Source organism: Streptomyces sp. NPDC048290 (assembly GCF_040652095.1).
Classification (GTDB): Bacteria; Actinomycetota; Actinomycetes; order Streptomycetales; family Streptomycetaceae; genus Streptomyces.
In genome coordinates this window covers 1-115,343 of the sequence record NZ_JBEZLM010000010.1, presented here as the reverse complement: position 1 = coordinate 115,343, position 115,343 = coordinate 1, and the positions used below count along the sequence as shown (strand labels likewise).

Genomic DNA, 115,343 nt, shown 5'->3' with positions numbered 1-115,343 from the left:
GGCCACCGGGCAGAACGGCTATCCGACCCGGGAAGAGCCGTCCTACCAGGAAGACTGGCAGCAGCCGAACGGCTATCGGAACGGCTACCCGGACCAGTACGCTCCGGAAGCGGAATCTCCGGGGGCCGCTGACGCGGGCGAGCGGGAACGCGTAGGCTTCGACCGTCCGGGACCGACCCCTTCGGCCGGCCACGCGCTGACCGACGCCGGGCTTCCGCGGCGCGGCTCCCAGGCGGGCGGCGCAGCGGCGGGCGCGGGTCAGCCCGTGAACCGGGAAGCGGCGGCGGCTCCCGTGGCGAACGGCACGGCCCAGGACGACTGGCGCTCGGCGAACGACGAGCGCTGGCAGCAGGCCGCGCAGCTCCGTAAACCCAAGGCGGGTGGGGTCACCTCCTCCGGCCTGCCACGGCGGGTGCCCAAGGCCAATCTGGTCGAGGGCGCCGCGGAGACGACCCCGCAGGGCGGCCCACAGGTCTCCCGCGCCCCCGAGGACGTCCGGGGCAGGCTGAGCAACCTGCGCCGGGGCGTCCAGCGGGGACGCAGCGCAGGAAGTGACAAGAACGGCCAGGCCACCAGCGACCGACCCGGTGGTTCTGACAGCACCTACAACCAGGAGCGTTAGTGTGAGCCCGATGAGCCAGGCGGCACAGAACCTGAACTGGTTGATCACCAACTTCGTGGACAACACCCCCGGGGTGTCGCACACGGTGGTGGTCTCCGCCGACGGACTCCTTCTGGCGATGTCCGAAGGCTTTCCCCGCGACCGCGCCGACCAGCTCGCGGCCGTCGCCTCCGGTCTGACCTCGCTGACCGCCGGTGCCTCGCGCATCTTCGAGGGCGGCAGCGTGAATCAGACGGTCGTGGAGATGGAGCGGGGCTTCCTCTTCATCATGTCCATTTCCGACGGGTCCTCGCTCGCGGTGCTGGCCCACCCGGATGCGGACATCGGTCTCATCGGGTACGAGATGGCCCTCCTGGTCGACCGCGCGGGCACGGTACTGACCCCGGATCTCCGCGCGGAGCTCCAGGGGAGCCTGCTCAACTAACAGACAGACGGTGCGTTTTCGGGTCCCGTGGCCGTAAGGTTTCGGGACGCGGCTCCACAGCGATGGGTGCCCGACACAGGCACAGTCGGAGGAGGAGAAAGTGGCAACACCCCCAGGCGGTTCTGGCGGAAACTGGTCGTACGGCCCCGGTCAGGGGCACGGCGACGGGTCCGCGAACCCGTACAACTTCCCCTCCACGCCGAGCCACCGTCAGCCCTACGCCCCGCAGGGCCCGGGTCCCTCGCCGTACGACCGTCCCGGCGCGCCGCGGGTCCAGCAGCCCCATCGGCGCGCCCCGGAACCGGCGCCCGCCGGGACGACCAACAACCCCCTGGTGCGCCCGTACGCGATGACGGGCGGACGTACCAGGCCGCGGTACCAGCTCGCCATCGAGGCGCTGGTGCACACCACCGCGGCTCCGCATCAGCTGCACGGGCAGTTGCCCGAGCATCAGCGGATCTGCAACCTGTGCCGGGAGATCAAGTCGGTGGCCGAGGTGTCGGCGCTGCTCTCGATCCCCCTCGGCGTGGCCAGGATCCTCGTCGCCGACTTGGCGGAAGCGGGACTGGTCGCCATCCATCAGCCCGGCGGCGACGAGAACGCCGGCGGCCAGCCAGACGTGACACTGCTCGAAAGGGTGCTCAGTGGACTTCGCAAGCTCTAGCGGCGGTCCTTCCCGCTCCACCACATCGGCGAAGATCGTGGTGGCGGGTGGCTTCGGCGTGGGCAAGACCACGTTCGTCGGCGCCGTCTCGGAGATCAACCCGCTGCGCACCGAGGCCGTCATGACGTCCGCGAGCGCCGGAATCGACGACCTCACGCACACCGGGGACAAGACGACCACCACGGTCGCCATGGACTTCGGCCGGATCACCCTCGACCAGGATCTGATCCTGTACCTGTTCGGTACGCCCGGTCAGGACCGGTTCTGGTTCATGTGGGACGACCTGGTGCGGGGCGCGATCGGCGCGGTGGTGCTGGTCGACACGCGTCGGCTCGCGGACTGCTTCCCGGCCGTCGACTACTTCGAGAACAGCGGGCTGCCGTTTGTGATCGCGTTGAACGGGTTCGACGGGAATCAGCCGTATTCGCCGGACGAGGTGCGGGAGGCTCTGCAGATCGGGCCGGATACGCCGATCATCACGACGGATGCGCGGCATCGGGCGGATGCGAAGTCGACGCTCATCACGTTGGTCGAGCATGCGTTGATGGCTCGGTTGCGGTAGGTGTGATGCGGCTAATGGGCTGCCCGCTCTCGGTTGTGTGCCGGGTGCGGGCAGTTTGTGGTTAGTCGCGCAGTTCCTCCCCCAGAGGGGGTACCCCCAGCGCCCCTGAGTGCGTGCGGTCCCCCGGCTCCTGAGATGCGCCGTTTCTTGCGCTCGCGAAGAGAATGCGCAGTTCCCCGCGCCCCTAAAAAAGGCAGTGGGCCCCTCTCCTTGGTGGAGAGGGGCCCACTTTTGGGTTTCTAGCGCCAGCTGTGAGGGGCCCGGAAGCCTGGTTCGCGTTCCAGGCGGCGCCATCGGGCTCGGCGGGTGGCTGTGGGGGTGGGGGCTGCCGTGTGGGCGGAGGCGCGGGCCAGCAGGATCGCCGTGAGGGCGGCGACCTCCTCGGGCTCGGCATGGCCCTTCTCGACGCGGATGTCAGGGGAGTTCATGGGTTTCAGTCTCCGTGGAAGAGAGGACCGCGGGGTTGCCGCGGCGGGTCCGCCGGGTTACTGCGGGGGATTGCCGTGCTTGCGGGACGGCAGATCGGCGTGCTTGGTGTGCAGCATCGCCAGGGACCTGGCCAACACCTCACGGGTCTCGGCGGGGTCGATGACGTCGTCGACCAGACCGCGCTCGGCCGCGTAGTAGGGGTGCATGAGTTCGGACTTGTACTCCTTGACCATGCGGGCCCGCATGGCCTCGGGGTCCTCCGCACCGGCGATCTGCCGGCGGAAGATGACGTTGGCGGCACCGTCGGCGCCCATCACGGCGATCTCGTTGGTCGGCCAGGCGTAAGTGAGGTCGGCGCCGATGGACTGGCTGTCCATCACGATGTACGCCCCGCCGTACGCCTTACGGAGGATCAGGGAGAGCCTCGGCACGGTGGCGTTGCAGTACGCGTAGAGCAGCTTCGCTCCGTGGCGGATGATGCCGCCGTGCTCCTGGTCGACGCCCGGAAGGAATCCGGGGACATCCAGGAAGGTGACGATCGGGACATTGAAAGCGTCACACATCTGCACAAAGCGCGCAGCTTTTTCCGATGCCTCGATGTCCAGGACACCCGCGAGGACCTGGGGTTGGTTGGCGACGATGCCGACCACCTGGCCGTCGATCCGGGCCAGCGCGCAGATGATGTTCCGCGCCCAGCGCTCATGGACCTCCAGGTAGTCGCCGTCGTCGACGATCTCCTCGATCACCTTCGCCATGTCGTACGGCCGGTTGCCGTCCGCCGGGACGAGGTCCAGGAGGGTGTCGCTACGGCGGTCGACCGGGTCGGTGGCGTCGACGCGGGGCGGGTTCTCGCGGTTGTTCTGCGGGAGCAGCGAGAGGAGGTAGCGCACCTCGGCGATGCAGGTCTCCTCGTCGTCGTACGCGAAGTGGCAGACGCCGGAGGTCTCGGCGTGCACATCGGCGCCGCCCAGGCCGTTCTGGGTGATCTCCTCGCCGGTGACCGCCTTGACGACGTCCGGGCCGGTGATGAACATCTGCGAGGTCTCGCGGACCATGAACACGAAGTCGGTCAGCGCCGGGCTGTAGGCCGCGCCGCCCGCGCACGGGCCGAGCATCACCGAGATCTGCGGGATGACTCCGGACGCCTTGGTGTTGCGCTGGAAGATGCCGCCGTACCCGGCGAGCGCGGAGACGCCCTCCTGGATACGGGCGCCCGCTCCGTCGTTCAGGGAGACGAGCGGGGCTCCGGCCGCGATGGCCATGTCCATGATCTTGTGGATCTTGGTGGCGTGGGCCTCGCCCAGCGCGCCGCCGAAGATCCGGAAGTCGTGCGCGTACACGAAGACCGTGCGGCCCTCGACCGTGCCCCAGCCGGTGATGACACCGTCGGTGAACGGCTTCTTCGACTCCAGGCCGAAGCCCTGCGCGCGGTGCCGGCGCAGCTGCTCGACCTCCTGGAAGGACCCTGGGTCCAGGAGCAGCTCGATCCGCTCCCGCGCCGTCAGCTTGCCCTTGGCGTGCTGTGCGGCCGTCGCCTTCTCGCTCGGTCCGGCGACCGCCTGCGCCCGGATCTGGTGCAGCTCGGCGACGCGCCCGCGCGCGTCCGTCGGCTCACCGGTGGGCTCACCCGTCGTCTCTTCCAAAACGGTCATGTAGCGACCTTACGAAGTCCGCCAAGGAAAGCGAGACGTCGACTCCGTACAGTCTCCGGCCCGTTTTCCTGGTAGCACTGAACAGAACCTCACCGCCATGCAGGCGTTCCGACTGGTCAGACGGCGTGGCCGTTGTGGAGGTCACACAAAGACGTCACCCGGGCGCCATCGCGCATTCTCGTCCGCGGCATGCCGTCGGCGGAGTGATGTGCCGCCCTCGCGGGGCGTTCGTACGGCACGCTTCCGGTGGACAAGAAGCGACAAGAAGACACGCACAGGCAAGCAGAAGACAAGGATGCGCAAGGAATCCCGCTCGCCCCCCGCTCGATGTTGAAACTTGAACCGAATAGGTCTAAGGTCAGCACCGCAGCGATTCTTGAAGTTTCAACCGAACGTCTATCGACCGAACGGCTGTACGGCCGTCCTTGCCTCAGGGAGCACGCCATGACCGACCTCTCCGCACTCACCGGCGAGTACACCCTCGACCCCGCCCACACCACCATCGGCTTCACCGCCCGGCACGCCATGGTCACCAACGTCAAGGGCAAGTTCCTCGACTTCTCCGGCACGCTCCACCTGGACGGCTCGGACCCGGCGAAGTCCACCGCGTCCATCGACGTGACGATGGAGAGCGTGGACACCGGCAACAAGGACCGCGACGGCCACCTCAAGAGCGCCGACTTCTTCAAGATCGACGAGTTCCCGACCATGACCTTCCGGTCCACCAAGGCCGAGGCCCTCGGTGACGAGGACTACCGCATCACCGGCGATCTGTCGGTGCTCGGGGTCACCAAGTCGATCACCATCGACCTGGAGTTCAACGGCGCCGCCAAGGACCCGTTCGGCAACGAGCGGGTGGGTTTCGAGGGCAAGACCGAGATCAAGCGCTCCGAGTGGGGCCTGACCTGGAACGCGGCCCTGGAGACCGGCGGCTTCCTGGTCTCCGACAAGATCAAGCTGAACTTCGACATCTCGGCGATCAAGAGCGCCTGACCGTCGTCGCGGGCCGCCCTCCGGGGCGGCCTTCGCGTGTCCGGGGCCGGGGCGGATACCGATCCCGGACGGTGGCCCGCGGGGAGAGGCTCACGGACGGCAGCCCCTGACCCTACGACCTCGCCCCCCGCGCGGCCTCCAGACGGGCCACCTCCGACGCCAGCCGGGACGCCCGGCCCTTCTCGGTGCGGGTGCGCAGCAGGCCCACGACGATCAGATAGCGGTCGGTCCGGTTCAGCGCGTCGAAGGCCGCACGGGCGCACGGACTGCCGTCGAGCGCCGCCGTGAGGTCGTCCGGCACGACCGCGTGGCGCTGCGACTCGTACGCCGCCGCCCAGCGGCCGTCCGCCTGGGCCGCCGTCACCTCGGCCCGCCCGGCGGGGCGCATCCGGCCGTCCGCCTCCAGTTCGGCCACCCGGCGGACATTGACCATCGACCACTGGCTGCCGCGTCGGCGCGGGGTGATGCGCTGGAGGAAGTGGGTGGCGTCCAGGGCGCGCCGCTGGCCGGTGATCCAGCCGTGGCACAGGGCCACGTCGTTGACGTCCTCCCAGGTGACCGAGGGCAGGCCCGAGCCCTTCTTGGCGACCATCACCCACAGACCGGGGTGCGGTGCCGGGTGCTCGGCGAGCCAGGCGTCCAGCGCGTCCACGGTGGCGAAGGGCAGGGCGGTCGAGCCGTCCGGAGTCGTTGTCGTCATGGTCGTACCGTAGGGGGGATGTAGGACAGGTTCTGGCCGCTTAGTGGTGGCTGCTGAGGGGCTCTTCGTTCAGAAGCCGCCGCCGAAGTCGCCGCCGCCCCCGAAGTCCCCTCCGCCTCCGAAGCCGCCGTCGAAGTCGCCGGGGTCGAAGTCGGCGCCCGAGGTGTCGCCGCCCTGGTGGCCGCCGGTTCCGAAGTCGCCGTAGCCGGAGCCGTAGTCGGCGGCGTAGGACGGGGCGGCCATGGCGCTGCCGAGGAGGGTGCCGACCAGGAGGCCGGGCAGGAGGGCGCCGCCGAAGTAGCCGCCGGCCCAGGGGCCGTAGGCGGGTCCGGCGTCCCAGTACGGGCGGCGGCCGTCCGCCGTGTCGACCTCGCGGACCAGCGGGGCCTCGCCGTCCGCCAGCCGGGCGCGGTCGGCCGCGCAGACCGGCACCTCACGGGTGGCGCCGCCGGGCGGGGTCCAGGTGACGTCGGCGACGGAAGGGCCGTGGCGCGGGTCGAAGAAGCAGGGCGGGCGGCGCTCGGGCAGCGGGCGGCCCTCGCGGCGGGCGGCCAGCGAGGCGAGCGCGAAACGGCCGTCCTCCAGCACCTGGGTGACCCCGCGCACCTCCTCCGGGCGGGTCGTGGCGGCCATCCGGGACTTGGCCTCCTCGTAGGCGTCCAGGGCGCGGCCGTAGTCGGCGCGCATGGCGTCGTCGGCGCCGGGCTCGCCGGGGTGGAAGTCGAGCCGGTCCAGTTCCTCGCCGAACGCCGTGATGTCCTCCTCGACGACCACGGCCAGCTTCGCCAGCGCGGCCCGGCGCTCCTGCTCGTGCCGGGTGCGGTTACGGCGCACCAGGGCGTACGCGGCCACTCCGCCCGCCGCGAGGACCCCTCCGGCGGTGATCAGCCCGGCGGTGGAGACCCCGTCGCCGGAGGCGGTGCCGCCCCAGCTCTCGGGGGCCGTGCCGCCGACATCGCGCAGGGCGTCGTCCACGAAGTCGTTCAGCTGGGCCTTGGCGTCGCCCGCGCCCTGGGCGGCGGTGACCAGGTTGGTCACGCCCTGGCGGCTCAGCACGGCGCTGTCCGCGCGGGCGTCGAAGCGGTCGCCGAGGCGGACGGCGTACAGGCCGGTGACGCCGGTGTCGGTGCGCAGGTTCTGGAAGAGGTCCTGGGTGGGGTACCCGGCGGGGAGGACGGCCACGAAGACCGGTTTGTCGGCGTCCTTGATCTTGTCGGCGAGCGCCTGGGCGTCGGACGCGGCGAGGATGCCGGTCGCGGCGGGGTCGACGTACACCGGGCTCTCGCGCAGGGCCGCGGCGACCTGCGCGAGGTCGGTGGCGGCGCGTGCGCCGGGCGCGATCACGAGCACCGCCAGCACGGCCGCGAGCGGTACGGCCAGCAGGCGCAGGACAGGTCCGACCAGAGTCGCCTTCATGCTTTCGAACGTACCTGAAGGGCTGGAAACAGGACATGTGCTACGGGGCCGGTGGCCGCGCCGGTCCCTGGTCCTGCTCCGATCTGCCGGGGTCCCGCTCCCGCCCCCCTTCAGTCCCACAGCCCCACTCCGCCTTCCAGGACAGCGGGCAGCTCGACGGGGGCTGGCCGAAGGCGGAGTACTACGGGGCATACGCGGCGTACTTCGTGAAGTACCTCCACGGCGCTGATCGCCTACAACGACAGCACGGCGGACCGGACCGTCACCGTCACCGTCACCGTCAACTGGGGCTCCCAGCACGCCACGTACTCGCTGCCCGGCGAGACCTCGGCCGCCTTCACCTGGTCCGGCACCCTTGGGCGACGGTTCAGAGGCCGGGGGTGATGGCCAGTTCGTCGCCGCGTTGGAGGGACTGGAGGCGGCGCTGGCGCATTCCCTGGACCATCTGGTTGCGGGAGTAGTTGCGGGCGGGGCCGGTCGGGAACTCCTTGCGGTGCACGGCGATGTCGCACAGCAGGTTCTCCAGCGCGCCCAGCTCGTCCTTGCCCAGGTCGGGCTGGAGGTAGCTGGTGAAGGCGAACAGCCGGAGGATCTCGCCGATCACCTCCCGCTCGCCGTGCCGTTTGACCACGATCGCGGCGTGCTTGACCCAGTCCCGGTCGCCCATGTGCCGCATCAGCAGCACCGCCATCAGGGCCTGTCCGGGCTGTTCGACGAAGTCGCCCTCGCCGAGCGCCTCGCCGGTCAGCCGGGACAGCTTGCCGCTGGCCAGCACCTGGGAGAGCGCCCAGTAGGAGGACAGGACCGGCGAGTACAGCTCGACCCGGCCCATGAAGGTCTCGAACTCCTCCTCGCTGATCTCCTGCCGGTCCAGCACCTCGGCGAGGGAGTCCCGGAAGACGGCCCGGCCGTCGCGGTCGCTCCACTCGGCGGCCATCAGCGCGGCCCGCACCCCGTAGCCGTTCAGGCACAGCCGCAGGGTCTCGCGCTTCAGCTCCAGGTCACGGACCAGTTCGCTGCTGCGCAGCACATCGGCGAGCAGATCGAGGGCCTCGACGTACGCCTCGAACTCGGTGGGGTCGAGTCCGGCGCCCTGGCGCTGGTCCTGGGCGTGTGTCTGGAGGGCGTCGGCCTGGTCCTGGAGGTCGTCCATCATCACCCGGAACTCGCCGGGGACCTCGGTGGGCGGGGTGGCGGAGTCGTAGGCCAGGTCGGCCGGGAAGAAGTCGTCCAGGGCCGCCTTGGCGTCCTCCAGCCAGCCTTCCTTGGTGGCCAGCACGGAGAACGGGTCGTCGCCGCCGTCGCCGAGGCGTTCGCGCAGCGCCCGGAAGCCCGTGGCGGTGGTGTCCAGCAGGGTGGCGTCGTCGCGGCGCAGGGCGGCGGTGTGCCGGATGACCTGGGCGTGCCGCAACGGCCGGGCCAGCACCAGGTCCTTGAGGTCGGCGGACCGGTCCATCCGGTACGCGGCGAGCAGCGGCCGGATCATCGGCTGGCAGAAGTGGATGGCGCCGTCCCGCTCGGTCAGCAGCCGCTTGGCTATCAGGGCGTCCAGCACGGCGCCGGGCGGCTCGGACCAGCCGAGTCCCTTGAAGTAGTCCAGCAGGAACTGCTCGGCGTCCATCCGGGGCAGGGCGTCCTGGCCGATGAGCATCAGATGCTCGTTGACGCAGGCGACGATGTCCCGCAGGGCGAGGAAGTCGAGTTCGAAGCGGCGGTCGACCCGGGGGTCGTCGCGGCCCAGCAGCAGTCCGAGGTAGGACTCCAGGATGGCGGTGCTGTTGGCGCCGGTGGTCCAGTCCCGCTGACCGGCCGTGGACAGCAGCGCGGCCAGCATCACCGGGGTACGGGGCAGTCCACCGCGGGTGAGGAGGTCGAGCATGGCGTTCACATCGGCCTCGGACTCCTCCGGGCGCAGCAGCCGGACCAGCGCGCGCAGCTCCCGGCGGCCGAACGGTCCGAGGTGGCGGACCCGGGCGGGGCAGCCCTCGGCGGTCATGGCCTCGGCGACCCGGTGATGGGCGGTGCCGCGGCAGCCGAGGAAGCCCAGGTTCTCCGGGTGCTGGGCGAGGAACTTCAGCAGATGCCGCAGCCGTTTCTCGGAGCGGGGGTCGATGTTGTCCACGGCGAGCGCGAGCCGGGGCAGTCCGTCGCGTCGGCCCAGGGCGATCCCGGCGCCCGCGAGCTGGCGGCGGATCTCCTTGTCGACACCGCTGGGCCCGTTCTCGACGGCCCCGAAGTCGATGACGACGGGCACATACCGGGCGTCGCGCCGGTAGGCGCAGTGGGCGAGCCACTGGAGGGTGCTGGTGAGTCCGGTGTACTCGTCGCCGACGATCAGGAAGTGCGGGTGCTCGGCGAAGCTGTCGATCATCTCCTCGGCGCCGACCCGGCCCTCCTCCAGGTCCTGGAGCGCCATCCACTGGTCGACGCTGACCCGCAGCAGCACGGGCGGGACGAGCAGCCCCTCCATCGGCAGCCGCTCCCGCTCGGGCCCGAGGATCAGACTGCGCTCGCGTACGGCGTCCACGAGCGTCTCGGCGGCGAGATCGGCGGGGGCGGGCGGGGCGGTCGGCTCGTCGGCGTCGGTACGGGGGTGGGGGACGGTGGGGGTGGCGGGGGTGCCTGAGGCGTCCGGGGCGCCCGTGGTCTCTGAGCCACCCGGGCCTTCTGAGCCTCCCGGGGCTCCTGGGGCGGCGAAGTCGATGTCGAGCCGGCCCTCGGCGACCACGTTGCGGCCCTCGTCGAAGGCGTCCCGCCCGTCGTAGTAGCTGCGCACGTACACGGTGTAGGAGCGCGGCGGACGGGGGGAGCGTACGTCGATGACGCTGTAGGCGTTGAGGTAGTCGCGCGACTGGAAGAGGGAGCCCGCGGCGCTGTGCATCAGGCTGCCGGTACGGCCCGCGATCCCGGCCGGGTCGACCACATGGACATGGCCGGTGCAGAGCATGTCGAAGTGGCCCAGCTCGCGGCGGACGTCGTTGCGGTCGAACTCGGCGAGCCAGTCGACGGGGTGGTGCATCACGGCGAGCTTGAGTCCGGCGTCGCCGAGCGCGTCGACGGCCTGGGTCAACTGCCGGTCGCCGACGACGAGATGGGCCCGGTCGGCGTCGTCACCGGCGCCGGTCGCCCGCCAGCAGGAGGTGAGCGTGGCGGCGGCGACCTCGGTCCCGGCGGCGGTGAAGCGGTGCAGGGTGAGCAGCGGGGAGAGGCGTGCGACGGAGGTCCCGGCGTAGTAGGCGTCGGTGAACTCGACCCAGGCGGCCAGCCGGGACAGGTGGGACAGCAGGTCCGGGCGGTCGAGGAAGCCGTTGACCTTGTCCCGGTCGGTGAGTCCGGCGCGCAGTCCGGCCTCCTGGTACTCGTCGATCCGGGAGATGTCGACATCGTGGTTGCCGGGGGCGAGGATCATCCGCTCGCGGTCCAGGCCGAGCCGGTCCTGGAGCGGGTCGAGGAGCTGTTCACGGGCCAGGGCGAACTGGTCGGGCTTGCCGCCGAAGGCGAGGTCGCCGCTGAAGACGACGGCGTCGACGGGTGTCTGCCGGTGCCGTTCCGTCACATCGGTGAGGAAGGCCCGCAGCACCTTCTTCTGATCGGTCTCCCAGTTGTCTCTGGCGTGCAGATCACTGACGTGGACGATGCGCACGGAACACCCCCGGCTTGCCTGGTGAGGCGGAACAGCTTATGCGGCCCCTTGCCCCCAGACGGCCCGGTCAAGCACCTTGACTCTGCTCAACTGCCCATGCCGGACGCACTTCTTGACGGCACGTGAGACATCGGAGCAGACGGCGCATACCATGCCCCCAGCAGCGGAACGGCCGGGAGGACAGGGGCGGGCATGGCGAGGAGACGCAAGGTGGCGGACATGACGGTGTCCGAACTCACCGCACTGGATCGCACGCGTTCCCGCTCGGAGGTGCTGTGGGAGCTGTTCAAGCAGGCGGAGGCGGAGGTCACCGCGGCGATCGGCTGGTATCTCGGGCGGCGCCGGGCCCCGTCCCGGTGGTCGCGTTCGCTGCGCGCGCTGGCCGGGCTGCTCGGGATCGTCGGGACGCTCACCCCGCTGGTGCACGCGGCCGACCCGACGCTGCTCCAGCCGGAGTGGGGGTTCGTGTTCCTCGCGGCGGGGGCGGGGTGTGTGCTGTTCGACCGGATCTTCGGGTTCTCGGCGTCGTGGACGCGGTACATCCGGACCGAGATCGCGCTTCAGCAGGTGCTGAAGAAGGCGCAGTCGGAGTTCGCTCAGGTGTATCTGCGGAGTGGGGAGACGCCGAGTGAGAAGGAACAGGCGGCGTTGTTGCTGGTGATCGAGCGGTTGCGGGGGGATGCGCAGCGGATCATGGAGGAGGAGAGCGCGACCTGGATCGGGTACCTCGCCGACAGCATGGAGGAGCTGACACGGTCCACGTCCTCGAACTCCGCGCAACGGGGGGCTGGTGCGGGGCTGTTCCGGCTGGACCGGGTGGCGGGGCGTGAGCGGGGGGCGGAGGTCCCTCGTTCCCGCGACTCAGCGATGTGACTCCGTCGGCGGACCAGGATGTCAGTCGCGGCTGGGCGAGGGCCTACGGGGTCGTCGTTCGGCCGCGGCCCGGCGGTCGCCTTTCGCGCAGTTCCCCGCGCCCCTGGAAAGCCGATCGTTCGACTGCGGCGCCATCGTGGTTACTCGCGCAGTTCCCCGCGCCCCCTAAAAGGCCGATCGTTCGACTGCGGCATCGTCGTGGTTGCTCGCGCAGTTCCCCGCGCCCCTAAAAGCACCGGGCGGACCGTCTCCTTCAGGGGCGCTGGGGGTACCCCCTCTGGGGGAGGAACTGCGCGACCAGCCCCCACCCACCCGCACCCGAACGATGGCCCTTTGGGGACGCGGGGAACTGCGCGAAAAGCAACCACCAGGCCGCAGCCGAACGATGGCCTTTCAGGGGCGCGGGGAACTGCGCGAGAAGCGACCACCAGGCCGCACCCGAACGATGGCCTTTCAGGGGCGCGGGGAACTGCGCGAAGAGCGATCGCCGGGCCGCAGGCGAGTGCGCAACCCGGGTCTACCGCGCAGGTGTCACCCCCGCCCGCAGCAGACCGTACGTGTACGCATCCTCCAGCGCCTGCCAAGACGCCGCGATGACATTCTCGGCGACCCCCACCGTCGACCACTCCCCCGCCCCGTCCGTCGTGGAGATCAGCACCCGGGTCGTGGACTGCGTACCGTGCACGCCCTCAAGAATCCGCACCTTGTAGTCCACCAGCTCCAGCTTGGCGAGCTGGGGATAGATCTTCTCCAGCCCCACCCGCAGCGCCCGGTCCAGCGCGTTCACCGGCCCGTTCCCCTCCGCCGTGGCGACGATCCGCTCCCCCTTGGCCCACAGCTTCACCGTGGCCTCGTTGGCGTGCGTCCCGTCGGGCCGGTCCTCGACGATCGCCCGCCAGGACTCGACCTGGAAGTAGGACAGCCGCCCGCCCTCCGCCTCCGCGCGCAGCAGCAGTTCGAAGGACGCGTCGGCCGCCTCGTACGTATAGCCCCGCAGCTCGCGTTCCTTGACGCGCTCGACGACCCGGCCGACCAGTTCGCGGTCGCCGCCGAGGTCGATGCCGAGTTCCTTGCCCTTCAGCTCGACGGAGGCCCGGCCGGCCATGTCGGAGACCAGCATCCGCATGGTGTTGCCGACCTGCTCGGGGTCGATGTGCTGGTACAGGTCCGGGTCGACCTTGATCGCGGAGGCGTGCAGCCCGGCCTTGTGGGCGAAGGCGGAGACCCCGACGTAAGGCTGGTGGGTGGACGGGGTGAGGTTGACGACCTCGGCGATGGCGTGCGAGACCCGGGTCATGTCCCGCAGCCGCCCCTCGGGCAGCACCCGCTTGCCGTACTTCAGCTCCAGCGCCGCCACCACCGGGAACAGATTGGCGTTGCCGACCCGCTCGCCGTACCCGTTGGCGGTGCACTGGACGTGGGTGGCGCCCGCGTCGACCGCGGCGAGGGTGTTGGCGACCGCGCAGCCGGTGTCGTCCTGGGCGTGGATGCCGAGCCGGGCGCCGGTGTCGGCGAGCACGGTGGCGACGACGGCCTGGATCTGGGCGGGGAGCATCCCGCCGTTGGTGTCGCACAGGACGACCACGGAGGCGCCCGCCTCGGACGCGGTCCGCACGACCGCCTTGGCGTACTCCGGGTCGGCCCGGTAGCCGTCGAAGAAGTGCTCGCAGTCGATGAACACCCGGCGGCCCTGGGCGACCAGGTGGGAGACGGTGTCGCGGACCATCTCCAGGTTCTCCTCCAGCGTGGTGCGCAGGGCCAGCTCGACATGGCGGTCGTGGGCCTTGGCGACCAGGGTGATCACCGGGGCGCCGGACTCCAGCAGGGCGCGGACCTGGGGGTCCTCGGACGCCTTGGCCCCGGCTCTGCGGGTGGCACCGAAGGCGACCAGCTTTGCGTGGCGGAAGGTGATCTCCTGCCGGGCGCGGGCGAAGAACTCGGTGTCTCGGGGGTTGGCGCCGGGCCAGCCGCCCTCGATGAAGCCGACGCCGAAGTCGTCCAGGTGCCGTGCGATGGCCAGCTTGTCGGCGACGGTGAGGTTGATGCCCTCCCGCTGTGCGCCGTCGCGCAGAGTGGTGTCGAAGACGTGGAACGAGTCGTCGCGGAACGAGTCGTCGCGCTCGCTGGTTTCCGTCATGGTTCAAGGCTCCTGAGATGATGATCGCGGTCTGTACCGGAATGCCCGGCTCCACCGTCCCCCTATGATCCCTCGCGCTCCGCCACCGGCTGTGGGTGGGCCAGAAATGCGAAAAACCTCTCGCGGGTGCGAGAGGTCTGCGCGCGGGTCGAGGACGACGATGGCCGCCCGTACGTGGTCGTACGTGGCGGTCACTGCGGACCGGCGCGCCTGCTGCCAATAATCGTGGCGAACGAGAGCACGGAGGCAGTCTGGCACAGACCGTCCCCGTGCTCACCGTGTGTCTCAGGATGCGGTCAGCGCGTGGCCGTCACCGCCGGACCAGGAATCCGTCGCCCTCCCCGTTGGTGTCCCCCGCCACCAGCCGGGACGAGGTGGAGAAGAGGCCGAGCAGGCGGTCCCCGGCGGCGAAGGCGGAGGGCACCGTGTAGCCCTCGGTCAGCGGACCGCCGCCGATGTCCCCGGTGACCCGTGCGGTCCGCCCGCCGCCGCCCAGGTCACGGACGTACACATTGCCGGACGTCGCCCCCTCCGGGCCCTCGGTCTCCCGGGTGTAGGCGAGCCTGCGGCCGTCCGCGCTGAGCACGCCCGCGCTCAGCCCGCCCGTGCCCTCGTGGGTGATCCGGCGGGTGGTGCCGGTGCGGCCGTCGTACACGTACAGCTCCCAGGTGGATGTGGGTGTCCCCGGCACCACGCCCTCGCCGAAGGAGGAGTACGCCACCCGGCCGCCGTCCACCGACAGCGACAGGCCCGCCGGGGCGCCGCCGGTCTGCCCGCCCTCCGGGGTGACATTGAGCTGCCGCTGCTCCCCGGTGCGCAGATCGGCCAGCCAGAGCTGCCCGGGGCCGCCGCGCGGATGGCGCTGGAGGTAGGCGGCGTGGGTGCCGTCGGCGCTCAGGGCCAGGTGCTGGACGTACCAGTCGGCGGGGAGCCGGTCGCTGAGAGTGCGGGTCGTGCCGGTCTCCCGGTCGGTGACATAGGCGCGGGTCTGGCTCGGGACGCCGCCGCCCTCGACCCGCGCGGCCGATGCGGTGAAGGCGACGAACCGGCCGTCGCCGGACAGGTCCAGGCTGTCGGCCACCCCCGCCGACCCCCCGTCGGCGCCCACACTGACCCGCTCGGTGGTCCCGGTCCGCCGGTCGTGGACATACACGTCGTCGCTGTACGGGGTCGGCGGCACCGGCCAGCCGACCAGGTTCGACGCCCCGGAGGCGAAGGCCACATAGCGGCCGTCGGCGCTGATCCGGGCGGAGCGGGCGGCGGCGTCGGCGGGCGTGCCGTCCGAGGCCACGCTGACCTGCTCCACGGTCCCGCGCCGCAGATCGCGGACGTAGACGTCCGGGGCGCCGTTGGTGTCCCCGGGCACCACGTCCGCCGCGTAGGAGGTGAAGGCGGCGTGGCGGCCGTCGGCGCTGAGGTCCGGGCCGTCCGAGGCGCCGGCGAGCTGGGCGCCGCCCGCCGAGAGCGTGATCCGCTCGACGGGCGGTGCCGGTGCGGCCGTGGCGGTGGCCGCCGTCAGCGCCACCAGCGTCGCCGCGACCAGCGTGAGCGGCATCGCGCGCATGTGTGTGAGCACAGTTCCCCCTGTGTTCCCCGTTGATCCCCGTTGCCGGCGGGAGCCGCGTGGTCTTCGCGGCCCCCGTCCATGGTCGACAACGAGGCAATCGCATCGCGCACCGAACGGTCAATCCGCCGGAACGCGTACAACCTGGACAGGAGTTCAGGCGTCGGGGACGGTTTCGGCGTCCGGTGCCGCGATCGGTGCCGAGGTCTGGGTCAGTGCCGGTGCCGGGGTCAGCGTCTCGTCCAGGAACTCCCGCACATGGCCGAGAACCGCCCCCCGGTCGGCGCCGCGCAGTCCGATCGCCACCTGGATCGAGAAGCCGTCCAGCAGCGCCCGCAGCCGGGCCGCGAACCGGTCCGGGTCGAGCGCCCGGAACTCACCGCGCGAGACGCCCTCCGCCACCAGCGCCACCAGATCCCGGTGCCAGGCCCCCTCGATCGCGGTCTGCCGGTCGCGGGCGTCGACGGTGGCGTCGCGGGAGCGGTTCCAGACCTCCAGCCACAGCGTCCAGTGCGGGTCGTGGTGGCCGTCCGGGACATACAGGTCGACATAGGCGTCGAGGCGGGCGCGGGCGGGTCCCTCGCGGGTGAGCAGCCGGGAGCGTTCGGCGCCGAGCCGGCCCTCGCTCCACTCCAGGGTGCGTAGCAGCAGCTCGTCCTTGGAGCCGAAGTAGTAGAGCAGATGTCCGCTGCTCATACGGACCTCGGCGCCGAGCGCCGCCATGGTGAGGCCGTCCAGACCGCGCGCCGCGATCATCTCCATGGCGGCGGCGAGGACGTCCTCGCGGGGAGGGGCCGCTCTGCGTCCACCGGCCATGTCCGCGACTCCGCTCTCTACGGCTCTCTACGGCTTTCTACACCCGGGGCTGCTGCTGGGTGATGCAGTGGATGCCGCCACCGCCCGCGAAGATCGTACGGGCGTCGACCAGCGTCACCGCGCGCTCCGGGAAGAGCCGGCCGAAGATCCGGGCCGCCTCCTCGTCGCGCGGGTCGTCGAAGGCGCACAGCACGACCCCGCCGTTGCAGAGGTAGTGGTTGATGTAGGAGTAGTCGGCCCAGTGACCGTCCGCCTCCAGGACGGTCGGCGCGGGTATCCCGATCACCTCCAGGGTCCGCCCCTCGGCGTCGCGCGCCGCGCTCAGGATGCCCATGACCTCGCGGCTCACCTCGAAGTCCGGGTGGGCGGGGTCGGTCTGCTGGTGGGCGACGACCAGCCCGGGGCGGGCGAACGCGGCGACGATGTCGACATGGCCGAGCGTGCCGTACCCGTACGGGGGATAGTCGGCGGTGAGGCCGCGGGGGAGCCAGATCGCCGTGCGGGTGCCGAGCAGGGCGTGGATCTCCGTCTCGACCTCCTCGCGGGTCCAGCCCGGATTGCGCTCGGGGCCGAGTTGGACGGTCTCGGTCAGCAGGACCGTGCCCTGTCCGTCGACATGGATCGCCCCGCCCTCGTTGACCAGCCGGGAGGCGTACGTCCTGGCCCCGGCGAGGTCGGCGACGTGCGCGCCGATCTTGGCGTCGTGCTCCCAGCGCGCCCAGTGCTGGGCGCCCCAGCCGTTGAACGTCCAGTCGACAGCGGCGAGTTCCCCGCGCCCATTGGTCAGGAAGGTCGGCCCGATGTCCCGCATCCAGGCGTCGTCCAGCTCGCGTTCCACGGTCTCGACGTCCGGCCCGAGCAACGCCCGCGCCCCGGCCGACTGCCCCGGACCGCACACCACGGTCACCGGCTCGTACCGGCGTACGGCACGGGCGACGGCGGCCCAGGCGATCCGGGAGGCGGCGAGGTCGTCGGGGTCGTCGAAGGTGGGGTTGGGACCGGGCCAGGCCATCCAGGTGCGCTCGTGCGGCATCCACTCGGCGGGCATCGAAAAGCCGTCGGCGGCAGCAGACATGGGGGTGTTCCTCACAGGAAGTACAGACGGTTCAGGGCGACGGAGTCGGCGGGCGCCGAGCTGAGCGGCTCCCCGTCCAGCGTGACCAGACCGGTCCGCTGATCGACGTCGACGGCTCCGGTACGGGAGTTCAGCCGCAGGTCGGCCGGGCCGATGCCGCGGGTGTGGCGGACCGCGACCCGGCGGCGCCGGGTGGGCAGCCCGTCGCCGCCCTGGTCGACGGCGGCGCGCGCGACGAACGCGACCGACAGCTCGGCCGGGGTCGCCCCGTACGCGCCGAACTGGGGGCCGAGGACCAGGGGTTCGCAGGTGTCGGTGGCCGCGTTGGGGTCGCCGGTCACCCCGTACGCCGGGAACCCGGCCTTCAGCACCAGCTGGGGCTTGGCGCCGAAGTACTCGGGGCGCCACAGCACGATGTCGGCGAGCTTGCCGGTCTCGATGGAGCCGACCTCGTGGGCCAGACCGTGGGCGATGGCCGGGTTGATGGTCAGCTTGGCGATGTACCGCAGGACCCGCTCGTTGTCGTGTCCGCCGTCCGGGGCGCCGAACTCGGCCTTCATCTTCCCGGCCATGGCGAACGTCCGCCGGACCGTCTCCCCGGCCCGGCCCATGCCCTGGGCGTCGGAGGAGGTGATGCCGATCGCGCCCAGGTCGTGCAGCACGTCCTCGGCGCCCATGGTCCCGGCGCGGATGCGGTCGCGGGCCATGGCGGCGTCGCCGGGCAGGTCCGTCTTCAGATCGTGGACGGAGACGATCATCCCGTAGTGCTCGGCGACCGCGTCCCGGCCGAACGGCAGGGTGGGGTTGGTGGAGGAGCCGATGACATTCGGGACCCCGGCCATCTTCAGCACGTTCGGGACGTGTCCGCCGCCGCAGCCCTCGATATGGAAGGCGTGGATGGTCCGCCCCTCCAGCACCCGCAGGGTGTCCTCGACGGAGAGGCACTCATTGAGTCCGTCGCTGTGCAGCGCGACCTGGACGTCATGCTCCTCGGCGACCCGCAGCGCGGTGTCCAGCGCCCGCGTGTGCGCCCCCATGTCCTCGTGCACCTTGAACCCGGACGCCCCGCCCTCCGCGAGCGCCTCCACCAGCGGGGCGGGGTCGGAGGACGAACCCCGGCCCAGGAAGCCGATGTTGACCGGCCAGGCGTCGAAGGCGCCGAAGGCGTGCTTCAGCGCCCAGGGCGAGTTGACGCCGACGCCCCAGACCGGTCCGAACTCCTGCCCGATGATGGTGGTGACGCCGGACGCGAGGGACGCCTCCATGATCCGCGGCGACAGCAGATGCACATGGGTGTCGACGGCCCCGGCGGTGGCGATCAGCCCCTCGCCGGACACGATGGTCGTGCCGGTGCCGACGACCACGTCCACACCGTCGAGGGTGTCCGGGTTCCCGGCCCGTCCGATCCCGGAGATCCGCCCCTCACGGATCCCGATGGAGACCTTCCGGATTCCGGCGACGGCGTCGATCACCACCACATTGCTGATGACCACGTCACAGGTCTCCCGCACGGCCGCGGCCTTCAGATGCAGCCCGTCCCGCGCGGTCTTCCCGAACCCGGCGAGGAACTCGTCCCCGTACCGCTGGGAGTCCTCCTCGACCCGGATCACCAGCCCGGAGTCCCCGAGCCTGACCCGGTCCCCGGCCCGCGGCCCATGGGTGGCGGCGTACTCGTACGGGTTCATCGGCCCTCAGCTCCCAGATATCCGCAGGCCACGGCCCGGCGCAGGGCCTCTTCCCGGGCGCCGGGGGCGTCCAGCGGCCCGTCCACCAGCCCGGCGAACCCGATGGCGATCCGCTCACCGCCGATCGGCACGAGCCCGACCTCGGCGCTCTCCCCCGGCCCGAACCGCACCGACGACCCGGCGGGCACCGCGAGCCGCATCCCGTAGGCCGCGTCCCGTACGAAGTCCAGCCGCGGGTTGGCCTCGAAGAAATGGAAGTGGGAGGTGACCGAGACGGGCACGTCGGCGGTGTTGGTGACGGTGAGCCGGACGGCCGGCTCGGGCTCCTGGTGCTCGGGCCCCGGCAGCAGCGCGCCGGGGGCGTCCCCGCCCGCGCCGCCGCCGATCGGGGCGGAGACCACGGCCAGCCGTGACCCGTCCTCGAACACGGCCTCGACATGCACCTCGGTCACCACGTCGGCGACCCCGGGCAGCACGTCGTCCGGCCCGAGCACGGCCCGCGCCCGCTCGATCGCCTCGGCCAGCCTGACCCCGTCCCGGGCGGCCTCGCACACGGTGTCAGCGATCAGGGCGGTGGCCTCCGGCACGTTCAGCCGCAGCCCGCGGGCCCGTCGGGCACGGGCCAGCTCGGCGGCGCCGAAGAGCAGCAGCCGGTCGCGTTCGGTGGGGGTCAGTCTCATGGCGGGGAACCTCCTCGGCCCTCAGGTTAGAGCATCGCTCTAAGAATGGGGAGGGGTGGATGTGGAGGCCCATTGCTTGCATGTCAGACCGCTTCGAGTAACGCTCTAATTCGATCCCCGCTTCCGATCCGTCACGCTGCTGCGCGGCGCACCCGCGCAGTCCCCGGAAACGCCGGAGACCCGCCCGGTCGACGGGGCGGGTCTCGGTGAGGCGGGTCTCGGTGAGGCGGGTCTCAATGGGGCCGGTCTCGATGAGGCGAGGGCGGGGGTGATCAGCCCAGCGGGTGCATCCAGCCATGCGTGTCCGCCGCCGTACCGCGCTGGATGTCCAGCAGCGCGGAGCGCAGCCGCACGGTGACCTCGCCGGGCTCGCCGGAGCCGTGCCGCCACTCGGTGCTGGCGCGCTTGACCGTGCCGACCGGGGTGATGACGGCGGCCGTACCGCAGGCGAAGACCTCGGTCAGCGCGCCGCTCTCGGTGTCCCGCTGCCACTGGTCCAGGGAGATCCGGCCCTCCTCGGCGGTGTAGCCGAGGTCACGGGCGACGGTGAGCAGGGAGTCACGGGTGACGCCCTCCAGGATGGAGCCGGTGAGGGTGGGCGTCACGATGCGGTCGCCGTAGACGAAGTAGAGGTTCATGCCGCCGAGTTCCTCGACCCAGGTGTGCTCGACCGCGTCGAGGTAGCAGACCTGGTCGCAGCCCTGGGCGGCGGCCTCGGCCTGGGCCAGCAGGGAGGCGGCGTAGTTGCCGCCGGTCTTGGCGTCGCCCATGCCGCCGGGGACCGCGCGGACCCGGTCCTCGGAGACCCAGATGGAGACCGGCTTGACGCCGCCGGGGAAGTAGGCGCCCGCCGGGGAGGCGATGACCAGGAAGAGATACTCGCTCGCCGGGCGCACCCCGAGCCCGACCTCGGTGGCGATCATGAACGGGCGGAGATAGAGGGACTCCTCGCCGCCATGCGCGGGGACCCAGTCCTTGTCCTGGGCGACCAGCGCGTCACAGGCGGCGACGAAGGTCTCGACGGGCAGTTCCGGCATGGCGAGGCGGCGGGCCGAGCGCTGGAAGCGCAGCGCGTTCTGGTCGGGCCGGAAGGTGGCGACCGAGCCGTCGGGGCGGCGGTACGCCTTGAGCCCCTCGAAGATCTCCTGCGCGTAGTGCAGCACCGCGGTGGCCGGGTCCAGGGGGATCGGCGCGTACGGGACGAGCTGTCCGTCGTGCCAGCCGCGGCCCTCGGTCCACTTGATGGTGACCATGTGGTCGGTGAAGTGGCGGCCGAAGCCGGGGCTGGCCAGGATCGTCTCGCGCTCGGCCGCGGACAGCGGGGCGGCGGAGGGCTTGAGCTCGATCGTGGGCGTCGTCATGAGTCGGGTCCTTTGCTTCCTGGCAGGGGCGGGGCAGCTCCGGTCGGCCGAGGTCGGGGCGGGTCCGGACACCGATAGTTGGACGTCCGAGCATTACCCCGCTCCACGGTCGCCTGTCCGATTATCGCCCGGGGATGGGGGCGGATGAAACGGGGTGAAGCGGCCCAGGGGCGATGGTGGCACCCCGCGAGGGCAGACGAAAGCCGCCGGGCGCTGGACGCGACCCGGCGGCTCGGTCGGGAGACCGGGAAGACCGTCGGGTCAGCCCGCTACCCGTACGGCGAGCGCGTCGCCGATCTCGGCGGTGGAGCGGGCGGGCTTGCCGACCCGGTCGGCGAGGTCGGCGGCGACCGCCTCCTCGATCCGGGCGGCCTCGGCGTCATGGCCGAGGTGGCGCAGCAGCAGGGCGACCGAGAGCACCGTGGCGCTGGGGTCGGCCTTGCCCTGGCCGGCGATGTCCGGGGCCGAGCCGTGCACCGGCTCGAACATGGACGGGAACTCACCGCTCGGGTTGATGTTCCCGCTGGCGGCGACGCCGATTCCGCCGGAGACGGCGGCGGCGAGGTCGGTGATGATGTCACCGAAGAGGTTGTCGGTGACGATGACGTCGAAGCGCTCGGGCTGGGTCACCAGATAGATGGTGGCGGCGTCGACGTGCATGTACTCGGTGGTGACCTCGGGGAACTCCTCGGCCACCTTGTTGAAGACGTTCGTCCACAGATGGCCCGCGAAGGTCAGCACATTGTTCTTGTGGATCAGCGCGAGCTTCTTGCGGGGGCGGGCCTGGGCGCGGGCGAAGGCGTCGCGGACGACCCGCTCGACACCGAAGGCCGTGTTCACGGAGACCTCGGTGGCGACCTCGTGCTCGGTGCCCTTGCGGATGGTGCCGCCGTTGCCGGTGTAGGGGCCCTCGGTGCCCTCGCGGACGACCACGAAGTCGATGCTGGGCTCACCGGCGAGCGGGGTGGCGACACCCGGGAGCAGCCTGGACGGACGCAGATTGACATGGTGGTCGAAGGCGAAGCGGAGCTTCAGCAGGAAGCCGCGCTCCAGGACGCCGGACGGCACGGACGGGTCGCCGATCGCGCCGAGCAGGATGGCGTCGTGCTGCTTGAGCGAGTCGAGGTCGGCTTCGGTGAGGGTCTCACCGGTGGCGTGGTAGCGCCGGGCGCCGAAGTCGTACTCCTTGGTCTCCAGCTTCACATCCTGCGGGAGGACGGCGGAGAGGACCTTCAGGCCCTCGGCCACGACTTCCTGGCCGATGCCGTCACCGGGGATCACTGCGAGATGGAGGCTGCGAGACATGCGGGCACCCTACCCCTCGTCCCATGGGATGACACGGGGCGTCCGCGATACGGACGTCGGAGGGGAGGGGAGCGACCCGGGGTGCGCAGGTGGCGGCGGGGCCGCTCAGTGGCCGGTCGAGCCGCCGTTGTCGCGGCGGTCGAGGGCGCGCTGGAGGGCCGCGGCGGCGTTCTTGCGGTCCGACTCGGTCGTACGGGAGCGGTGACGGACGCGGCGGGCGGTCGTCTCGGCCATGGGGATCGACTCCTTGAAGAGCGCGGGCGCGCGGATGGCGCGGGCTGGGGGGGTGCGAGACGCCGGAGGGGCGGGGAGCGTCGGCCACAGGGGTTGCCTGTACGGGGCCGGCTCACGACCGCCATTCGCTGGATGGAGCGAGTGGTTCGGCTCTTACAAAGCTAAGGGAGCGGACCCTGTCTGTCTCCACAGTTACTCGGACTTCCTACTATCTGAGACGGAACGATCGATCATCCCGCGCCGACCTGCGGTTCTCGCTCCGCCGTGAGCTACAGCACGTCTCCGTCGCGCCAGTCGAAGACCAGGTCACCGGCGTAGCCGTCGACCGGCCCCCACACGAAGACCGCGCCCTCCTCCTCCGGGAACCGCACCACGCCGTCCGGCCCGGCCGCGCTGATCCGTCCGGCCCAGACCCGCCAGCCCCGGCCCGCGTAGAGCAGCGCCCCGGCGTCGCTCGCGCCGAGCGCCCCGAAGTCGTAGGCCCGGTCGATGATGTCCTCCAGGGCCGCCATGACCCGTCCGCCGAGGCCGGTGCGGCGGGCGTCGGACCGCACCGCGACGCCCTCGACATAGCCGACCCGCCGCCAGCGCCCGCCCTCGCGCACCCGGCGCATCACGACCGCCCCGTGCGCGACCGGCCCCCGCTCGTCCACGATCAGCGCGTGCAGCCCGCCCAGCGTGTGGTCCCAGTCGGCGTCGGTGAAGTCCCCGCCGAAGGCGTCGGCCAGCAGGGCGCGCACGGCGGCGCGTTCGACGGGGGTGAGGTCGGCGGTGTGGACGAGGCGGACGGGTGCGGTCATGGCCGGGGTCACGGGTGAGGTCATCTCCCCAGTATTCGGACCTCAGCCGGGCCGCTGCCACCGCTTTGCCCCGGTCACCGCCCGCAGGAATCCCTCCGGCTCCTCGATCCACGGCAGATGCCCCGCCGCCGGGAACACCACCCGGCGCGCCCGCGGCAGCGCGTCCGCCAGCGAGTCGACGGCGGAGCGCGGCCGGATGTCCCGGGCCCCGTCCACGATCAGCACGGGGACGTCCAGCGCGGCACAGGCGGCCCGCAGTTCCGGAGTGCCCCAGGTGCGCCGGGTCTCCGCGTTGAGCGCCCGGTTGCAGTCCTCGTTGACACCGAACCAGGGGTCGGTGAGGTCCCGCGCGTACGCCATGGCCCGGTCCTGGTCGGCGAAGTCCAGGGACCAGCGCAGCGCCGCGTACTCCCGCTCCTCGTCGGTGCTCAGGTCGGTGCGGTCCCCGAGGTCCCGGAGGCGGTCGCGGCGCGCGGGGCGGGCGGCGAGTCCGGCCGCGAGGGCCCTCTTGTACCCGGGGTGCCAGTCCGCCTCCGGCCCGATCCCGGTCCCGGCGACATACACCAGCCCGCTGACCCGCTCCGGATGGGCGAGCGTGTAGGCGAGGGCGAGCTGGGCGCCCCAGGAGTGCCCGAGCAGCGCGGTCCGCTCCAGTCCGAAGTGTGCGCGTACGGCGTCCAGGTCGGCGACGGACCGGGCGAGGGTCCAGGGCCCGGCGCAGGGCTCGGAGCGCCCGCAGCCGCGCTGGTCCCAGCGGACGACGGTGGCGTGGTCGCCGAGACGCGCGGCGAGCGGGGCGAACATGTCCCACAGACCGGGGCCGCCGTGGCAGAGGATCAGCGGTTCGGGACCGGTGCCGGAGCGCTCCGCCCAGAGCCGTACGCCGTCGTCGGTCCGTACATCCATCCGCACGCCGGTCGGCGGGGGGTCGGGTTCGTGGGCGGCCATGGGACGAGTCTCCCCCGTCCGCGGGGCGGCCGGAAAGGGGCCGCGACCGGAAAGGGGCCGGGCCGCCGTTCCCCGGGGGGTGGGGAGCGGCGGCCCGGTGGAGGACGGGCCGAGGGGAAGTCGGCCCGTGCGGTTCCGGCGGGGCTCAGCCCATGTGCGGGTAGGTGTAGTCGGTCGGCGGGACCAGGGTCTCCTTGATGGCGCGGGTCAGCGTCCAGCGCATCAGGTTCTGCGGGGCGCCCGCCTTGTCGTCGGTGCCGGACGCCCGGCCGCCGCCGAAGGGCTGCTGGCCGACGACCGCGCCGGTCGACTTGTCGTTGATGTAGAAGTTCCCGGCCGCATAGCGCAGCTTGTCCATGGTGTACGCGGTGGCCGCGCGGTCCGCGGAGATCACCGAGCCGGTCAGGGCGTAGTCGGAGACCGACTCCATCTGCTCCAGCATCGCGTCGTACGTCTCGTCCTCGTAGACGTGCACGGCGAGGATCGGGCCGAAGTACTCGGTGCGGAAGATCTCGTTCTCCGGGTCGGAGCACTCGATGACGGTCGGGCGGACGAAGTAGCCGACCGAGTCGTCGTAGGAGCCGCCGGCCACGATGGTGCAGGTGGGGTCCTGCTTGGCGCGGTCGATGGCGGCCTTGTTCTTGGCGAACGCGCGGTCGTCGATGAGGGCGCCGACGAAGTTGGACAGGTCGGTGACATCACCCATGGTGAGGTAGTCGACCTCGGCCGCGAACTCCTCCTTGAACCCGGAGTTCCAGAGGGAGGCCGGGATGTAGGCGCGGGAGGTGGCGCTGCACTTCTGGCCCTGGTACTCGAAGGCGCCACGGGTCAGCGCGGTCTTCAGGACGGCCCGGTCGGCGCTCGGGTGGGCGACGACGAAGTCCTTGCCGCCGGTCTCGCCGACGATCCGCGGGTAGGAGCGGTACTTCTCGATGTTGGCGCCGACCGTCTTCCACAGGTACTGGAAGGTCTTGGTGGACCCGGTGAAGTGGATGCCCGCGAGGTCCCGGTGCTCCAGGGCGACCTCGGAGACCGCGATGCCGTCGCCGGTGACCAGGTTGATGACGCCCTTGGGCAGTCCGGCCTCCTCCAGCAGCCGCATCAGCAGCACGGCGGCGTGGGTCTGGGTCGGGGACGGCTTCCAGACCACGACATTGCCCATCAGCGCCGGGGCGGTGGGCAGGTTGCCCGCGATGGCCGTGAAGTTGAACGGCGTGATCGCGTAGACGAAGCCCTCCAGCGGGCGGTGGTCCATACGGTTCCAGACACCGGGCGAGTTGGCCGGGGGCTGCTCGGCCAGGATCTGGCGGGCGTAGGAGACATTGAACCGCCAGAAGTCGACCAGCTCGCAGGGGGTGTCGATCTCGGCCTGCTGGACGGTCTTGGACTGGCCGAGCATGGTGGACGCGGCCAGCGTCTCGCGCCAGGGACCGGCGAGCAGATCGGCGGCGCGCAGGATGATCGCGGCGCGGTCGTCGAAGGACATCGCGCGCCAGCCCGGCGCGGCGGCGAGGGCCGCGTCGATGGCGTCCCGCGCGTCCTGGTGGGTGGCGTTGCGGTAGGTGCCGAGCACGGCCTTGTGGTGGTGGGGCTGGACGACCTGGAAGGCGTCGCCGCCGCCCATCCGCCGCTCGCCGCCGATGGTCATCGGCAGGTCGACCGGGTTCTCGGCCAGCTCCTTGAGCTTGACCTCCAGACGGGCGCGCTCGGGAGAGCCGGGGGCGTAGCCGTGCACCGGCTCGTTGACGGGGGTGGGGACCTGGGTCACAGCGTCCATGAGATCCGTAACTCCTTGTACGTGAGCGGGTGTGTTGGCTAGCCCTTGGTGATCATGCTGCGCGCGAAGAACCGCAGGTTGGCCGGCTTCTCGGCGAGCCGCCGCATGAAATAGCCGTACCAGTCGGTGCCGTACGCCGTGTAGACGCGCATCCGGTGGCCCTCGGCGGCCAGCCGCAGGTGCTCCTCGCCGCGGATGCCGTACAGCATCTGGAACTCGTACTCGTCGAGCTTGCGGCCGGCCGTGCGAGCCAGTTCCTGGGCGATGGAGATCAGGCGCGGGTCGTGGGACCCGATCATCGGGTACCCCTCGCCGTCCATGAGCGTGCGCAGAATCCGGACGTACGCCTTGTCGATCTCGTGCTTCTGCTGGTAGGCGACCTCGGCGGGCTCCTTGTAGGCGCCCTTGACCAGCCGGACGCGGCTGCCGTTCGCGGCGAGCCTGCGGGCGTCGGTCTCGGTGCGGAAGAGGTACGCCTGGATGACACAGCCGGTCTGCGGGAAGTCCCTGCGCAGCTCGTCGTGGATGGCGAACATCGAGTCGAGGGTGGTGTGGTCCTCGGCGTCCAGCGTGACGGTCGTCCCGATGGCGGCGGCCCGCTCCACGACCGGGCGGACGTTGGCGAGCGCCAGCTCGTGCCCGCCGGGCAGCGCCTGTCCGAACATCGACAGCTTGACGGACATCTCCACCCGGTCGCCGAGGCCGAGCGGGGTGAGCCGGTCGATCAGCTCCAGATAGGCGTCACGGGCGGCGGTGGCCTGCTGGGGGGTGGTGATGTCCTCGCCGACCACGTCCATGGTCAGCTCCAGGCCCTGCCCGGTCAGCCGCTCCACGATCGGGGCGATGTCGTCGACGGTCTCACCGGGGATGAAGCGGTCCACGACCTGCTTGGTGACCGGCGCCGCCGAGATCAGACGGCGCATCCGGTCGCTGCGCGACGCGGCGAGAATCACGGGACCCAGCACGGGGCACCTCCACACAACACACTCAACAGACGGCCGTGGGACCCGGTGGTGATCACTGGTGATCACTGGTGATGATCGGTGATCCATCGGGTACGGCACGGAGAACCACCGTGAAACCTAGGGAACCCTTCGATCGTCGGCCATCGACAGCTGTCACGCATCCGTGCCGCAGATCTCAGACAGATGTATGAAGGCCGCGCGGAAATGCGGCAGAATGCCCAGGGTGACACCGGAGTACGCGGACCACCGCGACCACCGCGATTCCCGCGGGCGCGAACACCGTGAGCACCGCGAGCGCGATCCGCACGACCACCGCGGCGACTACCAGGAACTGGTGGACGAGCTGTCGGAACTGCTCGGCGCCCCCGCCACGCTGGAGAACCGCGACTTCGAGCTGATCGCGTTCGGCGCCTACGACAGCGAGGACGACCTCGACGCCTCCGCGCTGGACCCGGTCCGCACCCGCTCGATCGTCACCCGCCGCTCCACGGCCGCCGTCCGCACCTGGTTCGAGGGGTTCGGCATCACCCGCGCCACCGGCCCGGTCCGTATCCCGCCGACCCCCGAGGCGGGGGTGTACCGGGGACGGATCTGTCTGCCCGTACGCCATCGCGGTGTCGTCCTCGGCTATGTCTGGCTGCTCGACACCGACCCCGGTCCGTCCGACGCCCGGCTGACGGCGGCGATGGAGGTGGCGGGCCGGATCGGCGCGCTGCTCGCCGACGAGGCCCAGCACGGCGCCGACCTCACCCGGGAACTGCGGGCGGTGCTGACCGCGGAGCGCGACTGGCAGCACGACATGGCGGTGGCGGAACTCCGTACGGCGCTCGGCGTCCGGGGCACCGGCCCGCACACCCTGCTCTGTGTGGCCCCCTGGCCGTCCGCCGACCCCGACGACGCGCCCTCGGTACGCACCCTCCCGGGCGCGACCGCCCGCTGCACCATCCCCTGGGGGCTGTCCGCCCAGTGCCTCGCGGTCCTGGTCCGGCTGCGCACCGCGGAGAACCTGGCCCCGGCGGTGTCCGCAGCGACCCGTCTCCTGGACCGCCCCGCGGAGGGACCGGTGGCCGCCGGGATCGCCGCGGGCCACACCGGACTGGCCGCCCTCGGCACCGCCTGGGACCAGGCGACGGCCGCCGCCCGCGCCGCGCTGGCCGAACCCCGGCTGGGCCCGGTCACCGACTGGACGTCGATCGGCCCGTACCGGCTGCTGACCGCGCTGCCCCCGGGCGCCGCCCACGATCCCGCCGTGACGGCCCTGCTGAGCCCGGCCCACCAGGATCTCGCCCGTACCGCCGAGACCTATCTCGACTGCGCGGGCCAGGCCACCCGCACCGCGGCGGCCCTGGGCATCCACCGCCAGACCCTCTACTACCGGCTGACCCGGGTGGAGCAGCTGACCGGCCTCGACCTGGACGACGGCGAGGACCGGCTGCTGCTGCACATGGCCCTCAAGGGCCGCCGCCTCGCCCGGCCCTGAGCGCCGTCAGGGCGTCCGCCCGGCCGCCTCGATCATCAGCCGGACCCCTTCCGTCAGCTCCTCCCCCGTGGGCGCGGTCTTCGGGTCGAACGCCCACTGCGCGATGACGCCGGTCATCAGCGTCAGGTAGAGCTTGCCCAGGGTGTCGAGCTGGGCGTCGGAGACGTCCTCCTCGGCCACGTCCAGCACCATGGCGACCAGCGCGCGCCCGGCCTCGCTCTGCGCCTTCGCCAGATGGTCGCGGACCTCGGGCAGCCGGTCCCCCAGCGTCAGCACCTCCATGCTGAGCCGCCACACCGAACCGGGCCCCATGGTGGCGATGATCGCGGACCACACCTCCTCGAACCGTTCGAGCGAGCCGGGCGGGCTGGTGAACCCCCCGCCGACCGGCTCGAACTCATCACCGGTCCGGGCCACCAGCGACAGATACGCCTGGACGAGCAGCGCGTCCTTCGAGCCGTAGTGGTAGCCGATGGAGGCCAGGTTGGCCCCGGACTCCTTGACGATGTCGCGCGCGGTGGTGCGCACGAACCCCTTCGCCAGCAGACAGCGCCTGGCGCCTTCGAGCAGATCCTCACGGTGACCCATGCGGCCATGGTAGCGCGGACCCTATACGCTCGTATTAAACGACCGTACTAAACAATCGTCCTAAACGACTGTCCTAGACAAGTGTTTAATACACTCGTACAGTTCCCTGCCATGACGACTCACGGGAAACCTCCCGCCCCTGTGGCCCCCGCCCGCGCCGGCCGCCGTGAATGGACCGCGCTGGGCGTGCTGATGCTGCCGCTGCTGCTGGTGTCGATGGATGTCTCGGTGCTCTACTTCGCGGTCCCCGCGATCAGCGCCGATCTGGCCCCGACCGGCACCCAGCAACTGTGGATCTTCGACATCTACGCGTTCGCCGTGGCCGGTCTGCTGATGACCATGGGCTCGCTCGGCGACCGCGTCGGCCGCCGCAAGCTCCTGCTGATCGGCGCCGCCGCCTTCGGCCTGGCCTCCCTCGCCGCCGCCTACGCGCACACCGCGGAGATGCTGATCGCCGCCCGCGCGCTGCTCGGCATCGGCGGCGCGACGCTGATGCCCTCCACCATGGCCCTGCTGCGGACCCTGTTCACCGACCCCGGCCAGCGAGCGCGGGCCATCGCGCTGTGGTCGACGGTGATGACGGCGGGCGTGGCGCTGGGCTCGGTGATGAGCGGTGTGCTGGTCGAGCACTTCTGGTGGGGCTCGGTGTTCCTGGTCAACCTCCCGGCGATGGCGCTGCTGCTGGTGGCGGGCCCGCTGCTGCTGCCGGAGGCCCGCGACCCGCGCCCCGGCCCCTTCGACTGGCCGAGCGTCCCGCTCTCGATCGCCGCCGTCCTCCCCGTGATCTACGGCCTCAAGGAACTGGCCGCCCACGGCTGGAACGTCCGGTATGTCGTCGCGATCACCGTCGGACTGCTCTTCGCCGCCCTGTTCGTGCACCGCCAGCGCACCACACCGTCCCCGATGATCTCCCCCGCGCTGTTCCGGGGCCGTGGCTTCTCCGCCGCGCTCTCCCTCAACCTGATCGCGCTGTTCGGGATGATGGGCTCGGCGTACTTCACCACCCAGTACCTCCAGTCGGTGCTGGGCAAGGGCGCCCTGGAGGCGGCCCTGTGGGCGCTGCTCCCCTCGGTCCCGATCGGCATCGCCGCCCCGGCCGCCGCGCACCTGGTGCACCAGGGCGTCCACCGCGCCCAGGTCGTCACGGCGGGCTTCCTGGTCGCCGCCGCCGGATACGCCCTGCTGGCCCTCGCGGGCACCGACTCGCTGTGGCTGGTGCTGGCCGCGTGCGGGGTGCTCGCCTCCGGGATCACCGTGGCCCTGTCCCAGATGGTCGACCTCGCCCTCGGCACGGTCCCGGTGGAACGCGCGGGCTCCGCGTCCTCACTGCTGGAGACCTCGGCGGAGTTCGGCGGCGCCCTCGGCATGGCCGTCCTCGGCTCCATCGGCGCGGCGGTCTACCGCGCCGGCATCCCGGCGACGGCTCCCCCGGAGGCCGCGGAAACCCTGGGCGGCGCCCTCGCGGTGGCGGCCCGTCTCCCCGCCGAGACGTCCGACGCCCTGACGACGGCGGCCCGGGAGGCGTTCACGGACGGGATGCGGGCGGCGTCGGTGGCGGCGGCGATCCTGCTCGTGGGAGGGGCGGCGCTGGCGTTCACGATCCTGCGAAAAGTACGCGCCCACGCAAAAACGCCGGACGAGCAACCAAGCCCGTCCGGCGTTTGAGGACGAGGCCCCTTCAGGGCCGAAGCGGGGGCCTGGGGGCGGCAGCCCCCAGACCGACGCTCACCTCAGGTCAGGTTCACCGACCGCGCGGACGTCGCCCCGATCTCCGCCGACACCTCCGCCAGCACGCCGGAGGCCACCGTGTCATCCACGGTCAGCACAGCCAGGGCCTCCCCGCCCACCGCCGCGCGAGCGACCTGCATCCCGGCGATGTTGATCCCCGCCTCGCCGAGGATGCGCCCAACCGTGCCGACCACACCGGGACGGTCCTCGTAGCGCAGCACGACCATGTGGTCGGCGAGGGCGAGATCGACGTCGTACTCCCCCACCGCGACGATCTTCTGGAGGTGCTTGGGTCCGGCCAGCGTGCCGGAGACCGAGATCTCCTCGCCGCTCGCGAGCGTGCCGCGCACGGTGACCACATTGCGGTGGTCGGGCGACTCGGAGGACGTGGTCAGCCGCACCTCGACCCCGCGCTCCTGGGCGAACAGCGGAGCGTTGACGTACGACACCGTCTCGGCGACGACATCCTCGAACACGCCCTTGAGCGCGGAGAGTTCGAGCACCTTCACATCGTGCTGGGTGATCTCGCCGTAGACCTCGACATCGAGGCGGACGGCGACCTCGCCGGCCAGCGCGGTGAAGATCCGGCCGAGCCGCTCGGCGAGCGGCAGCCCCGGCTTGACGTCCTCGGCGATGACCCCGCCCTGCACGTTCACCGCGTCGGGGACCAGCTCACCGGCGAGCGCGAGCCGCACCGAGCGGGCGACGGCGATACCGGCCTTCTCCTGCGCCTCGTCGGTGGAGGCACCGAGGTGCGGGGTGGCGACGACCTGGTCGAACTCGAACAGCGGGGAGTCCGTGCAGGGCTCCTTGGCGTAGACGTCGAGCCCGGCACCGGCGACCCGGCCCTCCTTGAGGGCGGAGTACAGCGCCTCCTCGTCGACGATCCCGCCGCGCGCGGCGTTCACGATCCGCACGGTCGGCTTGACCTTGCGCAGCGCCTCGTCGCCGATCAGCCCGAGGGTCTCGGGCGTCTTGGGCAGGTGCACGGTGATGAAGTCGGAGACTTCGAGCAGTTCGTCCAGGGAGAGGACCTTGACGCCCATCTGCGCGGCCCGCGCGGGCTGGACGTAGGGGTCGTAGGCGACGACCTTCATGCCGAAGGCGCTCATCCGCTGGGCGACCAGGGCGCCGATCCGGCCGAGGCCGACGACCCCGAGGGTCTTCTCGGCCAGCTCCACACCGGTGTACTTGCTGCGCTTCCACTCGCCCTGCTTCAGCGCGGCGTTGGCCTGCGGGATGTTGCGGGCGGTGGCCAGGATCAGACCGCAGGCCAGTTCGGCGGCGGTCACGATGTTGGAGGTGGGGGCGTTGACGACCATCACACCGGCCTTGGTGGCGGCGGAGACGTCCACGTTGTCCAGGCCGACCCCGGCGCGGGCCACGACCTTCAGCTTCCCGGCGGCGGCGACCGCCTCGGCGTCGATCTTGGTGGCGGAGCGGATCAGGATCGCGTCGACGTCGGCGATGGCGGGAAGCAGTTCGGCGCGGTCCGCGCCGTTGCAGTGCCGGATCTCGAAGTCGGGGCCGAGAGCGTCGACGGTGGCGGGCGACAGCTCTTCGGCGATGAGTACGACGGGGTTCGAGCTCACGTGAGTCCTCACATGTCCGATGCGGACGGCCGTCCCGACGGCCGCAGGCGGTGGAGGGGGAGCGGCTCCGGAGGGATGCGCGTTCCGGTGTCGCTTGGCCGCGTGGAAGACGCACGACGCTGTGGGCCTGACGCGTAGGTAATACGGCAGTGTATCGGCGTGGCGTAGGGCGTCTTGCGCCTCCGCGGAAGGATCACCCGGACGGGGAACTCCAGTACGTATGAGTTCCCGGGGGTCCGGGTGACCGTCCGTGGCGGCGCCCCGTCGTCGGGGCGCCGCCACGGAGGGGGAGGGCTCAGGCGTCCTCGTTGACCCAGGACATCAGCTTGCGCAGGTCCTTGCCGGTGGTCTCCAGCAGGTGCTCGGCGTCCTGCTGCTTGTACTCGGTGTACTTCTTCAGACCGCCGTGGTACTCGTCCATCCAGTTCTGGGCGAAGGTGCCGTCCTGGATCTCGGTGAGGACCTTCTTCATCTCGGCCTTGGTGGCGTCGGTGATGATCCGCGGGCCGGTGACGTAGTCGCCCCACTCGGCGGTCTCGGAGACCGACCAGCGCATCTTCTCCAGGCCGCCCTCGTACATCAGGTCGACGATCAGCTTCAGCTCGTGGAGGCACTCGAAGTAGGCGATCTCCGGCTGGTAGCCGGCCTCGACCAGGGTCTCGAAACCGGCCTTGACCAGGGCGGACGTACCGCCGCAGAGCACCGCCTGCTCACCGAACAGGTCGGTCTCGGTCTCCTCGGTGAAGGTGGTCTTGATGACCCCGGCACGGGTCCCACCGATGCCCTTGGCGTACGACAGGGCGAGCGCGAAGGCGTTGCCGGTGGCGTCCTGCTCGACGGCCGCGATACAGGGGACGCCGCGGCCCTCCTCGTACTGGCGGCGGACCAGGTGGCCCGGACCCTTGGGGGCGACCATGCAGACGTCGACACCGGCGGGGGCCTTGATGAAGCCGAAGCGGATGTTGAAGCCATGGCCGAAGAACAGCGCGTCGCCGTCCTTCAGGTGCGGGGCGATGGACTCCTCGTAGACCTGGCCCTGGATGGGGTCCGGGACGAGGATCATGATGACGTCGGCCTCGGCGGCGGCCTCGGCGGGGGTCACCACGCGCAGGCCCTGCTCCTCGGCCTTGGCCTTGGACTTGGAGCCCTCGTGCAGACCGACACGGACGTCGACACCCGAGTCGCGCAGCGACAGCGCGTGGGCGTGGCCCTGGCTGCCGTATCCGATGACCGCGACCTTGCGGCCCTGGATGATGGACAGGTCGGCGTCGGCGTCGTAGAACAGCTCGGCCACTTTGGGTTCTCTCCTTGGGGTGCAGATGGTGCGTCCCACCGTATGACGGCGGGGGGAGGGGAAGTCTTCGGGTCTCGGCATACGGGCGGCCCCGGGGGGGGGCCGCCCGGTGGGTCAGGCCGAGCGGTCCAGGGCGCGCAGCGAGCGGTCGGTGATGGAGCGGGCGCCGCGGCCGATGGCGATGGTGCCGGACTGGACCAGTTCCTTGATGCCGAAGGGCTCCAGCATCTTCAGCATGGCCTCCAGCTTGTCGCTGGAGCCGGTGGCCTCGATGGTCACGGCCTCCGGGGAGACGTCCACGGTCTTGGCGCGGAACAGCTGGACGATCTCGACGATCTGGGAGCGCGTCTCGTTGTCGGCGCGGACCTTCACCAGAACGAGTTCGCGCTGCACCGCGGAGCCGGGTTCCAGCTCGACGATCTTCAGCACGTTGACCAGCTTGTTGAGCTGCTTGGTGACCTGCTCCAGGGGCAGGTCCTCGACGCCCACCACGATGGTGATGCGGGAGATGTCGGGGTGCTCGGTGACCCCGACGGCGAGCGAGTCGATGTTGAAGCCGCGGCGGGAGAACAGCGCGGCGATCCGGGCGAGGATGCCGGGGGTGTTCTCCACCAGGACGGAGAGGGTGTGCTTGGACATGGTCGTTACGTCTCTCTCTGCGTCTCTCTGTGTCTCTCGCGCTCAGTCGTCTTCGCTGTCGCCGAAGTCGGGGCGGACGTCCCGGGCGGCCATGATCTCGTCGTTGGAGGTGCCGGCGGCGACCATCGGCCAGACCATCGCGTCCTCGTGCACGACGAAGTCGATGACGACCGGGCGGTCGTTGATCGCGTTGGCCTCCTCGATGACCTTGTCGAGGTCGTCGGGGGACTCGCAGCGCAGGCCGACACAGCCCATGGCCTCGGACAGCTTCACGAAGTCCGGCACGCGGGTGCCCCGGGCCTGCGGGTTGACGTCGTCGGGGCCGGAGTGCAGCACGGTGTTGGAGTAGCGCTGGTTGTAGAACAGGGTCTGCCACTGGCGGACCATCCCGAGGGCGCCGTTGTTGATGATGGCGACCTTGATCGGGATGTTGTTCAGGGCGCAGGTGGTGAGTTCCTGGTTGGTCATCTGGAAGCAGCCGTCGCCGTCGATGGCCCAGACGGTCTGGCCGGGGGCCCCGGCCTTGGCGCCCATGGCGGCGGGGACGGCGTACCCCATGGTCCCGGCGCCACCGGAGTTCAGCCAGGTCGCGGGCTTCTCGTACTGGATGAAGTGGGCGGCCCACATCTGGTGCTGGCCGACGCCCGCGGCGAAGATCGTGCCCTCCGGGGCGAGCTGTCCGATCCGCTCGATGACCTGCTGCGGGGAGAGCGAGCCGTCGGTGGGCTGGTCGTAGCCCAGCGGGTAGGTGTCGCGCCACCGGGACAGGTCCTTCCACCAGGCGGTGTAGTCGCCCTGGTGGCCGTCGGCGTGCTCCTTCTGGACGGCCTGGATCAGATCGGCGATGACCTCGCGGGCGTCCCCGACGATCGGCACGTCCGCGGCCCGGTTCTTGCCGATCTCGGCCGGGTCGATGTCGGCGTGCACGATCTTGGCGTGCGGGGCGAAGCTGTCCAGCTTGCCGGTGACGCGGTCGTCGAAGCGGGCTCCGAGGGCGACGATCAGGTCGGCCTTCTGCAGCGCGGTGACGGCGGTGACCGATCCGTGCATGCCCGGCATTCCCACGTGCAGCGGGTGGCCGTCGGGGAATGCGCCGAGCGCCATCAGGGTGGTGGTGACGGGCGCTCCGGTGAGTTCGGCGAGGACCTTCAGCTCGGCGGTGGCGCGGGCCTTGATGACCCCGCCGCCGACATAGAGCACGGGCCGCTTGGCGCCGGTGATCAGCTTGGCGGCCTCGCGGATCTGCTTGGCGTGCGGCTTGGTCACCGGCCGGTAGCCGGGCAGGTCCATGACCGGCGGCCAGGAGAAGGTGGTACGGGCCTGGAGGGCGTCCTTGGCGATGTCGACCAGGACCGGGCCGGGGCGGCCGGTGGCGGCGATGTGGAACGCCTGGGCGATGATCCGCGGGATGTCCTCGGCCTTGGTGACCAGGAAGTTGTGCTTGGTGATCGGCATGGTGATGCCGACGATGTCCGCCTCCTGGAAGGCGTCCGTGCCGATCGCCTTGGAGGCGACCTGCCCGGTGATCGCGACCATGGGCACGGAGTCCATGTGGGCGTCGGCGATCGGGGTGACCAGATTGGTGGCGCCAGGGCCGCTGGTCGCCATGCAGACGCCGACCCGGCCGGTGGCCTGCGCGTAGCCGGTGGCGGCGTGTCCGGCGCCCTGCTCATGGCGGACCAGGACGTGACGCACCTTGGTGGAGTCCATCAGCGGGTCGTACGCGGGCAGGATCGCACCACCGGGAATGCCGAATACGGTGTCGGCCCCGACCTCCTCAAGCGAGCGGATGAGGGACTGCGCACCCGTGACGTGCTCGGGGGCGGACTGCTGTCCTCCGGATCGGGGCCGCGGCTGCGGATGATGGGCCCCGGTGGCCTGCTCGGTCATCGGCATTCTCTTCTCGATGCTGAGGGTTTTTGCGAGGTTTGTACGGTGTACGACTGCTGTACGACAGGTGCGAGTGCAACAAAAAACCCCTCGTGCCGAAAGGCAAGCGAGGGGAGCGCGCCGGGTGTGGTCGCTGGGTTTCCGGATTGTCCTCCGGTCATTCCCAGCTCAGCCGACGCGCTGTCCAAGTACGAGAATTCGGGTGCGCATGGCACAGACCCTCTCCCTCCCCCCCATGCACTGTCAAGTGGGTGGGACGGGAGTCTCATTATGTGAGCGGAGGGCCGGACCGCCGCCGAACACCGCGGTGACCCCGGGACCGCCGTACATCCCGGCCCCGCTGCTCTCCATGGTCCGCTCGCCCCGGGCCCCCGCGTACACCGGTTCGGCCGGAGTGTGGGGCAGCGCACAGTGGCCGGAGGTCAGCGCGCGGCGCAGCCGGTACTCGTCCAGCGGCCCCGAGAACGCCATCCCCTGGGCGTGCGTACAGCCCATCGCGCGCAGGGCCACCACCTGCTCCGGCAGATCCACCCCGTCGGCCACGGACTGGAGCCCGAGGTCGTTCGCGATCCGCAGCAGCCCGCTGGTGATCTTGTGCAGCCGGGCGGACTCCACGACGCCGCCGACCAGGGAGCGGTCCAGCTTCACGAGGTCCAGCGGAAGCCTGCCGAGCGCGGTGGCGCAGCCGGTCCCGTAGCCGTCGAGGGCGATCCGGACGCCGAGCCTCCGGAGGGCGGCCAGCCGGCGTTCCAGCTCGTCCAGGGCGACGCCCGCCTCGGTGTCGCACAGCTCGATCAGCAGCGCCCCGGGGGCCAGTCCGTGCCGGGTGAGCAGTGCCTCGACCGAGCCGAGGCGCAGCGACCGGTCCAGCAGCCGCCGGGCGCTCAGCCGGACCGCCACCGGCACCGCGAGCCCGCCCGCGGTGCGCTCGGCGGCCTGCTCCACGGCCTCCTGGAGCATCCACCGGCCCAGCTCGGCGGTCCGGTCGCCGTCCTCGGCCACCCGCAGGAACTCCGCGGGGGTGAACAGCACCCCTTGTGAGGAGCGCCAGCGCGCCTGGGCGGCGACCGCGGTGATCCGCCCGTCGTCCAGCCGCACCACCGGCTGGTGCAGCAGGGTGAACTCCCCGTCGTGCAGCGCGGCCCGCAGCCGGGTGGCCAGTTCCGCCTTGCGGACGACGTCCTGCTGCATCTGCGGTTTGTACAGCTCGACCCGGCCCTTGCCGGCCGATTTCGCCCGGTACATCGCGAGGTCGGCGTTGCGCAGCAACTCGCCCGCTCCGAGGCCGGGTTCGGCGAAGGAGACCCCGATGGAGGCGGCCACCCGGACGTCGTTGCCGTCGATGTCGTAGGGCTGGGAGAGGGTCAGCCGGAGGCGGTCGGCCAGTTCCAGGATGTGGCGTTCGCGGGCCGTGCGGTCCCGGGTGGTGTCGCCGATGATCAGGGCCGCGAACTCGTCGCCGCCGAGCCGGGAGGCGGTGTCGCCCTGGCGGACCGCGTCCTGGAGTCTGCGGGCGGCCTGGACGAGCAGTTCGTCGCCCGCCTGGTGGCCGATGGTGTCATTGACGGCCTTGAAGCCGTCCAGGTCGATGAAGAGGACCGCCGTGTTGCGCAGCGACAGGCCCCGGTCGGAGCTGCGGCGGCCGGACAGGGCCTGCTGGACGCGCCGGGTGAACAGGGCGCGGTTGGGCAGGTCGGTGAGCGGGTCGTGCTCCGCGTTGTGCTGCAACTGGGCCTGGAGGCGGACGCGTTCGGTCACGTCACGGCTGTTGAAGATCAGGCCGCCGTGGTGCCGGTTGACGGTGGACTCGACGTTCAGCCAGTCACCGGCGCCGGAGCGGAAGCGGCACTCGATCCGGGTCACGGGTTCTTCGAGCGGGTTGGCGGTGAGGAAGCGGCGCACCTCGTGCACCACACAGCCCAGGTCCTCCGGGTGGATCAGGGCCGCCAGTTCGCTGCCGACCAGGTCCTCCGCGGGCCGCCCGTAGACGCCCGCGGCGGCCGGGGAGACATAGCGGAGCATTCCGGTGGGGGTGGCGATCATGATGACGTCGCTGGAGCTCTGCACCAGGGAGCGGAAGTGGTTCTCCTTGTGCGCCAGTTCCTGGGTGAGGGAGATGTTGTCCAGCAGCATGATCCCCTGGCGGACCACCAGGGCGAGCACCACGGTGCCCCCGGTGAAGAGCACCACGCGGTCCACGCTGCGGCCGTTGAGGACGTTGTAGAGGATGCCCAGGGTGCAGACGGCCGCCGCGAGATACGGCGTGAGGGCGGCCAGCGAGCCGGTGATCGGGCGGGTGGCCGGATAGCGGCCGTGCTCGCCGGGCGGCAGCGGTGGACGCGGTCCCGGGAGCGGGGCGCGCACCGCGCGGGCGTGGGCCTCGGCGGCGCGCTGGGCGCAGCGGACCGTGGCCCAGGGGGCGTAGGCCAGCAGTACGGAGCCGGCGAACCAGCCCGCGTCGAGCAGCTGGCCCGAGCGGTAGTTGCTGTGGAGCAGCGGTGAGGTGAACAGGGCGTCGCACATCACCGTCAGGGCGAGGGCGCCGATCGCGGTGTTGATGGCGGAGCGGTTGGCTCCGGAGCGCCGGAAGTGCAGCGCGAGCACCATGCTGACCAGCACGATGTCCAGCAGCGGATAGGCGAGGGAGAGCGCGGTCTGGGCGACGCCCGCGCCGCCCGCGGTGGCGGTCTGGGCGAGGGCGAGGCTCCACGAGAGGGTGAGCAGGGAGCCGCCGATCAGCCAGGCGTCGAGGCCGAGGCAGACCCACCCGGCGCGGGTCACCGGCCGTTTGGCCAGGACGAGCAGTCCGACGATGGCGGGCGGCGCGAAGCACAGGAAGAACACGTCCGCCGAGCTGGGGGTGGGTACCGGGCGGTCGAGCACCACCTCGTACCAGCCCCAGACCAGGTTGCCCATGGCCGCCATCGCCGAGGAGAGGGCGAACAGCAGCCAGGCGGCTCGAAAGCGGACCCGGCGGGTGCGGGCGTACAGGAAGCAGGAGACGGCCGCGGCGCCCGCCGCCGCGCTGAGTCCGAAGTCGCCCATGACCAGGGCGACTTTGGGGGAGCCCCAGCCGAGGGCGGAGCCGACGCCGTAGCCCGCGCAGACCACGGCGAGGGCGAGTTGATGGAGGGTGCTCCAGCCGCCGCCGAGGGTCGGCGGGGCGGGGCGGGGCCTGGGTGCAGGCTGGAGGCGCGGTCCGGCGTCGAGGGCGGCCGTGGCCGTCGACGGGGAGTTCACCGGACCCACCCGGACGTGCGTGCCGTGGCGGGGTCCCGGGGGTCCCGCTGCGCGCCTTTCCTGCGGTCGCCATGCCTGCGGTGATGACAGTGATGGCCGCCGTGCCCACTGTGGTGGCCGCGTCTGCGCGCGGCCGTGCGCCAGGGCCGTCGCCGGCGGCCTCGCCGCGTCGGATCGTTCGTCCATAGGCCGTGCATCGCCCGTCGCCCCCCTCGCAGTCTGAAAGTCCATCCCCGGCGCCCAACGGCGCGCGGCGCTGCCCCTGTCCGGGACGATACACCAGTCTCGTCACTCAGGGACATAGCTTCTCTACGCTCCGTGACGACCAGCGGTGATGCGGGCACGGACCGCTTCCGGGGGACTGCGGAGGGTGCGCGAGGCGGCGCACAGGACCGCGCCGGAGGCGCGCGGACCCGTACGGACGGGCCCGTACAACGCCCGTCCGTACGACGCCTGATGGCCGGATCGGTCAGTGTTCCCCGGGGGGTTCCGTCATAAGGATCACGTTTGTGAGCGGCTCCCGGTTCACGTACCGGGTCAATTGCTCCACCAGCAGCCGTCGGGCGCGCGGCATGAACGCGGAGGTCGGACCGCCGACATGGGGGCTGATGAGGACGCCGGGGGCGCGCCACAGCGGGTGCTCGCGCGGCAGCGGCTCCGGGTCCGTCACATCGAGCGCGGCGGTGATCCGTCCGCTCTCCAGCTCGGCCAGCAGCGCCTTGGTGTCCACCACACCGCCCCGGGCGATGTTGACCAGCAGCGCCCCGTCCTTCATCCGCGCCAGGAACGAGTCGTCGGCGAGATGGCGGGTGCTGTCGTTCAAGGGGGTGGAAAGGATCACGACATCCGCGTGCGGGAGCAGAGCGGGCAGTTCGGCGAGTGGATGCACGGGACCCCTCTCTGTTGTGCGCCCGGAGCGCGCGACGCGCACGACGCGCGCGAGTTCAAAGGGCGCGAGCCGGTCCTCGATGGCGGCTCCGATCGACCCGTACCCCACGATCAGCACCGTCTTGTCGGCCAGCGCGGGGCGGAAGCCGCCCAGCCACTCGCCCCGGTCCTGCGCCCGCACGAAGTCCGGGACGCCGCGCAGCGAGGCCAGGATCAGGGCGAGGGTCAGCTCGGCGGTGCTCGCCTCGTGGACACCGCGCGCGTTGCACAGCCGCACCCCGGGACGCAGATGCCTCAGACCGGGCTCCACATGGTCGATGCCCGCGGACAGGGTCTGCACCACCTCCACGGACCGCATCTGCGGCAGCGGGCGCAGCCCCACGCCCGGCGGCTGCATGTAGGGCACGACGTAGAACACGCAGTCGGCCGGGTCCGCCGGGAAGTCCGCGCCGCCGTTCCAGTAGCGGTAGTCGGGCCCCTCGGGGAGCCCTTCTATGTCGTCCGGGGGGATGGGGAGCCATATGTGTGCGGTCATGGTCAGGAGGCTAGGGCCTGTCGTTTGGATCATCCTGGCCGTCAGCCGCGGTGCCTTGTCGACCGACCCGAGCGGGGTCTGGTGCGTGCAGCTGCAAGGCGGAGGAGGGAGTCGACGCGGTGGGGGTACCCCCGGCCGAAGGCTGGGGGACGTCGGCGAGTGACGACAACGCGGCTGGGGGTCCCCCTCTGGGGGAGTGCGTGCCAGACCCCGCGAAGCGCCGGGATGATCCAAACGACAGGCCCTGGGCCGTCCCCGGGGATTCGGCCGCGCGGGTTCCGTCGGGCCAGGTCCGGGGCGGTGCGGGGCGATCGGTACGGGGCGATCGGCGCGGTGCGGGGTCCGTGTCCGGCGCCCGCGCGGGCAAAGGTTAGGTTGGGTGCCGCGGACAGGGAGGGTTACGGGCGGTGGAGCGCAGGACGATCGGCGCGGGGGCGCTCGCGGTGGGGGCCGTCGGACTCGGGTGCATGCCGATGAGCTGGGCGTACAGCGCGTCCCGGCAGCGGGGGGACACCTCGCTGAGGACCGTGCACCGGGCTCTCGACCTGGGCGCGAACCTGCTGGACACGGCGGACATGTACGGCCCCTTCACCAATGAGCTGCTGTTGGGGCGGGTGCTCAGGGAGCGCCGCGCGGAGGCGTTCGTCTCCACCAAGGTGGGGCTCCTGGTGGGCGAGCAGCACATCGTGGCCAACGGACGGCCCGGGTATGTGCGGCGGGCGTGCGACGCCTCCCTGCGGCGGCTCCAGACCGATGTCATCGACCTCTACCAGCTGCACCGCCCCGACCCGGAGGTCCCCGTCGAGGAGACCTGGGGCGCGATGGCGGACCTGGTGCGGGCCGGGAAGGTGCGGGCGCTGGGGCTGTGCGCGGTGGGCGCGCGGGGTGGCCGGAGCGGACGGGGCGGGCGCGGCGGACGGGGTGGACCGGGCGGGCTCCCGTCCGGGGCGGGGCTGTACGACACCACGATCCGCCGGTTGCAGCGGGTGCAGCAGGTGTTCCCGGTGAGCGCGGTCGAGGCGGAGCTGTCGGTGTGGTCGCCGGAGGCGCTGGAGGCGCTGCTGCCGTGGTGCGCCTCCCGGGGCGTCGGCTTTCTCGCGGCGATGCCTCTGGGGAACGGTTTCCTCACGGGGACGCTGACACCGGGCGAGGGTTTCGAGCCGGACGACATGCGCGCCCGGCACCCGCGCTTCACCGCCGAGATGATGGCCGCCAACCAGCCGATCGTCGCCGGGCTGCGGCGGATCGCCGCCCGCCGGGGGCCGACGGTGACCCCGGCGCAGGTGGCCCTGGCGTGGACGCTGGCGCAGGGCCCGCAGGTGGTGCCGGTGCCGGGGGCGAAGCGGGAGCGGTGGGTGACGGAGAACGCCGGGGCGGCGGAGCTGCGGCTGACCGCGCGTGACTTGGCTGAGCTGGAGGTGCTGCCGGGGGCGCGGGGGTCTTGGGAGTAGGGAGAGGGAGTAAAGGGAGTAGGGGGAGGGGGCGGGGCGGGCGTAGGTAGAAGAGGAGGGGAGGGGACGGGGAGCGGAGGGGGGAGGAGGGGGAGGAGGGGAGCAGCCGGGAGCAGCGGGTGGCGGGGAGTGGAGGGGCGGCGGGGCGGGCTGGATCGACGGGCAGCGGACGGGGCGGCCGGGGCGGGCTCGATCAACGGGCAGCGGACGGGGCGGACACGGCAGCCGGGGCGGGGTCGATCAACGGGGAGTACGCGGGTCGGCGCAGGCGGGCTGGATCGGTGGGATCGGGATCGCTTGATCGGGAACCCGTGGGGCGCGAGCGGTGTATGACAAGTAGGAACCGCGAGGGAAGTTCGAGGGAAGACCCCGCGTCGAAGGGACCGTGATCGTGCAACGTCATGCTGTGACGGCCGTGCTGGCCGCGACCGCGCTGCTGCTGACGGCCGGCTGCTCGTCCGGCGACGGGGGCGGGGGCTCGCCACCCGGTGCGTCGGGGAGCGCGCCGCCCGGCCGGAGTCCGTCGGGGGGCGCGGAGTCGCCCTCCGGGCGGGCCACCGACGCCCCGCCGCCCGCCAAGGGCTCGGTGGACGTGGTGCGTACGGTCGCGGAGGGGCTCGACAGCCCCTGGGGCCTCGCGCCGATACCGGGCGGCGGCGGGCTGCTGGTCTCCTCGCGCGACGAGGCGACGATCACCCTGGTCGACACCGAGAGCGGCAGGCTCACGGAGCTGGGCGAGGTGCCCGGTGTCTCCCCGGCGGGCGAGGGCGGGCTGATGGGTCTGGCCCTCTCCCCCGACTTCGCCTCGGACAGCATGGTCTACGCGTACTTCACCTCCGCCGGGGACAACCGGATCGTGCGGATGCTCTACGACCCCGACAAGCCCGCCGGGCAGCAGCTCGGCGCTCCGGACACGGTCTTCCGGGGCATCCCCAAGGGCTTCATCCACAACGGCGGCCGGATCGCCTTCGGCCCGGACAAGATGCTGTACGTGGGCACGGGTGAGAGCGGGGACACGGGTCTGTCCCAGCAGCGGGACTCGCTGGGCGGGAAGATCCTGCGGATGACACCGGAGGGCGAGCCCGCGCCGGGCAATCCGTTCCCCGACTCCACGGTCTACTCGCTGGGGCACCGCAATGTGCAGGGTCTCGCCTGGGACAGGGAACAGCGCCTGTTCGCCGCGGAGTTCGGCCAGGACACCTGGGACGAGCTGAACGCGATCGAGCCGGGCGCCAACTACGGCTGGCCGGAGGTCGAGGGCGAGGCGGACGAGGGCACCTTCCAGAACCCGCTGGCCCAGTGGAGCACCGATGACGCCTCGCCCAGCGGGATCGCCTTCGCCCAGGGTTCGATCTGGATGGCGGGGCTGGGCGGCGAGCGTCTGTGGCGCATCCCGCTGGACGGCACGGAGGCGTCGGCGGACCCCCAGTCCTTCCTGGAAGGGGAGTACGGCCGGCTGCGTACGGTCGTGGCGGCGGACGACGGCAGACTCTGGCTGGTGACCAGCGAGACGGACGGGCGTGGGTCCCCGGAGGATGGGGACGACCGGATTCTGGAGCTGGAGGTCAGCTAGGACGGGGGCTGTCGTCCTCCGTGGTGCCGTCCTCGGGGGTGCCGTCCTCCGGGATGTCGTTCTCCGCGGTGCCGTCACCCGGGGTGTCGTCCTCCGAGGTGGGGCGGACCACGACCTTTCCCGACTCCAGGTCTATCGGGCCACGGCCCGGGTCGGCGTCGCCCACGTCCTCGCGGGTCAGTTCCAGACGGTTCTGCTCATCGCGGGTGTGTTTGCGGCCGGGGGCGAAGAGTTCCTCGAACGGGCTGAACATCGGGCTCCCTGGAGGCTCGGCGCGGCGGCTGGTCGAGGCGGGCTCGGCACAGCGACTTCACCGGGTCAACGTCCGGGGGTTCCCGGGTCATCCCGCGGCGAGGGGCTCGTCACCGGCCGGGGCGGGGAACAGACCCAGCCGGTGGGCGACCGCCGCGGCCTCGCCCCGTCCGGAGACACCGAGCTTGCCGAGGATGTTGGAGACATGGACGCTCGCGGTCTTCGGGGAGATGAAGAGTTCCTGGGCGATCTGGCGGTTGGTGCGACCGGCGGAGACCAGGCGCAGGACATCGCGTTCACGGCTGGTGAGACCGAGGGCCTCGGCGGGGTCGGCCGGGGTGAGTTCGCGGTGGCGGTCGTGGCGCAGGGCGAGCCGGGCCCGCTGGGCGAGGCGGCCGGTGGCATCGGCGAGCGGACGGGCGCCGAGGTGGTCGGCGACGGTGTGGGCGAGGCGGAGCAGTTCCGTGGCGCGGGCGCGGTGGTCGTCGGGGGCGGCGGCGGGCTGGTCGGTGGGGGCCGGGTCGGTGGGGGCGTCGGCGGTGAGGAGGGACTCGGCGAGGCGGTGGCGGACGCGGGCGAGGTCGTAGGGGCGTTCCAGATGCTCGAAGGCGGTGACGACCTCGGACCAGAGGTCGGGGGTGGCGGTGCCGTCGGCGTGCCGGAGTTCGGCGCGGACCCATTTCTCGTGGGCGTACCAGACGGGGGCGCCGGTGGTGAGGCGTTTGGCGGTGTCCAGGATGCGGGCGGTGGCGGCCTCGCGGCCGGGACGGGCGGCGGGGAGGGCGCGGTGGTCGGCCTCGGCGGTGGCGGCGGCGACGAGGAGCTTCCAGCTGTACACCTGGGTGCCGGGCGGGAGGCCCGCTTGCAGGGCGTGGTCCAGGGCGGCGCGGGCGTCGGTGATCCGGCCCTCGGCGGCGGCGACGCCGATGCCCATGGTGGCCAGGGGTATCCACTGCTGGGGCATCGAGTCGTGCACCCCGAAGTGGGCGTCGGCGGCGGCGAGTTGGCGGGCCGCCTCGGCGATGTCGCCGCGGACCAGGGCGATCTGGGCGAGGCACAGGGCGCCCGTGCCCTGGGGCTTGTCGCCAAGGCCGCGTCGGCGGGCCGTCGCGGCGGCGTCCGCGGCCTCCGTCCAGCGGCCGAGGGAGAACAGGGACTCGGAGAGGTTGCCCCAGATCCAGGTCTCGGAGCCGAGCAGGCCGTACCGGCGGGCGAAACCGACGCCCTCCTGGAGCAGATCGACGGCTTCCTGGGAGCGGCTGACGGTCTCCAGGCCGTGGGAGAGATTGACGTAGGCGCGGCCCGCGGCGTGGGCGAGGTTCTCGGTGAGGGCGAGTTCCTTGACCTCGTACAGCTCGTCGAGCCCGGCGTCGGTGCCGCCCGAGTCGATGAGGAGCATGCCGCGGGTGACCCGGGCGTCGAGTTCGATCTCGCGGGAGTCGACCATCCGGGCGTAGTCCACCGCGCGTTCGGCGGCGGCGAGGGCGTCGGGTCCCGGGGTGTGCAGCATGGACCAGGTGGCCACATTGGTGAGGACGTCGGCGTGCACCTCGGACGGGGGCAGGCCGCGGACCAGGTCCTGGGCGGTGGCCAGTTCCGTCCAGCCGTCGCCGCGCCCGTTGCCCTGGACCAGCCGGGAGCGCTGGACCCAGAACCAGGCGGCGAACAGCGGGTCGTCCTCGTCCTCCAGCAGCCGCAGCGCCCGTTTGGTGATCTTCAGGGCGCGGTCGCGTTCATGGCAGAAGCGGCCCGCGTCGGTGGCGGCGGCCATCAGGTCGAGATAGCGCAGCGGGGTGGGGGTGGAGTCGCCGGTGTCGGGGGTGCGGTAGATGGCGGCGTAGTCGGCGGGGCGCAGCGCGGCGCGGACGGCCTCGGGGGCGCTGTCCCACAGCTCCATCGCGCGTTCCACGAGCCGCAGTTGCTCGGCGTAGGCATGGCGTCGGCGGGCGGCGACGGAGGCGTCCAGGACGGCGGGGAGCGCCTTCGCGCTGTCGTGCGCGTGGTACCAGTAGTTCGCCAGACGCATCAGCCGCTCGCCCTCCGGGACGAGGGTGGGGTCGGCCTCCAGGGCCTCGGCGTAGCGGCGGTTGAGGCGGGAGCGTTCACCGGGGAGCAGATCGTCGCTGACGGCCTCGCGGACCAGGGAGTGCCGGAAGCGGTAGCCGTCGGCCTCGGGGGTGGCGAGCAGGATGTTGGCGCCGACGGCGGCGCGCAGGGCCTCGATGAGATCGTCCTCGCCGAGCCCGGCGACGGCGGCGAGCAGCCGGTACTCTACGGTGGAGCCGCCCTCGGCGACGATCCGGGCGGTCCGCTGGGCGCTCTCGGGCAGCGCCTCGACCCGGACCAGCAGCAGATCGCGCAGCGAGTCGGTCAGTCCGGCCTGGCAGCCCTCGGTGGCGGCGACGGCGAGTTCCTCGACGAAGAAGGCGTTGCCGTCGGAGCGCTCGAAGATGGCGTCGACCTGGGCGGGGTCGGGTTCGGCGGCGCGGATGCCGGCGATCTGGCAGCCGACCTCCTGGCGGTTGAAGCGGCCCAGGTCGATCCGGCGGACGGTGCGCAGGCGGTCGAGTTCGGCGAGCAGCGGGCGCAGCGGGTGGCGGCGGTGGATGTCGTCGGAGCGGTAGGTGGCGAGGACGACGAGGCGGCCGGTGCGCAGGGTGCGGCAGAGATAGGCGAGGAGGTGGCGGGTGGAGGCGTCGGCCCAGTGCAGATCCTCCAGGACGACGACGACCGTGCGGTCGGTGGCGACGCGCTCCAGGAGGCGGGCGGTGAGTTCGAAGAGGCGGGCCATGCCCTCCTCGTCGTGGCGGCCGGTGCCGGTGTCGCCGAGTTCGGGCAGGAGTCGGGCCAGTTCTTCTTCCTGGCCGGCGGCGGCGTCGGCGAAGGCGGTCGGCAGGGCGTGGCGGAGGGCGCGCAGGGCGGCGGAGAAGGGGGCGAAGGGGAGGCCGTCGGCGCCGATCTCCACGCAGCCGCCCAGGGCGACGGTTGCTCCGCGGTGGGCCGCGCGGGTGGCGAACTCTTCTGCCAGGCGGGTCTTGCCTACGCCTGCCTCTCCGGCCAGGAGCAGGATCTGGGGTTCGCCCCCGGCGGGGTCGGCTCCGGCGGGGATGGCTCCGGCGGGGGTGGTGGCTCGGGTAAGCGCGTCTTCCAGTGTGTGCAGTTCTTCGGTGCGGCCTACGAATACTGGGCTGACGGACCTGTTCTCCACGAGGGCGAGCATCGCACGGGGGTCTGACATCGGGGGAACGGTTTTCTGGGGGACGGGGGGTGGGTGGGGGGCGCGGTTGTCGTGTGGGGTGCTCGCCGTCGTGGCTGGGCGCGCGGTTCCCCGCGCCCCTTCAGGGCCGTGGCGGTCCCCCTGGGAGGGAGGGACGGCGGCGTTTCGGGGTTCCGGGTGATCCGCCGTCGTGGCTGGGCGCGCAGTTCGCCGCGCCCCTTCTCGGCGGTGGTTGTCGCCTTGGACAAGTCGGCCCTCCTCCTGGGCATGAGAAGGGCCGGCGCCTCGGTTGTCCGGGGCGCCGGCCCTCTCCCCCGTTGTCACGCGGTTCTGGGGAAGCGGAGGCGGCGGTGGCGGGGGGTATGGTCCTCGCCGGTCGCGCCGCTTCCTTCCGACTGGCTCTCCGCCTCGCGGCGGGCGTCGCGGCCCTGGCGGACGGTCTCGCGGGCCAGACGCACCTGGTCGGCCCGGCGGATCAGTTCGTCGGAGCGGTACCGGTGGATCTCGTACTCGTACATCTCTGCTCCCTGGAAGGTGGTGTCGCGGGGTGTGTTCCGCGATGTCTCTACCTTCGTCTCCCAGGGGGTGCCGCCGCATCGGGAGAGTTCCGCATCTTCGGGGGCGGGTGGGGCCTTAGAAACACCTAAGGGGCCTCAGGCCGTACGCATAGGGCTTACGTACGGTCTGAGGCCCCCGGGGTGGTTCAGCCGGTCGAGGGGAGGCCCACCAGGATCTCGGTGTACTTGAGGACCGCCAGGAGCAGACCGATCGCCCCGAGGGCGAGACCGGCCCAGGCGACGGACTTGATCCACGCGGGCTGCGCCGGGCCGGGGGCGCCGAACGCGGGGCGGACCAGGGTCACGGCCGCGACGAGCAGGGCGAACAGGGCGAAGGCGCCCGCGTAGACGGCGGTGGTGTTCCAGCTGTCGCCGTAGTTCTCCTTGACCAGCGTGGCCACATCCGTGGAGGTCGTGCTCTGCAACTGGCCGATGACCGACTCACGCGCGGCGGCCACCGTGCCGATCCAGCCGCCGGTCAGCGAGACCAGGCCGAGGACGGCGGCGACGATCGCGGCGGCGCCCTGGCCGACGAAGGAGCTGCCCTCCGTCACATCCTCCGTCAGGTCGTCCAGCAGATCTTCGTCCGTGTCCTCGGCGGCCTCGGGGGACTCCGTGGCGGCCGTGTCCTCCTTCAGGAGAGACGTGTCCGTGCCGTCCGCCTGGTCGATGTCGGTGGCGGGCGTCCCGGCCGTCTCTTCAGTCGTCTTCGTTCCCATGCGGGGCACCGTACGGACCGAGTCTGAGAAGCCCCTTAATGATCGCTGTGGACGCGGGCCGCCTGCCAGTCCCGGGCGAGGACCGCCCAGATCTCCACGTCCTGGCGGACGCCGCGCCACAGGGAGGACTCGCGCTGCACGCCCTCGCGGGTGAAGCCGAGGCGCTCGGCGGCCTTGAGACTGGCGGTGTTGCGGCTGGCCGCGTGCCACTCCACGCGATGCATCCCGCGGTCGTCCACGGCCCAGTCGATCAGGACCCGGCAGGCGCGGGTGACCAGTCCCCGTCCGGTGGCGGCGGGCTCCAGCCAGCAGCCGATCTCGCAGACGCCGTTCGCGGTGTCGAAGATCCGGAAGAGCACTCCCCCGACGAGCGTGCCGTCCAGCCACAGCCCGTGCAGGGAGCCGCTGTCGGCGCCGCGCAGATCGGCGTACCGCTTGAGGATCTCGCGGGCGGAGTCCACCTCGGTGGCGTTCGCACCGAACGGGATGTACCGGGTGATGAAGTCCCGGCCGCGGTCGAGGTGGGCGAGGAACTCCTCGGCGTGCCAGGTCTCCAGGGGGCGCAGCTCCGCGCCGTCGTCACCCAGTGATTTCGCGTACATCAGGCTTCTGCTCCCCGTGTTGTTGCTGCTACTGCCGCTGTTCGAACTGTTCTGCGACTGCTGAGAGCTTCTCATGGACCGCGGCCGAGGGGTCGCCCCGTCCCGCGCGGCACTCGGGCGGCTCGATGCTGATCCGGGGCAGCCGCCGGTCCAGGGCCTTGGGAAGCCACCAGTTGGCACCGCCGAGCAGATGCATCAGCGCCGGGACCAGCAGCGTACGCAGCACGAACGCGTCCAGCGCGACGGCGGCGGCGAGCGCGATGCCGAACATGGCGATCACCCGGTCGCCGCTGAGCACGAAGGCGAGGAAGACGGAGATCATGATGACCGCCGCCGAGTTGATCACCCGGCCGGTCTCGGCGAGCCCGACCCGGACCGCGCGCCGGTTGTCACCGGTTTCCAGCCACTCCTCGTACATCCGCCCCACCAGGAAGACCTGGTAGTCCATGGAGAGGCCGAAGAGGACCGAGACCATGATCACGGGGAGGAAGGGCTCGATGGGTCCGGCGCTGCCGAGGCCGAGCAGTTCGCTGCCCCAGCCCCACTGGAAGACCATGACGACCACACCGAAGGCGGCGGCGACGGCGGCCACGTTCATCGCGGCGGCCTTGAGCGGGATGCCGATCGAGCGGAAGGCGAGAAGCAGCAGCAGACAGCCGAGTCCGACGACCACACCGACGAACAGTGGCAGCTTGTCGACGATCACCTCCGCGAAGTCGTCATAGCCGGCGGTGACCCCGCCGACCTGGAGGTCGAGGGTGGTGCCGGTCTCGGCGCGGGGCAGGACGTCGGTGCGCAGCCGGTCGACCAGGTCGCTGGTGGCGCCGGACTGCGGGGCGGAGTCGGGGACGACGGTGAGGTACGCGGTGTCGCCGCCGGAGTTGAAGACGACCGGGGTGGCGGAGGCGACGCCGTCGGTGTCGCGCAGGGTGCGGTCGAGGTTGTCCAGGGCGAGCTTGTCGGCGGCGCCATGGACCTCGGTGACCACGGTGAGGGGTCCGTTGACGCCGGGGCCGAAGCCGTCGGCGAGCAGGTCGTAGGCCTGTCGGGTGGTGCTGGACGCGGGGTCGTTGCCCTGGTCGGAGGTGCCGAGGCGGAGGCCCAGGGTGGGCAGCGCGAGGACGGTGATCACCAGCAGGGCGACCGCGCCGAGCTTCTTGGGGTGCCGTTCCACGAACGCCGACCAGCGTGCGGCGAACCCGGTCGGCACCTCAGGCTCGGGCCCGTGCTCGGCGAGCCTGCGCCGCTCGCGGCGGCTGAGCGCCCGCATACCGATCAGGGACAGCAGCGCGGGCAGCAGGGTGATCCCGGCGGCGACGGTCAGCAGCACGGTCAGGGAGGCGGCGACGGCGACCCCGTTGAGGAAGCTCAGCCGCAGGATCAACATGCCGAGCAGCGCGATGCAGACCGTCGCACCCGCGAACACCACGGCCCGTCCGGTGGTCGCGACGGCGTGCTCCGCGGCCTCGTCGACGCTCATCCCGCGTTTCAGTCCGCGCCGGTGGCGGGTGACGATGAACAGGGCGTAGTCGATGCCGACGCCGAGCCCGATCAGCATGGCCAGCATGGGCGCGAAGTCGGCGACCGTCATGACATGGCCGAGCAGCACGATCCCGGCGTATCCGGTGCCGACGCTGACCAGGGCGGTGGCGATGGGCAGCAGGGAGGCGGCGAGCGAGCCGAACGCGAGGAACAGCACGACGGCGGCCACCGCGACCCCGACGATCTCGGCGAGATGTCCGCCGGGGGCGGCGGTCCCGCCGGTCGCGGTGCCGCCCACCTCGACCTGGAGCCCCTCGGTCCCGGCCGCCCGCGCGGTGTCCGTCACCGCCCGCACCGCCGTCTCGTCCACCTGGTCGGCGGGGCGGTCGAAGGTGACCCCGGCGTAGGCCGTGCGCCCGTCGGCGCTGATCCGGGCGGCGCCCTGGTCGTCGTAGGGGCCGCTGACGGCGGTCACGGAGGGGAGCCCCGCGATCTCGTCCAGGGCGCGGGTCATGGTCTGTTCGACATCGGCGGCGCGGACGGTGCCGTGCGCGGTGTGCCAGACGACGGTGGCGTCCTCGGCGCCGAGCCCGGGGAAGCCCGCGTCGAGGAGCTGGGTGGCGCGTCCGGACTCGGTGCCGGGGACCTCGTAGTCGTTGGAGTAGGCCGGGCCCATGGCGGCGGCGGTGGCGCCGACGCCGCCGAGGGCGAGCAGCCACAGCAGTACGGCGACGAGGCGGTGCCGGACACACCAGCGGGCAAGGGCTGCCACGAAACGTGCTCCCAGGGATGCGGAATGTAGGTCTTTGGCCGGGAACCCGCACCGGGAACAGTCGTCCACGCGTTGAACGGCCCGCAAAGAACATATGAGCAGTCGGGGCCACTCTCGCAGGGGAAAATGATCGTTTGCCGGGTTCGTGTGTTTATTCACAAGAACGGGGCGAGGACCCGTGAGGGTTCAGACGGGGCCGGGAACGGCGAGGGGGCCGCACCGGTGTCGGCGCGGCCCCCTGGCCCCGTACATGTAGCGGATCAGCCCTCGGTGACGCCCAGCCGCTCCAGGATCAGTTCCTTGACCCGGCCCGCGTCGGCCTGGCCGCGGGTGGCCTTCATGACCGCGCCGACCAGGGCACCGGCCGCCGCCACCTTGCCGCCGCGGATCTTGTCCGCGATGGCCGGGTTCCCGGCGATGGCCTCGTCCACGGCGGTGCCGAGCGCGCCCTCGTCGGAGACGACCTTGAGGCCGCGCCGGTCGACCACCTCGTCCGGGGTGCCCTCGCCCGCGAGGACCCCCTCGATGACCTGGCGGGCCAGCTTGTCGTTGAGGGAGCCCTCGTCGACCAGGGCGGTGACCCGGGCGACCTGCGCCGGGGTGATCGCCAGCTCGTCCAGCGCCGTACCGGACTCGTTGGCGCTGCGGGCCAGCTCGCCCATCCACCACTTGCGGGCGGACGCGGCGTCGGCGCCCGCCTCGATGGTGGCGACGATCGGGTCCAGGGCACCGGCGTTGAGGATGGCCTGCATGTCGGTGCCGGAGATCCCCCACTCCTCGCGGAGCCGGTTGCGGCGCACCAGCGGCAGCTCGGGCAGGGAGGCGCGGATCTGCTCCACCCACTCCCGCGACGGGGCGACCGGCACCAGGTCGGGCTCGGGGAAGTACCGGTAGTCCTCGGCCTCCTCCTTGACCCGGCCGGAGGTGGTGGAGCCGGTGTCCTCGTGGAAGTGCCGGGTCTCCTGGACGATCGTGCCGCCCGCGTTGAGCACGGCCGCGTGGCGCTGGATCTCGAAGCGGGCGGCGCGCTCGACGGAGCGCAGCGAGTTGACGTTCTTGGTCTCGCTGCGGGTGCCGAACGTGTCCGCGTCCTTCCGCATCAGCGACAGGTTGACGTCGCAGCGCATCTGGCCCATCTCCATCCGGGCCTCGGACACGCCGAGCGCGCGGATCAGCTCGCGCAGCTCACGGACGTAGGCACGGGCGACCTCGGGGGCGCGTTCGCCCGCCCCGGTGATCGGCTTGGTGACGATCTCGATGAGCGGGATGCCCGCGCGGTTGTAGTCGAGCAGCGAGTGCGAGGCGCCGTGGATCCGGCCGGTCGCGCCGCCCACGTGGGTGGACTTTCCGGTGTCCTCCTCCATGTGGGCGCGCTCGATCTCGACGCGGAAGGTCTCCCCGTCCTCCAGCTGGACGTCGAGATAGCCGTTGAAGGCGATCGGCTCGTCGTACTGGGAGGTCTGGAAGTTCTTCGGCATATCCGGATAGAAGTAGTTCTTCCGGGCGAAACGGCACCAATCGGCGATGTCGCAGTGCAGCGCGAGGCCGATCCGGATGGCGGACTCGACGCCGACCGCGTTGACGACGGGCAGCGCGCCGGGCAGGCCGAGACAGGTGGGGCAGGTCTGGGTGTTCGGGTCGGCACCGAGGGTGGTCGAACAGCCGCAGAACATCTTGGTGCTGGTGCCGAGCTCGACATGGACCTCAAGGCCCATGACGGGGTCGTAGGTCGCGAGCGCGTCCTCGTACGACACCAGGTCGGTCGTGGTGGTCACGGTGAAAACTTCCCTCTCAGCCCAGCAGGACGTCGTCGTCGCCCAGCCGCTTCAGCTCGCGGTAGAGGATGGCGAGGCCGGTGACGATGGCGACGGCGGACACGGTGGCGTCGATCAGCCGCAGATTGTCGTGCTCGGCGCGGGCCTTCTTGATCTGCTTGGCGACACCGACCGCGCCGAACGCGGTGGTGGCCATGGACAGGTACGTCCCGGACTTGGACTTCTTGAAGCCCTTGGCCTTCGACAGTGCGTTGCTCACAGCGACGGAGCCTCCTCCAGCAGCGGGTGTCCCCACTTTTCCACGAAGGCGGCCTCGACGGCGGCTCCGACCTTGTAAAGCCGGTCGTCCCGCATCGCCGGGGCGATGATCTGGAGGCCCACCGGGAGGTTGTCCTCGGGGGCCAGACCGCAGGGCAGCGACATGGCCGCGTTGCCCGCCAGGTTGGTGGGGATGGTGCACAGGTCGGCGAGGTACATCGCCATCGGGTCGTCGGCGCGCTCACCGATCGCGAAGGCGGTGGTGGGCGTGGTCGGCGAGACGATCACGTCGACCTGCTCGAACGCCTTCTCGAAGTCCCGGGTGATCAGCGTACGGACCTTCTGGGCGCTGCCGTAGTAGGCGTCGTAGTAGCCGCTGGACAGCGCGTACGTGCCGAGCATGATCCGGCGCTTGACCTCGGGGCCGAATCCGGCCTCGCGGGTCAGGGAGGTGACCTCCTCCGCCGAGTGGGTGCCGTCGTCGCCGGTACGGCGGCCGTAGCGCAGGCCGTCGAAGCGGGCGAGGTTGGAGGAGCACTCGGAGGGCGCGATCAGGTAGTACGCGGAGAGCGCGAGGTCGAAGGACGGACAGTCCAGCTCGACGATCTCGGCGCCGAGCCCCTTGAGCAGCTCGACGGCCTCGTCGAACCGCTGGATGACCCCGGCCTGGTAGCCCTCGCCGCGGAACTGCTTGACGACGCCGACCCGCATCCCGGTGACGCTGCCGTTGCGGGCGGCCTCGACGACCGGCGGGACCGGGGCGTCGATGGAGGTGGAGTCCAGCGGGTCGTGCCCGGCGATCACCTCGTGCAGCAGGGCGGCGTCCAGCACCGTACGGGCGCAGGGCCCGCCCTGGTCCAGCGAGGAGGAGAAGGCGACCATGCCGTAGCGCGAGACCGCGCCGTAGGTCGGCTTGACGCCGACCGTGCCGGTGACGGAGGCGGGCTGGCGGATGGAGCCGCCGGTGTCCGTGCCGATGGCGAGGGGGGCGAGGTAGGCGGCGAGCGCGGCGGAGGAGCCGCCGCCGGAGCCACCGGGGATCTTGGTCAGGTCCCAGGGGTTCCCGGTCGGCCCGTACGCGCTGTTCTCGGTGCTGGACCCCATGGCGAACTCATCCATGTTGGTCTTGCCGAGAATGACCACGTCAGCGGCCTTGAGCCGCCGGGTGAGGGTGGCGTCGTACGGCGGAATCCACCCCTCCAGGATCTTGGAGCCGACGGTGGTGGGGATGCCCTCGGTGGTGAAGATGTCCTTCAGCGCGAGCGGTACCCCGGCCAGCGGACCGAGCGTCTCGCCGCGCTCGCGCTTGGCGTCCACGGCACGGGCCTGGGCGAGCGCGCCCTCGCGGTCGACATGCAGGAAGGCGTGCACCTTCTCGTCGACGGCGTCGATCCGGGCGAGGTGCGCCTCGGTGACCTGGACGGCCGTCAGCTCGCCGGAGGCGATCTTCGCGGCGGTCTCGGCGGCGGTGAGCTTGATGATGCTGTGGTGATCCGTCATGGCCTTCACTCCTCTCCCAGGATCTGCGGCACCTTGAAACGCTGCTGCTCCTGGGCCGGGGCGCCGGAGAGCGCCTGCGCGGGGGTGAGCGACGGACGGACCTCGTCCGGCCGCATGACATTGGTCAGCGGCAGCGGGTGGGAGGTCGGGGGTACGTCTTGGTCGGCGACCTCGCTGACGCGTGCGACCGCGCCGATGATGTCGTCGAGCTGGCCGGCGAAGTGGTCGAGTTCTTCGGGCTTCAGCTCCAGACGCGCCAGCCGTGCGAGGTGGGCGACCTCCTCGCGCGTAATGCCAGGCATGCAGCGATCCTCTGGGTGAGTGTGTGTGGTTTGACGCAATCCTAGGGGGCGGGGGTGGCTGGCCGGAAAACGGTTTGGTGGGGGCGGTGGGGGATCGATCCCCACGACGGCGGGGCCGCGGCCGACGGCGAGAACCCCCACGGGCGACGCTCACCGGCGAACGGGCTGGAAACGGGCGGGCCGGGTGGGAAAAGAATCCCCACGACGGCGGGAGAGCGGCCGACGACGAGAACCCCCACACCCGACGCTCACCGGTGAACAGGCTGGAAACGGGCGGGCCGGGCGGGAACTACTCCGGAAGCGCCGCGGGCTCCCGCTGAGCCCCCCGCGCCCGCAACCACGCCGTGGTCTCCGCGGGCGGCATCGCGGCAGCGACCAGCCACCCCTGCACCGCGTCACACCGAAGGTCCCGCAGCCGCTCCCACGTCTCGTCGTCCTCCACGCCCTCCGCGACCACCAGCAGCCCCAGGGAATGCGCGAGGTCGACCGTGCAGCGCACGATCTCCGCGTCCTCGGTGTCCACCGCGAGCCGCGCCACGAACGACCGGTCGATCTTCAGCTCGCTCACCGGCAGCCGCCGCAGATGCACCAGCGACGAGTACCCCGTGCCGAAGTCGTCCAGCGACATCTTCACGCCGTGCCCGGTCAGCCCGGCGAGGGTGTCCGCGGCCCGCTGCGGGTCCTCCAGGAGCACATGCTCGGTGATCTCCAGTTGGAGCGCTCCCGCGGGCACTCCGTGCCGGGCCAGCCGCGCGGCGACGGACCCGGCGAAGCCGGGGGTGTGCACATCGCGCGGCGAGACATTCACCGCGACCGGCACGAACAGCCCCTGTGCCCGCCACTCGGCGACCTGGGCGAGCGCGGTGTCGAGCACGTACTCGGTGAGGTGCGGCATCAGCCCGGACGACTCGGCGATGGCGATGAACTCGTCCGGCGGCACCTTCCCGCGCTCCGGATGCACCCACCGCACCAGCGCTTCGAGTCCGGCGACCTCCCCGTCGAAGCGCACCTTGGGCTGGTAGTGGAGCTGCACCTCGCGCGCGTCGAGGGCGCGCCGCAGATCGGCGAGGAGTCCGAGCCGGTCCGGGGTGTTGGAGTCCCGCTTGGACTCGTAGACCTCCACGCCCGTACGGTCCCGCTTCGCCTGGTACATGGCGACGTCGGCGCGGCGCAACAGCCCCTCGGCGTCGAGCGCGTGGTCCGGGTAGACGGCGACTCCGGCGCTGGCCTCCAGGACCAGGGTGAGTCCGTCGAGGTCGAGCGGGGAGCCGAGTTCGGCGACGATGGAGCGGGCCACCCGGGTGGCGGAGGTGATGGAGTCGGCGACCGGCAGGAGGACGGCGAACTCGTCGCCGCCGAGCCGGGCGACCTCCGCGCCGCGCGGCAGCGCCTTGCGCACCCGGTCGGCGGTCTGGAGCAGCAGCCGGTCCCCGGCGAGATGCCCGAGGGTGTCGTTGACCGAGCGGAAGCGGTCGAGGTCGATCAGCATCAGGGCGGAGCGGGCGCCGATGCGTTCGGCGTCGTCCAGCGCGCTCCAGATGCGTTCATGCAGCCACTGGCGGTTGGGCAGGCCGGTGAGCGGGTCGCGCAGTTGTTCCTCGGCGCGGGCGCGGGCCATCCACAGGGTGGAGTCGAGGGCGATCAGGGGGATCGCGAACAGCGGCAGCAGGATGGGCTTGGCGAAGGCGATGACGCAGATCAGCGGGGCGATGCCGAGCAGCGCGAGGGCGACGATGCCGTGTCGGACCAGGGTGGTGCGGGCGATGGTGGGCAGCTTCCCGCCGCGCGGGGTGTGCAGGTACCAGAGCAGGGCGCGGGTGACGGCGAGGTAGGCGAGCGCCACCAGGAGCACATCGGTGGCGGTGTAGAGGGTCCAGGTCTCCGGCAGCCAGGGGTGTTCCACCGAGGGCACGGGGCCGAAGAAGGAGCGCAGCAGGGCGGCGGCGCCGATGCCGAGGATGTCGACGGCGCCGTCGAGCATCCCGTGCCGCCAGCGGTGGTGGCGGGCTATGCCGACCAGGACGACGACGGTGAGGCTGACCATCCCGGCCGGGAGCCAGCCGTAGAGCAGCAGGACTGCGAGGGTGAGGGCGGCGCCCGAGCCGGTGCCGCCGGACCAGCGGGCGCGGCCGAGCATCACCAGGTGGCCGACGACGATGCCGGTGAGCACGGCCAGCGACCAGCCGACCTCGCCGGACGGGAAGAGGGCGTGCCGGCTGGTGAAGGCCCGGTAGAAACCGGCGCCGAGGACGAAGGCGGCGCCGGCGACGACGGCCGCGGGCAGCGCGGGCCAGGTCTGCCGGTCGGCGTCGGGGTCGTGGTCATGGCCGTGGTCGGCGGAGACACCGGAGTGCGGTGTGGGCAGTCGTACGGGGACCGGCGCGTCCGCCGGGGTCCGCGCCGTCGCGCGCCCCGGTGCGCCGACCCGGCCCAGCGCCGTACGGCCCCCTCGCCAGGCGCCGGCCAGTCGGCGCAGCCGTTTGTCCGGGGCGGCGCTCTCGGTCGGTTCCATTCCCGTCCCTCTCACGGCCGGCGGTGCCCGTGCCAGGCGGCCCGATGCCCGACTTCGATCCAGGGCACCGCGTCGGAAAGCCCTTTCCCCGGCTCCTGAACAGCACGGGGTTGCCCCGACCGCAGCTGGGCACGGCAGGCGCACAGCTCAACAGTAGGCCGCGGAAGGGGTCCACGGGCAGCGGTCGACGACGGTTGCCCGAATGCGCCCCGGCCACCCGTATGCGTCTGGTATGCGCCGAACGGGTGGCCTTGGCCCATGAATTCAGGGGCGCGGGGCGTGGGCTGCTTGACTCAGCCCGCCGTCTCCTCCGCCGCGTCAGGCGCCTCCGGCGCGGCGGGCTGTTCCACCGGGAGCGCGGCCTCGGAGGCGGCCTCGGGCCCTTGTTCGAGGAGCACGGTGAAGCCGTCCTCGTCGAGCACGGGCACCTTCAGCTGCATCGCCTTGTCGTACTTCGACCCGGGATTGTCCCCCACCACCACGAAAGCCGTCTTCTTCGAAACCGAACCGGTCACCTTTGCTCCACGCCGCTGGAGCTCCTCCTTGGCGCCGTCCCGGGTGAAGTGCTCCAGCGTGCCCGTGACGACGACGGTGAGGCCCTCCAGGGGGCGCGGTCCCTCGTCCTCGGCGGAGCGCTCCTCCTCCATCCGCACCCCGGCGGCCTTCCACTTGCGCAGGATCTCCTGGTGCCACTCCTCGGCGAACCACTCCTTGAGGGAGGCGGCGATGATGGCGCCGACGCCTTCGGTGGCGGCCAGCTCCTCCTCACTGGCCTGCTCGATCCGGTCGATGGAGCCGAACTCGCGGGCGAGTGCCTCGGCGGCGACCGGGCCCACATGACGGATCGAAAGACCGGTCAGCATCCGGGCCAGCGGGCGTTCCTTGGCCGCCGCGATGTTCTCCAGCATCGCGACCGCGTTCTTCTTCGGCTCGCCCTGCTGGTTGGCGAAGACCGTGGCGATCTTCTCCTCGCCGGTCTTCGGGTCCCGCTTGGGCAGCCCGCTGTCCTGGTCCAGGACGTACGCCTTGATGGGCAGCAGCTGCTCGATGGTCAGATCGAACAGATCGCCCTCGTCGGCGAGCGGCGGGGTCTTCGGCTCCAGCGGGTTGGTGAGCGCGGCGGCGGCCACATAGCCGAAGTGCTCGATGTCCAGCGCCTTGCGGCCCGCCAGGTAGAACAGCCGCTCACGCAACTGGGCGGGGCACCCGCGCGCGTTGGGGCAGCGCAGGTCGACGTCGCCCTCCTTCATCGGCTTGAGCGGCGTACCGCACTCGGGGCAGGCGGCGGGCATGACGAACTCGCGCTCGCTGCCGTCCCGCAGATCGGCCACCGGGCCGAGGATCTCCGGGATCACGTCACCGGCCTTGCGCAGCACCACCGTGTCCCCGATGAGCACGCCCTTGGCCTTGACCACGTCCTGGTTGTGCAGGGTGGCGAACTCCACCTCGGAACCGGCCACGGTCACCGGCTCCACCTGCGCGTACGGGGTGACCCGCCCGGTGCGGCCGACGCCCACCCGGATGTTGAGCAGCCTGGTGTTGACCTCCTCCGGCGCGTACTTGTACGCGATGGCCCAGCGCGGGGCGCGGGCCGTGGAGCCCAGGCGGCCCTGGAGCCGGATCTCGTCCAGCTTGACGACCACGCCGTCGATCTCGTGCTCCACCGAGTGGCGGTTCTCGCCGTAGTGGGCGATGAACGCGCGGACCCCGTCCAGGTCGTCCACCACCCGGTTGTGCGGGGAGGTGGGCAGGCCCCAGGTCCGGAGCAGGTCGTACGCCTCCGAGAGCCGGTTCATGCCGTCGAAGCCGGAGAGGGCGCCGATGCCGTGCACCACCATGTGCAGGGGGCGGGTGGCGGTGACGCGGGGGTCCTTCTGGCGCAGGGAACCGGCCGCCGCGTTGCGCGGGTTGGCGAACGGTTTGTCACCGGCCTCCACCAGACGGGCGTTGAGCGCCGCGAACTCGTCCATCGGGAAGTAGACCTCGCCGCGGATCTCCACCACGTCCGGGACCCGGTCGCCCTGCAACCGGTCCGGGATCTCGGCGATCGTACGGACGTTGGGGGTGATGTCCTCGCCCGTGCGGCCGTCGCCGCGGGTGGCGGCGCGGGTGAGACGGCCCTGCTCGTAGGTGAGGTTGACGGCGAGGCCGTCGACCTTCAGCTCGCACAGGAAGTGGTACTCCTGCTCGCCCAGTTCCCGCGCGATGCGGTCCGCCCAGGCGGCCAGCTCCTCGTCGTTGAACGTGTTGTCCAGCGACAGCATCCGCTCGCGGTGCTCGACGGCCGTGAACTCCGTCTCGTAGGACCCGGCGACCTTCTGGGTCGGCGAGTCCGGGGTGCGCAGCTCCGGATACGTCTCCTCCAGCGCCTCCAGGGACTTCAGGAGCCGGTCGAACTCCGCGTCGCTGACGACCGGAGCGTCGTTCACGTAGTACCGGAAGCGGTGCTCCTCGACCTGCTCCGCGAGCCTGGCGTGCTTCTCGCGTGCCTCGGCGGGCACCGCCGTCGTCTGCGCTTGCTTGTCGCCGGCCACCGTGTCGTCCTCCCGTTACTCTGGGTTGTCCGCGAGGGATCTCGCCGCCCGGACGCAGTGGGCGAGGGCCTTGCGGGCGTACGCGGGCGAGGCGCCCGCCAGGCCGCACGACGGGGTGACCGTCACGGCGTCGGCGAGCAGGCCCGGATGCAGCCCCAGCCTGCGCCACAGCGTCCTGACACCCATGACGCTACCGGCAGGGTCTGACAATGGGCCGTCCGTGCCCGGTACGACACCCGTGAACAGCCGCGTGCCCGCCTCGACGGCCTCGCCGATCGCCTCGTCGTCACGCTCGGTGAGCAGGCTGAAGTCGAAGGAGACGCCCTTCACGCCGGCCCGGCGCAGCAGGGCGAACGGCACGTCCGGGGCGCAGGAGTGCACGATCACCGGGCCGTGCGGGTGGACGGCGACGGTGTCCCGGAGCGTGGCCTCGACCAGTTGGCGGTCCACGGCGCGGTGCGTGCGGTAGCCGCTGGCGCTCTTGACCTGGCCGCGCAGTACGGCGGTGAGGGAGGGCTCGTCCAGTTGGAGCACCAGGCGGGCGCCGGGGATACGGCGGCGCAGTTCCGCGAGGTGCAGGCGCAGGCCCTCGGTGAGGGAGGCGGCGAGGTCGCGGCAGGCGCCGGGGTCGGAGAGGGCGGCCTCTCCGTTGCGCAGCTCCAGTGCGGCGGCGAGGGTCCAGGGGCCGACCGCCTGGACCTTGAGGGGGCCGGTGTAGTCCTGGGTGAACTCCTCCAGCGCGTCCAGGTCCTCGGTCAGCCAGGAGCGGGCCCTGCGGGTGTCCCGGCCGGGGCGGTCCCCTATGCGCCAGCCGCTGGGTTCCACACGGGCGTACAGCTCTACGAGGAGCCCTGCGGTGCGGCCGATCATGTCGGCGCCGGGGCCTCTGGCGGGGAGCTCGGCGAGGTACGGGAAGTCCTCGAAGGTCCCGGTGACCGTCTTGGCCGTCTCCCTGGCGTCGCCGTCGGGCATGGACCCGACGCCGGTGGCTCCGCCGAAGACCGGCAACGTCTCTTCACTCACCCCCGAAGCGTACGTACCGCCCGCCCCGGTGACCCCCCTGGGGGCTCCGCCCCCAGCCCCCCACACCTATGCCCACCCCACCACCCGACTCGGCCAACCGAAAAGGTGCCCGAAAAGAGCCACGTCCGCCCCTACCTCCCCGGGCGGACCGTCACGTCGGTCAGTTCCGCGTCCCTCGGAAGGTCCAGCGCCGTCACGATCGTCGTCGCCACCGACTCCGGGTCGATCCAGTCCGCCGCGTCGTACTCCCGGCCCTCCTGCTGATGCACCCGCACCTGCATCGACGTGGCCGTACGCCCCGGGTACACGGTCGTGACCCGCACCCCCTGGGCGTGCTCCTCCTGTCGCAAGGAGTCGGCCAGTGCCTTCAGTCCGTGCTTGGACGCCGCGTACGCCGACCAGTCCGCGCTGGCCCGCAGCCCCGCGCCCGAGTTCACGAACAGCACATGCCCGCGCGCGGCCCGCAGCTGGGGAAGGAAGAGGCGGGTCAGTTCGGCCGGCGCGATCAGGTTCACGTCCAGCTGGTGGCGCCAGGTCTTGGGGGTCAGGTCGCCGACCGGGCCGAGGTCGACCACCCCGGCGATGTGCAGCAGGGAGTCCACCCGGTCGGGCAGCGTCTGGTGGGACAGCGCCCAGGAGAGCCGCGCCGGGTCCGCCAGATCGCCGACCAGCGTCCGGGCGCCGGGGAACTCCGCCGCCAGCTCCCGCGCCCGCCCCACGTTCCGCGCGTGCAGCACGAGGTCGTCGCCGCGGGTGTGCAGCCGCCGGGCGACGGCCGCGCCGATACCCGAACCGGCCCCGGTGATCACATGTGTAGCCATGCCCGCCATGCTCGCACCACCGGCGATCAGACCTCGCCCCGGCTCTCCTCCAGGTACGCCAGCGCCGCCACCGGCTCCTCGGCGAAGAACACCAGGCTGCTCAGCGGGACCGGCAGGAACCCTTCCGCCTCCATCCGCCGGAACTGCTCCTTGAGCCCGTCGTAGAAGCCCGCCGTGTTCAGCAGCACGACCGGCTTGTCGGTGTGCCCGTGCTTCTTCAGCTCCAGGATCTCCGTCGCCTCGTCGAGCGTTCCGGTGCCGCCGACCATGACGACCACCGCGTCCGCCTTCTCCAGCAGCAGCCGCTTGCGCTCGGCGAGGTCCCGCGCGGTCACCATCTCGTCGGCGCCCGCCCGCGCCTTCGCCGCGAGGAACTCCACGGAGACGCCCACCAGGCGCCCGCCCGTCTCCTGCACCCCGTCCGCGACGACCTTCATCAGACCGGTGTCGGAACCGCCCCAGACGAGCGTGTGCCCGCCCTTGCCCATCAGTTCAGCGAACTCCCGCGCGGGGCGGGTGTAGCGGTCGGCGAGATCGTTGGCGGAGAGGAAGACACAGATGTTCATGGGAACACCGTACGGGCGGGGGGAAAGGACCGCGGAGGGGGAAGAAGCCGAGGGCCCCGCGCGCTGTTCCTGTCATGACCAACGGACACGGACACACGATCACGATCGAGCCCAGCGAGCAGCGCGTACGCGCGGTCCACGGCGGCCAGGTGCTGGCCGAGAGCGACCGCGCCCTCGTCCTGCGCGAGACCGGCTGTCCCGCGCGGTACTACATCCCGGCCGAGGACGTCCGTCTGGACCTTCTGACGGCCTCCGAGACCCACACCTACTGTCCGTTCAAGGGAACGGCCTCCTATTGGTCCCTGCCCGACGCCGCCGACCTGGTCTGGGGCTACCCGGACCCGAAGACGGACGTGGCGCGGATCAAGGACCACCTGTGCTTCTACGAGGTGGAGGCCGTCTGACGCCCCGCGCCCGTCATACGGCGGGCGCCGCCGTCGCGCGCGTGGTCGTCGCGATCGTCGCCGACCCCACCACGCGCGTGCCGTCGTACAGCACGATCGCCTGGCCGGGGGCCACGCCCCGGACGGGGGCGGTGAAGCAGACGTGCAGTTCCGTGCCGTCCACGACCTCCGCGGTGACCTCGGTCTCGTCGCCGTGGGCGCGGAGCTGGGCGGTGTAGGTGCCGGGGCCCGTGGGGGCCGTGCCGCACCAGCGGGGCTTGATCGCGGTGAGGGACGAGACATCGAGGGCGGCGGCGGGGCCGACCGTCACCGTGTTGTCGACGGGCGAGATGTCGAGGACGTAGCGCGGCTTCCCGTCGGCGGCCGGGGTGCCGATCCTGAGGCCCTTGCGCTGGCCGATGGTGAAGCCGTAGGCGCCCTCGTGGGTGCCGATGCGGTGGCCGGACTCGTCGACGATGGCGCCCTCGGCGGTGCCCAGACGGCGGGCCAGGAAGCCCTGGGTGTCGCCGTCGGCGATGAAGCAGATGTCGTGCGAGTCGGGCTTCTTGGCGACGGCCAGACCGCGCCGCTCGGCCTCCGCGCGGATCTCGTCCTTGGTGGTGACGGTGTCGCCGAGCGGGAACAGCGCGTGCGCGAGCTGCCGCTCGTCCAGCACACCGAGCACATACGACTGGTCCTTGGCCATGTCGGAGGCGCGGTGCAGCGCGCGGGAACCGTCGGCGAGGGTGACGACCTTGGCGTAGTGGCCGGTGCACACCGCGTCGAAGCCGAGCGCGAGCGCCTTGTCCAGCAGGGCCGCGAACTTGATCTTCTCGTTGCAGCGCAGACAGGGGTTCGGCGTCCGGCCCGCCTCGTACTCGGCGACGAAGTCCTCCACCACGTCCTCACGGAAGCGGTCGGCGAGGTCCCACACATAGAACGGGATACCGATGACGTCCGCCGCGCGGCGGGCGTCCCGGGAGTCCTCGATGGTGCAGCAGCCGCGCGCGCCCGTACGGAAGGACTGCGGGTTCGCGGAGAGCGCCAGATGGACGCCGGTCACGTCATGGCCCGCCTCGGCGGCACGGGCGGCGGCGACGGCGGAATCGACCCCGCCGGACATGGCGGCGAGGACGCGGAGGGGACGGGAGCGCTGCGGGGTGTCAGTCATAGCTCCTCCAGGGTAAGGGGGCCCGGGAACCAGGGCCCGCGAGTATCCGTTCTCGATCACATGGAGGAGACGAAGGCGCCCGGGTCCGGCGCGCGCATCGGCCGGCGGTCGCTGATCATCGGCGGCGCGGCGGCGGCGGTCGGCGCGGGCGCGTGGGCGGCGCACGACCGGCTGTCGGAGCTGTGGTGGCAGGTGCCGGGCGTGGCCAAGCCGCGGGAGGACGGCGCCGTGGACTTCGGGGGCGCGCACTGGGTGGCGGCGTCCTCGGCGAACTGGCGCCGCGCGGACCGCCCGGCCGACTACACGGTGGACATGGTGATCGTCCATGTCACCCAGGGCAGCTTCGACAGCGCGGTCCGTGCCTTCCAGAACCCGGGCCATGGAGCGGCGTCGCACTACATAGTGGGTCAGGACGGCCGGATCAACCAGATGATCCGCGAGCTGGACGTGGCGTACCACGCGGGCAACCGGGAGTACAACGAACGCAGTGTCGGCATCGAGCACGCCGGTTTCGTGGACCGCCCCCAGGACTTCACGGACGACATGTACGCGGCTTCCGCGCGGCTCACGGCCGGTATATGCGCCCGGTACGCCATCCCGGTCGACCGGGAGCACATCATCGGGCATGTGGAGGTCCCGGGCACGGACCACACGGACCCGGGCCCGCACTGGGACTGGGACCGCTATCTGATCCTGGTCCGAAGAGCCGCCACGGCCTCGACGTCGGCGACGCCCACCCCCACGGCCACCCCGCGCTCCTCCTGAGGCGCCGCCCGCGCCGCCCTGAGGCCCGCTCTCAGCTCAGCCCCGCCGCGCGGGCCCGCTCCACCGCCGGACCGATCGCCTTCGCCACCGCCTCGACATCCGCCTCGGTGGAGGTGTGCCCCAGGGAGAACCGGAGGGTCCCCCGGGCGAGGTCGGGATCGACCCCCGTGGCCAGCAGCACATGGCTGGGCTGCGCCACCCCGGCCGTGCAGGCGGACCCGGTGGAGCACTCGATGCCCTGGGCGTCGAGCAGCAGCAGCAGGGAGTCCCCCTCACAGCCGGGGAAAGTGAAGTGGGCGTTGGCCGGAAGCCGTCCGCCGGGCGCCGGGTCCCCGCCCAGGATCGCGTCGGGCACCGCCGCGCGCACGGCGTCGACCAGCTGGTCGCGCAGCGCCCCGATCTCCCGCGCGAACCACTCCCGCTCCGCCGCCGCGAGCCGTCCGGCGACGGCGAAGGAGGCGATGGCGGGCACATCCAGCGTCCCGGACCGCACATGCCGCTCCTGCCCCCCACCGTGCAGCACGGGTACGGGGCTGTACTCCCGGCCGAGCAGCAGCGCCCCGATCCCGTAGGGGCCGCCGATCTTGTGCCCGGAGACGGTCAGCGCGGCGAGCCCGGACGCCCCGAAGTCGACGGGCACCTGGCCGAACGCCTGCACCGCGTCGGAGTGCAGCGGCACCCCGAACTCGGCGGCGACCTCGGCGAGTTCCCGGACCGCCAGCACCGTACCGATCTCGTTGTTGGCCCACATCACCGTGGCGAGGGCCACGTCGTCGGGGTCGCGGGCCAGGGCCTCGCGCAGGGCGTCGGGAGAGACCCGGCCGTAGGAGTCGACGGGGAGGTACTCGACGGTGGCGCCCTCGTGCTCACCGAGCCAGTGCACCGCGTCCAGCACGGCGTGGTGCTCTACGGGGCTGGCCAGGACCCGGGTGCGGGCCGGGTCGGCGGCGCGGCGGGCCCAGTACAGGCCCTTCACGGCGAGGTTGTCGGCCTCGGTGCCGCCCGAGGTGAAGACGACCTCGCTGGGACGGGCGCCGAGCGCCTCGGCGAGGGTCTCCCGGGCTTCCTCGACCGTGCGCCGGGCGGCGCGGCCGGACGCGTGGAGGGAGGAGGCGTTGCCCGTGATGCCCAGCTGGGCGGTGAGTGCCTCGGCCGCCTCCGGAAGCATCGGAGTCGTCGCGGCGTGGTCGAGATAAGCCATGGTGTGCCGATTCTACGGCGACCGGGCGGGCTCCTCGTCTGCGGGGACGGACGTTCCGGAAACTCCGGGACCGGACAGTTCCGCCGATCCTCGGATCGGGCTTGGCCGTCCCGGCAAACCCCTGTTGACTGCACGGCATGAGTCACACCCTCGGTGCCCGCCAGGCCCAGAAGCAGCGGACCCGCCAGGCCCTGCTGGACGCGGCGCTGGAACTGCTCGCCGAGCAGAGCCTGAGCAGCCTGGGCCTACGGGAGGTCACCCGGGCCGCCGGTGTCGCCCCGACCGCCTTCTACCGGCACTTCCGCTCCACCGCCGACCTCGGGGTCGCCCTGGTCGACGAGGCGCTCGACAGTCTGCGCCCGCTGGTGCGGGCGACGGTCGCGAACGCCGGCAGCAGCGAGGAACGGATCGTCGGGGCCATGGAGTTGATCACCTGTTACGTCCAGGAGCACCCCGCGCACGTCCGTTTCCTGGCCCGGGAGCAGCACGGCGGGGTCCGTCCGGTGCGGATGGCGATCCAGGCGCAGCTGGCCGGTTTCACCGAGGAGGTGAAGGACGAACTCGCCCTCGACCCGCTGTCCGAGGGCTGGAGCGAGGCCGATCTGCGGATGCTCGCGGGCCTCTACGTCGACCACATGCTGCTCACCGCCGCCCGGCTGCTGGAGGTCCTGGAGTCCGCCCCGGCGGAGCGCGACCACCTGATCCACACGGCCACGGACCAGCTCCGCCTGATCAGCCTGGGCCGCGCCCGGTGGCGCCCCTGACCCGCCGACGGACCCGGCGTCCGACCCCGCGCCGACCGACCCGGCGTCCGCCCTGCTGAGCGACCCGGCGTCCGGCTCGCAGACAGACCCGGCGTCCGGCCCACTGACCGACCCGCCGACCGCCCTGCCGTCCGACCGACGCACCGACCCGCCTACCGCCCCGCCGTCCGACCGACGCACCGACCCGCCTACCGCCCCGCCGTCCGACCGACGCACCGCCCCGCCGACCGCCCCCGCGTCCGCCCCGGTAGGCGACCCGCGCTCAGCCCGACCACACCCGCGCGAGCTGGCGCGACTGCGCCACCAGCCGGTCCGCGCTGTCCCAGACCTCCGCGTCCTCCTCCAGGAAGCCCCCGGCGAGATTGCGGGTGGTGATCGAGACGCGCAGCGGGCCGGGGGCCGGGCGGCAGCGGACATGGACGGTGAGTTCCACCGTCGGCACCCAGCCCTTGATACCCAGCTCGAACGCGGTCGGCGGCAGCGCGTCCACCGCCAGGAGCAGGGCGAACGGATCGGCGTCCCGGCCGTCGGCCAGACCGAGCCAGGCCCGCATCTCGCCCTTGCCGGACGGCTGGCCGAGCGCCCAGCCGAGGGTCGCGGGGTCGAGTTTGATCATCAGCCGGTCGGTGATCTCGGAGCTGCCGGGCAGCGGCGCCGGGGCGTCCTGGGGACCGAAGCACTGCTCCACCGGCGGCATCGCGGGCGGCTTCGCGGCGGTGCGGACGTCGTCGGGCAGCCCGCCCAGATCGCCGTACGAGGCCAGTACGCGGATGCGTTCCACCTCGCGGCCCTGGTCGTCGTACTGGAACAGGGACGCCTGGCCGGTGGAGAGGGTGCGGCCGGAGCGGACCACGTCGGTGCGGACCACGGCGGGGCCGGGCCGGGAGGCCGTCAGGTAGTGCGCGGAGACGGTGAACGGGTCGGGGTGCGGCAGCGCGTCCGCGAGGGCGCGGCCCAGGACGGCGAGCAGATAGCCGCCGTTGACGGCGTTGATGATCGTCCAGCCGGGCGAGAGGTCGATGTCGTAGACGCCCTCGGAGCGGCGGACCACCGCGGTGTCGCGGTCGAACTCGCTGTCGCCGATGGTCGCCTGGGATGCCTGAGCCATAGCGGTACGGTACATCAATCACATACTAAGCAGTAGCTTTGGCCGGGAATCATCTATGGCGCGCCATGCGCGGCGCGGCCTGCGGTACGCGGCTCACGCCCCCTCCCCCTCCCGGACCGTCGACCGGCGGTTCCACGCCCTCGGCGCCCGCCAGTGGTAGCGCATCGCCAGCAGCCGCAGCACGAACGCCGTGACCGCCGCCAGCCCGCTGGTCAGCGGGGTCAGCGCGTCGTAGCGGATGCAGACGACGACCATCAGGGCGCCGACGATCGCCGGGACGGCGTACAGATCGCGGTCCCAGCGCAGCAGGGAGGGGGTCTCGTTGGCCAGGACGTCCCGCAGGACACCGCCGCCCACGGCGGTCGCGAGGCCGAGCGCCGCCGCCGCGTGCAGCCCGAGTCCGTACTCGTACGCCTTGGTCGTGCCCGTGACGCAGAACAGGCCGAGACCGGCCGCGTCGAAGACGTTCACCCCGGACTGGATACGTTCCACCTGGGGGTGGAGGAAGATCACCAGCAGGGCGGCGAACAGCGGGGTGACGAAGTAGCCCACATCGGTGAAGGCGGCCGGGGGCACCGCGCCGATCACCAGGTCCCGGAAGAGTCCGCCGCCCAGCGCCGTGGCCTCGGCGAGCACGGCGATGCCGAAGACGTCGAAGTTCTTGCGGACCGCCAGCAGGGCGCCGGAGATCGCGAAGACGAAGATGCCGATCAGGTCGAGCGTGTGCTGGACGGAAGGGCTGAAGAACGGTTCGAGCACCCCGCCATTGTCACGCACCCTGGCATTCTCAGCCAGCGAGCGGCCCCCACCTTATGAAGCAAGGCAGGGGCCGGATGTCACGCTGGTTACTTCTGCTCAGCCTCCGGTGAAGCCTGGGACTCTTCGGCGACTGCCTTCGCGGGGGTCCCGGCCTCCTCCGCGGCAGGCTCCGCCGGGGTCCCGGACTCTTCGGCGACCACCGCCGCCGGAGCCTCGGACTCCTCCGCGACCGCCTCCCCCGCAGCCCCGGACTCTTCGGCGACCGCCTCCCCCGCAGCCCCGGACTCCTCCGCGACCGTCTCCGCAGAAGTCCCGGACCCTTCCGCGACCGCCGCCTCCGCAGAAGTCCCGGTCTCTTCCGCGACCGCCTCCCCCGCAGCCCCCGACTCCCCCGCGACCGCCTTCGCCACCGCCGCGCTGGTCTCCGCCGACTCCGCCAGGACCTCGTCGGCGACCAGTTCGGCCGCCTCCTTGGCCACCGTCAGCAGCACGGTGTCCTGCGGGGCCTGGTCCTCGAAGTTCTCCGGGTGGTGGCACGCCACCTGCTGGCCGGGCCGCAGCTCGATCAGCGGCGGCTCCTGCGTCTTGCAGATCTCCGTCGCCTTCCAGCACCGGGTGTGGAAGCGGCAGCCGCTCGGCGGGGAGATCGGCGAGGGGACGTCCCCGCGCAGCAGGATGCGCTCGCTGCGGGCGGACTTGCGCGACGGGTCCGGGATCGGCACCGCCGACATCAGGGCCTTGGTGTACGGGTGCATCGGCGTCTTGTAGAGCAGGTCCCGGTCGGCCAGCTCCACGATCTTGCCGAGGTACATCACCGCGATCCGGTCCGAGACATGCCGGACGACGGAGAGGTCGTGCGCGATGATCACATAGGTCAGGCCCAGCTCGGTCTGGAGGTCGTCCAGCAGATTGACCACCTGCGCCTGGATCGACACGTCCAGCGCGGAGACCGGCTCGTCGGCCACCACCAGCTTGGGGTTCAGGGCCAGCGCGCGGGCGATGCCGATGCGCTGGCGCTGACCGCCGGAGAATTCGTGCGGGTAGCGGTTGTAGTGCTCGGGGTTGAGCCCGACCACCGACAGCAGCCGCTGCACCTCCTGCTTGATCCCGCCCTCGGGGGTGACGCCCTGGAGCCGGAAGGGGGCGCCGATGATCGTCCCGATGGTGTGGCGCGGGTTCAGCGAGGAGTACGGGTCCTGGAAGATCATCTGGACATCGCGGCGCAGCGGACGCATCCCGCTCACCCCGAGATGGGTGATGTCCCGGCCCTCGAACTCCACGGTCCCGGCAGTCGGCTCCAGCAGCCGGGTGATCAGCCGGCCCATGGTCGACTTGCCGCAGCCGGACTCGCCGACCACACCGAGGGTCTCCCCGGCGCGCACCTCGAAGTCCAGCCCGTCGACCGCGCGGACCGCGCCGACCTGCCGCTTGAGCAGGCCCTTGCGGATCGGGAAGTGCTTCTGGAGCCCGCTCACCCGCAGCAGGACCTCGCCGGGAGCGGGGTCCGCGGCGAGAGTGGCGGTGCCCTGACTCTGGCCCTGCCTCTGGCCCTGACTCTGCGCGGGGATGCTCACCGCGTCGCCCTGGCCCTCTTGGGTGCCCTGTCCGTTGTCACTCACAGCTTCGGCGCAATCTCTTCGGTCCAGATCCGCTCGCGCTGCTCCGGGGACAGATGGCAGGCGGCCCAGTGCCGGCTGCCGACCTCGGCCAGTTCCGGGCGGACCGTACGGGTCACATTGTCCTTGGGGACGTCGGCGTACGGACAGCGCGGGTTGAAGGCGCAGCCGGACGGGAGGTTGATCAGGGAGGGCGGGGAGCCCTTGACGGGCACCAGCCGTTCCTGCTGGTCGCGGTCGAGCCGGGGCATCGAGCCGAGCAGTCCCCAGGTGTAGGGGTGGCGGGGCTCGTAGAACACCTTCTCGGCCGGGCCGCGCTCCACGCACCGGCCGCCGTACATCACCAGCAGATCATCGGCCAGCTCGGCGACGACCCCCAGGTCGTGGGTGATGATGATGACCGCCGAGCCGAACTCCGTCTGGAGATCGCGGATCAGGTCCAGGATCTGCGCCTGGACGGTGACGTCCAGCGCGGTCGTCGGCTCGTCCGCGATCAGCAGCTCGGGGTTGTTGACCAGCGACATCGCGATCATCGCGCGCTGGCGCATCCCGCCGGAGAACTCGTGCGAGTAGTTGTCGACACGCTTGTCGGGCTGCGGGATGCCGACCCGGTCGAGCATCTCGATCGCCCGCCTGCGGGCGGTCTTCTTGTCGACGTCGTGGTGGATGCGGTACGCCTCCACGATCTGCTGGCCGATCGTGTAATACGGGTGCAGCGCGGACAGCGGGTCCTGGAAGATCATCGCCATCTCACGGCCGCGCATCCGGCGGACCTGGTCGGCCGGGGCCGACAGCAGCTCGGTGCCGTGCAGCCAGATCTCGCCGGAGATCCGCGCCTTGCGCTTGCCGTACTGCCCGGCCGTGTGCAGGCCCATGATGCCGAGGCTGGTCACGGACTTGCCGGAGCCGGACTCGCCGACGATGCCGAGGGTCTTGCCCTTCTCCAGCTGGAAGCTGAGCCCGTCGACGGACTTGACCAGGCCGTCGTCGGTCGGGAAGTGCACCTTCAGGTCGCGCACGTCCAGGAAGGCGGTCGGCGCCTTGGCGGCGACGGGTTCGCCCACCGCCGCTCCGGTCTTGCTCAGGTCGGTCATGCGAGCCTCACTCGGGGGTCGATCACGGCGTACAGGACGTCCACCACGAGGTTGGCGAGCAGCACCGCGAGCGAGGTGATCAGGGTGACACCGAGGATGACGGGCAGGTCCTGGTTCTTGATCGCCGACAGCACCGCCTGGCCGAGGCCGGGGAGGCTGAAGGTGGTCTCGGTCAGGATCGCGCCGCCCATCAGGGCTCCGATGTCCATGCCCAGCATGGTCAGGATGGGCGTCATGGTGGAGCGCATGGCGTGCTTGCGGATGACGACCGTCTCCCGCAGGCCCTTGGCGCGGGCGGTGCGGATGTAGTCCTCGCCGAGGATCTCCATCATGGTGGCCCGGGTGATCCGGGCGTACATGGCGGCGTAAAGGAACGCCAGGGTGATCCACGGCAGGATCATCCCGCCGAGCCAGCCGGAGAAGCTCTCCTCCAGCGGTACGTACTGGGCGTCGATCCAGCCCAGTCCGTAGGAGAAGATCGCGAGGCTGAGCAGACCGGTGAAGTAGATCGGCAGGGAGACACCGGCGAGCGCGACGACCATCGCGCCCCGGTCCCACAGGGTGCCCCGCTTGAGGGCGGAGATCACACCGGCGGTGACGCCGATCAGCAGCCACAGCACCGCCGCGCCGAGCGCCAGGCCCAGGGTCACCGGGAAGCGGTCGGTGAGCACCGGCCAGATGGCCTGCTCGCTGCGGAAGGAGTAGCCGAAGCAGGGCGCCGAGCAGTGGGTGACATCGCCGCCCGCCGCGTAGGTGCGGCCGGTGAAGATGCCCTTGAAGAACTCCCAGACCTGGACGTAGATGGGCTCGCTCAGGCCCAGCTTGGTCCGCACGGCCTCGACCGCGGCGGGGTCGGCCTGCTTGCCCACGAAGCTCGTGGCGATGTCCACGCCCGCCCACTTGGGGACGAGGAAGAAGATGCTGAAGACGACGACGATGACGACGACCAGCATCACGACGGCGGCGAACAGCCGCCTGATGAGATAAGTGAGCACAGCGCTCGGCCCGCGGCGCGGAGCGCGGACCACCGGAGGTTGTCCGGTGGTCCGCGGTCAGGCCACGCCGGCCTTCACCTGCCTTTCGTGCCGTACGGCGGGTGTACCGGTTACTCCGCGGCGGCGGACGACTTCAGACCGAGGTTCACGAAGTCGTACATGCCGCTGTAGCCGTCGGAGGTGTAGACGTTGGCCAGCCGGTCCGAGCGCCAGTTGATGAACTTCTCGAAGACGAAGGGCAGGTAGTAGCCGCCCTCCATCACCGCGTGGTTGATCTCCTTGGCGATCTCGGTCTTGCCCGCGTCGTCGAGGGTGTTGACGTAGTCGTCGAAGAGGCCGTCGATGGCCTTGTCGTCGATCAGCGCGTAGTTGTTGTTACCGCTGTCGAGGATGTAGCTGCTGTCCCACAGCGGCAGACCGAAGCCCTGCACGGACGGGAAGTCCGGGCCCCAGCCCATGATGATGATGCCGTAGCCCTTCTTCTCCACGTTGGAGGGGCTGCCGATGATGCCGGCCGTCTGCGAGCCGTCGTACTGGTCGATCTCGGCGTCGATGCCGATCTTCTTCAGGGACGCCTGGAGCGACTCGGCGGTGGCCACCTCGACCGGCTTGTTGTTGCGGACCGCGATGGTGGTCTTGAAGCCGTTGGGCTGGCCGCACTCGGCGAGCAGCTTCTTGGCCTCGTCGACATTGCCGCTCTTGTTGTCGGTGGCCAGCTTGTACGGGTCGTACGCCTGGCCCTCGGAGCCCGGCACCGACGGCGGGAGCATGTTGGTGCCGATGTCACCACCGGCGATGGGGCCGCCGCGGGCGTTCTGGAGGGAGACGTGGTCGGCGCCGTAGATCACGGCCTTGCGGCACGCCTCGTTGTCGAACGGCTTGACGCTCTGCGGGAAGACCGCGTAGCGGATGTAGCCGGAGACCGGGTTGTCCAGGTTGGCCTTGTGCTCCTTCAGGGCGGTGGTGCGGCCCTGCGGGGACATGCCGGTCTGGTTCAGGTCCAGGTCGAAGTCGCCGTTGATCAGACGGGCGTCCATGTCATTGGCGTTGGTGAAGAAGTTCACCGTGATCTTGTCCGGGTACGCCTTGCGCACCGGGTCGGACGCCTGGTCCCAGTTGGTGTTGCGGGTCAGCGTCAGCGACTTGCCGGGCTCGTACGACTCGAACTTGTACGGGCCGGAGGAGAACGGCTTCAGGCCGTACTTGGACTTGGTGTCCATGTCCTGGCGGACCGGGGACGCCGAGGTCAGCGCGAGCATCTCCTCGAAGTCCGAGTTGGCCTTCGGCAGCTTGAAGACGATGGTCTTGTCGTCCGGCGTCTCGATCGCCTTCAGGCCCAGCTTGTCGGCGGCCTTGTCCTTGTAGGGGCCCGGGTACTCGCCCTCGGGGTCCAGGACGTCCTTGAGGTAGACCGGCCCGCCCGCGAGCACGTCCTGCGCCCACTGACGCTCGATGCCGTACTTCACGTCCTTGGACGTGATCGGCTTGCCGTCCTCCCAGGTGACGCCGTCACGCAGGGTGTACGTGTAGGTCTTGCCGTCGTCGCTGACCTCGGCGACCGCGGTGGCGAGGTCCGGGGTGATCTCCGCGCCGGGCTTGCCGGGCTCCGTCTTGTTCGTGACGAGCTGACGGGCGTAGTAGCGGGAGAAGTTCCACATGAAGCCGTAGTAGCCGCGGGTGGTGTCCCACGAGTCGGCGTCCTGGGCCGCGGCGAACTTCAGCGTGCCGCCCTTCTTGACCTGCTCGGCCTGGGCGACCTTGTTGTTGGCCGCGTCGAAGCCGGCCGCGCCGTTCTTCGAACCGCCGCCATCGTTGTCGTCGTTGCCACCGCCGCCGCCGCACGCCGCCGTGGCCAGCAGCGCGGCGACCACCGCGGCAGCGGCCATGGCCTGCTTGCGCCGCCCTGAGGTGCGTTGGGAAGTCACGATCTCGGTCCTCCGGATTTGATGAGAGACCCCGTGCAGAGCCACGGGTCGCTTGGGGGGTACGGCGGGTTCAGCGGGAGCCCTTGGGGTCGAGCGCGTCCCGCACGCCGTCGCCGAAGAGGTTGAACGCCAGAACCGTGATGAAGATGGCCACGCCCGGGATCACCATGTACATGGGGTCCGAGTCGTAGTAGTCGATGGCGCTGGAGAGCATCTGCCCCCAGGAGGCGGTGGGCGGCTTGACGCCCACGCCCAGGAAGCTGAGCGCCGCCTCGGTGAGGATGTTGGTGGGGATCATCATCGTCGTGTACACGATGACCGGGGCGACGAGGTTGGGCAGCAGTTCCTTGAACAGGATGTAGAAGCGCCCGGCGCCCAGCGATCGGGCGGCCTCGACGTACTCCCGTTCGCGCAGGGAGAGCGTCTGGCCGCGCACCACGCGTCCGATGTAGGGCCAGCCGAAGAAGCCGATGACCAGGATCATCACGAAGAGCCGGACGCCGGTGCCGGTCAGGCCCAGCATCTCGTTCGGCATCACGGAGACCAGGGCGATGATGAACAGCAGCTGCGGGAAGGCGAGCAGACCGTCCATCACCCGGCTGATCACCGAGTCGACCCAGCCGCCGAAGAAGCCGGCCAGGATGCCCAGCACGGTGCCGAGCACGACGGCGACCAGGGCGGACAGAAAGCCGACGAGCAGCGAGATCTGGGCGCCGTAGACGATCCGGGCGAAGATGTCCCGGCCGTTGACCGGCTCGATGCCGAGCCAGTGGTCGCCGCTGATGCCGCCGAGGGAGCCGGTCGGGGTGCCGAACAGCGGGTCGATCAGGTCCTCGTGGTGGGACTCGGGGTCCTGTCCGGCGAGGCTGGTGATCACGGGGGCGAGCACGGCGACCAGGATGAGCAGGAGCACGAGGGCGCCGCCCGCGAGCGCGAGCTTGTCGCGCTTGAGCCGCTCCCAGGCGATCCGGCCCAGGGACCGGCCCTGTACGGCCTTCGCGCCGCTTGCTGCCGTCGCTTCCTCGGCCGCGCTCGGGGCAGCCTCGGTGGTCGGCTCGTGCAATGGTGCCGTCATCTGGCAGGGACCCCTCTCAACCGGCGGTAGCCGGCCCGCACTTGCCGCGGTGGCGGCGTGGTCAATCCGTTGTACTCAGGGGGCGAACACCCGGGCGACACCCCTGGAGCGGGAGTCTTCAACGCTTTGGCGATCTGTAGCCAGACTTGACGGTGAATGGATGCGCAAACGTGATGCTGTCCTGGGGGTTCCGTTATCCGGACAGTGGGTAGCGGCGGCCGGACAGGGCCAAAGTGCGACAACAGCGGCGAACTACCCCGATTCCCCCCTCTTCTACGCGCGGAGAGGAGCGTCGGGTCCACTCAGCGGGACATGATCGTCCGCGGAATGGGCAGCCGTCCGACGGGGCGGGAACGGGCGTGGGACAGGGGGTGGAAGTGGCCGCGGGTGGCGACCGGTCAGTAGCTCCCGGGCGGCGGGTAGCCGTAGCTCCCGCCGGGGGCCCGCGCCGGGGCGGGCGGCACCGGGGCGTGCGCCTCGCGGTCGTAGAACGGCCGGGCGTTGGCCCGCATCCACATCGCGACCGGGCAGTACTCGTCCGACATCACCACCGTGGACACCGGCAGCCCGTCCGGGCAGGCGCCGATCGACTGATGCATCATCGCCCGCACCGCGTCCACGGCGGTCGGCGAGGTGTCGTACACCTCCAGCCCGATGGCGAGATACGGCGCTCCGAGCGCCGGCTGTACCCAGGCCCGGCGCAGTGAGCGCAGCGCCTGGGTGCGGTGGGCGTTCTGCGCGAGCAGCGCGTAGAACTGGGGGACCTCGACGGCGGGCTCGGTCAGCCGCAGCGGTCCGGCGGGCTGGCGGTCCAGGCCGGTGGCGATCCGCCGCAGATCGAGCCAGGGCACACCGACGCCGCCGCCGGGGGCGTGCGGGTTGAGCCAGAGGCCGTAGTGGTCGGGGTAGAGGGTGCGGGCCACGTCGAGGGCGTCGACCACCTCGTAGGAGCGGTTCCAGCCGCTGGCCGACAGCTCCTGCGCGGAGGTCACGCACGGGGCGTACGCGTGGCCCTCGACCTCCATGTTCCCGTACTGGGCGTCGGGGGAGCCGGACTGGCCGTGCCACAGCAGCATCCAGATCTGGCCCGCGGCGGGGGTGGCCAGGGCGTGCAGCAGGGCCTCGTAGGTGTCGTACCGTCCCGGCGTCACCTGTCGCAGGGTGTGCTCGACCTGGCCGGCTGCGGCGGTGCCGCTCGCGCTCACTGTCTTCCCCGCCCCTTCGTGGCCTGCTTGCAACGCCCTTTTTTCGACCGCGACACTAGCTTACGTGCGCCCCGCGATCCGGGGTCCGCTGCGGCGGCGCGGGCCGGGTCACGGGCCCTGGGTGTAGAACGGCCGGACCTGGTCCCGCAGCCAGGTGGCCACCGGGTCCTGGGCCACGTCCAGCAGCACCAGGTTCACCGGCCAGCGCGGCGGCGCGGCGGTGAACGCCCGCTCCAGCGCGGCCAGCGGCTGCGCCCTGATGTCGCCCTCCCACCCGGCGAGTTCGACGCCGATGAACAGCACCGGTTCGTCGGTCTCGATCGCGGCCAGACAGCGGCGGGCGCTCACCACCACACCGAGCGCGCCGAACTCGGCGGACGCTGCGGCGAGGAAGTCCACCGGGTCGTCCTGCCAGTCCGGCTCGAACAGCCGCACCCGGCCACCGCCCGCCGGTCCGTCCAGCGCGGTACGGCCCGCCCGGCACAGCTCGGCCACCGCGGGCGGCGGCAGCGGAATCCCCACCGTCCCACCCGGGTTGAGCACGATCCCGGCCTGCGGCGGCAGCCCCCGCGCGAACTCGACGGCGGGCGCGATGGTGTACGACATGTGCGGCCCGGTGGCCTGGCGGAGCTGTTCCTCGGAGCTGAACACCGGGACGTAGACCTGGCCGTCGATCTCGGTGGTGGGCAGGTCCAGGGGGCCGCTGTGCGGACCGCCGCCGTTGGGCAGCGGCACCCACAGGAAGCTCCGGCCCAGCACCTCGACGATCCGCGGTCCGGCCGACGGGACCCCCAGGGAGGCGGAGAGCACCTCCTCCAGCTCATTGCCGGGCCAGCCACCGTGCGGGTGGGGGTGCGCCCCCACCGGAAACTCCGCGGGAAGGTCCGCCGGGAAGTCCATCTGCCTACCGCCTACCGCCTGCCGAAAACCACGTACCACTCGCTCTGACCGGCAAGGCTATCGGTACCCGGGTCCTGCCGTCCGGTGCGTCCATGTCCCCCGGAGCCGCCAGCCCCTTACCGTCCGGTGTGCCCATGCCCCCGGGGCCGCCAGGCGTCCGGTACACCATGCCTCCCGGAGCCCCGGCCCCGAGAAAGGCGGGACGCCCGCCCGAGTGCGGCGGCGCGCGTGGTCACGCCCCCGGCGGGCGGCACCGCGTGCGTCCGGCGCCCCGGACCGGCCGGAACGCCAGAGCACTCCCGCGCTCGCCGCCCAGGCCCGGAGCCCGCCGGGCCCTCCCGCCGAGCCACCCCCGACCCCGGCTCTGGGGGCGGGCCCCCGAACCCGGCGCTGGGGGCGGGCCCCCGAACCTGGCTCTACCCCGTGAAGCCGATCCGGCGGAGGCGGTTCGCCGCGTCGCGGTCCAGGAGGACCGCCGAGCCGCAGCCGTGGGGCAGGCGGCCCTTCTGGACGCGGCGCAGGAGCCGCGCCGCGACCCCGCGGTGGCGGCGGAAGGCGTAGCGGGAGACGCCCCGGCCGCGCTCGCGCTGGCCCTGGAGGGCCTGTTCCGGGGTGACGTCGAGGAGCAGGATGTGCAGCCGGCCGCCGCGGCGCCGGGCCTCGCGGGCCAGCCAGGCCCGCACCCATGCCTGGGTCCCGCAGTCGTGCACGACGACCCCCTCGCCGGAGCGCAGGGCGCGGCGCAGCCCGGCGTAGTGGGCGATCCGGACGAAGGGGCGGTAGACGGTGTAGGGGATCAGGCCCGGGGTGCGCTGGTCCCAGCGGTCCCGGGTGTCCTGTGAGTCGATGCGGGCGGATTTCACCGTGCGCCGCATCAGGGTGGACTTGCCGCTGCCGGGCAGACCGGTGACCACGACCAGGTCACGGGGGCCGAAGAGCAGGGCGTGGGGGCTGCGGCCGGCCCGGTCGCGCAGATCGCGGACCACCGGGGCGGCCAGTGGGGGGCAGGTCTCGCGGGCCGGCGCGGCCGGCTGTCCGGGCAGTGCGGCGCCCGTGCCGGTCGCGTACGCCGTGGTCCTGTTCACCGTGATCGTCCTCCCCTGGGGCGGTTCACGAGGTCCCCTCCCCGTCGAGTGTAAAGAGAAGGTAATTCGCGGTGTCTCGTCATTCCGTTCGCATCGCGCAACAAGCCTGCTACAGAGAGCTTTCGATCTCCGTGCCCACACTGCGTGCCCATGGAGCACGGCCCCCCAAACCTGCCCCGCCGCCAGGAAGCCTCCCCCTGCCGTGCCGGGCGGATGCGTGCAATGATGGCCGCGCCTAACTGCATACCGGCCGCTTGAATCCGCGCGGGAGAGTCCCCGGTCACCACCGGGGCGCCGAAGGAGCAAGTCCCTCCCTTGAATCTCTCAGGCCCCGTACCGCGCGGGCGAGGCACATCTGAAAAGCGGGCCGCTGCCGCAGTGGCTCCACCCAAGGTGCAAGCCTGACCCGTCCGTGGTCATGGCGAACCTCTCAGGTTCCGATGACAGATGGGGAGGACCCGCCTCGCCGTCATGCTTGCCGTCATGCCTTGGGAGATCCACCGATGAGCAGTGCCGCACCCCGTCGTACCGCGCTCGATGCCCTGCATCGCTCGCTGGGCGCGACCATGACCGACTTCGCTGGCTGGGACATGCCCCTGCGCTACGCCTCCGAGCGGGACGAGCATGTCGCCGTCCGGACCCGGGCGGGGCTGTTCGACCTGTCCCACATGGGGGAGATCACCGTCACCGGCCCGCAGGCCGCCGCACTGCTGAACTACGCCCTGGTCGGCAATATCGCCGCCGTCGGGGTCGGCCGCGCCCGCTACACCATGATCTGCCAGGAGGACGGCGGCATCCTGGACGACCTGATCGTGTACCGGCTCGCGGAGACCGAGTACACCGAGTACATGGTCGTCGCCAACGCCTCCAACGCCCAGACCGTGCTGGACGCGCTCACCGCGCGGGCATCCGGTTTCGACGCCGAGGTGCGGGACGACCGGGACGCCTACGCGCTGCTCGCCGTCCAGGGCCCGGAGTCCCCCGGCATCCTGAAGTCGCTGACCGACGCCGATCTGGACGGGCTGAAGTACTACGCCGGGCTCCCCGGCACGGTCGCGGGCGTCCCCGCGCTGATCGCCCGGACCGGCTACACCGGCGAGGACGGCTTCGAGCTGTTCGTGCGGCCGGAGCACGCGGTGGCGCTGTGGGAGGCGCTGACCGAGGCCGGGGCGCCGGTCGGTCTGGTGCCGTGCGGGCTGTCCTGCCGGGACACCCTGCGCCTGGAGGCGGGTATGCCGCTGTACGGGCATGAGCTGACCGCCGCCCTCACCCCGTTCGACGCCGGGCTCGGCCCGGTCGTGAAGTTCGAGAAGGACGGCGACTTCGTCGGGCGCGAGGCCCTGGCGGAGGCGGCGAAGCGGGCCGAGTCCGAGCCGCCGCGGGTCCTGGTCGGGCTGATCGCCGAGGGCCGCCGGGTGCCGCGCGCCGGATATCCGGTGGTCGCGGACGGCACGGTGATCGGCGAGGTCACCTCCGGCGCCCCCTCCCCCACCCTGGGCAAGCCGCTGGCCATGGCGTACGTGGACGCCGCGCACGCCGCGCCGGGCACGGCCGGGGTCGGGGTCGACATCCGCGGCAGCCAGGAGCCGTACGAGGTCGTCGCGCTGCCGTTCTACAAGCGCCAGAAGTAGGTCCGCGGGCGTCCGACGCGGGCCGCCGGGCACGACGCGGGGCGCTGCGCACTGCCCCGCCGGAAGGCTTCGCGCCGGTCACCGGCGCCCTCCCCGCTCCCCCACCACCTCACCCGCCACACCCGTACAGGAGAATTCAGGCCATGAGCAACCCCCAGGAACTGCGTTACAGCAAGGAACACGAGTGGCTGTCGGCCACCGACGAGAACGGTGTGGCCACGGTCGGCATCACCGAGTTCGCCGCGAACGCCCTCGGCGATGTCGTCTACGCCCAGCTCCCGGAGGTCGGGACCGCCGTCACCGCCGGTGAGACCTGTGGCGAGCTGGAGTCCACCAAGTCGGTCTCCGACCTCTACTCCCCGGTCACCGGCGAGGTCACGGAGTTCAACCAGGACGTGGTGGACGACCCGGCGCTGGTGAATTCGGCCCCCTTCGAGGGCGGCTGGCTGTTCAAGGTCAGGATCACCGACGAGCCGGCCGAGCTGCTCTCCGCCGACGCGTACACCGCCTTTTCCGCCGGCTGAGGAGTCGTCCACCCCATGACCGCCGAGAACACCATGAACACCCCGCTGCACCAGCTCGACCCGGAGGTGGCCGCGGCCGTCGACGCCGAGCTGCGCCGCCAGCAGTCCACGCTGGAGATGATCGCCTCCGAGAACTTCGCGCCGGTCGCGGTGATGGAGGCGCAGGGCTCGGTGCTGACCAACAAGTACGCCGAGGGCTACCCCGGGCGCCGCTACTACGGCGGCTGTGAGCACGTCGACGTCACCGAGCGGCTGGCGATCGAGCGGGCCAAGGAGCTGTTCGGCGCCGAGTACGCCAATGTGCAGCCGCACTCGGGCGCCTCCGCCAACCAGGCCGCGCTGTTCGCCATCGCCCAGCCCGGGGACACGATCCTCGGCCTGGACCTGGCGCACGGCGGGCACCTCACGCACGGTATGCGGCTGAACTTCTCCGGCAAGCAGTTCCATGTGGTCGCGTACCACGTGGACGGGGCCGGTCTGGTCGACATGGCCGAGGTGGAGCGGCTGGCCAAGGAGCACCGCCCCAAGGTGATCATCGCGGGCTGGTCGGCGTACCCGCGCGAGCTGGACTTCGCGGCGTTCCGGCGGATCGCCGACGAGGTCGGGGCGTATCTGTGGGTCGACATGGCGCACTTCGCGGGGCTGGTCGCGGCGGGGCTGCACCCCAGCCCGGTGCCGCACGCCGATGTAGTGACCTCCACCACCCACAAGACCCTGGGCGGTCCGCGCGGCGGGCTCATCCTGGCCCGCTCGAAGGAGTTCGCGAAGAAGCTGAACTCCGCGGTCTTCCCCGGTTTCCAGGGCGGCCCGCTGGAGCATGTGATCGCGGCCAAGGCGGTCTCCTTCAAGGTGGCCGCGAGCGAGGAGTTCAAGGAGCGCCAGCGGCGTACCGTGGAGGGGGCGCGGCTGCTCGCCGAGCGGCTGACGGCGGACGACGCCCGCGCTGCCGGGGTGAGCGTGGCGACCGGCGGCACGGATGTGCATCTCGTCCTGGTCGATCTGCGGGACTCCGCGCTGGACGGCCAGCAGGCCGAGGACCGGCTCCACGAGGTCGGGATCACGGTCAACCGCAACGCCGTCCCGAACGACCCGCGTCCGCCGATGGTGACCTCCGGGCTGCGTATCGGCACCCCGGCGCTGGCCTCCCGCGGTTTCGCCGCGGAGGACTTCGCCGAGGTCGCGGATGTGATCGCCGAGACGCTGAAGCCGTCGTACGACGCCGGGGCGCTGAGGGCCCGGGTCACCGCGCTGGCCGAGAAGCACCCGCTGTACCCCACGCTGAACCCGTAAACCCGCACGTCACGTAGTTCACCGGTGGGGGCACCCGAGGATGTGTGCCCCCGCCCGGTCAGGAGGATGTCCCGTGGCCATCTCGGTCTTCGACCTGTTCTCGGTCGGCATCGGCCCGTCCAGCTCGCACACGGTCGGCCCGATGCGGGCGGCCGGGCTGTTCGCCCGGCGGCTGCGCAACGAGGCGCTGCTGCCGTCCGTCGCCTCGGTCCGCTGCGAGCTGTACGGCTCGCTGGGCGCGACCGGCCATGGCCACGGCACCCCGAAGGCGGTGCTGCTCGGTCTGGAGGGCGATTCACCGCGCTCGGTGGACGTGGAGAAGGCGGACGACCGGGTGGCGGAGATCAAGGCCACCGGTCGGCTGAGTCTGCTGGGCGAGCGGGAGATCCCGTTCGCCTTCGACACGGATCTGAAGCTGCACCGCCGCAAGGCGCTCCCCTACCACGCCAACGGCATGACCCTGTGGGCGTACGGGGCGGACGGGTCGGAGCTGCTGTCGAAGACGTACTACTCGGTCGGCGGCGGATTCGTGGTCGACGAGGAGGCGGTGGGCGCGGACCGGATCAAGCTGGACGACACGGTCCTGAAGCACCCCTTCCGCACCGGCGACGAGCTGCTCCGCCTGACCCGCGAGACGGGCCTGTCGATCTCCTCACTCATGCTGGAGAACGAGCGGGCGTGGCGCGGTGAGGCGGAGATCCGTGCGGGCCTGCTGGACATCTGGGGCGTGATGCGGGCGTGTGTCTCGCGCGGCCTGTCCCGGGAGGGCATCCTGCCGGGCGGTCTGAAGGTGCGCCGCCGGGCCGCGACGACCGCCCGCAAGCTCCGCTCGGAGGGCGACCCGAAGGCCCTGGCGATGGAGTGGATCACGCTCTACGCGATGGCCGTGAACGAGGAGAACGCGGCGGGCGGCCGGGTGGTGACCGCCCCCACCAACGGGGCCGCGGGGATCATCCCGGCGGTGCTGCACTACTACCTCGACTTCGTGCCGGGCGCCGACGAGGACGGCGTGGTGCGCTTCCTGCTGGCCGCGGGCGCGATCGGGATGCTGTTCAAGGAGAACGCCTCGATCTCCGGCGCCGAGGTCGGCTGCCAGGGCGAGGTCGGCTCGGCCTGCTCGATGGCGGCGGGCGCGCTGGCGGAGGTGCTCGGCGGCTCGCCGGAGCAGGTGGAGAACGCGGCGGAGATCGGCATGGAGCACAACCTCGGCCTGACCTGCGACCCGGTCGGCGGCCTGGTCCAGATCCCGTGCATCGAACGCAACGGCATGGCCGCGGTGAAGGCGGTCACGGCGGCCCGGATGGCGATGCGCGGCGACGGCAGCCACAAGGTGTCCCTGGACAAGGTCATCAAGACCATGAAGGACACCGGCGCGGACATGTCGGTGAAGTACAAGGAGACGGCGCGCGGTGGGCTCGCGGTGAACATCATCGAGTGCTGACACGCGCCCGCGTCAGCGCCGCCGTTCGTGGGCAGGGGCCCTACGGCAATGTCCGTACCTCATGTCCGCGTTCTCGCGGTTCCTCGACTCCCCTCCCCCCACGCACACTTCTGGGAGCCTCCTTGCTCAACGGCATCGACGTCAGCGCCTATCAGTCGTCGGCCTATGACACCGACGGGCTGTCCTTCGTCTTCATCAAGGCGACGGAGGGCCGTGGCTACACCAATCCGAAACTCGCCGACCAGACCAAACGCGGCCGTGACGCGGGGCTGGTCGTCGGCTTCTACCACTTCCTTTGGCCGGGCAACCTCACCGACCAGGCCGAGTACTTCGTCTCCAAGGCGCCCGACAAACCGGGGGACATCCTCGCCGTCGACTGGGAGACCACCGGTGACGGCACCCACGCCTCCAACGACGAGAAGGACACCTTCCTCAAGAAGGTGAAGTCCCTGCGCCCGGACCACCGGGTGCTGCTGTACTGCAACCGGAACTTCTGGCTGACGGTCGACACCACGTCCTACGCGGGCGACGGTCTGTGGATCGCGGACTATGTGACGGCGGGCTCGCCCCGTATCCAGGCGAAGTGGCGCTTCCATCAGTACACGGACACCCCGCTGGACAAGAACGTCGCCGATTTCGGCTCGAAGTCCGCGTTGCAGGACTGGGCCGGGGGCGCCTGAACCGGCCGAAGGAGCGCAACCTCATGGGAAAGGGCCTCCTGGGAGGCCCTTTCCTGTGGGTCGCATACCCGGGTCGCGTACCCGGGTCACATGCCCGGGATCACTTGTCCAGGTGCGCCCAGAACTCGTCGAACGACAGCAGCTTGTCGCCGTTGAGGTCACGGCTCGCGATGATCGCCTCGGCCACCGCCTCGGTGACGTTCCAGTCGCCCCCCTGCGCGAGAGCGGTCTTGAACTCCGCCGCGGTGATGTGTCCGTCACCGTCGGTGTCGATCCGCTCGAACTCCTTGCGCGCCGCCTCGATGTCCGCCACCGGTCCGCCCCTTCATCGTGTCTGTGCAGGTGTACGAGGGTCAGATTATCCGGCCGCCCGGTGGCGCACGGCGGCGACCACCCAGGCGAAGTCCTCACGGTGGGCGGCGTCCGGTCCACCGCCCTTCACCCGGGACACCAGTTCCCGGTAGCGGGCCACCCGGTCGTCGGCCATCGCCTCCAGCCGCTCCCGTACGGCCCGCCAGTCGACGTCGGTGCCGGGACCGGTGTCCGTGCCGGTGTCCGTGCCGTCGGCCAGCAGGTCGTGGAGGATCTCCGCCGCCCTCGGCGACTCGGGGGCCACGCTCTGCTCCCGGGCGCGGGCGCCGAGGTGCACCAGGCGGCGGGCGAACGTCAGCGACGCCCCGTCGGGGATCTCCCGGCCCTGTGCGCTGTACCGGGCGACCTGGCGCATCCGCGTCCGGAACCCGGGTTCCTGGAGCAGTTCGGCCAGTTCCACCCAGGCGTCCACCTGCTCCGGGGTCGGCTCGTCCGGCAGATCCACGGCCATGGTCCGCATCCGCTCCCGGACCACCGGGTCGGCGGTGTCCAGGCCGTGGAACATCTCCGTGACGAACTCCTCCAGAATGCGGCCCCGTTCGGTGGCCGACAGCCGTGCCAGTCTGTTCATCAGGGTCGTCTCCTCGGTACTCGATCCGCGTCGGGCGACGGCCGACAGCACGGCCCGGGTGACCCGCAGGGTCCGGATGCGCGCGTCCAGCGCCGCCACATGGGCCGCCGCCACCTCCGCGACGGTGGTGTCACCGGCCAGCACCCGCCGTACGTCCGGAAGACCGAGGCCCAGTTCGCGCAGGGTGCCGATCAGTTCGAGCCGGGCCACGCACGCGGCGTCGTAGAGCCGGTAGCCGCCCGGGGAGCGGGCCACCGGGGTCAGGACGCCCTCGTCGGACCAGTAGCGGATGGTGCGCACGGACCGTCCGGTGGCGTGGGCGAGCGCGCCGATGGTGAGGAGTCCGGTGCCGGTGTCGGTCATGTGTGTGAGTGTGGTCCTTCCAGCGGGTGGAGACTCAAGAGGAGGAGCGGGGACATGGCGGGGGACGGGCTGCGGGAGATCGTGGCGGCGGTCGGGCGGGGGGTGTTTCCTGCGGCGGACGGGGCCACCGTCGTCGTGCCCCAGGACGGTCCGCGCGACGCCGGGGTCCTCGCGTTCACGGCGCACTCGGTGGTCTTCACGGACGAGGACCCCGCCTGGGTGTACGCGACGCTGGCGGCGACGCCCGCCGATCCGCTGGCGGCGGCCCTGCATCCGTACTTCCTGGGCGCGCTGCTGGCCCGGACCGGGCGGCTGACCGGCACGATCGATGTGCTGTGCGTGGCCGGTCCGCTGCCGGGGGCGGCCGGTGCGGGGCTCCGGGAGACGCGTGATCCCGGGCATCCCCGGGTGACCGAGGCGCTGCGGCGGCGGGACGGGGTGCGGGTGTGGACGGTGGACGGCGGGGTGCTGGTGCTGGGCCGGGGGGTCGGCGGGCGGCTGGAGGTCGCGGTGGAGGTGGCCGAGGGGGCGCCGCGGGGGCTGGGGCGGCGGCTGGTGACGGCGGCGCGCGGGCTGTCGGGCGGTGAGCCGGTGTGGGCGCAGATCTCGCCGGGGAACGCGCGCAGTCTGCGGGCGTTCCTGGCGGCCGGTTACCGTCCGGTGGGCTCGGAGGCGCTGTTCACGACGGGGTGAGGGCGGCGGCCCTGTGGACGACGCTCGTGGGGTCGCTCTGCTGCCCGGCGGGCGCGCGGCGCCCTACGCCTTGCCCAACTCCCGTATCTGGTAAGGGACTTGCCCGATCAGCGGTCGGCGACGCGCATTTCGAACCAGGTCGTCTTGCCGCGCGGCAGCAGGTCCACGCCCCAGCGGTCGGCGAGTTTGTCGACCAGGAACAGGCCCCGGCCGCTGATGTCGAGTTCCTGGACCGGCATCAGACAGGGCAGGCCCCGGGAGGGGTCGCGGATCTCGACCCTGATCCAGCCCCGGCGGCGGCGCATCCGCAGTCCGAAGACCCGGGCGCCGGTGTGCCGTACGGCGTTGCCGACGAGTTCGGAGACCAGCAGGACGGCGTCCTCGGTGAGCTTGGGCGAGCAGCCCCATTCCCGCAGGGCGACGACCTGGGCGAGGCGGCGGGCGGTGGCGGCGGACTCGGGGCGGGAGGGGAGGGCGACCTCGGCCTCCGTGGGGTTGCCGAACAACTCCAGCGCCTTCAGCGCCCGTTCGTCCTCGACCGCGGGCGACCAGCGCGCCGCGGTCGCACGGCTGTGTCCCCGCGGCTGTTCGATGCCGTCCAGCCCCGCCATGGACCCATCATGGCCGCCCGGTAGGGCGCACGGGGCCGTTCCGGGGGAATACGCCCCCCGGAACCAACCGTTCCGATCCATGCTTTCGGCATATGCCGTGGGCAGTTCGGACCCTGGCGCAGCCCGCCCCACCTGCGGAGACGGCTCGGAGGATGGCAACAAGCGGTCTCCCTCGACATGGCAGGCTTAAGGCTGGCTTAAGGCTGCCATAAACCGCCCCTTCGAGGGACCCCGAATGAGACATCGCGTCAATTGCAAGCCCTGGAGGACGGGTTCACCCGATCCTTCAGAGGAATTTTGCCTTGCCGGGGCCGTCCTCCACGAAGCTGCGCATACCGCGCTGCCGGTCCTCGGTGGCGAACAGGCCGGCGAACCAGGAGCGCTCCACCGCGAGCCCGGTCTCGATGTCGGTCTCCAGCCCGGTGTCCACCGACTCCTTCGCCGCGCGCAGCGCCAGCGCCGGGCCCTTGGCGAGCCGGGCGGCCCAGGCGTGTGCCTGCTCATAGACCTCGGCGGCCGGGACGACCCGGTCCACCAGGCCCAGGGTGAGCGCCTCGTCGGCCCGGACCTGACGGCCCGTGAAGATCAGGTCCTTCGCCTTGGACGGGCCGATCAGCCGGGCGAGGCGCTGGGTGCCGCCCGCGCCCGGGATGAGTCCGAGCAGGATCTCGGGCTGACCGAGCTTGGCGTTCTCCCCGGCGATCCGGTAGTCGGCGCACAGGGCCAGCTCGCAGCCGCCGCCCAGGGCGTACCCGGTCACGGCGGCGACCACCGGCTTGGGGATACGGGCCACCGCGGTGAACGAGTCCTGGAGGGCGCGGGAGCGCAGGACCATCGCGGTGTGGTCCATGGCCTCCATCTCCTTGATGTCCGCTCCGGCCGCGAACACCTTCTCGCCGCCGTAGAGCACCACCGCGCGGACGTCCTCGCGGGCGGTGGCCTCCTCGGCGAGTTCCTTGAGCCGGTCCTGGGTGGCGGTGTCCAGCGCGTTCATCGGCGGACGGTCGAGGCGGATCGTGCCGACGCCTTCGGCGACTTCGAGAGTGACGGTCATGGCAGCAGGTTAACGGCGCCTAACGTCCCGGACCCGGTGCGGTGAGTCACACCGCACCGGGTCTCGGAACGCACGGTTCTCAGGCCGTCCAGTCCGCCCAGGACATGTTCCAGCCGTTGAGGCCGTTGCCGGGGGCGATGACCTCGTCGTCGGACTTCTTCACCACGACCACGTCACCGATCAGCGAGTTCTCGAAGAACCAGGCGCCCGGCGCCTTCTCGTCCCAGGCGCCCTTGACGTCCCGCAGGCCGATACAGCCATGGCTGACGTTGCGGTTGCCGAAGGCGTCGCCGCCCCAGTAGTTGCCGTGGATGAAGGTGCCCGAGTCGCTGAGCTTCATGGCGTGCGGGACGTCCGGGATGTCGTACTCGCCGTCGTAGCCGACCGTGGCGCCGTCCATCCGGGTCTCGACGTGCTTCTCGGTGATGACCATCTGGCCGTTCCAGGTCTCGTAGCCGGGGGCGCCGGTGGTGACCGGGAGGGTCCTGAGGTGCTTGCCGTCCCGCTCGACCCGCATGGTGAGCTTCTTGGCGTCGACCACGGAGACCTGGCTGCGGCCGATGGTGAAGTCGACGGTCTTGGCCTGCTCGCCGTAGACGCCGGGGCGGCCCTCCACGCCGTCGAGGCCGAGCCGGACGGAGACCTTGGTGCCGGGCTTCCAGTACTTCTCGGGGCGGAAGTCGATGCGGTCGTTGCCGAACCAGTGTCCCTGGACGTCCACGGCCGGTTCGGTGGTGATCTCGATGGCCTTCTCGACGGCGGCGGGGTCGGTGATGCCCCGGTCGAAGCGGATCGAGAACGGCATCCCGACGCCGACCGTGGAGCCGTCCTCCGGGGTGAACCGGCCGATGAACGTGGCCTTCGGGGTCAGGGTGGTGAAGCTGGACTCCCGGGTGGCGCTGCGGCCCTCGGCGTCCTTGGCGACCGCTTTCACCTGGTAGGTGGTCGAGGCGGCCAGATGGCGCGACGGCGTCCAGGAGGCGCCGTCCGCGGCCGTCTTCCCCTCGACCTCGGTCCCGTCGGCGTCCCGCACCACGACCTCGGTGAGCTTGCCCCCGGCGGCGGTGACCTTGAGTTCCCCGCTGGTGTCGACCGCCTTGGCACCGTTGCCGGGGGCGATCGTGACGACCGCCCGCGACTCCTTGCTCCGTGCCGCCGTGGAGTCCTTGCCGCCGCCCTTGCCCTCGTCGCTGCCCGCGCCCGAGTCCGAGCCGCCGCCGCAGGCGGTCACCGCCAGCAGCAGCACCCCCGCCGCCAGCGCCCCCGCCCGGCTCCGTGCCCGGCGTGTCCGGCTTGTCCGCCCGGCGCGCACCGCAACCGACGCCCCCGATATCGGTCCCGCTATCAAGTTCTTTCTCCCTCCCCCGGGCCCCCGGGGCCCCCGTGCAAGCACGTCGTCCCACGCGCTGGCCGCATATTAACCATATGGTCAGGAGGGTCGGCCGGGCTCGAACGTCACCGTTCTGTCCCAAACCCCGGCCCACGCACGGCCGTCGGGAGGCGCCCGTTCCCAGGGGAGGCGCCCGGCCGTCTCGCTGTCTCGCCGTCTCACGGAGGGACGCCCCCGGCCGGTCACTTCACGGCGCTGCCCGCCGTCCACTGCCGCCAGCCCATGTTCCAGCCGCCGAGCCCGTTGTCCGCGGCGACCGTGCGGTCCTTGCTGTGGACCACCTCGATGACATCGCCGACGAGGGTGCGGTCGAAGAACCAGCCCGCCGGGGTGTCCCCGCCGCCGCCCTTCACATCGCGCAGCCCGACACAGCCATGGCTCACATTGGTGCGGCCGAACACCGAGGGGTCGGCCCAGTAGTTGCCGTGCAGGAAGGTGCCGGACTCGGTCAGCCGCAGGGCGTGCGGCACGTCCGGGATGTCGTACTCGCTCTTGCCGTCGGACTTCTTGAAGCCGACCGAGGCGCCGTTCATCCGGGTCACCTCGTGCATCTCGGTGACGACCATCTTGCCGTTGTACGTGGTGGACTTCGGGCCGCCCGCGGTGACCGGGACGGTGGCGAGGAGTTCGCCGTCGCGGCGCACCTGGAGGGTGTGGGCCTCCGCGTCGACCACGGAGACCTGGCTGCGGCCGACGGTGAAGGCGAACGTCTTGTCCTGGAGCCCGTACACGCCCTTGGCGCCCTCCACGTCCCGCAGGCGCAGGTCGACGGTGATCCGGGTGCCGGGGGTCCAGTAGCGCTCGGGGCGGAAGTCGAGGCGGTCGGCGCCGAACCAGTGCGGGCGGATGTCGACCGGCGGGTCGGCGGTGACACGGACGGCCCGTTCGACCTCGGCGCGCCGGGTGATCTCCCGGTTGAAGGCCACGGAGACGATCATTCCGGTGCCGACCGTGGAGCGGTGCTCGGGGGCCACATAGCCGATGAACCGTTCGGCCGGGACACGGGTGGTGAAGGTGGTGTGCCGGGCGGAGCGGCGGCCGGAGTCGGCCACGGCGACCGCGTCCACGGTGTACCGCGCGGCCAGCGCGAGACGGGGCTCCTCCGGTGTCCAGCCGCGGCCGTCCGGGGTGAGCCGTCCGGGTACCTCGCTCTCCTCGGCGTCCTGGGACCGGACGACCCGGACCGACTCCAGGCGTCCCTCGCTCACCCGGACGGCGAGCGGCGACCCGGCCGCCACGTCCTTCGCCCGGTCGTCGGGGGTGATCCGGATGACGTCCTCGGGGGCCCGGGGCTTGCCGAGCATCTCGTCCATCGCGGAGCCGTCCGCGGTGCAGCCGGCCACCGTGGTCACCAGAACCGCGCAGGTCAGAAGGGAGGTCAGAACGGCCGTCGCGCGCCGCGGGCGCCCGTGTGCGTGCTTCACGAATGTGCACAACGAGCGGGCCCGCCCCGGGGAAACGTGAGTGCGAGGCACGCGCTGGGCAGAACAGGGGGAAGACCGGAGGACGCCGGGACCCCGGCCGTCCGTGCCGTGCCCCGAGCCGCGGGAGGCGCCGAGGTGTCCAGCGCAGCCGATCAGGAGGCGGTGGCGGAGCAGCCCGCCGCCGTGCAGCGACGGCCGCGGGCGGCCCGGCCCCGGCCGCCGGGCGTGCCGGTGCGGCCGGGCTCCCCGACACCGCTGGGCGCCCGCTTCCGGACCGGGGCGGACGGGGTCGCGGGCACCAACTTCGCGCTGTGGGCGGGCGGGGCGGAGGCGGTGGAGCTGTGCCTGTTCGACGCGGACGGCCGGGAGACCCGGGCGCCGCTGACCGAGCTGACCCATGAGATCTGGCACGGCTTCGTGCCGGGCGTGCTGCCGGGCCAGCGCTACGGCTACCGGGTGCACGGCCGCTGGGACCCCTGGACCGGCGCCCGCTGGAACCCGGCGAAGCTGCTGCTGGACCCGTACGCCCGTGCGGTGGACGGCGACTTCGCGCTGCCGCCCGAGGTGTACGGGCACGTCCGGGACTGGCCGCAGCAGCCGGTCGCCGACACCGTGCGCGACGAACGGGACTCGGCGCCGTACGTGCCGAAGGGGGTCGTCGTGCACGATGTCGACGACTGGGCGGACGACCGGCGGCCGAAGACGCCCTGGGCGGACTCGGTGATCTACGAGCTGCATGTCCGCGGCTTCACCCGGCGGCACCCGGACGTCCCCGAGGAGCTGCGCGGCACCTACGCCGGGCTCGCGCACCCGGCGGCGATCGCGCACCTGGTGGGGCTGGGCGTCACGGCGGTCGAGCTGCTGCCGGTGCACCAGTTCGCGCACGAGGACCATCTGCTGCGCCGGGGACTGACCAACTACTGGGGTTACAACTCCATCGGCTACTTCGCGCCGCACGCCGCCTACGCGGCCACCGGCACCGCCGGGCAGCAGGTCGGCGAGTTCAAGCGGATGGTGCGGGCGCTGCACGCGGCGGGCATCGAGGTGATCCTCGACGTGGTCTACAACCACACCGCGGAGGGCGGCGAGCTGGGCCCCACGCTGTCCCTCAAGGGCGTCGACAACCGCGGCTACTACCGGCTCCAGCCCGACGCCCGCCGCTACGCCGACTACACCGGCTGCGGCAACACCCTGCACGTGGTGCAGCCGCAGGTGCTGCGGCTGATCACCGACTCGCTGCGCTACTGGGTCACCGAGATGGGCGTCGACGGCTTCCGCTTCGACCTGGCGGCGGCGCTGGCCCGCTCGATGCACGACGTCGACATGCTCTCCCCGTTCCTCGCGGTGATCGCCCAGGACCCGGTGCTGCGCCGGGTGAAGCTGATCGCCGAACCGTGGGACGTGGGCTCCGGCGGCTACCAGGTGGGCGCGTTCCCGCCGCTGTGGACCGAGTGGAACGACCGCTACCGGGACACCGTCCGGGACTTCTGGCGGCACGCGCTGCCCGACGTCCGGGAGATGGGCTACCGGCTGTCCGGCTCCAGCGACCTCTACGCCTGGGGCGGGCGGCGGCCCTACGCCTCGGTCAACTTCGTGACCGCGCACGACGGTTTCACCCTGCGCGACCTGGTGTCCTACGAGCGCAAGCACAACGAGGCCAACGGCGAGGGCAACCGGGACGGCACCGACGACAACCGGTCCGCGAACCATGGCGCCGAGGGCGAGACCGACGACCCGGGCATCCGCGCCCTGCGCCGCCGCCAGCTCCGCAACCTCCTGACCACCCTGCTGCTGTCGACGGGCGTCCCGATGCTGGTCGCGGGCGACGAGCTGGGCCGCACCCAGGGCGGCAACAACAACGCGTACTGCCGGGACGACGAGACCGGCTGGCTGGACTGGAGCCTGCTGGACGACCCGGGCTGGCGGGCGCTGCACGCGCTGACCGCCCGGCTGATCGCGCTGCGCCATCGCCATCCGGTGCTGCGGCGGCGGGCGTTCTTCTCCGGGCGCGCCCACTCGGCGGACGGGCTGCGCGACCTGGCCTGGTTCACCGCGCGGGGCACGGAGATGACGGAGGAGGACTGGTACGCGCCCGCCGCCACGCTCGGCATGTATCTCTCCGGCCGGGACATCCCGGGCCGCGACGAGCGGGGCGCCCCGATCCTCGACGACAGCTTCCTCGCCGTGCTGCACGCGGGCGCGGACCCGGTGGAGGTCACCCTGCCGGGTCCGCCGTGGGCGGGGTCGTACGAGGTGGTGGTGGACACGGCGCGGGAGGAGCAGGACGCGGCACCGGGGCTGGTCCACACGGCGGGGACGACGGTCTTGGTGCCGGGGCGGTCGGTGCTGCTGCTGCGGGTGGCGGGGTAGGGGGTCGGCTGGCTGGTCCGCTAGCCGAGGATGCCGCGTTCGTAGGCCGCCGCGACCGCCGCCGCGCGGTCCTTCACTCCCAGCTTGGTGTAGAGGTGGGTGAGGTGGGTCTTGACGGTGGCCTCGCTGATGAACAGGGTGCGGGCGATCTCGCGGTTGGGGGTGCCCTTGGCGACCAGGGCGAGGACCTCGCGCTCCCGGGCCGAGAGCGGCTCGTTGCCGGGGGCGCGGACGGCGGAGACCAGCCGGGAGGCGACCGCCGGGGAGAGCACCGTACGGCCCTCGGCGCAGGCGCGGACCGCCGTGAACAGCTCCTCGCGGGGGGCGTCCTTGAGGAGGTAGCCGGTGGCGCCCGCCTCGATCGCGGGGAGGGTGTCGGAGTCCGTGTCGTAGGTGGTGAGGACGAGAATCTTGGCGCGGGCGGCGCGGCGGGTCAGCTCCGCGATGGCGGCGACCCCGCTGCCGCCCGGCATCCGCAGGTCCATCAGGACCACGTCGGGGTCCAGGGCGAGGGCCCGCTCGACCGCCTCGACGCCGTCGGCGGCCTCGCCGAGGACGGTGAAGCCGGGCGCGGAGTCGAACATGCCGCGCAGCCCGTCCCGGACGACGGGGTGGTCGTCCACGACGAGGAGAGTGATCGCGGGGGTCTCAGCGGGCGTGTTCATGGCGGACCAACGGTACGCGAGCCGACAGGGCGGTGCCCGCGCCCGGTTCGGTCTCGACGGCGAGGGACCCGGCGATGCGTTCGGCGCGGGCGCGCATACCGTCCAGGCCGAAGCCGCCGGTGCGGGTCCGGCCGGGCAGCGCGGCCGGGTCGAAGCCGCAGCCGTCGTCGCGGATGTCGAGGACGACCTCGTCGCCCATGTAGGAGAGGGTGACGCCGACCCGGGAGGGCGCGGCGTGCCGGGCGGCGTTGGACAGCGCCTCCTGGGCGATCCGCAGCAGGGTCGCGGACACCTCGTCGTGGAGCTGCTCGGCGGTGCCGGTGACGGTGAGCCCGGCCCGGACGCCGGTGCGTTCGCCCCACTCGGCGACGGTCTTCTCCAGCGCCGTCGGCAGTCCGTCCCCGGCGAGCGCGATGGGGGCGAGGTTGTGCACCGAGCGGCGGGCCTCGCCGAGGCTGTGCCGGGCGAGGTCGGCGGCCCGGGTCAGATGGGTGCGGGCCAGCTCGGGATCGGGGGTGCCCGCGACGACCTGGAGCTGGGCGATGATGCCGGTCAGGCCCTGGGCGATGGTGTCGTGGATCTCGGCGGCCAGTCGGCGCCGCTCGTCGGCGACCCCGGCCTCCCGGGCCTGCACCAGGAGCTGGTCGTGCAGGGCCCGGTTCTCGTCCAGGGCGCGGGTGAGGGCCGCGTTGGTGCGTTCCAGGGCGGCGATGGTGGCGGCGCGCTCCCGGGCGCGCTCCTCCTCCTTCTCCGAGATGTGCCCGATCACCAGGTAGAGCGCGGTGTTGGCGGTGATCAGCCCGGCGAGCACCACCGCGTGGGCGAGCCCGCGCAGCGGCAGCCCGCCGCCCTGGGCGAGGGAGACGCTGACGGCGGTGATGAACACGCCGAACTCCTGGGCGCGCCGCCCCTTGACCAGTTCGGCGACATCGAAGAAGCCGGTGGCGCCGACGAACCCGAAGAACGGGTTGAGCCAGATCAGGGCGAGCCCGAGGGCCCAGCGGACGACGAAGAACGCCGTGCCGAGCGGGGAGGGGGTGAGCGGGCGCCCGGCCTTCGCGGCGCGGGCGCGGGCCCGGTCGAAGCTCTCCTGGAGGACCACCGTGGTCACCACCAGCGCGCCGGCCGCCCAGCGTTCGGCGTGGCCCGGCATCAGCTCACCGGCGGTCGCGGCCGACATGACCGTGCCCACCAGGAGCAGTCCGTAGGGTCCCCAGCGGCGGAACTGCTCCCAGCGCAGCTCGATGTCCCGGTCGTTCACGGTCATGGGTCCAGTCTGCACGGGCGGTCGCCTACTCCCAGCGGAACCAGCGGACCGCCGCCGCCGACAGCACGACCGTCCAGGCGGCCATCACCAGCAGCGGCGGCCAGCCGGGCCAGTCACCGGCGGCGGCCTGGCCGAGCGCCTCGGAGGCGGCCCCGAACGGGGTGCACCGGACGATGTCGGCGAGCAGGTCCGGCATGGCCCGCAACGGCACCCACACACCCGCGCAGAACATCATCGGGAACAGCACCGACGTACCGATCGCGGTGGCGATCTTCAGATTGGGGGCGACGGCGGAGATCACGGCGCCCAGGGCGAGCGCGACCGCGACGGCGAACAGCAGGGCGAGCGCGTAACCGGCCGCCTGGCCGGGCAGCGCCACGTCGTACAGGAACCGGCCGAGGAGCAGGGGGATCAGCGCGGCGAGGACTCCGGCGAGGCCGTGCACCAGCATGTGCGAGGCGAGCAGCGCGGTGGGCCGTACGGGGGTGGCGGACATCCGGCGCAGGACGCCCTGTTCCCGGTAGGCGGTCAGCCCGGCCGGGAGGGTCTGCGTCCCGGAGACGATCACCCCGAGCAGGACGGCGACCGGGACATAGGTGTCGACCAGGCGCAGTCCGCCCAGGGAGTCCTGGTGCTCACGGAAGGCGGGGATGGCGCCGACGATGGCCAGCAGCAGCGGCGGGAAGGCGAGGATCCAGAAGAGCGCGCCGGGCTCGCGGGCGAACAGCCGGGCCTCGGTGCGCAGGACGGCCGTGTTCATGAGGTCTCCGTGAGGTCCAGGAAGGCGTCGTCGAGGGTGGCGTCGGTGACGCGGAGCTGATGGGCGGTGATCCGGCGGCGGGCGAGCAGGGTGAGCACGGCGTCGACGGTGGCGTCGGTGCCGGTGAGGGTGAGGCGGCCGTCGCGTTCCCCGGTGGCGGCCAGCGCGGGCAGGGCGGCCAGTTCGTCCGGGTCGAGCGGGGCGGACGGGGTGAAGCTGATGACCGTGCCCGCCGTGGAGCGGCGGATCAGTCCGCTCGGGGTGTCCAGGGCGGCGATCCGGCCCCGGTCGATCACCGCGAGCCGGTCGCAGAGCCGCTCGGCCTCCTCCATGAAGTGGGTGACCAGCAGCACGGTGACGCCCCGGTCGCGGATGTCCTCGATGAGCTGCCAGGTGTCCCGGCGGGCGCGCGGGTCGAGCCCGGTGGTCAGTTCGTCCAGGACGACGATCCGGGGGTCGCCGATCAGCGCGAGCGCGATGAACAGCCGCTGCTGCTGGCCGCCGCTGAGCTTGGCGAACGGCACGGTGAGCCGGTCGGTGAGGCCGAGGCGTTCGGCGAGCGGACGCCAGTCGGCGGGCTTCGGATAGAAGGACGCGTACAGCTCCAGGGCCTCGCGGACGGTCAGCTTGGCCTGGAGGCGGCTGGTCTGGAGCTGGGCGCCGAGCATCCGGGACACCTGGTCGTGCCGGGCCACCGGGTCGAGCCCGGCCACCCGGACCCGGCCGCCGTCGGGGATGCGCAGGCCCTCGACGCATTCGACGGTGGTGGTCTTCCCGGCCCCGTTCGGGCCGAGGATGCCGAAGATCTCGCCCTCCTCGACGGTGAAGGAGACACCGTCGACGACGGCCCGGCCGCCGTAGGACTTGCGCAGTTCGCTGACTTCGATGACGGACATGCCTTCAGCGTCGCGGCGGGGCGGTGCCCGGCACATCGGACGACCCGCTCGATGCGGCATCAGCCGATCGGTGGATGCGGGGTGGCCGATGGGTTGATGCGGCGCCACGACCATCGGGACGGACGGGTCCCGAGTGGTGAATCCGCAGGTCGTAGGTCCAGCGACGGAAATCGGCCCCCGGCGAAACTCACTGGGCAGTGTCAGTGGTGAACCGTAGGCTCGCTCCTGATGTCCACCACACACATATCCCCCGAGGAGCCGCGGAGCCGCTCCGCCGTGCGCAGTCTGCTGCGGCTGTGGCCCTTTGTCCGGCCCGTCCGGGCGCGGTTGTTCACCGCCGCCTTCGTCGCGATCCTCGCCTCCTGTGTCGGGCTGGTGATCCCGCTCGTCCTGAAGTGGCTGGTGGACGGTCCGGTCGCGGACCGGGACACATCGGGGGTGTGGCTGGGTGCGCTGTTCCTGCTGCTGCTCGGCATCGGGGAGGCGCTGCTGTTCGGGCTGCGGCGCTGGCTGGTGGCCCGTCCGCTGTCCCGGGTCGAGGCGGACATGCGGGCCGCGCTCTTCGGGCATCTCCAGCGGCTGCCGGTGGCGTTCCACGACCGCTGGGCGTCGGGACAGTTGCTGTCGCGGGGCACCACGGATCTGATGCTGCTGCGGATGTTCCTCGCCTTCCCGCTGACGTTCCTGCTGGTCAACGGGGTGACCATCCTGGTCGGCGTGATCATCATGCTGGCTCAGGACTGGCTGCTCGGGCTGGTGATCCTGGGGCCGGTGGTCCCGGTGATCGTGACATGCGTGCTGTTCGAGGAGCGGTACGCGCGGGTGGCGCGGCTCGCGCAGGACCAGGTCGGCGATCTGACGACGGTGGTCGAGGAGAGCGTCCTCGGCATCCGGATCATCAAGGGCTTCGGCCGCCACCGCAGCCAGGCGCGGGCGTTCCGGGACCTGTCGCGCACCCTGCGCGGCACGGAGCTGCGCAAGGCGCGGCTGCTGGCGGCGATCTGGGGCGTGATCATCACGCTGCCGGAGATCGCGATCGGCGCGGCGCTGGTGGTGGGTGTGGTCCAGGTCGCGGACGGGGTGCTGTCGGCGGGCACGCTGGTGGCGTTCCTGTCGACGGCGCTGGCGCTGCGCTGGCCGGTGGAGTCGATCGGCTTCCTGCTGGCGATGAGCCAGGAGGCGGCGACGGCGACGGAACGGTACTTCGAGGTGCTGGACGCGGCGCCGGAGACGGAGACGGCGACAGCTCTTCCCCAGGGTCCCCAGGGTCCCCCGGGCTCCAAGGACCCCGCCGCCGCGGGCCTGCGCTTCCACCACGTCACCTTCCGCTACCCCGACGCCCCGCCCGACTCCCCGCCCCTGCTCACCGGCATCGATCTGCACATCGCGCCCGGCGAGTCCATGGCGCTGGTCGGCGCGACCGGCAGCGGCAAGACCACGCTGACGGCGCTGGTCCCCCGGCTGCACGAGGTCACCGAGGGCCGGATCACCCTGGACGGCGCGGACATCACGGCGATGCCCCGCGAGGAGCTGCGGGCGGCGGTCGCCGTCGCCTTCGAGGAGCCCACGCTGTTCTCGGCGACGGTCGGGGAGAACGTGCTGATGGGCGCGGGCGGTCCGGCGGGCGACGCCGAGCTGGACCGGGCGCTGGCCGTCGCCCAGGCCGACTTCGCGCACGCCCTGCCCGAGGGCACCGGCACCGAGGTCGGCGAACAGGGTCTCAGCCTGTCCGGCGGCCAGCGGCAGCGCCTCGCGCTGGCCCGCGCGGTCGTCGGCCGGCCGCGCTTCCTGGTGCTGGACGACCCGCTGTCCGCGCTGGATGTGCACACCGAGGCGGCGGTGGAGGCGGCGCTGCGGCAGGTCCTCGCGGACACCACCGCCCTGATCGTGGCGCACCGCCCGTCGACGGTGCTGCTCGCCGACCGGGTGGCGCTGCTGTCCGGTGGCCGGATAGCGGCGGTCGGCACCCATCAGGAACTGCTGCGCAGCAACGCCGAGTACGCCCATCTGATGTCGGGCGCGGACACGGCACCCGCCGACGGACAGACCCCTGGGCCGGACCGCGCGAAAGCCACCGGACCGGCCCGCACGTCGAACGACGGACCGGCCCGCGCGAAGACCCCCGGACCGGACCTCACGAAGGACACCGGCGACAGCCTCGGCCACACCTCCGGGAAGGACGGACGACGATGACCGCCCCGCCGACGACCGGTGCCCCCACGGCCACCGAGGAGCCGGACCTCCTCCCCCGCCCCCACGACGACCCCGACGACGCCTTCGACCAGGACGTCCTGCCGTCCCCGCCGGGCGCCACGGGCCGTCTGCTGCGCTCGCTGCTGGCCCCCATGAAGGCCCGGGTCGCGCTCACCGTCGTCCTCCTGCTCATCGGACAGGCAGCGGTGCAGGCGGGCCCGCTGCTGGTGGCGTACGCCATCGACCGGGCCGTACCGGCGCTGCGGGAGGACGGGGACAAGGGGCCGCTGATCGCGGTGGGCGTCGGGTATCTGGTGTGCGCGCTGGCGTCCGGGCTGCTCCAGGCGGCGTTCATCAGGGCGGCGGCGCATGTCAACCAGAACGTCCTGCTGGAGCTGCGCGGCCGGATCTTCCGGCATGCCCAGGCGCTGAGCGTCGACTTCCATGAGCGCTACACCTCCGGGCGGCTGATCTCCCGTTCGACCACGGACGTGGAGTCGCTGCGCGAGCTGCTGGACGAGGGTCTTCAGGAGCTGGTGACGGTCGTCCTGTCGTTCGTGTACATCTCGGCGATGCTGCTCTGGCTGGATCTGGGGCTCGGCGCGGTGGCGGTGCTGTCGTTCGTGCCGCTGTACGGGCTGGTGCGGATGTATCTGCGGCGGGCGGGCCGGATCTACCGGGTCCGGTCGACGGCCATCGCGTCGGTGATCGTGAAGTTCGTGGAGACCATGAACGGGATACGCCCGGTGCGCGCGTTCCGCCGGGAGGCGGCGAACGAGGCGGACTTCCGGGTGCTGAACCGGCACCACGAGCGCGCCAACGGGGACGCGCTGCTGGAGATGGCCCGCTATGTGGTGGGCTCCCGGCTGATCGCCAACACGGCGGTCGCGGGGATCGTGCTGTGGGGCGCGTACCGGGTCGCGGACGGCGGTCTCGAACTGGGTGTGCTGGCGGCGGCGGTGCTGTATCTGCGCCGGCTGTACGACCCGATCGACCGGCTCGGGATGTTCCTGAACTCGTACCAGTCGGCGGCGGCGTCGCTGGAGAAGATCGCCGGGCTGCTGGCGCAGACCCCGTCGGTGCCGGAGGCGGAGCGGCCCCGTCCGCTGCCGCCGCTGGAGCCGTCCGGGCAGCCGGGCCGTGAGGTGGTGTTCGAGTCGGTCCGTTTCGCGTACCGCACGGGCGGTGAGGTGCTGCCCCGGTTCGATCTGACGCTCCCGGCCGGGCAGACGGTCGCGGTGGTGGGCACGACCGGCGCGGGCAAGTCGACACTCGCCAAGCTGCTGGCCCGGTTCTACGACCCGAGCGAGGGCCGGGTGCTGCTGGACGGGGTGGATCTGCGGGAGCTGACGGTGCCGGAGCTGCGGCGCGGGGTGGTGATGGTGACGCAGGAGGCGTTCCTGTTCTCCGGCACGGTCGCCGAGAACATCGCCATCGGCCGCCCGGACGCCTCACGCGCGGAGATCGAGGAGGCGGCGAAGGCGATCGGCGCGCACGCCTTCATCAGCGCGCTGCCGGACGGCTACGACACGGACGTCCGCAAGCGCGGCGGGCGGATCTCGGCCGGGCAGCGGCAACTGGTCGCGTTCGCACGGGCGTTGCTAGCCGACCCGGCGGTGCTCATCCTGGACGAGGCGACCAGTTCGCTGGACGTGCCCGGGGAGCGGGCGGTGCAGCGGGCGATGGCCACGGTGCTCAAGGGCCGGACGGCGGTGGTGATCGCGCACCGGCTGTCCACGGTGGAGATCGCCGACCGGGTGCTGGTGATGGAGCACGGCAGGGTGGTGGAGGACGGCAGTCCGGCCGAGCTGATCGCGGGCGCGGGCCGGTTCGCCGACCTGCACCGGGCATGGCGGGACAGTCTGGCATGACGACGGGGAGGGCCTATGCGGGCGTACGCGGCGGCGGAGGCGGCCGGGCTGACGGTGCTGGTCCCGGCCACGCTGTGGAACCTGGCCGCGATCCTGGCGCAGGGCACGGCGATCGTGCTGGCGGTGCGGGCGCGGCGGCGGGACCCGGCGGACGAGGGCTGGAACCCGTTCGGTCCGCGCTTCCCGCTCGCGGTGGCGGCGGCGATCGCCGGTTTCACCACCGCGACACTGCTGACGGGCCGGTTCTCGCTGGGCGCCGCCGCGTTCGGGGTGCTGTGGCCGGCGGCGGCGGGCGTGGCCGCGGCGGAGGTGGCGGCGCGCCGGATGCCGCCCTGGCCGCGCTGGCCGGGCCCGCTGTTCGCGGCGGCGGGCGCGCTGCTCTTCGGCCTGGCCCTGTCGACGGGCGAGGACTGACCGCCCGCGACGCGACCCACCAGAACGGCACCCCCCGGAACGGCACCTCATGATCGACGCGTACGGCGACCCCGGCACTCCCGACTCCCGTGGCCCCGCCCGCTATCTGTGGTGGCTGGTGCGCAGCCAGCCGGGCCGGGCAGCGGCCGGTTCGCTGCTGGCCAGCGTGTGGATGGTGCTGCTGGCGGCGACCCCGTTCCTGATGGCGCGGGCGGTCGACCGGGGGCTGGCCCGGGACGACTATCCGGCGCTGGTGGCCTGGAGCGCGGCCCTGTTCGGGGTGGGTGTGCTGAACGCCTGGCTGAGCATCATGCGGCACCGCACGATGACCCGGGTCCGGATGGACGCGCACTTCCGCACGGTCAAGGTGGTGGTGGACCACTCGGCGCGGCTCGGTTCGCGCCTGGGCCCGCAGACCGGGGCGGGCGAGGTGACGACGATCGGCGTCGGCGACGTACAGACCATCGCGACGGCGCTGACGGTGGTGGGCCCCGGGGTCGGCGCGGTCGTGGCGTACGGGGTGGTGGCGGCCCTGCTGCTGTCGGTGTCGCCGCAGCTCGCCGGGGTGGTGCTGCTGGGCGTACCGCTGGTGGTGGTGCTGGTGGGCCCGCTGATGCGGCGGCTCCAGGGCAGGGAGACGGAGTACCGGGAGGTGCAGGGTCTGCTGACGGCCAGGATCAGCGATCTGGCGGGCGGACTGCGGGTGCTGAACGGCCTCGGTGGCAAGGCGCTGTTCGCGGAGTCGTTCCGGGCGGACTCCCGGCGGCTGCGGGACCAGGGCTACCGGGTCGGCCAGGTCACGAGCTGGATGCAGGCGCTGGGCGTCGGTCTGCCGACGGTGTTCCTGGGCGTGGTGAGCTGGCTGGCGGCCCGGTCGGCGGCGCGCGGCGAGATCACGCCGGGCGAACTGGTCGCGGTGTACGGCTATGTGGCGGTGCTGGTGATCCCGATGGCGTTCCTGGTGGAGTGCGGGCATCAGATCAGCCGGGCGGTGGTGGCGGCGGACCGGGTCGTACGGTTCCTGCGGCTGCGCCCCGCCGAGGACACGGGCACGCGCCCCGCGCCCGCCGAGCCATCCGCCCTGCACGACCCGGAGTCCGGCGTACGGGTCCTCCCCGGCCGTCTGACGGCCCTGGCGGCGGACCGCCCGGCGGACGCGACCGCCATCCTGGACCGCCTGTCCCGGCACACGGAGTCGGCGGCGACCTGGGGCGGCATACGCCTGGACGAGATCCCACTGTCCGAGGTCCGTTCCCGCATCCTCCTGGCCGACCACGAGGCCCACCTGTTCGCGGGCACGCTGCGGGAGGCGGTGGGCGCCGACGGAGACGCGGCCCTACGCGAAGCAATACGTTCCGCGGCAGCCGACGACGTGGTCCAGTCCCTCCCCGAGGGCCCGGACTCCCTCCTGGACGCGCAGGCCCGCAACCTCTCCGGCGGCCAGCGCCAACGCGTCCGCCTGGTCCGCGCGCTGCTGGCCGACCCCGAGATCCTGCTAGCCGTGGAACCGACGTCCGCGCTGGACGCCCACACGGAGGCAACGGTGGCATCCCGCCTACGCGAGACGCGCGAGGGCCGCACGACCCTCCTGACCACCACATCCCCCCTGGTCCTGGCGGAGGCGGACACGGTGATCCACGTAAAGAACGGCAAGGCGACAGCCGCAGCCCCCCACACCGACCTCCTACGAACGAACCCGGCCTACCGCGCTTTGGTGTCCCGAGACACAGAGGACCAGGACCGATGACGGAGAAGCGTGGCGCCCCTCAGCGGCGCGGGGAGCGGCGCGCATCCCAGGGGCGCGGGGAACTGCGCAAAAAGAAGACGCCGCCCAACTGCTCACCCACAGCAGAACAACCCGGCCAAGAGGGGCGCGGGGAACTGCGCAAAACAGAAACGCCGCCCAACTGCTCACCCCGCGCACGGCAACCCCGCTCAGAGGGGCGCGGGGAACTGCGCGACCAGCCACAACCCACCCGCACAGAACCCCCCACCCCCACCCTCCCCACAGCCACCCCACCCCAGATCCGCAAAGCGACCCGCGCCCTCATCCGCGCAGACCTCCCCCTCTTCACCACCACCCTCACCCTCAACTCCCTCGCCGCGCTCGCCGCCCTCACCGGCCCCTACCTACTCGGCCGCCTGATAGACGAGATCCGCACCGGCACCACCCTCACCACCGTCGACCGCCTAGCGCTAGGCATCCTCCTAGCCGCCCTCACCCAACTCCTCCTCTCCCGCTGGGCCCGCTACACAGCCCACCGCTTCGGCGAACGCACCATCGCCAGAGTCCGCGAACGCTATGTGGACCGCGTCCTGGCCCTCCCCGCCTCCACAGTGGAACGCGCGGGCACAGGCGACCTCACAGCCCGCGGCACCGCGGACGTCACCGCCGTGGGCAACACCCTCCGCGACGCCGCCCCCGACCTCTTCGTCAACGGCGTCCAGGCCCTGTTCCTCCTGGTCGCCGTCTTCACCCTGGACCCCCTCTTCGGCGCACTCGGCATCTTCTGCCTGACCCCGATCGTCCTGGTCCTGCGCTGGTACCTCCGCCGCGCGCGCACCGCGTACCTCGCGGAGGGCGCGGCCACCTCGGAGGTCGCCGAGGTGATCGCGGCGACGGCGTCCGGCGCCCGCACGGTGGACGCGTTCGGCCTGGCGCGGGAGCGCACCGCGGTGAGCCGGGCCCGCCTGGACACGGCCCGCCGCACCCGCCTGTACACCCTGCGGCTGCGCTCGGTGTTCTTCCCGGTGGTGGAGACGTCGTACGTGCTCCCCGTGACCGGCGTCCTCCTGATCGGCGGCGCGCTGCACGCGAACGGCACGATGACCCTCGGCGCGGTGGTGACGGCGGCGCTGTACCTCCAGCAGCTCAGCGGCCCGCTGGACGAGATCCTGGTCCGGGTGGAGCAGCTCCAGAGCAGCGGGGCGTCGTTCGCCCGGGTGGAGGGCCTGGCCCAGTCCCCCGGTACGACCCGCGAGGGCTCGGCGACCCCGACCGGCGACCTGATCGACGTACGAGGCGCCCGCTACGCCTACGACCGCGGCGGCGAGGTCCTACGCGGGGTCGATCTGACGGTCCGCCCGGGTGAACGACTGGCCGTGGTGGGCCCATCGGGCGCGGGCAAGACCACGCTGAGCCGCCTCCTCGCGGGCGTGGACGCGCCGAGCGCGGGCTCGGTGACGGTGGGCGGGGTACCGGTGTCCGCGCTGGACCCGGAACAGCTCCGCCGCCAGGTGGTGCTGGTGACGCAGGAGCACCATGTGTTCCTGGGGTCGGTCCGGGACAACCTGCGGATCGCGGACCCGGCGGCGACGGACGCGCGGATGTGGTCGGCGCTGGAGGCGGTCGGCGCGGCGGAGTGGGTACGGGAGCTGCCGGACGGTCTGGACACTCCGGCGGACGGGACGGCGGACGGTTCGCGCGCCCAGCAACTGGCGCTGGCCCGGGTGGTACTGGCCGATCCGCACACCTTGATCCTGGACGAGGCGACGGCGCTGCTGGACCCGACGACGGCCCGGCAGACCGAGCGCGCCCTCGCGGCGGTGCTGAAGGGCCGTACGGTGATCGCGATCGCGCACCGGCTGCACACCGCGCACGACGCGGACCGGGTGGCGGTGATGGAGGGCGGCAGACTCTCGGAGCTGGGCACACACGACGAACTGGTGGCGGCGGGCGGCGCGTACGCACGCCTGTGGTCGACCTGGCACGGCGATCCGGCCACGTCCACGGACGTCGACCCCGACGAGCGAATTGACCCATCCTTGAACGCCTCTTGAGCCCCCGTTGATCGCTTCTTGGGCGCCGCGCTCCCCTGGCACGGAGAGACAGCCCGTCGAGATCGCCTCCGTATATCGAACGTGAACTCCTGCCCAACGAACGAATTCCGGCCAACCTTTTGACACGCCCCTGACAAGAGATGGCCTTCAGTGCCACCCTTCCCAAAGCCCCTCACGGCAGCCCCACGCACCCCGCCGCGAGCATCAAGGGCCGTACGCATCTGGTGTCCCGTTCTGCCCGGACGGCCCCCCTGGCCGCCCGGTCCCCCCTGGCCGACACGTTCTCCGGCCACGCAGAAGGAGTCAGTGTTGAGCAGTACTTCCTCCCACAGACCCGTCCCCCACACCCCCCGCCGCCGTCGCCGTGCCGGTGCCGTCGCCCTCGTCGGGGTCGCCGCCTTCCTGGCCGCGGCCGTGCAGTCCGGCGCCGCGACCGCCAGCCCCGGCCAGGCTCCCGCCGCGCCGGTCACCGCGGCGGACCCGGGCGCCCTGCCCGCCGACCTCACCCCCGCGCAGCGCACCGCGCTGATCCGGGACGCCGACGCCGACAAGGCCGCCACCGCGGCCGAACTCGGCCTGGGCGCCAAGGAGAAGCTGGTCGTCCGGGACGTGGTCAAGGACCGGGACGGCACCGTGCACACCCGCTACGAGCGGACGTACGGCGGGCTGCCGGTGCTCGGCGGTGACCTGGTGGTCGCCACGGCGAAGGACGGCACCACCGAGGGGACGGTCAAGGCGACCCGCGCCAAGATCGAGGTCGCCTCGCTGACCCCGACCCTCGCCGCGTCCAAGGCCGAGAGCCAGGCGCTCGCCGAGGCCAAGGCGGAGAAGGCGAAGAGCCCGGCGGTCGAGAACGCGCCGCGCAAGGTGATCTGGGCGGCGGACGGCAAGCCGACGCTGGCGTACGAAACCGTGGTCGGCGGTCTCCAGCACGACGGCACTCCGCAGGAGCTGCATGTCGTGACGGACGCGAAGACCGGGGAGAAGCTGTACGAGTGGCAGGCGGTGCACAACGGCACCGGCAACACCCAGTACAGCGGCTCGGTGCCGCTGACGACGACCCAGTCCGGGACGACGTACAACCTCACGGACGGGGCGCGCGGCAACCACCGCACGTACAACCTGAACCGGGGTTCGTCGGGCACCGGCACGCTGTTCTCGGGCCCGGACGACGTCTGGGGCAACGGGGCTGCCTCCAACCTGGAGACGGCCGGCGCGGACGCCCACTTCGGCGCGGCGCTGACCTGGGACTACTACAAGAACGTGCACGGCCGTAACGGCATCAGGGGCGACGGGGTCGGCGCGTACTCCCGGGTCCACTACGGCAACAACTACATCAACGCGTTCTGGTCGGACAGCTGCTTCTGCATGACGTACGGCGACGGCGCGGGCAACGCGAAGCCGCTGACGTCGATCGATGTGGCGGGTCATGAGATGACCCACGGTCTGACGTCGGCGACGGCGGGCCTGATCTACAGCGGCGAGTCCGGCGGGCTGAACGAGGCGACGTCCGACATCTTCGGTTCGACGGTGGAGTTCTACGCGAACAACGCGTCGGACGTCGGTGACTACCTCATCGGCGAGAAGATCGACATCAACGGCAACGGGACGCCGCTGCGGTACATGGACAAGCCGAGCAAGGACGGCTCGTCCAAGGACAGCTGGTACTCGGGCATCGGCTCGATCGACGTGCACTACTCGTCGGGCCCCGCGAACCACTTCTTCTACCTCCTCAGCGAGGGCAGCGGCACGAAGGTGATCAACGGTGTCACCTACAACTCGGCGACGTCGGACGGTCTGCCGGTGACCGGCATAGGCCGGGCGAAGGCGGAGCAGATCTGGTTCAAGGCGCTGACGACGAAGTTCACGACGACGACGAACTACGCGGCGGCGCGTACGGGCACGCTGGCGGTGGCGAGCGAGCTGTACGGCGGGACGACGTCGGCGGAGTACAAGGCGGTCCAGGACGCGTGGGCGGGTGTCGCGGTCGGCACGCGCTCGGGCGGCAACCCGCCCGGGGGCGGCACGTCGTTCGAGTCGGGCACGGACGTGGCGATCCCGGACAACGGGGCTGCGGTCAACTCGGCGATCACGGTGACGGGCCGGACGGGCAACGCCCCGGCGGCACTGCCGGTGGAGGTGGACATCGTCCACACGTGGCGCGGTGACCTGGTGGTCGACCTGGTGGCTCCGGACGGTACGGCGTACCGGCTGAAGAACTCCAGCGGTTCGGACTCGGCGGACAATGTCCAGGAGACGTTCACGGTGGACGCGTCGTCGGAGACCGCGAACGGCACGTGGCAGTTGCGGGCCCAGGATGTGGCGGGCCAGGACACGGGCTACATCAACAACTGGAAGCTGACGTTCCCGTAGGGGACGCGAGGTTTCTGACCTGACATCGGCCCCGCCGCGCCCCTCCGGGGGTGCGGCGGGGCTGAGCCGTGTCAGGAGGACGTGAACTCTCCACGCTTGACACCTTGGAGGAAGGAAGAGAAGGCGTGGAGGGGGAGGGGGAGAACGGGGCCGGTGGGGTTCTTGGAGTCCCGGACGAGGACGGCGAGGTCTTGGGCGACCTCGACGCACTGACCGCCGTTGGCGCTGTACGAGGACTTGAAGAACTCCGGATCACTCACCGCACCTCTCCGCCCTTCAGGCCCTCCACGAACAAGGCGAAGGAGCTGACGGGGAAGCCGAGCACGGGACCGGCCGGGTTCTTGGAGTCCCGAACCGGTACGACACCGTCGGATGCGGCGAGGTTGGTGGCGATCTCGATGCACTGACCGCCGTGCTCGCTGTAGGTGGACTTGAACCAGAGCGGGGTTTCGGTCGTCACGATCTGCCCTTTCGAAGCTGTTCGATCATGGCCACAGAGGCTGCTTGGGAGAGCGCCTCAGCCTGTAGCTGATGGTAGGCCGTCAGGGTCGGCAATACGAACGCACTTTCCCTTTCCAGATGCCCACGCTGGGACGACTCCGCGTAGCACAACAGAGTCCGGTCCGGTTGGGTCAGGACGATCACCGGCAGGGTGAACGGCCGCCGGGCGCCCATGTCGAACGGGGCCACCTGCAACACGCTGTTCGGCAGGCGTGCGAACTCCACAAGACGTGCGAGTTGCGCGTCCATGGTGTCGCGATCGCCGATGGGCCGAAGCAAGCAGCTTTCATCCAGCACCACCAGGATCAGCGGAGGGGGGTTCCGTACCAACGAGTCTTGCCGTGCGGCAACGGTCCGGACATGTTCCTCAGCCTGCTCGGGCGTGGACGCTCCACGCATTGCGTCGCTGTCGGCAAGTGTCTTCGCGTACTCCGGAGTCTGGAGCAGACCCGGTATCACCCCGACTTCGTACAGCCGAATCTCCGCCGCCTGCCGCTCATGCCTGAGGTACTCCGGAAACCCCTCCAGTAACGCGGTCTGGCGGATTGCCAGGCACTGCCGCTGGAGGCTGTCGCCTGTCCCGAAGGCTCTGTCAGCACTTGCCGCCAGGCGAGGAGTTGGAGATCGCCGACCAGTTTCCACCGCAGAAATATGCGTCCCGGAGAACCCCGTTCGCACACCCAGCTCGTCCTGCGTCCACCCCCTCTCGTCCCGCAACCTGCGTAAACGTTCGCCGAACGCTGCGGCCGGTGAAGCCTCAGGCTTCAGCTCTTTTCGATTCAACGCCTCTCACCCAACTCTCCGTGCAAATGGTGCAAGTTGAGGACTTGCCGACAGTAGGACACGCTGGCCGCCCTGAGTAGTGACACCACTACGGAGAGGAGCGGCGGCGATGGCACAGAACGTTCCCACAGATGGCCAGGTAACCGCACGCATTCCAGAAATCGGCGCGATCATGCTGGACACCGCTCGCGACCGCATCGGCGAATTCCGAGGAGTCGCCGGCCCCTACTGGTTTCTGCGCCCCATGCGCGGCGGAATCGAATGGGAGGCGAATCCCGAACACGTCCGCCCCGCAACCCCCGCCGAACGCCTCCACGCCGAAACCGCCCGCGCCAATGCCCGCAGCCGGGGCTCATTACTGTGATCGGCGTCGACAAACACACCGACTTCTTCGCCGAAGTCCGCGCCGACGGAATGGTTTACGGCACCGGACGCCGACTGCCGTACATCCTCCACACCACCCGCAGCTTCTCCCCCGTACTCGCTCTCCGCTGGCTCCGGGGCGAAGCCCTCTGGGTCGCTGATCGGATCGACCCCGATCCCCACCGATCCGTCTGGATGGGGCCCGCCCTGCGCGCCGCCCCCACTCCGATGCCCGACTGCCCCGGTGAGCTGCGCCTCTGGGCCAACGACCCCGCCGCTCAACAGCACGCCCGCGAGCAACTCAACGCCGCTCAAGCCCTGTTGATCGCCTTCGCCGACCTCGACTGCACGTACACCCTCTCCATCCACCCCCTGTCTGGAGGCAGCCCCCCATGGACCGCGCGATGGAGCAACGGAAGGCCGCCGCCCTGGCCGACCGCGCACAGATCATCGCCCGCTACCGCGCCTTCGAACCCCTCATCCGCATCGCCGACACCTACCGCGTATCCCCGAGCTGGCTACGCGACCGGCTAGACGCCTGGGGCGAGCCCCGCCGCCCCCGCTACACCGCCCACCTGCACAGAAGGGCCGCCGGGCATGTCTTCCGGGGGCGGGCCGTCACCCCGCGCACTACCGACGAGATCCGCGCCGCCCAGGCCGAGTTCATCCGGCGCCGGGACGACGTGATTGGCCGATACCAGCGCGGCGCGTCCGTCACCTCACTGGCCCGGGAGTTCAAGGTCAGCCCCACCTGGGTCGGCGAACGCCTCGACGCCTGGGACGTCCCCCGCCGCAACCGCCCCCCGACCTAGGGCCCTACGCTGGGCCCATGTCCTTCACGTACGAGGATGTCGGCGCCACCCGTGACCCCGGCTTCTGCCCGCCCGGCTTTCACCGGCTGCACGTCCGCACCCGGATAGGAGAAGGGCACGCGCTCTTCCGGCGGGCCGCCGAGGCCGTCGGTGGCTGGGAAATGCACCGCGCGATGGGCGTCGGCATCGACGCCGGAGCCGAACAGGCCGCGCCGGACGTCGATGTCACCGTCATCCTCGCCGGGGTGATCAAAGCGCCCTGCCGGATCGTCTGGACCGTGGACGAACCCCGCCGCTCCGGCTGGGCCTACGGCACGCTCGCCGGGCACCCCGAATGCGGCGAGGAGGCGTTCGTCGTGGAGCGCACCGGAGACGGCACCGTATGGCTGACCGTCTCCGCCTTCAGCCGCCCCGCCAAGTGGTACGCCAAGGCCGCCGGGCCCGCCACGCGCGGGCTCCAGCACGCCTACGCGCGGCGCGCCGGAGCCACCCTCCGCCGTCTGTGCGCCCCTGTCGACGGCGCTACCTGAGCAGTACCCCCGCGCCCTCTCCGATGTCGTCCGACGCCACCGCCACCAGGCCCGGTTCAGCCGGTGACGCCAGCAGCCGGTGCGCCGGGAGCACCCGGACCGTATAGCCGAACGGTCCCGTCCGGTCGAGCGTGAGCGGACCCTCGTACGACCACCGCCCCTCCGTGTCCGGCCCGGATACCGGCTTCAGCGGGACCGTCGACGCGTCGGCGATCCGGTCGTCGGTGTCCACCCGGCCCGACACCGCCTGCACCTCCACGTCCTCCGGACGCAGGTCACCCAGCGCGACCCGGACGCGGAGCGAGACCGCCGTACCCAGTTCCGCCATACCCGTCGCCGCCGATGTCTCCACGTGGTCCACCCACACCGACGGCCACGCCCACCGCACCCGGGACTTCCACGCCGCCAGCTCCCCGGCCTGCTCCGGGCCCAGCGTCCGATGGGCGCGCGCGGCGGGCGCGTACAGCCGCTCCACGTACTCCCGCACCATCCGCCCCGCGAGCACCTTCGGGCCGAGCCGGGTCAGCGTGCGGCGGACCATCTCGATCCAGCGGTCCGGCAACCCCGCCCCGCCCCGCTCGTAGAAGCGGGGTGTGACCCGCTGCTCCAGCAGCTCGTACAGCGCCGCCGCCTCGATGTCGTCCCGCCGGTCCGTGTCCGTCGCCGTACCGTCCGCCGTGGGGATCGCCCAGCCGAAGTCCGGCTCGAACCATTCGTCCCACCAGCCGTCCAGCACCGACAGATTCAGACAGCCGTTGAGCGCCGCCTTCATCCCCGACGTGCCGCACGCCTCCAGCGGGCGCAGCGGGTTGTTCAGCCAGATGTCACAGCCCGGGTAGAGCTTCTGCGCCATCGCCATGCCGTAGTCCGGCAGGAACACGATCCGGTGGCGGACCTTCGGGTCGTCCGCGAACCGCACCAGCTCCTGGATCAGCCGCTTCCCCCCGTCGTCCGCCGGATGCGCCTTCCCGGCGACCACGATCTGCACCGGCCGCTCCGGGTGCAGCAGCAACTGCGTCAACCGCTCCTTGTCCCGCAGCATCAGCGTCAGCCGCTTGTACGACGGGACGCGGCGGGCGAAACCGATGGTCAGGACAGACGGGTCGAGCACCGAGTCGATCCAGCCCAGCTCCGCCGAGCCCGCCCCGCGCTGCCGCCACGACACCCGCAGCCGGTCCCGCACCTCGTCCACCAGACGCGCCCGGAGTGTGCGGCGCAGCGCCCACAGGTCCGCGTCCGGGAGTCCCGCGGCGGCGTCCCAGCGTTCCGTGCCCGGCTCCCCGGCCGCCGGATCGGCGTCCTCCGCCAGCCGCAGCACCTCCGGCGCCACCCATGTCGGCGCGTGCACCCCGTTCGTCACGGACGTGATCGGCACCTCCTCGGCGTCGAATCCCGGCCACAGCCCGCTGAACATCTCCCGGCTCACCTGGCCGTGCAGCAACGACACGCCGTTGGCCCGCTGTGCCAGCCGCAGCCCCATCGCCGCCATGTTGAACAGATGCGGCTCACCGCCCGGATAGTCCTCCCGGCCGAGCCGCAGAATCCGGTCCACCTCGATCCCGGGCAGCTCGGCGGCGGCACCGAAGTGCCGGGCCACCAACTCCCGGTCGAAGCGGTCGATCCCCGCCGGGACCGGCGTGTGCGTGGTGAACACCGTCCCGGCCCGCACCGCCTCCAGCGCCGCGTCGAACCCGAGCCCCGTCCCGCACAGCTCGCTGATCCGCTCCAGGCCGAGGAACCCGGCATGTCCCTCGTTGGTGTGGAACACCTCGGGCGCCGCGTGCCCCGTCAGCCGGCAGTACGTCCGTACCGCCCGGACACCTCCTATGCCGAGGAGCATCTCCTGGAGCAGCCGGTGCTCGCTGCCGCCCCCGTACAGCCGGTCGGTCACCCCGCGCTCCCCGAGGTCGTTCTCCTCGACGTCGGAGTCCAGCAGGAGCAGCGGGACCCGGCCGACCTGTGCGAGCCAGATCCGCGCCCGCAGGAACCGGCCACCGGGCAGCGCCAGCGTCACCTGCGCCGGAGTGTCGTCGGGCTCCTTGAGCTGGATCAGCGGCAGCTCGTGCGGGTCGAGCACCGGGTAGTGCTCCTGCTGCCAGCCGTCCCCGGACAGCGTCTGCCGGAAGTAGCCGTGCCGGTAGAGCAGCCCCACCCCGATCAGCGGGACCCCCAGATCGCTGGCCGCCTTCAGATGGTCCCCGGCGAGGATGCCGAGCCCCCCGGAGTACTGGGGCAGCGCGGCCGTGATACCGAACTCGGGCGAGAAGTAGGCCACGGCGGACGGCAGGTCGGCGTCCTGCGCCTGGTACCAGCGGTCGCCCTCGGTGTACGCGCGCAGATCGGCGGCCGCGGCGGTCAGCCGGGCCAGGAAGCCGGGGTCGGCCGCCAGCTCCGTAAGACGTGCGGGGGCCACACTGCCCAGCAGCCTTATCGGATCGCCGTCCGAGGCGGTCCAGCGCCCCGGGTCGACGGACTGGAACAGCTCACAGGTCTCGGGATGCCAGGACCAGCGCAGATTTCGCGCCAGGTCGCTCAGCGGCTGGAGGGGTTCGGGGAGAACGGGTCGGACGGTGAATCGACGGATCGCCTTCACACTCCACCTCGGCGCTTCGCTGGATGACCGGTCATTCGGGTCGACGTCGGTTGAAAAGGTACGTCGTTCAAAAAGGTACTGGCGCGTCCATGCCGTCGCCGGGGCTACGCCCTTGTGGGCTCTTGATTCAGCCTGAACGGCCCTCGTTTCCCGACCCGGCGGCCCTCTTCTGCCGGTATGGCCGGTTCTGCTCCCCTCGGCCACCTTGTGACACTTCGGCACGCACGAGAGGCTGCCCACGGAGCGGAGAAGGAGAACCACGGAGACGCACCAGAGGGAGAACCAGTGCCTTGCCCGTCCCCCGCCGGGCATACGCGTGAGGAGTCGGCCGCATGAGGAGTTAACACAGCACCGGGCTTCCCACCCGACCCAGGTGGGAAGGTTTCTGCGGTACGCCCCGCAGCCACCTCCCGCCGAACCGTCCCCTCCACAGCCCTCGGCCCACCCTCGTTGACGCGGACAGGAGCGGTGATGCCCCGCACGCACGACTCGTCGGCCCCCTCGACCCCCTCGACCCCCAACGCCCCCCTTCCCCCGGCCGCCGTCGGCCGTATCCCCGTTCTCGACGTCCGGCCCTGCGTCCTGCGTGGGCTGCGTCCCGCGAAGGCCGTGACCGGCGAGTCCTTCGAGGTCACCGCCACCGTGTTCCGCGAGGGCCATGACGCCGTCGCCGCAAACGTGGTCCTGGCCGACCCTTCGGGCCGCCCGGGTCCGTGGACGCCGATGCGGGAACTCGCCCCCGGCACCGACCGCTGGGGCGCCACCGTCACGCCGGACGCCGAGGGCCGCTGGACCTACTGGGTCGAGGCATGGAGCGACCCGATCGGCACCTGGCGCCACCACGCCGGGATCAAGATCCCCGCCGGTATCGACACCGCGCTGGTCCTGGAGGAGGGCGCCCGGCTGTACGAACGGGCGGCGAAGAGTGTCCCGAAGGGCACGGCCCGGACCGCCGTACGCAAGGCGGCCACGGCACTGCGGGACGAGTCGCGGCCCGCGTCGGCCCGGCTGGCACTGGCATCGACGCCGGAGGTGGAGGCGGTCCTCGCCCGGCATCCCCTGCGGGACCTGGTCACCGCGTCCGAGCCCCTGCCCCTCCTCGTGGAGCGGGAGCGGGCGTTGTTCGGGTCCTGGTACGAGTTCTTCCCCCGCTCGGAGGGCACTGCCGAGGTACCGCACGGGACGTTCGCGACCGCCGCCCGCCGTCTGCCCGCGATCGCCGCGATGGGCTTCGACGTCGTCTACCTCCCCCCGATCCACCCCATCGGGACGACCCACCGCAAGGGCCCCAACAACACCCTCGCCGCCGGACCGGAGGACGTAGGCGTCCCCTGGGCGATCGGCTCACCCGAGGGCGGTCACGACGCGATCCACCCGGCGCTCGGCACGCTGGAGGACTTCACCCGCTTCGTCGCCACCGCCCGCGAACTCGGCCTGGAGACCGCCCTCGACTTCGCCCTCCAGTGCTCCCCCGACCACCCCTGGGTCGACAAACACCCCGAGTGGTTTAACCACCGCACCGACGGCACCATCGCCTACGCCGAGAACCCGCCCAAGAAGTACCAGGACATCTACCCGATCGCCTTCGACGCCGACCTCGACGGACTCGTCACCGAGACCGTCCGCGTCCTGCGCCACTGGATGAGCACCGGGGTCCGCATCTTCCGCGTCGACAACCCCCACACCAAACCCGTCCTGTTCTGGGAACGGGTCATCGGCCTCATCAACACCACCGACCCCGACGTCATCTTCCTCGCCGAAGCCTTCACCCGCCCCGCGATGATGCACACCCTCGCCCAGGCCGGATTCCAGCAGTCCTACACGTACTTCACCTGGCGCAACTCGAAAGCCGAACTCACCGAGTACCTGACGGAACTCTCCGGCGAGACCGCCTCCTACATGCGGCCCAACTTCTTCGCCAACACCCCCGACATCCTGCACGCCTACCTCCAGCACGGACACCGCCC

At 71.7% G+C, this 115,343-nt stretch carries 96 protein-coding genes and 1 riboswitch (1 of these 97 running past the window's edge); of the genes, 30 read left to right on the top strand and 66 right to left on the bottom strand.

Annotated features, from left to right (window positions below; translation table 11 throughout):
• From AB0D49_RS19130 to AB0D49_RS19115, 4 genes are all read left to right on the top strand, one after another.
• Positions 1 to 622, top strand: partial view of a nitrate- and nitrite sensing domain-containing protein gene (locus tag AB0D49_RS19130; RefSeq protein WP_362758582.1) — the 3' portion only. Its footprint begins 2,705 nt before the window's first position; 622 of the gene's 3,327 nt are visible here — the last part of the coding sequence; the start codon falls outside the window, past its left edge; its stop codon occupies positions 620 to 622.
• Between the two features lie 10 nt (positions 623 to 632).
• Complete coding sequence (locus tag AB0D49_RS19125) at positions 633 to 1,046, top strand: roadblock/LC7 domain-containing protein (RefSeq protein WP_055493648.1); 414 nt, start codon at positions 633 to 635, stop codon at positions 1,044 to 1,046.
• Between the two features lie 100 nt (positions 1,047 to 1,146).
• Positions 1,147 to 1,710: a DUF742 domain-containing protein gene (locus tag AB0D49_RS19120; RefSeq protein WP_362758580.1), complete on the top strand. Its 564-nt coding sequence runs from the start codon at positions 1,147 to 1,149 to the stop codon at positions 1,708 to 1,710.
• Positions 1,691 to 2,272, top strand: coding sequence for an ATP/GTP-binding protein (locus AB0D49_RS19115; RefSeq protein WP_003997631.1), 582 nt, complete (start codon positions 1,691 to 1,693; stop codon positions 2,270 to 2,272). Before AB0D49_RS19120 ends, AB0D49_RS19115 begins: the two co-directional genes overlap by 20 nt.
• Positions 2,273 to 2,511: 239 nt before the next feature.
• Here the strand turns inward: AB0D49_RS19115 and AB0D49_RS19110 are convergent, their stop codons facing one another.
• Both AB0D49_RS19110 and AB0D49_RS19105 read right to left on the bottom strand, forming a co-directional pair.
• The gene (locus tag AB0D49_RS19110; protein ID WP_362758578.1) at positions 2,512 to 2,700 is read right to left on the bottom strand and encodes an acyl-CoA carboxylase subunit epsilon; all 189 of its coding nucleotides are present in this window, start codon (positions 2,698 to 2,700) and stop codon (positions 2,512 to 2,514) included.
• Positions 2,701 to 2,757: 57 nt separating this feature from the next.
• The gene (locus tag AB0D49_RS19105) at positions 2,758 to 4,353 is read right to left on the bottom strand and encodes an acyl-CoA carboxylase subunit beta (RefSeq protein ID WP_362758576.1); all 1,596 of its coding nucleotides are present in this window, start codon (positions 4,351 to 4,353) and stop codon (positions 2,758 to 2,760) included.
• A 444-nt stretch (positions 4,354 to 4,797) separates the two neighbouring features.
• Here AB0D49_RS19105 and AB0D49_RS19100 point away from each other — a divergent pair, with 444 nt between their 5' ends.
• Positions 4,798 to 5,346, top strand: coding sequence for a YceI family protein (locus AB0D49_RS19100; protein ID WP_362758574.1), 549 nt, complete (start codon positions 4,798 to 4,800; stop codon positions 5,344 to 5,346).
• Between the two features lie 112 nt (positions 5,347 to 5,458).
• Here AB0D49_RS19100 and AB0D49_RS19095 read toward each other — a convergent pair whose 3' ends face one another.
• The 3 genes from AB0D49_RS19095 to AB0D49_RS19085 all read right to left on the bottom strand — a co-directional run bounded on the left by AB0D49_RS19095 (position 5,459) and on the right by AB0D49_RS19085 (position 11,105).
• Entirely contained in the window at positions 5,459 to 6,046 is a 588-nt protein-coding gene (locus tag AB0D49_RS19095) for a YdeI/OmpD-associated family protein (protein WP_362758572.1), read from the bottom strand.
• A 69-nt stretch (positions 6,047 to 6,115) separates the two neighbouring features.
• Entirely contained in the window at positions 6,116 to 7,462 is a 1,347-nt protein-coding gene (locus AB0D49_RS19090; RefSeq protein ID WP_362758571.1) for a hypothetical protein, read from the bottom strand.
• 367 nt (positions 7,463 to 7,829) lie between these two features.
• Positions 7,830 to 11,105, bottom strand: a complete 3,276-nt coding sequence (locus tag AB0D49_RS19085; protein ID WP_362758569.1) for a metallophosphoesterase — start codon at positions 11,103 to 11,105, stop codon at positions 7,830 to 7,832.
• A gap of 219 nt (positions 11,106 to 11,324) precedes the next feature.
• Here AB0D49_RS19085 and AB0D49_RS19080 point away from each other — a divergent pair, with 219 nt between their 5' ends.
• Positions 11,325 to 11,978 (top strand): SLATT domain-containing protein, encoded by a 654-nt coding sequence (locus AB0D49_RS19080; RefSeq protein ID WP_362758568.1) that lies wholly within the window; start codon positions 11,325 to 11,327, stop codon positions 11,976 to 11,978.
• Positions 11,979 to 12,495: 517 nt separating this feature from the next.
• Here AB0D49_RS19080 and cimA read toward each other — a convergent pair.
• From cimA to AB0D49_RS19015, 13 genes are all read right to left on the bottom strand, one after another.
• The gene (cimA, locus tag AB0D49_RS19075) at positions 12,496 to 14,115 is read right to left on the bottom strand and encodes a citramalate synthase (RefSeq protein WP_362758566.1); all 1,620 of its coding nucleotides are present in this window, start codon (positions 14,113 to 14,115) and stop codon (positions 12,496 to 12,498) included.
• A gap of 310 nt (positions 14,116 to 14,425) precedes the next feature.
• Entirely contained in the window at positions 14,426 to 15,679 is a 1,254-nt protein-coding gene (locus tag AB0D49_RS19070) for a hypothetical protein (protein WP_362758564.1), read from the bottom strand.
• Positions 15,680 to 15,835: 156 nt separating this feature from the next.
• Complete coding sequence (locus tag AB0D49_RS19065; RefSeq protein WP_362758562.1) at positions 15,836 to 16,495, bottom strand: TetR/AcrR family transcriptional regulator; 660 nt, start codon at positions 16,493 to 16,495, stop codon at positions 15,836 to 15,838.
• Positions 16,496 to 16,532: 37 nt separating this feature from the next.
• The gene (locus AB0D49_RS19060) at positions 16,533 to 17,570 is read right to left on the bottom strand and encodes an agmatine deiminase family protein (protein ID WP_362758560.1); all 1,038 of its coding nucleotides are present in this window, start codon (positions 17,568 to 17,570) and stop codon (positions 16,533 to 16,535) included.
• Between the two features lie 11 nt (positions 17,571 to 17,581).
• Entirely contained in the window at positions 17,582 to 19,255 is a 1,674-nt protein-coding gene (locus tag AB0D49_RS19055) for an urease subunit alpha (RefSeq protein WP_362758558.1), read from the bottom strand.
• Complete coding sequence (ureA, locus tag AB0D49_RS19050) at positions 19,252 to 19,935, bottom strand: urease subunit gamma (protein ID WP_362758556.1); 684 nt, start codon at positions 19,933 to 19,935, stop codon at positions 19,252 to 19,254. Before ureA ends, AB0D49_RS19055 begins: the two co-directional genes overlap by 4 nt.
• Before the next feature lie 272 nt (positions 19,936 to 20,207).
• Positions 20,208 to 21,296: a branched-chain amino acid aminotransferase gene (locus tag AB0D49_RS19045; protein WP_362758554.1), complete on the bottom strand. Its 1,089-nt coding sequence runs from the start codon at positions 21,294 to 21,296 to the stop codon at positions 20,208 to 20,210.
• A 261-nt stretch (positions 21,297 to 21,557) separates the two neighbouring features.
• Positions 21,558 to 22,601, bottom strand: a complete 1,044-nt coding sequence (locus AB0D49_RS19040; protein ID WP_362758552.1) for a 3-isopropylmalate dehydrogenase — start codon at positions 22,599 to 22,601, stop codon at positions 21,558 to 21,560.
• A gap of 105 nt (positions 22,602 to 22,706) precedes the next feature.
• Positions 22,707 to 22,835: a hypothetical protein gene (locus tag AB0D49_RS19035; RefSeq protein ID WP_362758550.1), complete on the bottom strand. Its 129-nt coding sequence runs from the start codon at positions 22,833 to 22,835 to the stop codon at positions 22,707 to 22,709.
• A 269-nt stretch (positions 22,836 to 23,104) separates the two neighbouring features.
• Positions 23,105 to 23,635: a GNAT family N-acetyltransferase gene (locus AB0D49_RS19030; RefSeq protein WP_362758900.1), complete on the bottom strand. Its 531-nt coding sequence runs from the start codon at positions 23,633 to 23,635 to the stop codon at positions 23,105 to 23,107.
• Between the two features lie 42 nt (positions 23,636 to 23,677).
• Positions 23,678 to 24,583, bottom strand: coding sequence for an alpha/beta hydrolase (locus AB0D49_RS19025; protein ID WP_362758548.1), 906 nt, complete (start codon positions 24,581 to 24,583; stop codon positions 23,678 to 23,680).
• Between the two features lie 145 nt (positions 24,584 to 24,728).
• Positions 24,729 to 26,360 carry an L-glutamate gamma-semialdehyde dehydrogenase gene (pruA, locus tag AB0D49_RS19020; protein WP_362758546.1) on the bottom strand — a complete coding sequence of 544 codons (1,632 nt, stop codon included), beginning with the start codon at positions 26,358 to 26,360 and terminating at the stop codon, positions 24,729 to 24,731.
• Between the two features lie 38 nt (positions 26,361 to 26,398).
• Positions 26,399 to 27,325, bottom strand: a complete 927-nt coding sequence (locus tag AB0D49_RS19015; protein WP_362758544.1) for a proline dehydrogenase family protein — start codon at positions 27,323 to 27,325, stop codon at positions 26,399 to 26,401.
• Positions 27,326 to 27,656: 331 nt separating this feature from the next.
• Between AB0D49_RS19015 and AB0D49_RS19010 the strand changes: the two genes are divergently transcribed.
• Positions 27,657 to 28,805, top strand: a complete 1,149-nt coding sequence (locus AB0D49_RS19010) for a helix-turn-helix domain-containing protein (RefSeq protein ID WP_362758898.1) — start codon at positions 27,657 to 27,659, stop codon at positions 28,803 to 28,805.
• Between the two features lie 6 nt (positions 28,806 to 28,811).
• Here the strand turns inward: AB0D49_RS19010 and AB0D49_RS19005 are convergent, their stop codons facing one another.
• Entirely contained in the window at positions 28,812 to 29,393 is a 582-nt protein-coding gene (locus tag AB0D49_RS19005; protein WP_362758542.1) for a TetR/AcrR family transcriptional regulator, read from the bottom strand.
• A 111-nt stretch (positions 29,394 to 29,504) separates the two neighbouring features.
• Here AB0D49_RS19005 and AB0D49_RS19000 point away from each other — a divergent pair, with 111 nt between their 5' ends.
• Positions 29,505 to 31,058: an MFS transporter gene (locus AB0D49_RS19000; protein WP_362758540.1), complete on the top strand. Its 1,554-nt coding sequence runs from the start codon at positions 29,505 to 29,507 to the stop codon at positions 31,056 to 31,058.
• A gap of 65 nt (positions 31,059 to 31,123) precedes the next feature.
• On the opposite strand, the gene serA is transcribed toward AB0D49_RS19000, so the two are convergent.
• The 6 genes from serA to AB0D49_RS18970 all read right to left on the bottom strand — a co-directional run bounded on the left by serA (position 31,124) and on the right by AB0D49_RS18970 (position 41,199).
• Positions 31,124 to 32,713, bottom strand: coding sequence for a phosphoglycerate dehydrogenase (gene serA / locus AB0D49_RS18995; protein WP_362758538.1), 1,590 nt, complete (start codon positions 32,711 to 32,713; stop codon positions 31,124 to 31,126).
• A 295-nt stretch (positions 32,714 to 33,008) separates the two neighbouring features.
• Positions 33,009 to 34,007 (bottom strand): ketol-acid reductoisomerase, encoded by a 999-nt coding sequence (gene ilvC, locus AB0D49_RS18990; RefSeq protein WP_362758536.1) that lies wholly within the window; start codon positions 34,005 to 34,007, stop codon positions 33,009 to 33,011.
• Between the two features lie 114 nt (positions 34,008 to 34,121).
• Entirely contained in the window at positions 34,122 to 34,646 is a 525-nt protein-coding gene (ilvN, locus tag AB0D49_RS18985) for an acetolactate synthase small subunit (protein ID WP_362758534.1), read from the bottom strand.
• 42 nt (positions 34,647 to 34,688) lie between these two features.
• A complete protein-coding gene (locus AB0D49_RS18980) occupies positions 34,689 to 36,536 on the bottom strand; it encodes an acetolactate synthase large subunit (protein WP_362758532.1) in 1,848 nt (615 codons plus the stop codon).
• Between the two features lie 243 nt (positions 36,537 to 36,779).
• The gene (locus AB0D49_RS18975) at positions 36,780 to 39,776 is read right to left on the bottom strand and encodes an EAL domain-containing protein (protein ID WP_362758530.1); all 2,997 of its coding nucleotides are present in this window, start codon (positions 39,774 to 39,776) and stop codon (positions 36,780 to 36,782) included.
• A gap of 469 nt (positions 39,777 to 40,245) precedes the next feature.
• The gene (locus AB0D49_RS18970) at positions 40,246 to 41,199 is read right to left on the bottom strand and encodes a 2-hydroxyacid dehydrogenase (protein WP_362758528.1); all 954 of its coding nucleotides are present in this window, start codon (positions 41,197 to 41,199) and stop codon (positions 40,246 to 40,248) included.
• 407 nt (positions 41,200 to 41,606) lie between these two features.
• Here AB0D49_RS18970 and AB0D49_RS18965 point away from each other — a divergent pair, with 407 nt between their 5' ends.
• Complete coding sequence (locus AB0D49_RS18965) at positions 41,607 to 42,650, top strand: aldo/keto reductase (RefSeq protein ID WP_362758526.1); 1,044 nt, start codon at positions 41,607 to 41,609, stop codon at positions 42,648 to 42,650.
• A 391-nt stretch (positions 42,651 to 43,041) separates the two neighbouring features.
• Positions 43,042 to 44,223: a PQQ-dependent sugar dehydrogenase gene (locus tag AB0D49_RS18960; protein ID WP_362758524.1), complete on the top strand. Its 1,182-nt coding sequence runs from the start codon at positions 43,042 to 43,044 to the stop codon at positions 44,221 to 44,223.
• Here AB0D49_RS18960 and AB0D49_RS18955 read toward each other — a convergent pair.
• From AB0D49_RS18955 to AB0D49_RS18885, 15 genes are all read right to left on the bottom strand, one after another.
• Positions 44,216 to 44,476, bottom strand: coding sequence for a DUF6191 domain-containing protein (locus AB0D49_RS18955; RefSeq protein ID WP_362758522.1), 261 nt, complete (start codon positions 44,474 to 44,476; stop codon positions 44,216 to 44,218). The genes AB0D49_RS18960 and AB0D49_RS18955 overlap by 8 nt on opposite strands.
• Before the next feature lie 87 nt (positions 44,477 to 44,563).
• A complete protein-coding gene (locus tag AB0D49_RS18950) occupies positions 44,564 to 47,713 on the bottom strand; it encodes an AAA family ATPase (RefSeq protein WP_362758520.1) in 3,150 nt (1,049 codons plus the stop codon).
• A 299-nt stretch (positions 47,714 to 48,012) separates the two neighbouring features.
• On the bottom strand, positions 48,013 to 48,210 hold the full coding sequence (locus AB0D49_RS18945) for a hypothetical protein (RefSeq protein WP_362758518.1): 198 nt from the start codon (positions 48,208 to 48,210) through the stop codon (positions 48,013 to 48,015).
• A 185-nt stretch (positions 48,211 to 48,395) separates the two neighbouring features.
• Entirely contained in the window at positions 48,396 to 48,968 is a 573-nt protein-coding gene (locus tag AB0D49_RS18940) for a hypothetical protein (RefSeq protein ID WP_362758516.1), read from the bottom strand.
• Positions 48,969 to 49,003: 35 nt separating this feature from the next.
• Positions 49,004 to 49,570, bottom strand: a complete 567-nt coding sequence (locus AB0D49_RS18935; RefSeq protein WP_362758514.1) for a GNAT family protein — start codon at positions 49,568 to 49,570, stop codon at positions 49,004 to 49,006.
• Positions 49,571 to 49,598: 28 nt separating this feature from the next.
• The gene (locus AB0D49_RS18930; protein ID WP_362758512.1) at positions 49,599 to 51,824 is read right to left on the bottom strand and encodes an MMPL family transporter; all 2,226 of its coding nucleotides are present in this window, start codon (positions 51,822 to 51,824) and stop codon (positions 49,599 to 49,601) included.
• A 260-nt stretch (positions 51,825 to 52,084) separates the two neighbouring features.
• The gene (gene gatB / locus AB0D49_RS18925; protein ID WP_362758510.1) at positions 52,085 to 53,599 is read right to left on the bottom strand and encodes an Asp-tRNA(Asn)/Glu-tRNA(Gln) amidotransferase subunit GatB; all 1,515 of its coding nucleotides are present in this window, start codon (positions 53,597 to 53,599) and stop codon (positions 52,085 to 52,087) included.
• A 16-nt stretch (positions 53,600 to 53,615) separates the two neighbouring features.
• Positions 53,616 to 53,858 carry a hypothetical protein gene (locus tag AB0D49_RS18920; protein WP_362758508.1) on the bottom strand — a complete coding sequence of 81 codons (243 nt, stop codon included), beginning with the start codon at positions 53,856 to 53,858 and terminating at the stop codon, positions 53,616 to 53,618.
• Positions 53,855 to 55,357, bottom strand: a complete 1,503-nt coding sequence (gene gatA, locus AB0D49_RS18915; protein ID WP_362758506.1) for an Asp-tRNA(Asn)/Glu-tRNA(Gln) amidotransferase subunit GatA — start codon at positions 55,355 to 55,357, stop codon at positions 53,855 to 53,857. Before gatA ends, AB0D49_RS18920 begins: the two co-directional genes overlap by 4 nt.
• A 5-nt stretch (positions 55,358 to 55,362) precedes the next feature.
• On the bottom strand, positions 55,363 to 55,659 hold the full coding sequence (gene gatC / locus AB0D49_RS18910) for an Asp-tRNA(Asn)/Glu-tRNA(Gln) amidotransferase subunit GatC (protein WP_023546575.1): 297 nt from the start codon (positions 55,657 to 55,659) through the stop codon (positions 55,363 to 55,365).
• A 289-nt stretch (positions 55,660 to 55,948) separates the two neighbouring features.
• A complete protein-coding gene (locus AB0D49_RS18905) occupies positions 55,949 to 58,171 on the bottom strand; it encodes a bifunctional diguanylate cyclase/phosphodiesterase (RefSeq protein WP_362758503.1) in 2,223 nt (740 codons plus the stop codon).
• A 293-nt stretch (positions 58,172 to 58,464) separates the two neighbouring features.
• A complete protein-coding gene (ligA, locus tag AB0D49_RS18900; RefSeq protein WP_362758501.1) occupies positions 58,465 to 60,705 on the bottom strand; it encodes an NAD-dependent DNA ligase LigA in 2,241 nt (746 codons plus the stop codon).
• Between the two features lie 15 nt (positions 60,706 to 60,720).
• Positions 60,721 to 61,728, bottom strand: a complete 1,008-nt coding sequence (locus AB0D49_RS18895; protein ID WP_362758499.1) for a methionine synthase — start codon at positions 61,726 to 61,728, stop codon at positions 60,721 to 60,723.
• Between the two features lie 131 nt (positions 61,729 to 61,859).
• On the bottom strand, positions 61,860 to 62,558 hold the full coding sequence (locus tag AB0D49_RS18890; RefSeq protein ID WP_362758497.1) for an SDR family oxidoreductase: 699 nt from the start codon (positions 62,556 to 62,558) through the stop codon (positions 61,860 to 61,862).
• Between the two features lie 17 nt (positions 62,559 to 62,575).
• Entirely contained in the window at positions 62,576 to 63,115 is a 540-nt protein-coding gene (locus tag AB0D49_RS18885; protein ID WP_362758495.1) for a TIGR00730 family Rossman fold protein, read from the bottom strand.
• Positions 63,116 to 63,189: 74 nt separating this feature from the next.
• Between AB0D49_RS18885 and AB0D49_RS18880 the strand changes: the two genes are divergently transcribed.
• Complete coding sequence (locus AB0D49_RS18880) at positions 63,190 to 63,519, top strand: DUF427 domain-containing protein (protein WP_362758493.1); 330 nt, start codon at positions 63,190 to 63,192, stop codon at positions 63,517 to 63,519.
• 13 nt (positions 63,520 to 63,532) lie between these two features.
• Here AB0D49_RS18880 and mnmA read toward each other — a convergent pair whose 3' ends face one another.
• Complete coding sequence (gene mnmA / locus AB0D49_RS18875) at positions 63,533 to 64,669, bottom strand: tRNA 2-thiouridine(34) synthase MnmA (RefSeq protein ID WP_362758491.1); 1,137 nt, start codon at positions 64,667 to 64,669, stop codon at positions 63,533 to 63,535.
• Between the two features lie 60 nt (positions 64,670 to 64,729).
• Here mnmA and AB0D49_RS18870 point away from each other — a divergent pair, with 60 nt between their 5' ends.
• Positions 64,730 to 65,434: an N-acetylmuramoyl-L-alanine amidase gene (locus tag AB0D49_RS18870; protein ID WP_362758489.1), complete on the top strand. Its 705-nt coding sequence runs from the start codon at positions 64,730 to 64,732 to the stop codon at positions 65,432 to 65,434.
• 31 nt (positions 65,435 to 65,465) lie between these two features.
• Here the strand turns inward: AB0D49_RS18870 and AB0D49_RS18865 are convergent, their stop codons facing one another.
• The gene (locus tag AB0D49_RS18865; RefSeq protein ID WP_362758487.1) at positions 65,466 to 66,635 is read right to left on the bottom strand and encodes a cysteine desulfurase family protein; all 1,170 of its coding nucleotides are present in this window, start codon (positions 66,633 to 66,635) and stop codon (positions 65,466 to 65,468) included.
• 137 nt (positions 66,636 to 66,772) lie between these two features.
• Here AB0D49_RS18865 and AB0D49_RS18860 point away from each other — a divergent pair, with 137 nt between their 5' ends.
• A complete protein-coding gene (locus AB0D49_RS18860; protein WP_362758485.1) occupies positions 66,773 to 67,399 on the top strand; it encodes a TetR family transcriptional regulator in 627 nt (208 codons plus the stop codon).
• A 262-nt stretch (positions 67,400 to 67,661) separates the two neighbouring features.
• Here the strand turns inward: AB0D49_RS18860 and AB0D49_RS18855 are convergent, their stop codons facing one another.
• From AB0D49_RS18855 to AB0D49_RS18810, 10 genes are all read right to left on the bottom strand, one after another.
• Complete coding sequence (locus AB0D49_RS18855; protein WP_362758483.1) at positions 67,662 to 68,507, bottom strand: thioesterase family protein; 846 nt, start codon at positions 68,505 to 68,507, stop codon at positions 67,662 to 67,664.
• A 93-nt stretch (positions 68,508 to 68,600) separates the two neighbouring features.
• Positions 68,601 to 69,266 carry a trimeric intracellular cation channel family protein gene (locus tag AB0D49_RS18850; protein ID WP_362758896.1) on the bottom strand — a complete coding sequence of 222 codons (666 nt, stop codon included), beginning with the start codon at positions 69,264 to 69,266 and terminating at the stop codon, positions 68,601 to 68,603.
• A gap of 86 nt (positions 69,267 to 69,352) precedes the next feature.
• Positions 69,353 to 70,840 (bottom strand): dipeptide ABC transporter ATP-binding protein, encoded by a 1,488-nt coding sequence (locus tag AB0D49_RS18845; RefSeq protein WP_362758894.1) that lies wholly within the window; start codon positions 70,838 to 70,840, stop codon positions 69,353 to 69,355.
• 41 nt (positions 70,841 to 70,881) lie between these two features.
• Entirely contained in the window at positions 70,882 to 71,976 is a 1,095-nt protein-coding gene (locus AB0D49_RS18840; protein WP_362758481.1) for an ABC transporter ATP-binding protein, read from the bottom strand.
• Positions 71,973 to 72,971: an ABC transporter permease gene (locus AB0D49_RS18835; protein WP_362758479.1), complete on the bottom strand. Its 999-nt coding sequence runs from the start codon at positions 72,969 to 72,971 to the stop codon at positions 71,973 to 71,975. The genes AB0D49_RS18840 and AB0D49_RS18835 overlap by 4 nt, the downstream gene beginning before the upstream one ends.
• A gap of 110 nt (positions 72,972 to 73,081) precedes the next feature.
• A complete protein-coding gene (locus AB0D49_RS18830) occupies positions 73,082 to 74,896 on the bottom strand; it encodes an ABC transporter substrate-binding protein (protein ID WP_362758477.1) in 1,815 nt (604 codons plus the stop codon).
• A 70-nt stretch (positions 74,897 to 74,966) separates the two neighbouring features.
• Positions 74,967 to 75,971, bottom strand: coding sequence for an ABC transporter permease (locus tag AB0D49_RS18825; protein WP_362758475.1), 1,005 nt, complete (start codon positions 75,969 to 75,971; stop codon positions 74,967 to 74,969).
• A gap of 398 nt (positions 75,972 to 76,369) precedes the next feature.
• Complete coding sequence (locus AB0D49_RS18820) at positions 76,370 to 77,176, bottom strand: enhanced serine sensitivity protein SseB C-terminal domain-containing protein (protein ID WP_362758473.1); 807 nt, start codon at positions 77,174 to 77,176, stop codon at positions 76,370 to 76,372.
• Between the two features lie 108 nt (positions 77,177 to 77,284).
• Complete coding sequence (locus AB0D49_RS18815; RefSeq protein WP_362758472.1) at positions 77,285 to 78,076, bottom strand: enhanced serine sensitivity protein SseB; 792 nt, start codon at positions 78,074 to 78,076, stop codon at positions 77,285 to 77,287.
• Between the two features lie 416 nt (positions 78,077 to 78,492).
• On the bottom strand, positions 78,493 to 79,161 hold the full coding sequence (locus tag AB0D49_RS18810; protein ID WP_362758470.1) for an AAA family ATPase: 669 nt from the start codon (positions 79,159 to 79,161) through the stop codon (positions 78,493 to 78,495).
• A gap of 255 nt (positions 79,162 to 79,416) precedes the next feature.
• A riboswitch (glycine riboswitch) is annotated at positions 79,417 to 79,510 on the top strand.
• A gap of 154 nt (positions 79,511 to 79,664) precedes the next feature.
• Between AB0D49_RS18810 and gcvT the strand changes: the two genes are divergently transcribed.
• The 5 genes from gcvT (at position 79,665) to AB0D49_RS18785 (ending at position 84,727) form a co-directional block, all read left to right on the top strand.
• On the top strand, positions 79,665 to 80,792 hold the full coding sequence (gene gcvT, locus AB0D49_RS18805; RefSeq protein ID WP_362758468.1) for a glycine cleavage system aminomethyltransferase GcvT: 1,128 nt from the start codon (positions 79,665 to 79,667) through the stop codon (positions 80,790 to 80,792).
• A gap of 143 nt (positions 80,793 to 80,935) precedes the next feature.
• On the top strand, positions 80,936 to 81,316 hold the full coding sequence (gene gcvH / locus AB0D49_RS18800; protein WP_362758466.1) for a glycine cleavage system protein GcvH: 381 nt from the start codon (positions 80,936 to 80,938) through the stop codon (positions 81,314 to 81,316).
• 15 nt (positions 81,317 to 81,331) lie between these two features.
• Positions 81,332 to 82,606, top strand: coding sequence for a serine hydroxymethyltransferase (gene glyA / locus AB0D49_RS18795; RefSeq protein WP_362758464.1), 1,275 nt, complete (start codon positions 81,332 to 81,334; stop codon positions 82,604 to 82,606).
• 73 nt (positions 82,607 to 82,679) lie between these two features.
• Entirely contained in the window at positions 82,680 to 84,047 is a 1,368-nt protein-coding gene (locus AB0D49_RS18790; RefSeq protein WP_362758462.1) for an L-serine ammonia-lyase, read from the top strand.
• 122 nt (positions 84,048 to 84,169) lie between these two features.
• Positions 84,170 to 84,727 carry a glycoside hydrolase family 25 protein gene (locus AB0D49_RS18785; RefSeq protein WP_362758460.1) on the top strand — a complete coding sequence of 186 codons (558 nt, stop codon included), beginning with the start codon at positions 84,170 to 84,172 and terminating at the stop codon, positions 84,725 to 84,727.
• A gap of 100 nt (positions 84,728 to 84,827) precedes the next feature.
• Here the strand turns inward: AB0D49_RS18785 and AB0D49_RS18780 are convergent, their stop codons facing one another.
• Together AB0D49_RS18780 and AB0D49_RS18775 are read right to left on the bottom strand one after the other, a co-directional pair.
• Complete coding sequence (locus AB0D49_RS18780) at positions 84,828 to 85,040, bottom strand: EF-hand domain-containing protein (protein ID WP_362758456.1); 213 nt, start codon at positions 85,038 to 85,040, stop codon at positions 84,828 to 84,830.
• Between the two features lie 45 nt (positions 85,041 to 85,085).
• Positions 85,086 to 86,033, bottom strand: a complete 948-nt coding sequence (locus AB0D49_RS18775) for a MerR family transcriptional regulator (RefSeq protein ID WP_362758454.1) — start codon at positions 86,031 to 86,033, stop codon at positions 85,086 to 85,088.
• A 54-nt stretch (positions 86,034 to 86,087) separates the two neighbouring features.
• Between AB0D49_RS18775 and AB0D49_RS18770 the strand changes: the two genes are divergently transcribed.
• Positions 86,088 to 86,726, top strand: a complete 639-nt coding sequence (locus AB0D49_RS18770; protein WP_362758453.1) for a GNAT family N-acetyltransferase — start codon at positions 86,088 to 86,090, stop codon at positions 86,724 to 86,726.
• Positions 86,727 to 86,833: 107 nt separating this feature from the next.
• Here AB0D49_RS18770 and AB0D49_RS18765 read toward each other — a convergent pair whose 3' ends face one another.
• From AB0D49_RS18765 to AB0D49_RS18750, 4 genes are all read right to left on the bottom strand, one after another.
• Entirely contained in the window at positions 86,834 to 87,337 is a 504-nt protein-coding gene (locus AB0D49_RS18765; RefSeq protein WP_362758451.1) for an ATP-binding protein, read from the bottom strand.
• Positions 87,338 to 87,623: 286 nt separating this feature from the next.
• A complete protein-coding gene (locus tag AB0D49_RS18760; protein WP_362758449.1) occupies positions 87,624 to 88,391 on the bottom strand; it encodes an enoyl-CoA hydratase-related protein in 768 nt (255 codons plus the stop codon).
• Positions 88,392 to 88,470: 79 nt separating this feature from the next.
• Positions 88,471 to 89,634, bottom strand: coding sequence for an Ig-like domain-containing protein (locus tag AB0D49_RS18755; RefSeq protein ID WP_362758892.1), 1,164 nt, complete (start codon positions 89,632 to 89,634; stop codon positions 88,471 to 88,473).
• A gap of 329 nt (positions 89,635 to 89,963) precedes the next feature.
• Positions 89,964 to 91,205: an Ig-like domain-containing protein gene (locus AB0D49_RS18750; RefSeq protein WP_362758447.1), complete on the bottom strand. Its 1,242-nt coding sequence runs from the start codon at positions 91,203 to 91,205 to the stop codon at positions 89,964 to 89,966.
• A gap of 135 nt (positions 91,206 to 91,340) precedes the next feature.
• Between AB0D49_RS18750 and glgX the strand changes: the two genes are divergently transcribed.
• The gene (gene glgX, locus AB0D49_RS18745) at positions 91,341 to 93,575 is read left to right on the top strand and encodes a glycogen debranching protein GlgX (protein ID WP_362758445.1); all 2,235 of its coding nucleotides are present in this window, start codon (positions 91,341 to 91,343) and stop codon (positions 93,573 to 93,575) included.
• 20 nt (positions 93,576 to 93,595) lie between these two features.
• Here the strand turns inward: glgX and AB0D49_RS18740 are convergent, their stop codons facing one another.
• Genes AB0D49_RS18740 through AB0D49_RS18725 form a run of 4 tightly spaced genes read right to left on the bottom strand, consistent with a single transcriptional unit; the run spans position 93,596 to position 97,163 of the window.
• Positions 93,596 to 94,240: a response regulator transcription factor gene (locus AB0D49_RS18740; protein WP_362758443.1), complete on the bottom strand. Its 645-nt coding sequence runs from the start codon at positions 94,238 to 94,240 to the stop codon at positions 93,596 to 93,598.
• Entirely contained in the window at positions 94,224 to 95,507 is a 1,284-nt protein-coding gene (locus AB0D49_RS18735) for a sensor histidine kinase (protein WP_362758441.1), read from the bottom strand. Before AB0D49_RS18735 ends, AB0D49_RS18740 begins: the two co-directional genes overlap by 17 nt.
• A gap of 25 nt (positions 95,508 to 95,532) precedes the next feature.
• Entirely contained in the window at positions 95,533 to 96,267 is a 735-nt protein-coding gene (locus AB0D49_RS18730; RefSeq protein ID WP_362758439.1) for an ABC transporter permease, read from the bottom strand.
• A complete protein-coding gene (locus tag AB0D49_RS18725; protein WP_362758437.1) occupies positions 96,264 to 97,163 on the bottom strand; it encodes an ABC transporter ATP-binding protein in 900 nt (299 codons plus the stop codon). The genes AB0D49_RS18730 and AB0D49_RS18725 overlap by 4 nt, the downstream gene beginning before the upstream one ends.
• 228 nt (positions 97,164 to 97,391) lie before the next feature.
• Between AB0D49_RS18725 and AB0D49_RS18720 the strand changes: the two genes are divergently transcribed.
• The 6 genes from AB0D49_RS18720 to AB0D49_RS18695 all read left to right on the top strand — a co-directional run bounded on the left by AB0D49_RS18720 (position 97,392) and on the right by AB0D49_RS18695 (position 107,794).
• On the top strand, positions 97,392 to 99,356 hold the full coding sequence (locus tag AB0D49_RS18720) for an ABC transporter ATP-binding protein (protein WP_362758435.1): 1,965 nt from the start codon (positions 97,392 to 97,394) through the stop codon (positions 99,354 to 99,356).
• The gene (locus tag AB0D49_RS18715; protein WP_362758433.1) at positions 99,353 to 101,227 is read left to right on the top strand and encodes an ABC transporter ATP-binding protein; all 1,875 of its coding nucleotides are present in this window, start codon (positions 99,353 to 99,355) and stop codon (positions 101,225 to 101,227) included. Before AB0D49_RS18720 ends, AB0D49_RS18715 begins: the two co-directional genes overlap by 4 nt.
• A gap of 15 nt (positions 101,228 to 101,242) precedes the next feature.
• Positions 101,243 to 101,641 (top strand): hypothetical protein, encoded by a 399-nt coding sequence (locus tag AB0D49_RS18710; RefSeq protein ID WP_362758431.1) that lies wholly within the window; start codon positions 101,243 to 101,245, stop codon positions 101,639 to 101,641.
• 49 nt (positions 101,642 to 101,690) lie between these two features.
• Positions 101,691 to 103,388, top strand: coding sequence for an ABC transporter ATP-binding protein (locus tag AB0D49_RS18705; RefSeq protein ID WP_362758430.1), 1,698 nt, complete (start codon positions 101,691 to 101,693; stop codon positions 103,386 to 103,388).
• On the top strand, positions 103,385 to 105,421 hold the full coding sequence (locus tag AB0D49_RS18700; RefSeq protein ID WP_362758428.1) for an ABC transporter ATP-binding protein: 2,037 nt from the start codon (positions 103,385 to 103,387) through the stop codon (positions 105,419 to 105,421). Before AB0D49_RS18705 ends, AB0D49_RS18700 begins: the two co-directional genes overlap by 4 nt.
• A gap of 309 nt (positions 105,422 to 105,730) precedes the next feature.
• Positions 105,731 to 107,794, top strand: coding sequence for a M4 family metallopeptidase (locus AB0D49_RS18695; protein WP_362758426.1), 2,064 nt, complete (start codon positions 105,731 to 105,733; stop codon positions 107,792 to 107,794).
• A gap of 71 nt (positions 107,795 to 107,865) precedes the next feature.
• Here AB0D49_RS18695 and AB0D49_RS18690 read toward each other — a convergent pair whose 3' ends face one another.
• Genes AB0D49_RS18690 through AB0D49_RS18680 form a run of 3 tightly spaced genes read right to left on the bottom strand, consistent with a single transcriptional unit; the run spans position 107,866 to position 109,078 of the window.
• Positions 107,866 to 108,054 carry a DUF397 domain-containing protein gene (locus AB0D49_RS18690; RefSeq protein WP_362758424.1) on the bottom strand — a complete coding sequence of 63 codons (189 nt, stop codon included), beginning with the start codon at positions 108,052 to 108,054 and terminating at the stop codon, positions 107,866 to 107,868.
• Positions 108,051 to 108,254 carry a DUF397 domain-containing protein gene (locus AB0D49_RS18685; protein ID WP_362758422.1) on the bottom strand — a complete coding sequence of 68 codons (204 nt, stop codon included), beginning with the start codon at positions 108,252 to 108,254 and terminating at the stop codon, positions 108,051 to 108,053. The genes AB0D49_RS18690 and AB0D49_RS18685 overlap by 4 nt, the downstream gene beginning before the upstream one ends.
• Positions 108,251 to 109,078: a helix-turn-helix transcriptional regulator gene (locus tag AB0D49_RS18680; protein WP_362758420.1), complete on the bottom strand. Its 828-nt coding sequence runs from the start codon at positions 109,076 to 109,078 to the stop codon at positions 108,251 to 108,253. The genes AB0D49_RS18685 and AB0D49_RS18680 overlap by 4 nt, the downstream gene beginning before the upstream one ends.
• A 109-nt stretch (positions 109,079 to 109,187) precedes the next feature.
• Between AB0D49_RS18680 and AB0D49_RS18675 the strand changes: the two genes are divergently transcribed.
• The 3 genes from AB0D49_RS18675 to AB0D49_RS18665 all read left to right on the top strand — a co-directional run bounded on the left by AB0D49_RS18675 (position 109,188) and on the right by AB0D49_RS18665 (position 110,783).
• Positions 109,188 to 109,442, top strand: a complete 255-nt coding sequence (locus AB0D49_RS18675; protein ID WP_362758418.1) for a hypothetical protein — start codon at positions 109,188 to 109,190, stop codon at positions 109,440 to 109,442.
• 403 nt (positions 109,443 to 109,845) lie between these two features.
• A complete protein-coding gene (locus AB0D49_RS18670; protein ID WP_362758416.1) occupies positions 109,846 to 110,253 on the top strand; it encodes a hypothetical protein in 408 nt (135 codons plus the stop codon).
• Between the two features lie 17 nt (positions 110,254 to 110,270).
• Positions 110,271 to 110,783, top strand: a complete 513-nt coding sequence (locus AB0D49_RS18665; RefSeq protein WP_362758414.1) for a DUF1990 domain-containing protein — start codon at positions 110,271 to 110,273, stop codon at positions 110,781 to 110,783.
• Here AB0D49_RS18665 and glgP read toward each other — a convergent pair.
• Entirely contained in the window at positions 110,776 to 113,376 is a 2,601-nt protein-coding gene (gene glgP / locus AB0D49_RS18660; RefSeq protein WP_362758412.1) for an alpha-glucan family phosphorylase, read from the bottom strand. The genes AB0D49_RS18665 and glgP overlap by 8 nt on opposite strands.
• Positions 113,377 to 113,847: 471 nt before the next feature.
• Here glgP and AB0D49_RS18655 point away from each other — a divergent pair.
• Positions 113,848 to 115,343, top strand: a 1,496-nt coding sequence (locus AB0D49_RS18655; protein WP_362758410.1) for a maltotransferase domain-containing protein, incomplete at its 3' end; no start/stop codon positions are given.

Excerpts from the sequence above, each read along its gene's own strand:
- AB0D49_RS19125 (WP_055493648.1), top strand. The coding sequence starts at position 633 with ATGAGCCAGGCGGCACAGAACCTGAACTGGTTGATCACCAACTTCGTG.
- AB0D49_RS19110 (WP_362758578.1), bottom strand. The coding sequence starts at position 2,700 with ATGAACTCCCCTGACATCCGCGTCGAGAAGGGCCATGCCGAGCCCGAG.
- AB0D49_RS19105 (WP_362758576.1), bottom strand. The coding sequence starts at position 4,353 with ATGACCGTTTTGGAAGAGACGACGGGTGAGCCCACCGGTGAGCCGACG.
- AB0D49_RS19100 (WP_362758574.1), top strand. The coding sequence starts at position 4,798 with ATGACCGACCTCTCCGCACTCACCGGCGAGTACACCCTCGACCCCGCC.
- AB0D49_RS19095 (WP_362758572.1), bottom strand. The coding sequence starts at position 6,046 with ATGACGACAACGACTCCGGACGGCTCGACCGCCCTGCCCTTCGCCACC.
- AB0D49_RS19090 (WP_362758571.1), bottom strand. The coding sequence starts at position 7,462 with ATGAAGGCGACTCTGGTCGGACCTGTCCTGCGCCTGCTGGCCGTACCG.
- AB0D49_RS19080 (WP_362758568.1), top strand. The coding sequence starts at position 11,325 with ATGACGGTGTCCGAACTCACCGCACTGGATCGCACGCGTTCCCGCTCG.
- cimA (WP_362758566.1), bottom strand. The coding sequence starts at position 14,115 with ATGACGGAAACCAGCGAGCGCGACGACTCGTTCCGCGACGACTCGTTC.
- AB0D49_RS19070 (WP_362758564.1), bottom strand. The coding sequence starts at position 15,679 with ATGCGCGCGATGCCGCTCACGCTGGTCGCGGCGACGCTGGTGGCGCTG.
- AB0D49_RS19065 (WP_362758562.1), bottom strand. The coding sequence starts at position 16,495 with ATGGCCGGTGGACGCAGAGCGGCCCCTCCCCGCGAGGACGTCCTCGCC.
- AB0D49_RS19060 (WP_362758560.1), bottom strand. The coding sequence starts at position 17,570 with ATGTCTGCTGCCGCCGACGGCTTTTCGATGCCCGCCGAGTGGATGCCG.
- AB0D49_RS19055 (WP_362758558.1), bottom strand. The coding sequence starts at position 19,255 with ATGAACCCGTACGAGTACGCCGCCACCCATGGGCCGCGGGCCGGGGAC.
- ureA (WP_362758556.1), bottom strand. The coding sequence starts at position 19,935 with ATGAGACTGACCCCCACCGAACGCGACCGGCTGCTGCTCTTCGGCGCC.
- AB0D49_RS19045 (WP_362758554.1), bottom strand. The coding sequence starts at position 21,296 with ATGACGACGCCCACGATCGAGCTCAAGCCCTCCGCCGCCCCGCTGTCC.
- AB0D49_RS19040 (WP_362758552.1), bottom strand. The coding sequence starts at position 22,601 with ATGTCTCGCAGCCTCCATCTCGCAGTGATCCCCGGTGACGGCATCGGC.
- AB0D49_RS19035 (WP_362758550.1), bottom strand. The coding sequence starts at position 22,835 with ATGGCCGAGACGACCGCCCGCCGCGTCCGTCACCGCTCCCGTACGACC.
- AB0D49_RS19030 (WP_362758900.1), bottom strand. The coding sequence starts at position 23,635 with ATGACCGCACCCGTCCGCCTCGTCCACACCGCCGACCTCACCCCCGTC.
- AB0D49_RS19025 (WP_362758548.1), bottom strand. The coding sequence starts at position 24,583 with ATGGCCGCCCACGAACCCGACCCCCCGCCGACCGGCGTGCGGATGGAT.
- pruA (WP_362758546.1), bottom strand. The coding sequence starts at position 26,360 with ATGGACGCTGTGACCCAGGTCCCCACCCCCGTCAACGAGCCGGTGCAC.
- AB0D49_RS19005 (WP_362758542.1), bottom strand. The coding sequence starts at position 29,393 with ATGGGTCACCGTGAGGATCTGCTCGAAGGCGCCAGGCGCTGTCTGCTG.
- AB0D49_RS19000 (WP_362758540.1), top strand. The coding sequence starts at position 29,505 with ATGACGACTCACGGGAAACCTCCCGCCCCTGTGGCCCCCGCCCGCGCC.
- ilvN (WP_362758534.1), bottom strand. The coding sequence starts at position 34,646 with ATGTCCAAGCACACCCTCTCCGTCCTGGTGGAGAACACCCCCGGCATC.
- AB0D49_RS18980 (WP_362758532.1), bottom strand. The coding sequence starts at position 36,536 with ATGACCGAGCAGGCCACCGGGGCCCATCATCCGCAGCCGCGGCCCCGA.
- AB0D49_RS18970 (WP_362758528.1), bottom strand. The coding sequence starts at position 41,199 with ATGACCGCACACATATGGCTCCCCATCCCCCCGGACGACATAGAAGGG.
- AB0D49_RS18955 (WP_362758522.1), bottom strand. The coding sequence starts at position 44,476 with ATGTTCAGCCCGTTCGAGGAACTCTTCGCCCCCGGCCGCAAACACACC.
- AB0D49_RS18950 (WP_362758520.1), bottom strand. The coding sequence starts at position 47,713 with ATGTCAGACCCCCGTGCGATGCTCGCCCTCGTGGAGAACAGGTCCGTC.
- AB0D49_RS18945 (WP_362758518.1), bottom strand. The coding sequence starts at position 48,210 with ATGTACGAGTACGAGATCCACCGGTACCGCTCCGACGAACTGATCCGC.
- AB0D49_RS18940 (WP_362758516.1), bottom strand. The coding sequence starts at position 48,968 with ATGGGAACGAAGACGACTGAAGAGACGGCCGGGACGCCCGCCACCGAC.
- AB0D49_RS18935 (WP_362758514.1), bottom strand. The coding sequence starts at position 49,570 with ATGTACGCGAAATCACTGGGTGACGACGGCGCGGAGCTGCGCCCCCTG.
- gatA (WP_362758506.1), bottom strand. The coding sequence starts at position 55,357 with ATGACGGATCACCACAGCATCATCAAGCTCACCGCCGCCGAGACCGCC.
- gatC (WP_023546575.1), bottom strand. The coding sequence starts at position 55,659 with ATGCCTGGCATTACGCGCGAGGAGGTCGCCCACCTCGCACGGCTGGCG.
- AB0D49_RS18905 (WP_362758503.1), bottom strand. The coding sequence starts at position 58,171 with ATGGAACCGACCGAGAGCGCCGCCCCGGACAAACGGCTGCGCCGACTG.
- AB0D49_RS18890 (WP_362758497.1), bottom strand. The coding sequence starts at position 62,558 with ATGGCGGGCATGGCTACACATGTGATCACCGGGGCCGGTTCGGGTATC.
- AB0D49_RS18885 (WP_362758495.1), bottom strand. The coding sequence starts at position 63,115 with ATGAACATCTGTGTCTTCCTCTCCGCCAACGATCTCGCCGACCGCTAC.
- AB0D49_RS18880 (WP_362758493.1), top strand. The coding sequence starts at position 63,190 with ATGACCAACGGACACGGACACACGATCACGATCGAGCCCAGCGAGCAG.
- mnmA (WP_362758491.1), bottom strand. The coding sequence starts at position 64,669 with ATGACTGACACCCCGCAGCGCTCCCGTCCCCTCCGCGTCCTCGCCGCC.
- AB0D49_RS18870 (WP_362758489.1), top strand. The coding sequence starts at position 64,730 with ATGGAGGAGACGAAGGCGCCCGGGTCCGGCGCGCGCATCGGCCGGCGG.
- AB0D49_RS18865 (WP_362758487.1), bottom strand. The coding sequence starts at position 66,635 with ATGGCTTATCTCGACCACGCCGCGACGACTCCGATGCTTCCGGAGGCG.
- AB0D49_RS18860 (WP_362758485.1), top strand. The coding sequence starts at position 66,773 with ATGAGTCACACCCTCGGTGCCCGCCAGGCCCAGAAGCAGCGGACCCGC.
- AB0D49_RS18855 (WP_362758483.1), bottom strand. The coding sequence starts at position 68,507 with ATGGCTCAGGCATCCCAGGCGACCATCGGCGACAGCGAGTTCGACCGC.
- AB0D49_RS18840 (WP_362758481.1), bottom strand. The coding sequence starts at position 71,976 with ATGACCGACCTGAGCAAGACCGGAGCGGCGGTGGGCGAACCCGTCGCC.
- AB0D49_RS18825 (WP_362758475.1), bottom strand. The coding sequence starts at position 75,971 with ATGACGGCACCATTGCACGAGCCGACCACCGAGGCTGCCCCGAGCGCG.
- AB0D49_RS18815 (WP_362758472.1), bottom strand. The coding sequence starts at position 78,076 with ATGGACTTCCCGGCGGACCTTCCCGCGGAGTTTCCGGTGGGGGCGCAC.
- gcvT (WP_362758468.1), top strand. The coding sequence starts at position 79,665 with ATGAGCAGTGCCGCACCCCGTCGTACCGCGCTCGATGCCCTGCATCGC.
- gcvH (WP_362758466.1), top strand. The coding sequence starts at position 80,936 with ATGAGCAACCCCCAGGAACTGCGTTACAGCAAGGAACACGAGTGGCTG.
- glyA (WP_362758464.1), top strand. The coding sequence starts at position 81,332 with ATGACCGCCGAGAACACCATGAACACCCCGCTGCACCAGCTCGACCCG.
- AB0D49_RS18775 (WP_362758454.1), bottom strand. The coding sequence starts at position 86,033 with ATGACCGACACCGGCACCGGACTCCTCACCATCGGCGCGCTCGCCCAC.
- AB0D49_RS18770 (WP_362758453.1), top strand. The coding sequence starts at position 86,088 with ATGGCGGGGGACGGGCTGCGGGAGATCGTGGCGGCGGTCGGGCGGGGG.
- AB0D49_RS18765 (WP_362758451.1), bottom strand. The coding sequence starts at position 87,337 with ATGGCGGGGCTGGACGGCATCGAACAGCCGCGGGGACACAGCCGTGCG.
- AB0D49_RS18760 (WP_362758449.1), bottom strand. The coding sequence starts at position 88,391 with ATGACCGTCACTCTCGAAGTCGCCGAAGGCGTCGGCACGATCCGCCTC.
- AB0D49_RS18740 (WP_362758443.1), bottom strand. The coding sequence starts at position 94,240 with ATGAACACGCCCGCTGAGACCCCCGCGATCACTCTCCTCGTCGTGGAC.
- AB0D49_RS18735 (WP_362758441.1), bottom strand. The coding sequence starts at position 95,507 with ATGACCGTGAACGACCGGGACATCGAGCTGCGCTGGGAGCAGTTCCGC.
- AB0D49_RS18730 (WP_362758439.1), bottom strand. The coding sequence starts at position 96,267 with ATGAACACGGCCGTCCTGCGCACCGAGGCCCGGCTGTTCGCCCGCGAG.
- AB0D49_RS18725 (WP_362758437.1), bottom strand. The coding sequence starts at position 97,163 with ATGTCCGTCATCGAAGTCAGCGAACTGCGCAAGTCCTACGGCGGCCGG.
- AB0D49_RS18720 (WP_362758435.1), top strand. The coding sequence starts at position 97,392 with ATGTCCACCACACACATATCCCCCGAGGAGCCGCGGAGCCGCTCCGCC.
- AB0D49_RS18715 (WP_362758433.1), top strand. The coding sequence starts at position 99,353 with ATGACCGCCCCGCCGACGACCGGTGCCCCCACGGCCACCGAGGAGCCG.
- AB0D49_RS18710 (WP_362758431.1), top strand. The coding sequence starts at position 101,243 with ATGCGGGCGTACGCGGCGGCGGAGGCGGCCGGGCTGACGGTGCTGGTC.
- AB0D49_RS18705 (WP_362758430.1), top strand. The coding sequence starts at position 101,691 with ATGATCGACGCGTACGGCGACCCCGGCACTCCCGACTCCCGTGGCCCC.
- AB0D49_RS18700 (WP_362758428.1), top strand. The coding sequence starts at position 103,385 with ATGACGGAGAAGCGTGGCGCCCCTCAGCGGCGCGGGGAGCGGCGCGCA.
- AB0D49_RS18675 (WP_362758418.1), top strand. The coding sequence starts at position 109,188 with ATGGCACAGAACGTTCCCACAGATGGCCAGGTAACCGCACGCATTCCA.
- AB0D49_RS18670 (WP_362758416.1), top strand. The coding sequence starts at position 109,846 with ATGGAGCAACGGAAGGCCGCCGCCCTGGCCGACCGCGCACAGATCATC.
- AB0D49_RS18665 (WP_362758414.1), top strand. The coding sequence starts at position 110,271 with ATGTCCTTCACGTACGAGGATGTCGGCGCCACCCGTGACCCCGGCTTC.